The organism is Terribacillus aidingensis, from assembly GCF_900215625.1.
Classification (GTDB): domain Bacteria; phylum Bacillota; class Bacilli; order Bacillales; family Amphibacillaceae; genus Terribacillus; species Terribacillus aidingensis.
The window spans coordinates 633,871-749,213 of the sequence record NZ_OBEK01000001.1 but is presented as its reverse complement, the minus strand read 5'-3'; the positions used below and the strand labels follow the sequence as shown (position 1 = coordinate 749,213).

Here is a 115,343-nt window from a genome sequence, read left to right as displayed (position 1 = left end):
GGCAGGTGCTGTCCTTGCGGATCTTCCCCTGCATCTGTTGCTGCCGCAGCTGTTGGCACAGTCTCTTGCTCAGCTGCTTCTGTCTCGTCGGTCGTCGTTTCCGTATTTGTCTCTGTATTTACTTCTTCTGTTTGTTCTGGCTTTTGTTCGGTCTCACCAGCTACTTGTTCTTCACTCGCTGTTTCTTCCTCTGCCTGCTCAGGCGTTTCTGCTGTTTCTTCTTTCGTGTCTTCCGGCTTAGGATCCTCTTGAGCAGGGTCCTTTGGTTCTGTTACTGGCTGCTCTGTCTCTTCCTCCGGATCTGGCTGTACTTCTGGCTCTTCGCCAAGTGCATAAGCAACAATTGTACCAGACACTTCATGTGCTGCTAGAAGGAGTGGCTGACCTGTCGGGCTTTCGTCTCCTGCGATATATGTCAGGCCTTCTGGTGCGACATCGCCGCTCGCGCTATCGACTGCCGCTTCATCTCCTTGGTAATTCCGGCTTGTGAAATAAGTAGCAAATGTTGGACTAGTAGGATTCGATACATCATAAGCCATGATGCCGCCTGTACGCTCCAAACCGATAAACGCATACTTTTTGCCGTCTACATCACCGGTAATAACGGTCTCCGGCTCTGGCCCTTTATCGTCACTGCGGTTGTCCAGCTTATCTTCATCATTCGTTGTATTGAAATAGTCAGGAATTGCGACGGCTGTGATCTGCTCAAAATCCGAGCCGCTATCGTACACTTGCTCTAAGGAATCTGCATCCCAAACTGAGAAACCGCGTCCGCCATAAGCGTATACTGCTTCGTACTTGCCTTCCTCGTTTTTCGGAGCGACAATGCTTGTCTTGAGACGGCCTAGCTGCTCGTCTTCGAACAAACCGTTTTGGACAAGCGCATTCAGCTGCTCTTGCGTATAACCTTGGTAAAGATCTGCATTCAATTGATAAGCACCTTCTGCTGCCAAATCAGCTGCACGCGTTTCTTCTGAGAAGCCATCCCAATCCTGGCTGTCTCCTTCGTTGGCAGTAAGAATGTAGGTCTTCCCGCCAGAAGTGAAGCTTGTCATTCCATCTGGCATGTACATGCTCAGTACTGGCCAATTGCCGATAGCAATACCATCATCTTTATTGGAAGGATCAAGTCCTGCCCCTTCTCGCGAGAAGTCTTTATACCCTAAGCTTTTTACCGTCGTAAAACTGTTTGTTTCTAGATCCAGCTTGGCAATTGCATTGCTTTCCTGGATTGCAACATATGCATAACGATTGTTTTTATCAACCGTAATGTATTCTGGCTCTAAGTTCTCTGCATAAGAGGAGTTTTCCGGATCCGGATTTACTTTCCGTACATCAGGATCCACTATGTCATCAGTAAATTTTGCGGTTTCTGCTGATAAATTATCCGTGCCATTGGCAACAGTGATAATGCTGACAGAGCCTTCTGGATTGACCGTATAATCGCTGGAAGGTTCTCCTTCATTAGCAGCAAGTATCTTGGATCCGTCCGGCGTGAACGTTACCATATCGGGTAAAGCGCCCACTTCTACACTAGCCAATGTGTTTCCGTCTGTATCAAGCAGCACCACATGCCCTGGGTCTGTTTTCACTTGACTCGGCACAGCTACCGCAATATAGCTGCCATCAGGATGAATGGCTACGCTTGTAACATCAGAAGCACTAACGTTAAAAGACTCCAATGATACACGCTTTAACAGCGGAATTTCTGACTTCCCATCTTTTAATCCATTCAAATCAAGAATATCTAATGATTTAGCCGCGCCATTAACAGAAAAAGCACGTTTCGTGTTTGCATCGTACGCTACAATCTCCGTACCACCTTCCCCAGCTGCTGCACCACTCGTATAACGGCCGATTTGCTCAACCTGAAGCGCTTGTCCGGGATCTTGGCTGTACACTTTCAAATCATCTGCTGCATGCCCGGCAGCTGGTATAGCCAAAGTCGCTGCCGCCAGGGACATGGCCGTCATCTTCTTCCATCTATTCATTTTCATCAATGCCACCTCTATGTATTATGTATAGAACTCATCATAGCGAACTGCCTTGAAGTTACTGTTAACTTTGTCTAAATATCTTGTAATATCGCAGGAGAAAACAAAAAGGGATGCCATTTTATGGCATCCCTTGTCGCTATTCCTGTTATTCTCTCACTCTATCCGCTCATCTCCCCACCCCACGGAAGGACAAGCGGGAAAGACTGATTATCGCTGGTGTACCTTGAGCCCGAACTTTCTTAATGCAGAAAAAAGCAAAGCGGCCAATACACACGCAGTAATCCTGCATATCAAAATGCTTACGAAACCTGTATCCCATAAACCAACATACTGCTTAGTTAATATCATGGTTTAACTGTTTTGAACAACTTCGGTTAATTTCCCCGTTACTGCTACCCGCTGCTGACCAGAGAGTGTACAAGTAACCAACGTAATTTCTGGTTTGTCTTTATTATCCAGAATGTCGACTGCTTCCGGGTTGACGATTTCTACGCTGTCCACTTCGTAAACATAAGTTGCATCTTGATCTTGCAGCTTAATTTCTGCTCCTGGCTTCACGTCAGGAAGCTGCCGGAAGAATCGACCGTCGCGGTAGCCGCGATGACCAGCGATGGTGAAATTATCCTTCGCAGGGTCTTGGTCTGTTTTGATTTGCGTTAAGGCAACAGCTAAATTGTCTTCTGTTGTTTCATTGAGCACGTATTGCTCTAAATCAATCGAAGGAATTTCCAGCTTCATTGTTTCTTTTAATTCTTCTTCTGACCATTTCTTACTGCTCTCCCCCTCTGCTTGAGGGGCGTCACCGGCCTCGATACTCGCAAAAGCTTTCTCCAATTCCGTCACTTCTTTGGCATGCATCTTTTCCATGGTGAGGGGAGTGGCAACAAGTGCCACTCCAATCAGCAAAAAGACAATCCCTGTGATCAGTTTTCCTTTTTTCATCTTACTTCCTCTTTCTGACTGTCTGCGTACGGAAAGCATTCCAAATGAATGTTCCGCCTATACCGACAGAAAGGATACCAGCCAACCAAAGCATGGAAAGCAGCTGTTCTCCTGTTTGCGGCAAGCTAGCAGGCAATCCTTGCTGGTTATTCGCTGCCGGACGAGCGTTTGTTCCGCTGCTCGGTGTTATACCTGCAGCAGGTGTTACAGATGGTCCTGACGTCGGATTTTCTGTAACTGTACCAGTAGGTGTTTCGTTGTTTACAGGCTGCTCCGGATCTTTTGGTGTTTCACTGTTTGTTGGCTGCTCTGGTTCTTTTGGTTCTTCCGGTTTATCTGGAGCCGGCTCTAACACGTTCGTTGCCGTGACGACTGCTGGCTCTTTTTGTGCTGTCTCAATGGTAAACATGATCGGTGTATCATCTAGTTGGTAGCCAGCTGGCGCTTTTGTTTCGATAAACTGATAGTTTCCTGGCTTCAAGCCATCAACCTTAATCTGACCTTGCTCATCTGTGATGAGCTTTTCATTTACTACGTCACCTTTAGCATTAACCAGCTTGAATACTGCACCTTTCAATTTCTGTTCATCGTTGTCTGCATCGACTTTTTCAAGTACGACACTTCCTGTTGTCAGTTCATTAACAGCTGTCACTACTGCAGCTTCTTTTTGCCCTTTTTCTACCGTGACGTTAATAGCTTTGTCATCCAACTCATACCCTGCTGGTGCTTTTGTTTCCACAAATGTGTAAGAGCCTGGAGCTAAATCTTCCACGATAATACGCCCTTCTCCATCTGTGTGCAGCTGCTCTTTTACTGTATTTCCTTTCTCATCTAACAATTTAAATTCTGCATTTTCCAGATGAATCTCCGGATTGTCTTTGTCTACCTTAATCAGTGATACGATACCTGGCTGCAGTGTATTTTCTGCAGTGACAGTAAGGGCTGTTTGCTGTCCTTTTTCAATCGTGATAGCAATTGGTGTGTTATCCAGCACATAATTCTCTGGTGCGCTTGTTTCGATTAACTGGTAGTTACCTGGTTTCAAGTCGGTAATGGTCAGCAGACCATCACTGTTCGTTGTTAATCCTTCTTGCAATGTGTCACCGTTGCCGTCTACTAAACGGAAGACTGCATTTGCAAGTTTCACATTGTTATCCACGCTGTCGACTTTCTTCAACTGAACTGCTCCCGTAGAAAGCTCGTTTTGAAGCTGGACGACTGCTGTTTCTTGCTGGCTGCGTTCAATTGTTACTGGTTTTGCTGCCGGGTCTAGATCGTAGCCAAATGGAGCTTTTGTTTCTTTGATTAGATAGTTGCCTGGAACTAGATCTTTGAAAACAAGTTTTCCTTCTTTATTTGTTGTACCAGACGCAACCTTTTCTCCTTCAGCTGTCAGTAAGTCGAATGAAGCTCCTTCAAGGCCTAGCTTCTCATCGGCGCTGTCGAGCTTAACAATTTCCAAAGATCCTTTTTTCAGATCATTTTCCGCTGTAAGTGTTACTTTTTCTTGCTGACTTCTTTCAATTACAAACCGGATTGGTGTTTGATCTGTTACAAAGTCTGCCGGTGCTGCGGTCTCAACAAATTGATAGTTTCCTGGTGCCAGATTATCAACCGTAATGCTGCCTGATTCGTCTGTCTTCAAGTCTGCTTGGATTACTTTGCCATCCTGATCTTGCAGTTCGAAAACAGCTCCTGCCAGCTTCTCTCCACTATCATGCCCATTGATTTTCGTTAATTCCACACTACCTGGAATTAGTTTGTTTGCTGCAGACACAACGAGCTGCTCTTGCTGGTTCTTGCTAATTTCAAAGTCGATTGGCTTTTCGTTGAGCACATAATCGGCTGGTGCTTGTGTTTCGATAAACTGATAGGCTCCTGGTTTCAGGTCTTCAACAACAATTCTGCCGTTCTCATCTGTTGTCAGCTTTTCTTCAACCGTGTTGCCTTTACTGTCTACTAGTTTGAATACAGCGCCTGCTAGTGTGATTGTTTCATCCACACTATCTTTCTTCTCCAAAACGACACTTCCCGGAATCAGCTCATTCTCGGCACGCACAATAGCTGCTTCCTTTTGACTGCGCGTTACTTCAACGTCAATTGGTGTTTCATCTAGCACATAGTTTTCTGGTGCTTTTGTTTCGATGAATTGATACTTTCCTGGTGCCAGGTTCGAAACGATAATGCGACCATCCAAATCGGTAACCAGCTTTTCTTGTATCGTTGTACCTGCTGCATCGACTAATTTGTATTCCGCTCCTGCCAGCGGCACACCTTCATTGTCTTTGTCTACTTTAATCAAGGATACAGCACCTGGTGTAAGTGTATTTTCCACTTCCACTGTCGAAATCACTTGCTGTCCTTTGTCAATTGTAAAGATGATTGGCGTGTCATTCAGCACGTAATCTGCTGGTGCTTTTGTTTCTACTAGCTGATAATCGCCTGGCTTCAAGTTTGCGATTGCCAGCTCACCAGCTTCGTTTGTTGTTAAACCGGTTTGAAGAACTTTTCCGTTCTCATCTTGCAGCGTAAATTCTGCTCCTGTTAAGCCAATTGTGTTTTCTTCACTGTCGACTTTCTTCAATAGAATAGATCCTGTTGTCAGTTCGTCGACTTGCTGTTTTGTTACTGTTTCTTTTTGGCTGCGTTCTACTGTAACTGGAATCGGTGTACTATCCACGTCATAGCCGAAAGGTGCTTTCGTTTCCACGATCACATACTCACCTGGCAGCAGATTGTTAAAACGAAGAGTTCCTGTTTCATCTGTCTTGCCAGACTCAACGGTTACCCCGTCAGGTGTGCGAAGCTCGTATTCTGCTCCTTCCAAGCCTTTCGCTGTGTCATCTTCTCCAACCTTCTTAATTTCTGCAGCGCCTCGTTTTAATTCATTCGTCGCTGTTACAGCCACTGTTTTTTCCTGGCTGCGCGCCACTTCGACTATAATTGGTGTGCTATCCAAAACAAAGTGTTCTGGTGCTTTTACCTCTTCAAATTGATACGTACCTGGCGCCAAATCTTTTACAGCTATTTTGCCATCTTCATCTGTAATCAGATTGTCTCTTACGATAGTGCCTGCTGCATCCTTCAGCACGTACACTGCACCCGCTAAAGCTTCTTCTGAATTGTGTTTGTTCACTTTCTTCAGTTCCGCTGAACCTGGCGTTAACGTGTTTGTCTGCTGGATGACAAGTGCTTCTTTCTGACTCTTGTCTACCGTAAAGTTAATTGGTTCTTTGTCTAATTCGTAATCTTTTGGAGCTGTTACTTCAATAAATTGATAGTTGCCTGGCTTCAGATTTTCTACTACAATGCGTCCGTCATTGCCAGTTTTCAATTCTTTCTCGATAACGTCGCCTTTGCTGTTTACAAGCTGGAAGACTGCTCCTTCCAGTTTGATGCTGTGATCAGCGCTGTCCACTTTCTCTAAAACAACACTTCCTGGGATGAGCGCATTTGTCGCTGTCACGACAGCTGCTGCCTTCTGTCCTTTTTCCACTGTTACTTCTATTGGCGTGTCGTCAAGCTGATAGTGTTCAGGTGCTTTTGTTTCTACAAAGGTGTACGTTCCTGGAGCTAAATCCTCCACTACAATTTGCCCTGCTTCATTTGTAACCAGTTTCTCTTTTACTACGTCACCTTTCGCATCCAGCAGCTTGAACTCTGCTCCAGCCAGCTTCACGCTGTCATCATCTTCGTCCGTCTTAACCAACGAGACTGCTCCTGGCGTCAATGTGTTCGTTGCTGTTACTTCTTCAGCAGCGAGTTGTCCGCGTTCGATCGTGAATGGAAGTTTTTCATCATGCAGCTCATAATTTGCTGGTGCTTTTGTTTCTTGGAAATAATATTTACCTGGATGCAAGTCAGCAACAATCAGTTTACCGTCTGCATCTGTTTTAAGACCTTCTTTAACTAGGTCACCATTCTCATGATAAAGCGCAAATTCTGCTTCAGCCAAGACTGTGCCGTCCTTGTCATCGACTTTTGTCAGGATTACTTCTCCTGGTGTTAGCTTATTGCTGATTTCACGTTCTACTTGAATTTTTTCTTCATTGCTTTTTTCAATCGTAAACTGTATTGGTGCAGCATCTACTTGGTAACCGTTTGGTGCCGCTGTTTCAACAAGTTGGTAGTTGCCCGGTGCTAGCTGGTCAACTAGCAGTACACCTGCAGCATTGGTTGTCAGGCCTTCTCGTAGTGTCTCTCCGTCTGCTGTTTGCAGTTCAAAGACTGCGCCTTCCAGTAGACTCTCTTTCTGATTAGCATCCACTTTGGTTAGTTTAATGCTGCCCGTTATTAATTTGTTTTCAATCGTACCTAAATCGACTTGCGCTTCCTTATTTGGATCAATTGTAAACTTATGCACTGTTTGATCTAGCTGATAAAATTCTGGTGCTTTTGTTTCGACGATTGTATAGGTGCCTGGACGAAGGTCTGTCACTTCTACCAAACCATTCTCGTCGCTTGTGATGCCTTCTCTTACTGCGTTTCCATCAGCATCTTTTACCGCAAAGACTGCACCTTGCAGCGGATCGCCCGCCTGATCTGTCTTTTGCAGTTTAACGCTGCCTCTTTTAATTGTGTTGTCCTTGGTAACCTCCGTCACCCACGTTTGATTTTCCTGGATATTGAAATACACAGGATCTGCATTCAATTCATACAAATCTGGTGCTGCTGTTTCAATCCAGCGATATTCGCCAGCCTCCAAATCTTTGACAGAAATAATTCCGTCTTCATTTGTTGTGAGATCTTTTTGGCTTTGCTGCCATTCTCCATCGATTTGCTGCTGAAGTTCAAATACAGCACCTGCGATAGGTTTGCCTGTTTCAGCATCTTTTTTCGTTATTTGTGCATCGCGCGTCATTTCTTTATTTTCAATCGTAACTTTGGATTCGCCGTCTACGGTTACTTTTTGTGTATCCTGGATACCTACTACATAACCTTCTGGCGCTTTATCTTCTTTTAACAGATAGTCATCGTATAAAAGGTTTTTGAAAACGGCTTTGCCATCTTCGCCTGTTGTCACACTGCGAATTGCAATTTCACCTGCGCTATCGTACAACGTGAAGGTTGCACCCGCTAGCGGATCACCTGTAGCTGCATCCACTTTGGAAACTTCCAAACTGCCGTATTCGCCTGATCCAGAACCACTGCCTCCGCTCTTACGTACAATAATAGTCTTACCTGACTCTACTTGTTCCGTTGTAATATTCTTGCCTGAGAAAGTAGCTTTATTGCTGATAGATTCACCATTTGCTGCATTGATATACGATTGGTATTCCAACATGTAAGCACGATCGATATCTTTTAGGAAAGATAATACGAACGTTTGGCTTCCATCTTCAGCAGTCTGAATATCCAGCTTGTAGTCTTCTTTTGAAACTTCTTCTCCTTTTGTAAGGTTGCCATTTTCTGCAACATTCGTAGCGTAAAGCTTGAAGCTGTCTTCTAACAGTATTTGGTTTGCTTGCTGTTCATCTGTTATTTTTGCTTCGGTCACATGGGATTGCCCTTTATTAATATCAATCTTCCAATTAATTACATTCCCGTTTTGAGACCCACTTTTTACGTTATAGCTGCCCCCATTATGAACGGAAACATGTGCATCCAAGTTGATAGGCTCCAGACCATCGCTTGTCAGCGTTGCAGTGTTATTGTAGCGGTTCTCGATCAATTCTCCAGCAAGACTGGTCTTGTATTCAATCCAGTATGGTTTGTTGCTGTCTTCTAAGAATCTCACTTTGAATCCGGGCTCACCTTTTTCATTGGCAACCGTCTCAACAACATAATCTTTTCCTTCTTCTAATGGCGTTTCACCCTTTTTAACGCCATCCCACCAGCCGAAAAGCTCCATGTCATACACTTTTAGCGAGCCTTCTACAAGGTTTTGCTGGCCTTGGATATAGTCGGTTACGATGATGTTCTTTAAATCTTTTAAGTCGTAATTGACACCGACATTCCATGTAATTTCTTTCGTTACAGCATTGTAAGACCCATTCTTGAAGCCGTTATTTTTTGTATAGTTATCCGGACTAAATTGTGCGGAAGCTTCTTTTGTCTGCTCCTTGTTCCATTCGTCCGTCCAGTCTAGCAGTACATTATTTTTAAATACTTTCTGTTCTCCTAAGCTGTCATAATCAAAATCAGTTGTATACGTGATTTTATAAGGTGTCTCAATCTGATTGTTGAATTTAACTGTAAATCCATCTGGTGTTACGGTTAGTTCATAATCTTCCCCTTTGGATAACACGGTGCCGCTGGCAGTATCCACGATTTTAAACGTATCCTCTTGCATCGTAAGTCCCTTATTTGGATACGTGTCCGTAATGACCACATTTTTCATTACATGTGAATCTTTATTAAAGTCAATAACCCAGTTACTTGTTTTGTTCTGGTAGTTTACGTTAGGAACACCCTTGGACAGCACTTGCTGACTGACTCCCCGATCTGCGCCCTCTTCGTAATCCCCAGTTGTTACGGTATTGTTGATATTACCGTCATCTAATACGCGTCCATCTGCTTTCGTTTGATACGTAATCTTATAGGCGTTTTGAATGTCTTCTCTAAATTGAAGTTGGAAGCCGTGCTTTTTATCAGCGGCTGGCGCATCTTCTACAAGATAGTTATGAACCTCTTCTGCATTAACTTCTTCTCCGTTCTCTCCAATCGTAATTCTTTCTACTTTCACAGAGTCAGAAATCAACGACTGACTTTCATCAAACAAATCAGTCAACAGAGCATCCTGCTGCTGGATCGTTTTTTCGTTATAGTTGTATTTCACTTCCCAAGTAATAATCTGCTTTGCTGCATCATAATGGGTGCTGCGCTTCTCCAGCGGCTTGCCGCGGGTAACGCCAACAGAAGCTTGAGCAGACAAGTCCTCTATATTGGAACCTGTTAGTACAGCAGTGTTTGAATAGCTAGTGCCTTCCGCGTCCGTAATGTCTGATGTAAATTCAACGCGATAAGCATCTTTCAGCTGGCCAAAATGAATGCTGAATGGTTCTTCTTGCACCTGGTAATTGGATGGATCTACAAGTTCTCCTTGCTTAACCGTTCCATCAAGCTGGACGTCGAGTTTATACACCTTAATGGTATCCGGCTGCAGCTGCTGGTTTTCTTGAAGCGGATCATTCAGCACTGCATCCTCAATTGACTCCAACTGTTTATTGAAATCTACCGTCCATGTAATTTCTTTGGCATTATAGCCGCGGTCGGTTTTGCCGGCTTTATCAATTGCATTACCTGGCTTCGGTGCAAATTTTACAGGAATGACTTCCACATCTTCTTCTTTTATGTTAAAGATAATTTCCTGTTCAACACTTCCCTCAATCTCTTCCTTGAATTCTGTCCACAAATGCAGTGTCCCTTTTACATTGGACAGCTTACTGATGTTGTCATTGAAAGTCATCACGACCGTGCCATCCATTTTCATGATATAAGACCCGACACTATCGTTTCCAAATACTAGCTGACCGTCAACATCATTATGAAGTTTGAAGTAATCCGGCAGGTTGAAGGTAAATGTGGACCCTTCCCCATATGAATGGCCATTTTGCAATGCCCATTCCATATCAATCGTGACTGCTTCTCCTAATGCTGGCTGGTTATCGGGGTTTTCATTGGCATCAATGATATTCCCATCTTCGTCTTTCAAGACAATACTTGTAATGATGTTTTCTTCAATTTCACCAGTTTTGCGTTCCGCCTCTTCTGGTGCTAGTTCTTCTGCTTTCTCTTCATCTGTTTCTTCTTTTTTCGCTTCTGTTACCTCGTCAGTTTTCTCTTCTCCTGCTTTAGGTGTTTCTTCTTTCGCAGGCTCTTTTATTTCTTCTGTCTCATCAACTGGTTGTTCTTCTTCTCCCGTTGGAGGTTCACCATCAACTGGTTTTCCTCCCGCTGTATTCTCTTCACCTGTTTGTTCTGGATCAGCAGGTTTTTCTGCCGATACATCATCTGCAGGTGTTTCTTCTGTTTGTTCTTCTTCCGTTGCTGGTTCCGTTGGCGTTTGCTCTTTCTCAGCTGGTACCGTCAAATAAAATGGCACAAGCTGCACGTTACTTCCGACAACGAAAGTTAGTTCTACTTGATCTTCTTCGCTTTCTTGTACTGCTTGATTGCTGCTAAATGGAATTTCTACTGTACCTTTAGCAGGTTCTTGCTCCTCATTCGTAAATTGGAAAGATAAAACGCCATCCTTCAGGCTATACCTTCCTACTTCTTTGTTCGCTTCATTTACTAGAATGGAAGAATCCACTGTCTCAAAATCCAGCTGTTCTGGCAATGTAATCTGGTATGTATCTTCATCTGATGTGTGCTGGGTTTTGTTCCAATTCACTTTCAGTTTCAGTTTCGCATCTCTGTCTGCGCGGTGATCTGGACTGTTCTTGCTGTCCTCATGATCAGTCAACTCAATTTCTGCTTGAAATGGCTCAGCATCTGTTCCTTCTGCAAAAACCTGAGCTGTTCCGAGCGAACCGGATAACACCGTTTGCATAAGCAGAATCATAATCAGCAACATTACAGAAATTTTTTTCTTCACTGCATCGTTCTCCTTTGCGCTTTTCTAGTCTTTGAATCCTGAACTCAAAGCTTTCCTCACATTAGCAAAGCTTTCTGAACAAAAACTGTACATTTTATCCAGAAATGCACGGAAATAGACCTGCAAAGATTGTCGAACGGCAAAAAATCTTCCAAAATTAGGACGCTTATATAGTAAAAATTGTTATAATACAGCTAGGAAAACTACATGCGGGAGGCTTGATTATGAAAGTGATGTTAGTTGATGATGAGCCGCTGGCACTGCAATTTTTAGAATCACAGTTACATAGCATTGGGGACTTTACGATTGTTGGTGCTTATGACTCCACGCGGGGACTAACAAAAAAAATTATAGAGAAGCAGCCAGAGCTGCTTTTTTTAGATATAAAGATTGGCGCAGTAAATGGTGTCGAGCTGGCATCCACGATACAAGAAGTGAAACCGGACCTTCCGATTGTCTTTGTAACGGGGTTTCATGAATACGCTGTTCAAGCATTCGAGTTAAATGCGCTGGATTATATTGTGAAGCCGATACAAAAAGATAGATTAATCAAAACAATCCAACGGTTGCGACAGGATGAAATAAACGAAAATACATCCGAGGCACCTATTCAAATTATGTGCATGCCTACTTTACAGTTCATTCAGAATAACGCGTCGATACCTGTCCACTGGCGGACGTCCAAGGCAAAAGAAATATTCTGTTATTTGCTTCATCATGCAGGAAAGCCTGTGCGTAAGGATATTCTTATCGATGAATTTTGGGGAGAGTCGGAACTAGTTAAATCAACTACCCAGCTGTATTCCACCATCTATGTAATCCGGAAAACATTAGCCGCATCGCTGCCTTCTTTGTCCTTAACCAGCAAGGATCAGTGCTACCAGCTTCATATAGGAGATACAAAAATTGATGCAGAAGTATGGGAGAATCAATTGCATCAATTGCCGCCTTTGCAGCAGGATTCTCTGCCTAGCTACCAAGCATTTCTGCGAGAGTACAAAGGCGATTACTTCGCTACCGAGGGTTATGAATGGGCGGAAACGAAACAAAGATATTTACGGGAGTCCTGGTATAAGACCGCTGCTCAAACAGGAAAATGTCTCGAGGAACTGCAGATGATTGAGGATGCGCTTTCTCTATACTTAATCATGCAAGCACATTTCCCGTATATTTCACATAGTTATCACCGCATATTGCATCTGTATAGTGCATTAGGGGAGTGCGGTGAAGTAATGAATCAATATGAACGACTAAAAATCATGCTGGCCGAGGAATACGGAGTCAATCCCGATTCAGACATAACAGAATGGTATGAATCATGGAGAATGCAGCATATGTAGCAGCATACAGGAGGAATAATATGAGAAGGAGAACAAAGCTGCTCATTATTTTATCTTTTGCCATCCTGCTGACTTTGGGCAGATTTGTCTGGTATCACTTTCAGACACCGGCCATACAGCCGACGGCAGCAGAAGGACAGTTGGATGCACGAAAAATTGATTTCTCCACCAGCCATTCAATTGAATTGAATGGCGATTGGAAAATAACAGATGCGGGAGCTTCCGGCACATATGGCCAGCTCCCAGCATACATGGAATCGCGTGCAATCGGTGCTTATGAATTAGCCATACAAACAGGAGACAGCGCAGCACAATACGCCCTCTCCATACGGGCACTTTACGCTGACGTTACAGTGTTTGCTAATGACAAGCTCGTCTATCAAACACCCAATTTCCATCAAGGACCCGCTACTCCTATCGCTATTACCGATTTGGAAGCAGATAAAGACGGATATATACGGCTGCATGTGCGGTTCCATGCATTTCATGGAAATGACCATGCGAAAGCAATGATTGATACAAAATTTGGTTCCAGCAAGCAAATCCAGAAAGAAACATTTTTAGCTGCAGGTGTCCAATTTTTTGTTGGTGCAATTCTGTTTATCCATGCTGTCTATGCCTTTGTCCTTTATTTGATGAGACCAAAGAAAATAGGCACGTTATATTTCTCCATTGCTGTTCTATTGACCGGTATAGCTGTTGTTGCTTCTGATTACAATGCATTCGGATATGTAATCAATTTGTCTCACAACTGGCATGTGCGGATTGTCTATTTTAGTTATATTGGGTTGAGTTTCTTCTTTTTGCTGTTTGCCGTAGTCACGTTCACGAACGCGGCAAACAAGTGGCCATTCCGCATACTTTCTTTGTTGTATGCGGCTTACCTAGTCTATATCCTTTCGGCACCAATCGATCTTGTACGATATGTGCTCGGTATCGGTATTTCTTTAGTGATCGCTTTCTCCATTGTATGCTGGATTCTGCTCCGAACGGTTATTACTACCGGGGAAAGAGCGCTGCCTCTGTTTCTAGCAGGTGCTGCCGCTGTCTCACACGTAGCTTGGAGCGTTTTTGTCGCAAACCTTCCTTTCATTGATAACGCATTGCAAGCAGCAATTAAAAGCGGCTTCTATCCATTCGATATTACCGTTGCTTTCGTTTGTTTCTGCAGCTTTTGGTTCATCCGTTTTTTCCAGACAGAAACAGAAAACGAACGATATATTGAACAACTGGAATTGGAACAAAAGCGGAAAGACCAGTTCCTGGCGAACACGTCGCATGAGTTGCGAACACCGCTTCATGGAATGATGAACATGGCCCAAAGTGTAATCGACCAGGAAAGTAAGCTGAACAAACAAAGCAAATACAAGCTGCAGCTGATTCAGACAATCAGCCGGAAGATGTCTTATCTTTTGAATGATTTAATTGATGTAACCCAGATGAAGCAAAATCAGCTGCGTCTAGTACCTGCAGCTATGCAAATTGAGCCTCTTCTTATTGGAACTGTAGACATGCTTCGTTTCATGGCTGAGGAAAAACACGTGGAGATTCATGTAGACATGCCAGAGTCACTTCCTTGTGTTTATGCTGACGAACACCGTGTTACACAAATTGTGACTAATATGCTTCACAATGCCTTAAAATTTACACCAGAAGGCAGCATTCGTTTGGTTGTCTCAGCGGATGAGAAACAGCTTTATGTAAAAGTGATTGATACGGGAATTGGGATAGATAAGCATAAGCAAGCACGTATTTTTATTCCTTATGAAAAGGGAGATAATGTAATTTCGGAGAGTGAAGGCATCGGTCTTGGTCTCGGTATTAGTAAACAGCTGGCTGAAATGCATGGCGGAACTCTGACCGTCGAATCCGAGTTAAATAAAGGTTCTGTCTTTACATTGTCTCTGCCATTGGCGGCTGATCAGACAGTCAGCTCTACCTCCAGTAGGACGGCCTATGAGGAAGCTGCCTCTGCGGCTGCAGAAAGAATAGAACCAGATTTAGCAAGAACAGCTGGCCGCCGTATTTTAGCAATAGATGATGATGCGGTTAACTTGATGGTCTTAAAACAAGCATTGGAACCAAATGGCTATCATATTCACACGGTTTCCTCTCCAACAGCATTTTTGGAGTGCTTAACAAAAGAACAGTATGATCTGCTGATCATTGATGTGATGATGCCAAAGATGTCTGGTTTCCGATTGACAGAAATCGTTCGGCAAACATACAGTCTGACAGAATTGCCAATTTTACTGCTCACAGCTCGCTCTCAAGCGACGGATGCGTATGCAGGTTTTCGTGCTGGTGCCAATGAGTACGTTACCAAACCGATTGACATGTTAGAACTGAAGACTCGAATCAACTCCTTGTTGGAGCTAAAAGGCTCCATCGAAGATCGCTTGCGTATGGAAGCGGCATGGCTGCAAGCCCAGATTCATCCGCACTTCCTTTTTAATACGTTAAATACAATCGCGTCATTAAGCACAATTGATACAGACCGTATGCTGCGACTGATTCAGGAATTCGGCAATTACTTGCAGTCCAGCTTTAATGGAAAGAATATATCCAGCTGTATTCCATTAGAAGAAGAACTGGACTTAGTCCGCTCCTATCTGTATATCCAGCAAGAACGTTTTGGCAGACGACTTCAAGTGAAGTGGCATATCGATCGACATGTGCAATTCCGTATTCCTCCTCTCACGCTGCAGCCTTTAGTGGAAAACGCCGTAATTCATGGACTGCAAACAAAAGAGGATGGAGGCACCATTTTCATCGAGATTTTTAAAGAGAATTCAACAGCGGTTATCTTCATTAAAGACGACGGCGTTGGAATACCTTCTGCTAAACTGCAGCATTTATCTGTAGCCAGTGAACAAAAAGATAGTATTGGCTTGCTTAATACACATACACGTCTGCAAAAAATGAATGGAGCTGGATTGCTAGTATGCAGTGAGGAAGGGGCAGGCACAACGATTCAAATTCGCCTTCCGATACCTAGAAAAAACAACGAAGACCAGCAGCCCTGATTGCAGGGAAGCTGGTCTTCTCTTCATTTCAATTTCTCCGGTAAACTGTGGATGGAAGCAATCAGCGTATTTAATTTATTTTCAATCCGGTGCATCAGATAAAAGGTCACTGCCGCCGGAAAGCCAAATTCTTTTATGATTGCAAGCCATGGTTCCATCAGAACCGCCTCCTCTCCTTATTAGAAAAGGGGTGCAGCTTCCAAAAGCTGCACCCCTTCGTATCAGAATATTTCTTGGACAGTGCGATCAACGATGCGGGCGCCCTTTTTCGAAACCAATAACCCACCGCTTGATGTGATGACATTTTGGGCTAAAATCGTGTCCATTGCCTCATTGATGAGTGCTTCATCCGCTGGTTCTACCGGCTGCTCTAAGCTGATTGTTACCGTTCTGCCCATCTCATTCAAAAACTGCAAGTCCAGTTTCTTCATACTTTCCTGCCTCCTTCATTTGTCGAATTACGTATTACGCAAAGTGGATTGATCGTTTTTCTCAACTGTATACAATTCACGCTGCTGCAGCGGCACTAAAGCCCCAGTGAATGCGTACAGCTCCTCTGGTGTTGCATCCAAACGAACGTTGTTAAAAGATTTTGTTTTATATTTGTCTTTGCCTGTTTCCGCATCTACTCCATCGTTTAGCACGATGCTGAGTCGCGTTTTCGTATGGGATGATGTAACTGCCATGTCTCTCGCCTCCTTTCACCCCTATAATCGGCAATCCCGATAAAAAAGTGTGGAAAAAGTTTAGAAAAATGACTGGAATAGCTGCAGAATCCGCATGAGGGCAGGCTCTGCTTGTAATCTAATAGTAATTTTACGTCGATTGGCTTTCATAGTACAATAAGGGATAGCGTATATGACTTTAGGCACCATTTTCCAATAACAGAAAACGAATAAATATACAGATACATTCAATAAAGGAGCTTAATTATGTCAAGAAGGTCACCCTATCAATCTCAGCCTCCCAGGCGAAAAGTAAAGAAGAAACTCAAAAAAAAGCGAATTCTAATGCTCATACTCCTCCCGATTTTAATTCTGGGAGCTGGCGGCGCAGCTTATGCGACACACTTGTACAATTCTGCTGCCAATGCCATTGAAAAATCGCATGTCGCCGATGCTCGGGAAAAATCCAACTTACGTGACGCAGCAGTCGACCCTGTTGAAGATAATGTTTCGATTTTATTTATGGGAGTGGACGACAGCGACACAAGAGATCAGTCTAATGCTCGTTCGGACGCCATGATTCTGGCTACCTTCAACAAAGATGAGCATAGTGTAGACTTGCTAAGCATTCCGCGCGACTCGTACGTGTACGTCCCAGAAGTGGACAGAAAGACGAAAATCACGCATGCACACGCTTATGGCGGCGCACAAGCCAGCGTTGAAACAGTAGAAAACTTCCTTAATGTTCCGGTCGATTATTATGCCGAAATTAACTTCAATGCCTTTATGGACATCATTGATACACTTGGCGGAATTGAAGTAGAAGTACCTTATGAGCTGTACGAGCAAAACTCAAAAGACCAGAAAAATGCCATCCACTTAGAGGAAGGATTACAGGAACTCAATGGCGAAGAAGCACTCGCGCTTGCACGTACCCGCCACTACGACAATGACATCGAACGCGGAAAACGTCAGCAGGAGATCATTAAAGCAATGATCAGCAAAGCCTCCTCGGCAAGTTCTATCTTTAAATATGATGATTTAATTCAAGATGTTGGGGACAACCTAACAACGAGCTTAACATTCGATCAAATTAAGAGCTTTATCTCATATGGGACAAGTAACGAATTGACAATTAATACGCTGAATCTTGATGGTACTGGCGGCAAGCTCTCCGATGGCATTTGGTATTACCAAGTCGACCCGACATCTCTAGCTGATGCACAGAAAGAGCTGCGGGAACATCTTGGTTTATCGGCAGAAATAGACACAGATAGCGTCGAAACGGACAGCAGCGGTGTTTATGACAGTACAGGGACGACTGACTCTACTGGAAGCAACGGTTCTGCTGGATACACGGAGAGCAGCACAGAAACTGATTCAACTTATGACAGTACTGGTACGACCGACTCTACTGGAAGCAGCAGTTCTGATGAATATACGGAGAGCAGTACAGAAACCAACTCGACTTATGGCAGTACAGGCACTACCGACTCCTCCGAAACCAATGGGTCTGCTGGGTACACAGAGAGCAGCACCGAAACCGGCTCAACTTATGACAGCACTGACTCTTCCAGTTCTTACGATAGCACGAGTCAACCATATGGCACGTCAGAAAGCACGACAACCCCATAAACTAATAAAACTGCCACCTCATTCTGGGTGGCAGTTCCTTTTGTCCGTCAGCTTCAAATGTAAAGGCAATGTAAAATAAAATTGTTTTCTAGCATTGTTGCTAGTATAATTTAAGAGGTCTGAACAAAAAGAACATCCTAGCAGGAAGGACGCTTTTATGAAATCAGCAATTACTGTTCTAAAAGAACAACTCAAGCATTTTAATCTCATTCGACGCATTTCACTTTATGAATTAAGAAATAACAATAGTGCTAACTATCTTGGATTGGCTTGGGAGATTATCAGTCCGCTCATTCAAATTGCGATTTATTGGCTTGTTTTTGGTTATTTGATAAGCGGCGGTGATGGACGACAAATACCAAATCCATCTGGCGGTAAAGATCTTCAATTTTTCCCTTGGCTTGTTTCCGGTTTAATTATTTGGATGTTTTTCCAGCCGGCCGCAACGCAAGGTGCTAAATCGATTTATTCAAGACTGCGCTTGCTGTCAAAAATGAATTTTCCAATGAGTGTTATCCCGAATATCACTATTTTTTCGAAACTATATCCGCATTTAATTCTTGTCGTTTTGACAATTGTACTTATGCAAATAACGGGATATCCTATTAGTATCTATATCATTCAGCTACCATATTTTATTATAGCTACGCTCGCATTTACGTATGCATTTGTATTGTTAATGACAACCTTAACTACGCTTATACGAGATATTCAATTATTGCTGCAAGCAACGCTACGAATGGTGTTGTACTTAACACCAATTTTGTGGATTTCACAGAAACTCCCTGATTTCTTGATGTTAATTATGAAACTAAATCCGCTTTACTATCTTGTAGAAGGCTATCGCGCAGCCTTAATGGGACAGCATGGCTGGTACATCGTTGAATCGTGGGAATATACGATTTATTTCTGGGTTGTTACTGCGATCTTGTTTATGATTGGTTCTGCCCTTCATATCCGTTTCAGAAGACATTTTATCGACTTTCTCTAATTAGAAAGGGATTTTTATGGATAAATCAATTATTGTTGAAAATGTAAGTAAAAAATATAAACTATATAGCAAAGGCTCTGACCGCATTAAGGATATCATCTTCCCAAAAGAATACGGGGAAGATTTTTATGCCTTGCGTAACGTTAGCTTTACAGCTGAAAAAGGGGACGTTGTTGGATTTATCGGGATTAATGGCTCCGGTAAATCCACGCTTTCCAATATCATTGCAGGTATTGTTCCGGAAACGAATGGTTCCGTTACCTTAAACGGTGAAGCAGCGCTTATCGCTGTTTCTGCCGGTTTGAAAGGCGACTTAACAGGGAGACAAAACATCGAACTGAAGTGCCTCATGCTTGGGCTTAATAAGAAAGAAATTGCAGAGCTTGAACCAAAGATTATCGAATTCGCCGAGCTGGAGAAGTTTATTGACCAGCCAGTGAAGAATTATTCCAGCGGGATGAAATCGCGACTTGGTTTCTCTATTTCCGTCAATATTGATCCTGACATCTTAATCATTGATGAAGCTCTCTCTGTTGGAGACAAAGCTTTCGCTGAGAAAAGTCTTGCTAAAATGCATGAATTCAAAGATCGAGGCAAGACAATGGTTTTTGTCAGTCACTCTCTTGGACAAATGAAACAATTCTGCGATAAGATTCTTTGGCTGGAATATGGACAGGTGCGGGAGTATGGCTCGATTGATGAGGTAATTCCGAAGTACGATCAGTTTTTAAACGAATTTAAGAAGATGTCGAAGCAAGAAAAAGAAGCATACCGTGAACGTGCTATTTCCGGCTCAGCTAACTAAAAAAGATCGAAAGGCAGTCATTGCCTTTCGATCTTTTTATTTTCGAATCATAATACGGAACATAAACTCGAATGCTTTTAGAATTCGTTTCCAGCGAAATGGCTGCTTAATTAAGCGATAAAGCCATTCCAAATTAAGTTTAATCCATGCTCTTGGAGCTCGTTTTACTTCTCCAGCTAGTATGTCAAACACACCGCCTACTCCCATAAATACACCCTTTTCAAACAGATGAAGATGTGCGGCGATAAAGTTTTCCTGTCTTGGGAATCCCATTGCCACAAAGATAAGATCGGGTTTCGCTGCTGCAACTTGTTTTGCTATTTCTTCATCATTGTTAAAATATCCATGATGACTTCCCGCAATCCGAATACCGGGGTATGAATTACGAACACGGCTTACAGCCCGATCATTCGCCTCTTGCTGTGCGCCAAGAAAGTAGCAGCTCAAGTTATGCTTCTCAGCGTAGCTAAGCAGCTTAAACATGAGATCAAACCCTGTCACGCGCTCTTCAATTGGATTACCGAGAATCTTTGAAGCTTTAACGATGCCTGCTCCGTCTGGGATAATATAGTCAGCGCTCTTCACGCTCTTTTTATATATTGCATCTACTCTCGTCTGCATGACAATTTCAGGGTTAGCTGTCACGATATATGTTCGTTTGTTCGCATTTATACGCGGATAAAGATGTTGCTGCAATAGTTCGTTTTCTGTTAATTTATTGAAAGGAATATCCATTATTTCTACGATTTCTTGATTTGACACGCTTGTAACAACCTTTCAAGATCAAACCATCAGGTTGGAATCTTCGTTTGATAGACTTACCCATTATGCCACGAAAATAAAAACTTTACAATTATTCACATAGAATTTACACAAATAGAAAACAGCCGGTAATATACCGGCTGTTTCTGTTTATTTACGGCCGAAACCGAAAAACGAGCGTTTCTTTTCTTTATGCTGGTTGTTTTCGTCTGGTGTATAAGTCTGTCCAAACATTTCTATCCAATCTTTGCGGAAGCTCTCTTCACTAAATCGATCTGTCACTTCAACAGCCCGTTCCGATAACCGATCACGCAGTTTCGTATCACGCATAATGTCAACCACTTTGTCAGCGAGAGCCTTTTGGTCACCTTTTTTGACAAGATAACCATCTACGTCATTTCTTATAATATCCTTTGGACCGTACTTGATATCATAAGCAACAGCTGGCGTACCAGCTGCAAGTGTTTCCGTAAGAATCATACCGAAGCCTTCAAAATCGGACGTGAGAATGGTACAAGCAGCTGATTGATAAGATGCTGCTGCATTTGAAGAGAAACCTAATAGTTTCACATTCCTCTCTAAACCAAGCTGCTTGATTTGCTTCTTCAGCTCATCTTCCAGAGGACCGAAACCATAGATATGATATTCAGCATCTGGAATTTCCTCGACTACATGCTTGAATGCAGCAATCCCTTCATCAAGACGTTTTTGTCCTTCAAAGCGAGCAAGCGTGACCGCCACCTTCGGCTGATATGCTTGCTGTGCAGGAACTGTTTCCGGTGCAGCATGCGGAATAACATGCACATTTGTCGTCACATCATAACGCGAGGCAATGTCTTTTTCTTGTTCTTGTGTAAGAAATACTACATGATCAAAGGAATTGATGCCTTCCACGAAGTGCTTCCAAGTACGTTTCGTCTTAGCCGATTCATCGTAGGGAGACTCAAAGTGGTTATTATGTGCAACAGCTATCTTTTCCGCCTCCGTCTGTACAAGCAGAACGGTCTCATCCGTCTTCCTGGAATCAGACAGCAGCACTGGCTCTGCATAGTCCTGGGCAGCTTGATCAATCCAAGCCGCATATGCATGGTTGATTGAATCATATTCCACATCTTTCTTACCGAAGAGAATGACTCTGCCTTCACTGCCAGAAGGATTGACCCAAACCGTCATTCGGCATCTTCCATCTTCAAGCAAATAACGATGCAGTTTAGGTTTATTCGTAAGCTTGTCCATATGGCTTGTCCGGATTATACGGCCATCCCGCAGATATTCTGCTCTGCGCAGACGTGTTCTGCTATCATCCATATAATCAATCAGTTTTAAAGAACCATCTCCGTTAAAACGGCGGTATTCTTTATACAGCCCATCTTTATAATAGCGATAAGCAGGCTGTTTGCTCTTCTTATCTTTTATTGCATGCATCCCATCAACCTCTGCTGATGCTTTTTTCGGATTATCAACCTTTTTCACATGCAACAAGTCTGTATAATAGTTTCTTACTTCTACTCTTCTGTCTAGCTGTCCGGATTGATACAGCTTTTCTATTATATTTTTATGGTCTTGCTGAAAAGCCAGTGTGAAGAATACAACCTTCTCATAATGGTTCACGAGTAAGTTTGCTCGTTTCATCACCGCTTTCGTTAGACCGCCTCGCTCTACGTTTAGTGAATTAAAGACGAATATAGGTGTTTTCATTGTATTTCCCTCCTATCGGGATACTCTCTAGCTGTCTCGTGTAACAATGCCTCGGTAGTCTCAATTATCTTTTCTCATAAAACCGAATAAAGATTTCTTCTTATTGTTCGCTTGTACGGATTGATTTTTAAATAAAGCGATCCAGGATTGGTTGTATTTCTCTTCACTGTATCGATCAGATATTTCCACTGCTCTTTCTGCCATACTTTGACGCAGCTGTTGATCTTCCATAATTGAAAGTATCTTTTCAGCAAGTAATTTCTGATTTCCCGGTTCTACAATAAAGCCATCAACACCGTCACGGATAATTTCTCTTGGTCCATACTTTATATCGTATGAAATAGCTGGTGTACCTGCAGCCATGCTTTCTGTCAGCACCATGCCAAAACCTTCATAATTGGAGGTCAGAATGGAACAAGCTGCAGACTGATAGACGGCCGAAGGATTATCAGTGAAGCCCATAAGCTTCACATTATCCTGCAATCCGAGTTCGTTGATAAGCTTCTTCAATTGCGACTCCATCGGACCAAAACCATATATTAGGTAACGTGCATCTGGCAGCTTATCCACAACGTGACGGAATGCACGTATGCCCTCATCTACTGCTTTTTCTTCTGAGTACCGCGAAAGAGCAACTGCAAGATGCGGATCTGCATTTTCATATGAAGCTTGTACGTTTTCGGGTGCTGCATGCGGAATAACCTGCAGTCTTTCAGAGTCAATATGATACCTGGAGATAACGTCCTTTTTCTGGTGTTCCGTCAGGACAACAACTTTGCTGAAATCATCCATTCCGTCAAAGAAAGTGTGCCAGGTGGCCTTCGTATCTGAATCATCTTTATATGGTGCTGCAATATGGGAGCTGTGTGCTACCCCTATCTTCTCGAAATCGCCTTTGACCTGTAAAACTGTTTCATCAGTCTTCCTGGAGTCCGATAACAAGACTGGTGACTCATAAGCTGCCACTGCTTTTTCAATCCAATATGCATAGGCGTGATCAATCTTGGCAAATTCTTTAGCTTCCCCGTCAAATAAGATTGTTCTTCCTTCAACATCAGGTTCGTCCAGCCAAACCGCGATTTTACAAGTGCCATCTGTGTGGTAATAGCGATGCAGCTTTGCTTTGTTATTTGTGATGTCCATATGACTTACTCTAATTAGGCGGTTATTACGCAAATATTCTTCCCTGCGCTGCCTTGTACGGCTTTCATCCATATAATCAATTAATTTTAAGGAACCGTCTTCTTGAAAACGTCGATATTGCTCATATAATCCATTGTTATAGTAACGATACGCAGGTAAATTACTCTTCTTATCAAGAATATGACTGTAGCCTTCCAACTCCACCGGCATAACAGTCGGCTCCTTTACGTGCTCCACACCGAGCATATCTGTGTAAAAGTTCCTTACTTTAATACGTCTGTCCATTTGTCCGGACTCATATAGCTTTTCAATAATATTCAGATGGTCTTGTTGATACGCAAGTGTAAAGAAGACAACCTCCGGACAATAGTTGACCAAGAGGTTGGCACGCTTTAATACCGCTTTTGTTAACCCACCGCGTTTAACGTTTAATGAGTTAAACACAAATACAGGTGTTTTCATTGTTGTATCCTCCTAAGCGGAATAATTGTTTACTTAAGATAGCATAACGACAAACATTTTCAAAACAATAACCCGGTTATGCTTTTAGCATTCGCTTGATTTTGTTGGAGATACGCTGTTTCCGACTAAGTTGTTTCGGTTTCTTTTTTGCTGTATCCTGCAGCTTTAAGGACAGGTTACCATGCTTTGTATTGTAGGTTGTGATAGTTAACTCTCTACTTTTCTTCCTCGATGATACGTGCTTAGCTGTTAGGTGATGGGTAAACTCACCCAATATACGAGCTATAGCTGTATAATTTTCGATTCTGCTGACGAGGTGCATATCGACAATTCCCTTAGTAGCTTCCAGCTCCTCTAACACAGAAGCAGGGATAACCACATGGAACTGGGAAACAATCTGTTCTTGCATTACCTCGGGATTAACTGGTATAGGACTGTCTATTTGATAAGCACCCTTCTGGACTGCAAGGGATATGACACGATCACTGTCTCTATCGCTTAATTTTACATATAGCTGTTCATCCGATGCATCTACTAGCGAATGGTAATGATACCCCTCTATCAATAATCCTGCTGCTGCTTTCTGAACACGAGTCACCGCCGCAGTTAACTTGTTGGAACGGTGAAACGATAACGATTCGGCTTTTGCTAGTTCATAAGCCTTTTCTGTTTTCGGATACACCAATCCATGAAATACTTGCATATTCCCAGGATGACGCTCAGCGTACCAGAAATTAATAAGATCTTCCAGTTCCCCTTGTTCAATAATACGCAGGAGCAGTTTTTCTCTCGTATTAAAGTTTGGATAAATATCTAAATAATTGTGCTGTTTTATTAAAGCCTTCAATGAATCAAAAATAAAGTGTTTGTCTTCCATTTGGAAGGAACGCACGATGGTAGTTCGCAATTCAATATTTAAAACCCGCGTTAAGTATTGGTAATACGTGCGAAGTTTCTTCTCTCTCGGCAGGTTTAAACTTTGTATCGCTGCTAGTGTCTCTTCAAATTGATGCATATAAAGACGGCCTGTTATCGGTTTCTTCGTAAGCTGCTCTCTGCCCACAGTCAAGTTATTGGTTAGATAGTAACAAGGGTAGTCATTCACGATGGAGATGGAATTAGAATAAGCGTAGGCCTGAATAATAAACGGCTGATCTTCCCCTAAAGAATAATGCTCTGGGAAGCGGATGTTATGTTCCCGCAGTAAGCTGACTCGAAATAATTTCTGTACACTAACCGTATACATGGCATTGGATCCATAAAAACTGAAATTATCCGGATTACGGAATATAGCAGCAGGGACACCCCTATTAATACCTACATATTTTCCAACAACAATGTCGCTGTCATACTGAAGCACTTTCTCCTCCATTCTCTCTAATGCTTCTTCTCCAAGATAATCGTCGCCGTCAACAAAGAAGATATAATCACCTGTAGCAATCTCAATTGCCTTATTGCGCGGTCCGCTTGGTGAGCCGCTATTCTCTTGATGAACAACTCGAACAAAATGATATGTATTGCTGTACTCCTCCAAGATAGCCGGACTTTGGTCAGTCGAGCCATCATTCACACAGATAATCTCTAGCTTGTCTTTCCCGATTGTCTGCTTGATTACACTATCTAAACACTGCTTAATTGTATTCTCGTCATTATATACTGGTATTGCGATTGTAAACTTCATTCTTTCCTCCGCTATTTTACATTAAATTTACACTAATTCTATTTTACATCTTATTCCTGCAAAATGTAACAAAAAATCACACCACGTACTGCCTCACGTGGTGTGATCTTTGCTTTTGGATGGATTGTTCTATGTGTTGCCGAAAACAGTTTGCTGCTCTATGTAGTAACAAATATTTGCTTGGCATTGCGGTATGTGTATAGCAAGGGATATCCGCTTTCTTGCCTACTTTCTAACATTGCTCGATACAAAAGCATTATGCAGCCACATCTGTTTCCCATTAAGCGTACCGCGATACCAGATGTTATTGCCGACTTTTTCTGTAAGGTTTACATGGAAGGCTTTCCCCTTATAGGCAGTTAAATTACTGCTAACGAGATTCTTTCTGCCGCCCCATGCTTTATTATATGACTTCCCTGAACCTGTGAGATAAAGTGTCACTTGTTTCTTGCTGTAGCCTTTGTGGGAGTGTATATTCATTTGTCCTGCTTCTACCCAACCGACAGTACCACTAACACTGCTTGGATTGTAACTGATAAGGTAGTAGGTCTTCTTATCGAAGACCCCTTGCTTCTTTATATAATATACTTCATCTGTGTAACCATTGATTGCTTTCTTAGCATTTGCTGTTATACCAGGAGCAGATAGAATCTCTGCATCTGCACGCAAGTGACCAAGCTTACTTGTTTTACTTTCATTTTTCTCCGTTACATAAGCACTGTGAAGCCACATCTGTTTCCCATCAAGCGTTCCTCGGTACCAGATATTATTGCCGATTTTTTCTGTGAGATGTACATAAAACGGTTTTCCTTTAGAGCCAGACAAATTACTAGCTACAAGATTCTTGCCTCCGCCCCATGCTTTATTGTACGATTTCCCAGAACCGGTCAAATAAAGTGTCTGGTGTTTCTTACTGTAGCCTTTGTGGCTGTATGTTTTGAGCTGCTCTGCTTTCACCCAGCCAACTAGCTCCTTCGTACTGCTTGGTGCATAACTGATCAGATAGAATAATTGTCCATCTCTTTCTATCTGCTTCTTGATGTAATAGACTTGATTATAATCAGTAGTGGCTGCATTGCGATATTGCGCTTTGTTATTTGCATCTTTGTAAATCTTAGCGCCGCCACGCAAATGTCCTAGCTTACTTGTTTTGCTTTCTTTCCTTTTATCGGTGACGAAGCTGGAATGCACCCATACTTCTTTCCCGTTAAGCGTCCCCCGAATCCATGTATTATTCCCAACTGTTTCAACAAGATTAGAGGTGATAACTTTCCCCTTCAAGGAAGCTAGATTATATACTTGGTCCTTCGATCCGCCCCATGCTTTGGTATAAGCTTTTCCAACACCTTTAATGGTGTACATGGACTTATCATGGCTGATTGTCTTATGCGCATACTCCTTTACATCGCGAGCTTTCATCCAGCCAATTGTACCCGAAGAGGCGCTTGGCTTTGTACTTAGCAAGTAGTAGATGGTACCACTGACATTAGCTTGCTTTTTGATGTAATAGACCTGGTCTGTTCTCGAAGTACCCGCCTGTGTACTGCTGGAACGGTTCGAAAGGTTTGGATAGATCCTCGCACTTGTCGATCGGATATGTCCTAGTTTGCTAGTTTTGCTGTACTTGATTGCTTTTTGATTATAGCGTTCGGTAACCAATTCAACAAATTCATACCAGCTGTATCCATACTGGGCAAAGTAGCCGTGCGGATCAACATGGTTCGTACCGCCAAGGAATCGACTGACTGCTTTATGCGACCATAATGTTCCCCTGCCGTTTGCTTCTGCACTAGTTACGCCAAGATTATATTTTGCTAAGATAGTAGCAATGTAATCGGCATAGTTATTTATCGATCTTGCAAAATCCGCAAAGTTATCTTCTCTTACTAATTCAACATGAACAAAACGCTGGTTAGCGTAATAACCGCCCCCCCAAGCCGCATTATCAGTCGGATGGATTTCAATGATATTGCCATGATCGACAAACGCATGAACAAATGCATTATTATAATTTCTAGTCATATAATTTATTTCACTTCGAATAGTAGAATTCGGGTTTGCCGTCTCATGAGCTACCACTCCCTCAACCGATCCTCTACCAAATCGGTAGTTAAATCTCGGAAACTGAGTTTTATGCTCGTATCGAATAGAGACTGCGGAAGAAGTATTGTTTTTGATCCAATTATTCACATTAGGATAACTGGACTTAGCTGATAATCGCGGTTCTGAAGGAGATTCACTTTCTTCTTCTCCCATACCATCTCGCCAATCAACTGGAATGTACTTCAGCTCATCAGCTGATAGTTTACTAATATCAATACCGTAAACGGTTGTACCTTCCTTGATTCCAAGCTCGTTATACTTTGGCTGTGCTTCTTTGGTCTGCTCTTTTTCTGGTCCCTGATTTGTTTCTGGTTCTTCCTCTATCTCTTTAACAGATTTCTCTTCTGTCACTTGATCTGGATTTGTCTGTAAAATTTCAGACTGTTCTTCTACTTGCTCTTCAACTTCACTTTTTGATTCGTTTTGATCCACTGCAGCGGGCTGTTCTGCCATCTCCTGCTCATCTTGCTGCTCTTCTTCAGGCTGCGCTGATGTTTCTGTCTTTTCTTCTTCAGACGCAGCTTCTGGTAAGGACACTTCAGGATCAACGGATGGGTCGGCTTTACTCTCTGTATCCTCCCGCTCTTCTGCTAAGGATGCAAATGGCATGATACTAAAACACAACATCACAACGACGATCAAACTGATAATTTTATTCATATTTACCCTCTATTATCCTTATTAGAAATGGTTAAAGCTGCCGTATAAATAACCTGCTCCTTTCTAGGCATCTTGAATTAGGAAGTAAACGAAGTGTAAATTATTTGCTCAAACCTTTCCACCTAATATATCGACAAAAATTTACAAGTATAAATAGTAATTTACAAAAAAAGCACATTATCCGCTTTGGATAATGTGCTTTTTCTTTTATCGATAATGTGGTATATCAAGGTATAAGGTATAAATACCCATGTTCTGATACAGATTGTACATGGTAGATACTTGTTTGGAGGCCCAGCCAATGTCAGTGGCATACTGCTTACCAAACGTACCCGTTGCCGCCATTGCAGCTGGATTCCAGCGCATCTTATATAGCGTATTTTGACCAGAATTGATGTAGCCTGCGCCGATATACTGTGCTCCCCCGACAATTGCCAGATATGGAGAAGTCCAGCCTTCATCATATGCTCGTTTTGCGCCACATTCAATCGGACAACTATCGTAAGCGCCAACACCATACATGTTATATACTGTTTTACCGTTATAGTTGACTCCTTGCGCCAGTGTCGATGTACCATTCCCTGTCTCAAGCGTGGCATGGGACACTAAATATACATCGTTAACGCCATAAAGTCTTGCAGCATCAATGAATGCTTTCCCTTGACCTGACAACGTACCTTTACCATTTAGGTACTTATTGAGTGCGGCCTCTGATGCATCGCTCGCTCTCGTTAAATCAAGGAATTGGAAGCGCTGCTTCTCATCTTGCAGGAAATTGTTCGGATCCAGATAGTATTTAATATCAGAAGGACTCGCATTTACCCACTGACGAGAGTTAGTGAATTCAATCTGATACCAATTTCCAACTTGCCGAATAATATTTACTTTAGCACCTTTGCTCAACGTACCCACAACCCAGTAGTTTGTACTTGGGCCGCCGCGAACATTCAAGAGGTCAGCTGATACCTGGCTGCTGCTATTGATGTAATCCGCAGAGACATAGGTGTTATATTCACTATCTGTCTGCGCAGAAGCAGTCTGCTGAATTTTTAGTGCTTCATCCAATGTCAAATCGTACTGTGTCTTCGCTTCATGGCTTTCTGTTACAAAAGCTTGATGCAGCCACATTTCTTTTCCATCCATCACACCGCGGTACCAAATATTGCTACCGACTTTTTCAGTCAGGTTAACACGGAACTGTGAACCTTCGTACGAAGACATGTCACGGATGACCAAGTCTTTTGCACCGCCCCATGCTTTCGCATAAGAGCTTCCAGAACCATTCACATAAAATGCTTTAGCAGCACGATCAATCGTCACATGCTCGTGGGTTGACATCTGTGAGGACTTCACCCAGCCAACGACACCATTTGTACTGCTTGGCTCTTTGCTGATCTTGTAAAATGTTGATCCGTTTACTTCTACTTGCGCTTTAATATAATATACCGCATCTGTCAGACCTGTGTCTGCAGCATCTCTTCCGCTAGCAGAATCAGCCCAATCGCTATAAACGATTGCATCACCTTTCAGGTGGCCTAGACGGCTTATTCGAGACTCATTAACCGGTTCGACAAACGCACTGTGGATAAATACTTTCTTATCGCCGAGCATACCGCGATACCAAGTATTATTTCCAACTGTTTCTGTTAAATCTACTCTGAACACTTCATTCTTGTGATTTGCTAGATTATAAACACGGTCTTTTGTACCGCCCCATGCTTTTGTAAATGCTTCGCCTGATCCTTTTACAAGGAATTTCTTTTCTTCCTTGCTGATGGTCGTATGAGTATGTGTTGACATTTGAGAAGCTCTTACCCAACCAACTACTCCATTTACAGCGCTTGGTTCTTTACTAATTAAATAGTAAAGTTCCCCCGCAATTGTTCCTTCTTTTTTGATGTAGTATACGGCATCTGTATAGCCGGCATCTACAGCAGAAAGTGAAGAAGAAGGATTTTTCAAATCCGGTACAATGACTGCATCTGCATGCAGATGACCTAACTTGCTCGTTCTCTGCTCTGCTATCTCTGGATCATATGCTGTCAGATAGGCAGAATGAATAAATATTTGCTTCCCATTAAGCATGCCTCTGTACCAAGTATTGCTGCCGACAGTCTCCGTTAAGTTTACGAGGAAGGTCTGCCCTTCCAGGTCATTAAGGTTGTAGACAACATCCTTTGGTCCCCCCCATGCCTTTGCAAAAGCTTGTCCATTTCCTTTAACAGTGAAAGTCTTCTTCTCATGAGAGATTGTTGTATGAGCATGTGTAGACATGTCTGAGGCTTTTACCCAGCCTACAACACCGTTTGTACTGCTCGGTTCTTTGCTGATCAGGTAATAAAGCTCACCGTCAATATTCCCCTGCTTTTTAATATAGTACACAGTATCTGTGTATCCATCTTTGACTGCATCAAGTGCAGTGGAAGGATTATTCATATCAGGGTAAATGACAGCTCCGCCGCGCAAATGACCTAAGCGGCTTGTATGCTTTTCATCCTTGATCTGTACTGGTACATATACGTCTACATAAGCAGAATGAATATAAACTGTCTTACCTGCTAAAGTCCCTTTGTACCAAACATTCCCGCCAACCTTTTCTTCACCGGTAACTTGGAACTGCTGTCCTTTATACTGGCTAAGATTGTAAACTTTATCTTTAGATCCGCCCCATGGTTTGCTGAAGGCACTTCCAGATCCTTTGATAATAAAAGTCTGCTGCTTATTATTTACAACGTCATGTGTATGAGTGCTCATTTCTGAAGCTTTTACCCAGCCTGCAACTCCAGCTGTACTGCTCGCTTGAGTACTAATCAAGTAATACGTTTCATTGTTCCACTTTGCCTGCTTTTTAATATAGTAAACAATGTCTGTATAACCGCCAGAAACAGCTTGCTTGAAATTATCCATATTCTTAAGATCGGGATAGATAATCGCATCCGCATGCAGGTGACCTATTCGATTAATCGAAGTCTCTACAGGTGCTTCCTCTGCAGAAGACGCACGCATTGTTTGTTCCTTCTCTGTGGCAGATTCTTCTTCCTCAGATTGGGAGGATTCCTCCTTTGTTACGGTATCTTCCTCCGTTTTAGAAGTGTCCTCTTTTGTTACGGAACTATCTTCAGTTGCAGAAGATTCCTCTACTGCTGAAGTAATTTCTTCTTCCGGCTTCACTGTGTCTGCTGTTTGATTATCGACAGCTGCATCCTTCTCTACCTCTTGAGGTTTCTGAACAGATACTCCCTCTGATTCATCGGCTTTTTCAGCTTTTTCTTCTGAGACTACAGTTTCTGACTGCTCAGTTTGGGTCTTGTCGACCTGCTGATCGGATTGTGTTTCTTCCGCAGATACATAATTAGCCGGAGCCAATATACTGAACAGGAGCAGAAAGATTAATGCATACGTGAGTTTCTTCATTTCGCCCTCCAAGTTATTCAATTTTCAATGTTCAACTACTGCAACTTGTCTGAAAGAATCAATTCTCTTATTCATCACTCCTCCATTTTTACTACGAATAGACAACAATGGTATGTAATAGGCAACAAATTACCTATTTATCTATAATTCTACAAAACTAAACAAAACTTTACAATCTTATATTAAATTATCAATAAGTTTACTTTTAAAATGAGTCTAAAGATTTAAATTTTTACACAAATTGTAAAAAGACCTTTTTTTTAAGATATTAGCTTAAAATAATAACAAAAAACCACCATTGATAATCAATGGTGGTTTTCGCTGCTTTACTTAATAACCTGCTTTACTACACGTTCAGAAGCTCGTCCATCCTCTAAATAACAGAACCTGTTGTAGAACGCTTCAAATCGTTCATCTGGCGTATAGCCTTCTCGATCGATTCGTTTCACTTCCTGAATAATTTGCTCTGTTTGCTTGAATAAAGGACCTGGCGCTTTTTCTTCAAAATCAAAATAGAAGCCGCGAAGGTTGTCCCGGTAGTCATCCAAGTCATATACAAAGAACATCATTGGACGGCGCAGATTGGCATAGTCGAAAAATACCGAAGAATAATCGGTTATTAGCATATCAGCCATTAAATAAAGTTCCCGAATATCTTCATGCTTGGAGAAATCATAAGCAAACCCTTCAAAACTGGAGAGGTCTAGGTTTTCTGCAACCAAGTAATGGAGGCGCAGCACTACAATATAGTCATCGCCTAATTCCTGACGCATTCTTTCCAAATCTAATTCCAGATCAAATTTGTATTTCCCTTTTTGATAGAACTGATTATCCCGCCATGTCGGTGCATAGAGGATGATTTTCTTGTCTTCTGACAAGCCGATGTTTTTCTTAAGAGCTTCGATTGTTTCTGGTGTATTATGCGTATAAAGAAAATCATTTCTCGGATATCCTGTCTCGAGCATTGCCTTGTCGAACCCAAATGCTCGAGCGAATATCTCACTAGAATATGCATTTGGTGATACAAGGTAATCCCATTTTGATGCTTCATATAAGAAGTTGCGCTTGTATGCCTCTGTGTTTGTTCCAGGCATATGCACCTCGTCCATATCGGCTGCGAGACGTTTCAAAGGCGTTCCGTGCCATGTCTGCAAGTACACAGTGTGGTCAGGTTTTGGTATCCATAAAGGCAAACGGCTATTGGATACCCAGTAACGCGCTCTTGTCATAAGAAACAGCCAGCGAACCGAAAATCTGCGCACATAAGGAACACCCTTTGTTTCGAAATAAGGTACAGCCCGGCGATCCGAACTCCAATACATTTTATAATCTGGATAATGTTCAGTCATATACTCGTAAATTGCTCGAGGATTATCGCTATATTGCTTTCCGAGGAAACTCTCGAAAACCATCAGCTTCTTATCTACCGGAAGGATGGCACCGAATAATTTAAATACACGCTGGTAGCTGTTTTTCAATAACTTTCCTCTTCGAATGCTGACCCATTTCCGTTTCGCTCTGGAAAGACTTTCTCGGATAAAGAGATACTCTGCACTCTGAACGGAAAGATATTTTGATTTTTTCGTCAGCTTTGCAGTTAGTTTATATTTCTTACCATTTATCGCAGTTTTCACAGATGCAGGTAATGCCCTATCTTTCTTCAGATGGCGCATTCGGATACTGCGAATTGTGTGACGCTGCCCGTTTTCGGTATACGTAAGTTCCGTATAGAATTTAAAGAATTTCTTATTCTCCAAATCCATGTGCGGAATTATATCGAACTCACCTTCGAAGCCAGAATGTCGCAGCAGTTCATTTCCATCATATTTATCTGCTAAATCTTCGCGCTCTTTGAACTGAAGCGGTAAGATAAGCTCTTCAGCTTCGTCCAAGTTGTTCGTTACAATGAGTTTTAATTCTTCTAGTTTATAGCTGTCACTTTGGTACAGTGGAGCATAGTTAAAGGAACCAGAAAAGTGTACTTTTCCTGATTTATTCAGATGCACTTCTTCTAAATTCGCAAAAAATACATAATCATTCACTCGGAAGGAAATATTCCCTTTTCCTGTTCGGTAAGGATAAAACACTTTATCTGTTCCTGGTATAAAGTAAGAATGATATTGCAAATGCTCCGGGGGATTGGATATACGCGCGCGCTTTGTTTCTCCCTCATTTATACGCTCTACGTACAAATCCCACATAACGCCTTCCAGCAGCAGCTCTGTATGCTCTGCAGGATTAATCACTACTTTACAGATTATATAGTCATCCACAGTGTGGTCTTCTTCAAAGTTTACATATAATTCTTCATTTGTATAACGGTTTACTAATAAGAACCGATAGTTCTCATAATCAGCGATGTAGGAGTCTTTTATCGGGATCTCCATATAGAATATTTCCGAATCAATTCGGACCGATATTGCTCTCCTATTGCGAAGGCTGACGTTTTCCATGCAATTCTTGCTCCTCTCGACTTGCAAATCCATTCTTTATTATAAATTTCATATGTAGGTAATTCAACAAATCATTTGTAAAGTTCTTTACGTATTCTTTGTATTTATAAATCTGCTCTTATTCTCCATTAGCATGCATCATGCTGGATTAATTATGCATTTTTCGCTCCAAATGTAGGAAATACGAAAGATTTCGTATCTATTTTCGACAATTTATTTTATAATTGTATTCTATTATCATAGCAGACTTGATATTTAATTAAAATGTAAATATAATGTTAATCAAGTGTAAATATCATAAGTTATAATTACACTGTGACAATGAAGATGCAGACAACTTTTATATATGAAATACCAAATTATAAAGGAAATGAGGCACAACAATGAAAAAAGTAATTACTTACGGTACATTTGATTTGTTGCACTGGGGTCATGTGAACTTACTTCGCCGTGCGAAGGAAATGGGCGATTATTTGGTTGTAGCAATCTCTTCCGATGAGTTTAATAAGCTAAAAGATAAGAAGTCTTATCACAGCTTTGAAAACCGTAAGATGATTCTTGAAGCAATTCGTTATGTAGACGAAGTTATTGCGGAAGAAAGCTGGGATCAGAAAATTCACGATGTTGTAGACCACAATATCGATGTTTTTGTCATGGGCAGCGACTGGGAAGGTAAATTCGATTTCTTGAAAGATCATTGTGAAGTCGTTTATCTCCCACGTACAGTAGGTATCTCCACTTCTAAGATCAAAGGTGATCTTTTAGAAGTGAATAATGGTTAGAGAGTTTGCTATTTCTCTCTATCTAGTATTCTTTAAAACTATATTCATATTTTTCAGGCTGTTTCCCCAAAAGAACAAAACCACATTGGTTTCCTCTTTTGGGGATAATGTTTTGTATACGGCTAAATCGCTTGAAAAATGGAATACGGGAGAAATAGTTATATTAAAGACAACTTCCTGCCGGGAAGATTTTGCTGATCTCGAAGCAGAGATTGTGCCTTTTGCCATGACAAACATGAGTAGTTTTATGAAAGGGATCTATCACCTCGCTACTTCGCGCGTCGTGATGGTAGATAACTATTTCGGCTTTCTTGCTGTTACCGACTTTAAACCAAACGTTTCTGTTGTTCAGTTATGGCATGCAGCTGGCGCCATGAAGAGATTCGGCTTAGAAGACCCTTCCGTTGAAACAAGAAGCACGAAGGCACAAGAACGGTTCAAGCAAGTGTACAGCCGCTTTACCTATGTGACTGTCGGCTCCGAAAAGATGGCTTCGATTTTCCAGAAAAGCTTTGGACTTTCAAATAACAACATACTGCGGACTGGTATGCCAAGGACAGATTTCTTCTTTGACGAAGAGCAAATAGAGCAAATTGAAAAGGATATTACCGAACAATATCCCATTATAAAAAAACGAAAAGTTATTTTGTATGCACCAACTTACCGTGACAACGAACTAGCCAAACCGAATATAGCACTTGATATTGAGCGATTATACCGGGAACTGGGACAGGAATATGTACTTTTCCTGCGCCTCCATCCAGCGGTAACATGGGATTTGGCTAACATATTCCCAAACTTTGTAATTGATGTTACACATTATAAAAATATCAACCCGCTTTTACTGGTGACTGATATTCTAATTACTGATTATTCTTCTATCCCATTTGAGTACTCTCTGCTTAACCGCCCGATTATCTTCTTTAATTATGACCTGGAGGATTACCAGAAAAATCGCGGTGTGTCGGATGAATATCTCGAGTCGCTTCCTGGACCAATGGTCAGAGATACAAAGTCAATTATTAAAGTGATTAAACAAAATGCGTTCCAATTAGAAAAGGTGCAAGCTTTCGCTAAACAATGGAACCAGTATTCCAATGGCCACGCGAGCGACCAGCTCGTCCAAGCTATGTATTCGTCACATACGGCTGTTGCTGCAACAGTAAAGCCGTCTGCACAGACAACACGCTGATATAAATCAGCGTGTTTTTTTGTACAAAAAGAACCCTTCTCCGATTGGAGAAGGGTTCCTCACTTTATTGATGCTGTCGTTTACGCTTTTCTTCATCTGGTTCTTTTGTGAAACCGATCATGTTGAGCAACGGACGATAGCGTTCGCTAATCAATCCCGTAATTTCAACAATTAGTTCAATGAGTATTGCCAGCGAAATAATTAGGATAGCTGAACCCCACATCGTTGCTTCTGTATACAAAACTCCTGTAATACTGAAGATGCCGCTAATTGCATAAATAACGATAACAGTTTGACGATGAGAGAATCCTAGATTCAACAGACAATGATGCAGGTGAAACTTATCCGGCGCAGACAATGGTTTCCTTTGCACGATCCGGCGGATGATTGCAAACGTCGTATCCAAGATTGGAACTCCTAGAATGATAATCGGCACAATCAAGGAGAACAAAGCGACGTTCTTGAACAATCCGCTGACAGATAATACAGCTATCATATAACCAAGAAATAATGCTCCTGTATCTCCCATGAATATCTTCGCTGGGTGGAAGTTAAATACTAGGAAACCAAGCGTGCTTCCCAATAACAGCACACCCATCATTGCGGATAGCGGATTCCCCATGCTGATCGCGATCATGGAAATTGTGAACAACGCGATAGCGGAAACACCTGCTGCTAATCCATCCAATCCATCAATTAAGTTGATTGCGTTTGTGATACCGACAATCCAAAGAATCGTAATTGGGATTGCCCACGCGCCAAATTCAATTCGGCCAGTGAAAGGCAGTGTTACAAAGTCAATCTGAATGCCGCCTAGGACTGTTATAGTCGCTGCTGCAATCTGACCGATAAGCTTTATTTTTGCTGATAAGATAAATTTATCGTCAAGCATTCCAATTAATGTAATCATTGTTGCACCAATTAAGATCGGTGCAGTATTCGAATCATTTGGCATGAAAATCAGATAACCAAGGATGAAACTGATGTAAATGGCCAGTCCGCCAAGCCGCGGCATAATTTTCTGGTGTACTTTTCTAGCGTTTGGTTTATCCGTTGCTCCGATTGCGAATGCCAGCTTTTTCACCATAGGTGTCAGCACTAGCGATAAAACGAAGCATGCTGCCAACGCTATGATCAAAGGCGTTATGTGTACCATTCGTATCCTCCTAAAATAGCTTGCTTGCAAACGTAAATGAGTATTTTTTTATTTTCCGAGTATTATAAGCTACTAGATTTCGACAGTATTCTATGCATGTTCTGTACTATTATAATGTTTCTGCCGGCAAAACTCAATTACATCCATTGTAAAGTTTGTATGACGAGCTTGTGTCAGCAGTTTACATTCTCTTAATATTCCTTATGCTTCTTTTAGGAAGTCGTTTAAAATGGAGAACATTTGCTCTTTACCAGATTTGAACGGGACTGGCTCAAAGCTTGCTGTCTTTTCCATCACCTTACCAAGATCTTCGCCTTCTCCCCAGCTTAAAATATGCTTTTGTTCCAGGAAAATAGATAAAAGCTGAAGCTGGTGATCATCATTATGTTCGCCATACTTTTTCAGCCGCGCTGCCGCAATAACTTTCTTACCCTTTTTTAAAGCAGAAATAACAGACCCCGTACCAGCATGTGTGATTACAACACTGGCATCTTCCATTAGCTCATCCATTACTTCGTAGTTAACGAAAGGTTTGATATCCAGCACATCACTTTCATACTTTGTATGACCAGCTTGCACAATGACTTCTTCCTTTATAATGCCTTCCTTTTTCAGCCGTTCTACTTCCTCTAGAAGCCGTGTAAAGGGAAGTTCATGGGTACCTAACACAACGAGTATCAATAGATAGACCCCCCGTAGACCGCTTTCGGGTAGATTTGCTTCATTGTTTCCCATTGCACGATGAATAAATCAGCAATAGGATATATCATCTTCCCTGATAGAGTTGGCGACGTGGACTTTGCAAAGCTTTCGATAAAGATAACTCTTTTCCCAAAAAGCTTGGCGATATAGCACATCGGAACGGATGTATGCGCACCTGTGGAGATGACGACATCCGGACGATGTTTCAGGAATAAAAAGATTGACTTGATGATGTTGTAACTGAATTTGAAAATATAGCGAAAAGGATAATTGCGTGCCCCGTAGACAAGAAAGCTCATCGGGTGCTTCCCTTTCAGCTGTTCCGTAATTTCGGATTTTTCCGTCACGATATGATAGTCATATTCCTTGAACAATGGCTCCAGCTGCAAAAGCTGAGTTAAATGCCCGCCGATGGATGAGATCAGAAGCAGTTTTTTCTTTTTCATCAAGAGTTCGCTCCATTCCGTTATGGTTAGATGCTATTGAAAGAACTTCTCCGGCTTCTGTCTGAGTAATCCATATAGGAACCCGAGGAGCAGTGCCAAATAAAATCCGGATGCCGGAGATGACAGGATATGACCAGCAATGAATGCTGCACCGAGTCCGATGCAAGCGCCGGCGCCTGTAAATAATGCCGTGGCATGTAAAGTCCGGAAACGCTGCTTGAAAATAAATACAATAATACTGCCGATAACAAACAGTAAAGGAAGTATGAGAATGATTGTACCTAAATAGCCGAAGCCAAAGAACCAATCAAGAATATCCATCTCAATAATGCGTGGTTTCTCTCCTGTGTAGTTCCCGCCAATACCCATTCCAAAGACTTTTTGGATGACCGGTGCATGTTCATAATAGTAAAGAACTGTACCGAAGTACTCCTCTCGGCCGTTTAAAGCCATGAGCTGCCAGGAACTCCACTGTCTGACACTTCCCGGAGGCGGGACTTCTCCTTCTTCCTCTTCTGGAAGCGGCGCTATTCCTAACTCTTCTTCCTGCTTCTGCGCTTTTTCATTAGCCATTTCAACGGATAAACCGAGGTTATTGCCAATTGGCATTTCCGGCGTAACAAGTATGGTGATAGCCAATAATACAAGCACAACCCCTGCCTGAATGATGTTATTTCGCTTCACAATGGCTTGTATGAGCAGCAGAACGAGCGCAAATCCTAAAACAACTAAAGCTGCTCCAAATGCAACCTTCGTTCCAATCGTCAGCATTGCCCATATCATGACTCCTACGAGTGCTGTACAGCTAATTTGTGCGAGCATCCCTTTCTTAACGAACAGATAGTAGATGATTGCTCCGCAGAAACCCATTCCTAAAATGGCACTGATTTCATTGCCGGAAAAGAACCAGCCGGAATGACCTTGTTTAGCCAAGTAGTCGTAGCTACGCTTGCCTGTTCCAGTTACCTCAGCAATCAGCATAACAACGCTGACAACACTTGTATTGATGAACAGATATTTTGGCACCGTGACCTTCCAATCACGATTCTCATCCAGATGACGGAATAGCATGACATAGACGAGCAGCGCTGTAATGAAGAAGAAAGTCTTCAGAATGAATGTCAGCTCTCCTACAGCCGAAACCGGATCTTTCCATATCATATTGACAGCAAAACTGGCTGCAAAATAAACAGCTAGAACAGCCATGTAAATGAACGCATTTCTGCCCCACCGTCTATCCGGGTAACTAAGCATGTACAGCATGCCAATCGGAATTACGAGAAGTCGTATCGGATTCGAAACCGGTATGGAGAAATACGCCAGCAAATCAAGAAAAGGCTGGGTTAGTATAAAGAAGATGAATAGTTTTTCTAATGTATGATGATTATCCTTAAGTCTTTGCATCAACGCTTGCAACTGAATGTCCTCCTTCGTGCCACTCTTGCCAATTTACTTAGCAGCGGAGCCGCCTCTTCCCAATAGGATATAAAATGATTGTATTTTCATCAGGAATACGCAGAGCAGAAATACGATGACTCCGCTAACTGAACAAAGCAGGATCGTGATTATCGGCTGCAGCTGATCAACTGCTTCTTTCAGCAGGTAAACAGCAATTCCCATAATGAGTACACTGATTGTTGTTTTCGCAACATCCAGGAGCATTCCTTTAATAGGCAGCTCACCCATCAATTTGCGGAACAAAAGGAAACAGGTCAGCGCATAAATAAAGCCTGTCACCGATGATGACAGCGGAATGCCAATAAAACCGAAACTTTCTGTAAATATGTAGTTAAGCAAGAGTTTCAAAGCAATCGACAGAAACCCAAGCCGCATCATATAATGCCCTTTTTCCATGGTATAAAAGCCATTGTTTACGATAATAACCAAGCTGTAGAACAGGATCGTTCCAAAATAATAATACGCTGCTATGCTCGTCTCTTCTGTATGCTGTGCCGTGAATTTACCATTTTCAAATAATATAGAAACAATCTCGGGCATGAGCAGCATCATACCTGTCAGTACTGGCAGAAGCACGAAGTACATAATTTGTAAACCGCGCGTAATATTCGCCTTAAACCCAGGCATATCTCCTTTTGTGTATGCGGCTGCCAGGAGCGGAAATACAATCGTTCCTATTGTAACGCCGACAATATTCTGCGGAAATTGTGTCAAATTCTTGGCGATATTCAGATATGTAACAAAGCTGTCTCCAAGCCTGTTAGCAAACGATGTATCAATGGTTAATGTAATCTGTCCAATCATGGCAGTAAGTGCTACAGGTATGAAAATGTGGAAAAAGCGCTTATTCTCTGCCCAATTAATCTTGCCTTCTAATCGAAGGTTGCGTTTTGGCACCAGCAGTATTAATTTAAAGAGCAAGCTCAGAATGACACCTGCTAAATTACCGAAAGCAAAAGCATAAGCACCAATTTGATCAGCAAAGAGTAAAGCACTCCCAATCGTTCCTAACAAGACAATTGCTTGGGCTAAGACAGATAAGTAATATTTATTCTCTGCATCAAAGTAGGCCTCCAGCACTGCATTGACTCCGACGAATAATAACGAAGAAAGAAATATAATCGTCATGATTGTCGCCATCTGCGCTGTGTCACCTGTTAAGTTGGGGAACAGAAGCTGGATATAAACAGGTGCAATAACAATGAACAGAATGGATATCAGCAAACTGAACAGCAGCGTGCCTTTCCATACATTTTGAAGATGAGACAACCCTTTATTCTTTTCCTCATATTTAATGAAACTAGGTACAAATGCGCTCTTCATTCCTGTTGTCAGGAACAGAATGAACATATTTGGTAATGCAAATGCCGCATAGTAAGCATCTGCTTCACTGGTTGCTCCGAAGTAAAAGGTAATCAGCTGATCACGGATCAAACCTGATACCTTCAGTAAGAGCGTCACCACTAACAGCAGCAAACTGGCGATGCGAAGTTTCGACTTCATGATAGGACCTCTCTCTATATGCCCATACAGCATGCAGCTGATGAGATGCGTATTGCTGGGTAAATTATAAGGCTGAAACGAAAGCCGTTTCAAGGCAATTTACAGTAACTTAACGTTTTCCGGCATGCTCAAGATGCCTGAACCCTTTACGCTATTGATCTCGGGGATTTCTTTACAATATATTCGCAAAAACAGACTATTTACAATTACTTCACTATTTATTAACAGTTCCACAATAATCCTTTGCTAGACTTGGTTCGACATATCCTAGAAAAGGAATGGAGTGTACGTATTGAAAATAGCTGTATTGATTCCATGCTACAACGAGGAACAGACTATCGGAGACGTTATTGAAGCTTTCAGGAAACAGCTGCCGAATGCAGATATATATGTATTCGACAATAATTCAAAGGACAAAACAAGTGAAGTAGCACGAAAGCATGGTGCGATTGTCCGCCAAGAATTCCAGCAAGGGAAAGGACATGTTGTTCGTTCCATGTTCCGCAATATTGATGCTGACTGTTATGTGATGGTGGATGGAGACAACACGTATCCAGCAGAATTTGTCCATGATCTGATCGCGCCAATCCAAGAAGGACGAGCAAATATGGTCATTGGTGACCGACTTTCCAATGGTACGTATGTAAAAGAAAATAAACGTAAGTTCCATAACCTTGGCAATACGATGGTAAAGAACTGTATCAACTTTCTTTATAAAAAGAAGCTTAGCGACATTATGACCGGCTACCGCGCTTTTGACCGCCTGTTTGTTAAAACAATGCCGATTATGAGTCCTGGTTTTGAGATTGAAACAGAAATGACAATCCATGCGTTAGATAAGCGGCTGTCAATTGTCGAAGTGCCGATTCTGTATCGGGACCGTCCAGAAGGCAGTTATTCAAAACTGAATACATTAGCAGACGGACGCAAAGTTTTGTATAAGATCTTCACGCTATTCAAGGAGTATAAACCGATGCTATTTTTCACAGCATGGTCCATGCTGTTTCTGGTGCTTGGTTTAATTGTGGGAATACCCGTGATTGTTGAATACTTTAATACGCAGTTTATCACTCGTGTACCTTCTGCCATTCTGGCTGTCGGCTTGGTCGTCCTATCGGTTTTGAGCTTCGGATGCGGTGCGATACTGGATACTGTAGCTTCCAATCAGCGCAAGCAGTACGAATTGGAATTGAATCGGATCCAAGCTGAAACGAAACCAAAACCTGTCCAAGGTATGACCAGAACTGGAGGCTCTAAGTAATGCTGCAATTCCGGAATCTTTTGATGAGTGTGGCTGCAGGTTTTGCAGCCACTATTTCTGTATTAGCTGTTATGCAGGAAAGACAGGATACCTCCCTTTTGAAGTATGCTGTTCTTACTGCGATTAGCATTTGTTTCTTTTTTGCTTTCTTGACGTTTCGCAGAGGAGTTACGCATGCGATTCTGGAACGTCGTTACATATTAGCTGGTATTACGATCCTCTCTGTGTTTACGCTGATCAGCTTAATTGACTGGCCGCTGTTTCTTAATCGGCCTTGGTATGAGACGGTGATTGTTGATTTCATTTCACTGGCAGCGATTTTCTGTTTCTTTTCCTTTATCGCCTTTCTTTTATTGAGAGGGGGGTATGTATGGCAGCGATCTGAAATAAGCAAGTGGACGATTGTGTGGTATATGCTGCCGATGATTTTTGTCTGGATGTTTTACTTGCTGGCCTTCTTCCCCGGAAATATGAGTCCGGATTCCTTAAACCATTGGCGACAAGTGGAAAACATGGAATTCAACAACTGGCACCCGTTTGCTTATACAATGGTCATCCTTGCGCTGACACAAATTTGGGATTCACCGGCTGTTATCGTTATTTTCCAAATGCTGCTGTTGTCTTTTGTTTATGCTTACGGACTTTATTCCTTCCGCCAATATGGACTTGGAAAGAAGATTGCTTGGGCAGCGGCTATCCTTTGGGCGGTACTGCCAATCAACGGCATCTTCTCCACCATTCTCTGGAAGGACGTTGTTTATAGTACGTTTATCGTTTTCCTGACTATCTTTGTAATGAAGACTGTATTGCAAGAAGGGAAAAATCTGCGCACATGGAGCGGTATCGCTACCTTTACCGTTGTGCTATTAGGCATAGCATTTTTCCGAAATAACGGATTGCCGATTGCCATTATGACTGCAATTGGCATGCTTATCGCTTACCGCCGCATTTGGAAGCAGCTGCTGACACCGCTTGTGCTCGTCTCAGCGCTTTATGTGATTGTGACGGGACCAGTGTTTACAGCTTATAACATTCAATCAGCCAATCCGAACGAATCCATGAGCATCCCAACACAGCAAATAGCTGCTGTTGTCTCTCAAGACGGAGAGCTGACTGAGGAACAGCTTGCTTATTTGGATTCTATTTTGCCAATAAATGACTGGAATGCTTATAACCCGTATTTGACAGATCGAATCAAATTCCACGACAACTTTCATGATGAAGTCATCGTAGAAGATATGGGTAACTATTTATCCGTATGGTTCGATATTGTGAAGCAAAATCCTGCCTTGGTAACAGAGGCTTACTTAAAACAAACGTCATTAGTATGGCAGATTAATAAGCCAGTTGACGGATACACAAATCCTTACACAATTGATGTGGACCCGAATGAAATGGGACTGGAAACGAAACCGGTCAGCCAAACATTGTACGATGGGGTAGAATATTTGCTGGAAACATCTCGCTACCATACAGAAGAGCTGTTCTGGCGCCCAGCGGTATTCAGTATTTTCATCATCTTTTTCACCTTAATTGCTTCACGTAAGTTAGGAGCAGTAGCTTGGCTGCCGATCTTACCGGTTCTTTTTAATACAGCGACAATCTTTGTCGGCTTGCCGGCACAGGATTATCGATACCTTGTAAGCAATGCAATGGTAAGTATCTTCTTCCTGCTCTTTGCTAGTCTGTATAAGAAAGGAAAGGAACCCGCTTATGGAGTCCATGCAGCTCGAAAGTAAACCGCAGCATAACCCGAAGCTTGGCCTTGTGTTCATTCTGCTGTCTGCCGCATTCACAAGTGTCGGACAGTTATTATGGAAAATTGCGGATGGAGAGATCAACCTTCCTCTACTGATCGGCTGCGTTTGTTATGGTGCAGGGGCGATAACGATGATTACGGCGTTTCGATTTGGCAAGCTAAGCGTACTGCACCCATTGCTAAGCTTGGGTTATGTGTTTGCATTATTCATGGGAGCGTTTTTCTTAGAAGAACATATTTCACTCATGCATATCGGTGGCACTGCTTTAATTATTGTCGGCGCCATCTTGATTGGGGGCGGTGACAATTAGCTGGGTTTTATTACTGTCATGTACACTGCTCGGAGCTTTTGGCGGATTCTTCTTCAAACGCGCAAGCGATCCGCTAGTAAAGACGTACCGCGCTTTAATTATCGGCCTTGCCTGTTACGGTTCGGCAGCATTAATCAATATCTATGTATTGACGCTCCTTCCATACTCGATCGTATTCCCGCTGACGGCGATTACGTATGTGTGGACACTCTTACTATCGTATTATTTCTTGAAAGAACATATCAAACTGCGGCAGACAATCGGTGTCGGACTGCTTGTTGCCGGTGCCGCATGCCTTGTTCTTTAAAAAAAGACTCCGATTCATACATCATGAATCGGAGTCTTTTTCTTCTGTTATATCCTTATTAATTAGCCTGTAAGGACGAACCCTCACTAGCTCTGTGAATTGCTGTGATACATGTAAAGTGGAAAACTTAAAGTCTGTATCCGCCCACCGCATGATGAAACCAACAGTAGCTGCCATTTGAAAGTGAATCATCAAATCATAATCCACGGGGATACTCTGTTCCTCCGTTTCCATATATATATCACCAGATAAGCATTCCACAAAAACGTTCAGCATCTTGTCATGTATATCTGAATACAAAATTCGCAGCGCCTGTAATACGCGTCTCTCCTCATAGATATGCGTAAAAATCCGCATCGTTGACGGGGCCTGCTCTTGTAAATTAACATACGCTCTATGTTTATACGGCTCCAGCAATGCTATTGCAATGCCATCCAAAAAGTCCTGCAAAATTCTTTCTTTCAAGCTCTCCTTATCGGCAAAGTGCTTGTAAAAAGTACCGCGATTATAATCCGCTTCATCAGCAATTTGCTGAATACTGATTCGTTTCTCTTCCTCTGCTAAAACCAAGTCAACATATGCTCGCTTGAATGCGTTTATGCTCCTCCTGCTGCGACGATCTGTCTTCCCATTCATCAACAAAACAGTCCCTTTTGTCGTTTATTATTACTCTGCTGTATTATTTTTATACGAGTGTTGATTAGGTTACATTCCCCAGATTATTGCGTATTGTTACTTCCCTGTCAATGCGCTAAGATTACTATAACAAGGTATATATCGATTTTTTTGTTCGAATTTTAGGAGGCTGGCACAGTGAAGGAATTCCATAATAAGGTCGTATTAATCACTGGTGCTGCGGGCGGTATCGGATCAGCTGCAGCCATAGCTTTTGCAGAAGCAGGTGCAAAGCTCGCTTTAGTTGATCTATCACTAACAGCTTTAGAAGAAGCAGCTGCTTCTATTGATACAGAAAAGCTTCTGCTGCCGGCTGATGTGACGAGGGAACAAGATACAGAACGCTACGTTCAAGAAACCATCAACCGTTTTGGACGTATTGATGTGTTTATTAATCACGCTGGCGTTAGTGGTGATTTTCTTCCAATAACGGAACAAACAGCGGAAAGCCTTCAAGATGTGCTCCAAGTCAATGTTGTCGGCACTTTTCTTGGATTAAAGCATGTGCTGCGTGTTATGATACACCAAAAAGGCGGTGCTGTAGTTAACACTGCTTGTGCTGGGAGCTTGCTGGGCGGCCCTGGCATGAGTACGTATGTAGCTTCCAAGCATGCTCTGCTTGGCTTGAATAAAACTGCCGCTTTAGAGGTAGCGGAGCAGGGAATACGTGTGAACGCGGTATGTCCTTCGGCGGCTGATACAGAGTGGATGGATGCAATTGAAACAAAAGCCGCCAGCGGCCACGAAGAAGCAGCGCGCCGCGGGTTTGAAGCAAGTGTACCGAAGAATCGTTATGCAAAAGTGAAAGAAATAACCGATGTAATGCTCTTTCTTGCTTCCAATAAAGCTAGCTTTATTACCGGTTCCTATTTCCGCATTGACGGCGGACAAGGGACCACTTCCGCATAAAAAAAGAAAGACGAGCGACATAGATTGTCAGTCTCGTCTTTTTTATTTGGACTCTAATTCATCTTTCAATCTATCGTAAAGAATACGCGCACCTTCCGGACTAAGGTATAAATTATCTGCGTACTGCTTATTCTCAGACGTAATCTCTCCGGTTATCGCACAAGTAAAACCAGGCTGATATTTTCGGAAGATGATCTTATCACCTTCAACAAAGATTTCCACTGGATCTTTTTCCTCAATGCCGAACTCTCTTCTAATTTCTTTTGGCACAACAACACGGCCAAGATGGTCCACGCGTCTTGTAATTCCAGTGCTTTTCATGAAAACGCCTCCTTTACTGTGATAGATTTACTATACTATATTTTTCTAATTATTGAAAATCTTATGACTGAAAAAAAGAGCACAAACATTGCTATGTTCATGCTCCTTTCTGTTACTGCAAAATACGCTGAAGCTCATTGCGCGTTTGATCTGCTATTGCTGCTTCAGATCCGAGATAGAATATCTCTGGCTGCTTGCCAATCTGGCTTAAGAATGCTCGTGTTGGCTTCGTCACTGCGTTAGGTCTCGTTAACACGATAGGAGCATCATACTTTGCTCCCAGCGGTGCACCGGACAGACTATCTACTGTCGTCTGGCCGTTAGCAAAGAATACTTGATCCGGATTAGATCCGTAGTACTTCGTTATAACAGCCGTATTCGTTGCGTAGCGGTCAGGCCCATAAACGCGTTCCACAGAAGCACCCAGCTGCTTAATTTGGTTTACAACATTTTTTGATACGACTGTTTCACTGCCGATAATAGTTACTTTTCTAATAGCATTATTTCTTATATAGCTCTTCACGTCATCATGCAGCGTGCCCGTTCTTGTCAGCAAGATTGGGATCCCTTCTTTACCGGCATGCGGCCCAATTGTCAGCGCATCTGGTGAGTTTTCATCTCCGACAGCCAAGAAAATCTCAGAAGGCTTACTAGCCACCTCCGTCACTTCTTCTGCTACCTCGACAGCTGTTGCGTACCTGTGCGAGCCAGCAACACGCTTAATGCCGCTCCCCGGGAAATATTTACGCAGCTCGCTTTCCACATTTTTCGAAATAGCTGGTTCCGCACCGACAATATAAATTGTTGACGGATTTAATCTGTCAATTTCCGTAATTGTCACTTGTTCCAGCCGATCTTGATCTGTCAGTAAAAGCGGCGAATCGAGCTGTGCTGCTAAGACGCTTCCAGTAAATGCATCAATCGGCAAATCACTGCGTCCCAGCACGACCGCTTTCGGAGACTCTAAGTGCCAGCCATAATTGGAAATACTTGCGCTCGTTGCATTACGACGGGCACCTTCTAAATTATGCACAACAACAGGTGCTTTGCTTAAGTACCCACTGGCAACATAACCGTTTTTCCCACTGCTTGTTTGAACAGGATACCAAACATAGTGATTCACATTTGAATCATTTGCTTTGTAGTTTCCTGTTATTGTTAGTTTCTCTCCTCTAAGCAGTGATCCGATAGAGGAGCCATTTGGGCTGCTGCGGAATGTCAGGCTGTTAGCCGTGACATAAGCTGTGCTGCCTTTCTGAAAGTTCTGGGTGCTTTCATGTAATGGCCCTGGAGTAGTTACATGATCTGTTTGGAACGAAAAGTACGTCCCAAGTTTCCCTGTGATTCTTCCAGGAGTCAGTAAGTGCGTCGGGAATGGTGTCGCGGATACCAACGACTGATTCTCCATCTCCTTATAAACAAGCTCCTGATAAGCTGTCTGCGGGTTTGCAATCGGATCATTTCGCTCTAATCTGCCGTTATAAGCTAGGATAGCAAAATACCAGTTTTCCAGTTTATCTGGATTTCCATCGTTTACTACCGGTATCAAATTATAAGGTAAGCTGGATTCAGCTTTTGCATTAGCTTCGTTCCACTTATCCTTCAGAATCTTCATACCGCGCTCAATGTTATAATCGATGTCGTGCATCAGACGTTCTATCTCTTCTTTATCGCCGCGATTATAATCAGAAACCTGCATAATACCGATTCCAATACAATCATAGCCTATTACGACATTCGAACCATCTGCAATCGAGCATGACTGCTGATAAGAAGGCGTGCTGCCCGTCCAGTACTGCTTCCAGCCGCTTTCGCGAAAGGCGATTGACTTCACAATCTCAGGCGGCACATTGTACGCATTGGCAGCATCCGTCAGCTTCTTGCTTATTTCAGCATAGCTTGGATTTGCATGATTCGCAGAACTTGCACGGAACATACTCCGCTTCACACCCTGATCCGCTGCTTCGGTATGCTTTCCTTCTTGCTGTACTTGCTGCGGTGTAACTGCAAATGCCTCAATATATACTTCCGTTGGGGCTGCCAACGGGACATTTTGTTCTATCTTAGGATAGCTGACTTCAACTGTTGCTTTTTCCTCATTTACTGTCAGCCTAGCTCCTTCAAATAAATCAGATTGATAAATGCGGTCCAGGTTTTCTGCTGTGACATGTAAAATGTCGAACTGCAGCGCCTGAGCAGTACCGTGAGTTCGGTACTCAACGATCAAATAAGATTCACTCTTAATGGTCGTTTCTATAATGGAAGCAACATCTGTATCCGGGATAGTGGACGTATAAAGTTCCCCTGCATCCCCAGTAATTTGTAACGAGCCATTCTCCTTGTTCGTAACCTTAGCTACTTTTCCATCTGATAATTGCACGGAGTCTGTACCCGCTGCAAAAGCATAAAAGCTCTCTTCTGCTTGGACATCTAACGGCCGAATTACCGCTAAGCAAGCGAGAATTAGACCTGCAAAAAGGACAATCGCCAACGTCGATCTGTTCTTTTCCACCTGTTACCCTCTTTCTTTTCATAGATTCGCAGTACAAAGGTTTCTGTCGAAATATGTAACTGCTTCTTTTTCACTATAGAAAGAGCAGGTGGATTTTACTAGACACAAAGACAAAACTTAACATTCTATCATACGGTTTTACATTCAGTTTACAAAAAAAGTCCAACTAATCGTTGGACTTTTCGTTCGTATTAAACTGAAAATATCTTTGTTAGACGTGGCTTGATTGCATCCACCTCATAGGAGGCTGCGGTTTTTTGGGCACCCGCTTTTATCACCTGCTTGGCTTCTTCCGAAAGGTCCATATAGGTGATGATGCTGCCAGCCAGCTCTTCCGCTGAACCTGGTTCAAAGAAAAAGCCATTTCTTCCATTCTCCATATAATCAAGCAATCCAGCCATGCGGCTGCCAATTACCGGTGTTCCGCAGGCCATCGCTTCCAATCCAACTAGGCCAAGGCTTTCTCCTTCCCGCATGGTGGGAAAGCAGAAGATTTCCATACTATTGTAGACACTGTTCAGCTTTTGCTGGGACAGCAGCGGAAAATGAACAAGCACTTCCCGAAGGCCGTAACTGTCTACCATTTCATCAAATGCTTCTTTTTCTAAACCGTCGCCGATAAACAATAATTTGTGATTGTTCAATCTGCCTTCCTGCTTCAAGATATTTGCAGCCTTCAGATACACATCCCAGCCTTTACCTCGATCAATGCGGCCAACAAATCCGATATATTTGTAGGAAGTATCCAAATTTAATTCTTGGTAAGCATGCTGCGGATCCTTTTCATAGAAGGTTTCCTTATTAATGCCGCCTGAAGGGAAGATTTCAATCCGATTAGTCAGCCCGTATTTTTTCAGTACTAGCTGCTTGTAATACGCGCTTGGCGTAATAACGGTGTCGGATACCTCCAACAGCCGCTTTACATAAGGCTGATATTTCTCCCTTTTCTTGAATTCAGGCACCACATCACTGCCATGCACATTTGTATAAATAACCAAATTTTTATTCAGTTTTTTTGCTATTAACACGGGAATGGAATTATGCGTGGCATAGTGAACATAAGTAACATCATATTTCCGAAAGATAGACTTGCCGATTATGCGGAAGAAATGACTTCCGTATGCCAGCAGCTTTCCGATGGAACTGGACTGTTTCGTAACGACGGTGCGATCAAAAGTCGCACCTGCCTGGGCCAGTATCTTTTCTGTATTTTCGACGAACACACCATAGTTGGGATGTTCTTTGCTTGGATACATGTTTGCGATTAAATGAACTTTCATAAATGAGCCCCTTACGTACGTGATTGTAAACAAATTGTACGCTTATTCACCAATTGTTGCAGTATGATTGGAGATATCTTTAAAAACAATTTACAATCAATAATCTAACAATCAATAATCTAACAATCAATAATCTAACAACCCTAGCAGAAATTCATAGCTTGTAAACGATTCTCGAAAGTCTGACCACTTGATTCGCTGCGGTTTCCACGGTGTCACAAACGGTTCATTGTCATAATAATCACCTGCTCGAGCCGGTATCGTTGTGCCCGATTCCATTCCTGTGGTAATAGCTGCTTGCTTGTCGTTCTTAGCTCCGACTTTGACATTCGTTGTAAAAGCCTGTCCGTTAGCCATCGTCCAAATCTTTCCATTTTTAATTTGCTGAGGTTTTACTGCAGGAGCTTGACTTGCATAAGCAAGCAGAATATCTGTTTTGAGATGATAACCTGCCACTAGCTTGTCCGCTTGTTCCTCCTCTAATTGATAGGATGCTTCAAAGGTATATAAGCTTGTCTTATCCTTGATGGATGTAGGCTGATCCGCCAGCTCTGTAATTTCCCCTTCTAAAATAGGACCATTGTCTGCTACTGCTGCTTTTACTGTCATGCCGCTTTGCACTTGTTTTCGTTCTGCTTCTTTCAGCTCGCCGGAAATAACCAAGTCGCTGCTATTAATTGTAATGACAGGCGCTTCTCCAGGCGCAGCAATGTCTTTGATTGTGCCGGCAGCTGGACTTGTAACCGTGACATATTCACCTGTATCTTCTAACGCTGACAGCTGATCTTCTGCAGCTGACAGTGCCGCTCGTTTTTCGGCAAGCTCTTTTTCCAGACTGATACGATAATGCTCCTGTCTTTGAGCTGTCTGTTCTTCCGCGGCCACTTGCAATGCTTCACTTATTGCTTCAACGCCGGCACTTTCTTTTGCTACCTCTGTATTCTCAAAAGTTTCTGGAATAGTGATATCAGTTGGGAGTGCACCTGCAGCAACGTCCGTCTCGTCTAATTGGTTCATTGCCTGTTCGACAGCAGCTGTCTGCTCCTCTAACGTTGCAATAGATGCTGATAGATCTCGGTGCGTTTTCGTATAATCAGTAACTTGATAAGTAAAGAGATCATCGCCCTCCTCAACTGCATCCCCTTTTTCCACAAACATTTCCGATAAAGAACCAGAAGCTGCTTGGAGGTACACTGGAATTTCATCTGCGGAAGTGAGTACAGCAGGAGCAGATAACGTCTCTTCCACATCTTGGGCCATCACCTGCTCCCAGTCTTGAATAAAATTCGTTCGTCCGATTCGACCTTCATCGTCCCAGAACAGAAGACCTATATTAAGTAGCACAAAGACGACTGCTGCTGGCAGAAAAATTTTCTTAATCACCCTTAAGCCCTCCTATGCAAAGATGAATGCTACAAGCTTATTTCCGATACCGCCAAGCAATGTAAGTAACAGCACATAGCAAAGATACAACACGCTGACGATAATCCATACATGCCAACGTTTTGCTGGAAACAAGACAAGCAAGCAACGGGTCTGAAAATATAAAACGAACAGCTGGAATATAGACACAGCACCAAATAAACTAATCACCCATGGTTTATCTGTAAACAGGTCTGCAAGCACACCGAGTGAAAATGGCGACCGATTCCATTCCAATCCGGCAGCCGGTAATAAAAGCAGCCAGGTGAGCGCTTCAAATAAGAAGACGATACCGACGCTTAGCTGCATCACCACCAGCTTTTGATACGGAATTTCATAAAATAAATAGAATACTAGTGAAACGACAAAGAGAACGAGGAGCCCTATGACTAACCCAAACACTAACCGTCCAATCACAAACCAAAGTTTGGCGTATTCATAGTCAGATCCAGCATAGTCGGCTCTCAATTGATTCAATGTCTCTGTCCCGGCCCCGATCCATCCAAGAGCCGCATAAACGGTGCAAAAAGCAATTAGGAGCAAAGTCGTCCATAGCCAATGTCCTCGCAGAGTTTCCGCTTCCCGCAGCTTGAATAATGTTTCTTTCGGACTCGTCAAAAGGCGGAAAGGATTTGTATGATATGTCATGTTCGGCCATCCTTTTTCTATGTATATAGTAAAAGATTAACTTAATTTCTTAAAATTTGCACATTATTTACAATAAAAAAATAGACTGGCGAAATACCAGTCTATTTGGCGAATGTGTTGCTCGGTCTGAGTGCTCTGTTTGTTTTTGCCTGACGAGGTACCACCGGACTGCTTAATTTTGCTTTCACATATTGCAGCAGCATATAAGTAACAAGCGATAGTCCGTATAAGATTGGTGCATAAAGGAGTCCCCAAGCAAATGTATGAATAAATGGTGATTGATCCAAAGCCTGATCCAAGATGCTGCGCCATAATGTGTGGATCAAATAGATACCTACTACATTTTTAGCGACAATACCTACATAACGATGCTTTCCGATATTCCGCGTTTTCAAGGTGAACAGCAGCAGTAAAACGGTTAACGGAATCGTACTAATTAAGTACTCTCCTTGCGGCAAATCCATGTTGTAATGAAGAATGAAACGCTCGATCAAATGCAGTGCGAAGCCGGATACTGCAAGCATCCCAACCGTTCTTGCCTTTATATTTTGCATCGCTTGCACAAGCTGCTTTTCATACAAACCAAAACATGCTCCAAGCGCTGTATAAAACAATCCGAAGTAAATTCCATTCCGCGTCGTTTCCTCCATCGTAACATGGAAAAGCGGTCCATATGATTGGCCCATCAATCCGATTAAATTGAGTAAAAGACCTGCCAGTAATGTCAGTTTAAGCAGGTGCAATCGATATGCTGCGTAAATGATAATAATGGAAAAGATTAAAGCGAACATAAACCACAGCTGGTATTGCGTATAAGATATACCGTCCAGCAATGTGCGCCATTGGAATGTATCTTGGAGATAAGCTGTGAGGGCTGCTTTTTGCTCACTCATCGTTCCAGCTGAAGTGGTAATTATTTTAATAAGGTCATATATCCAATAAAATGTGAACCATGCTGCCAAAAGTCCAATCAGCTTGCCGGTATAGCGCTTGAAATAAGCAAATGTATCTTCCGTTCGTTCCAGTTTCATAGCAAATAAATAGCCGGATGCAGCAAAGAAAAACGGCACAGAGAATCGTGCGAGTGTGTCAATGATGAATGCCCATGTTTCCCCGTTACCGAATGGGACAGCCGTATCACGGAACGTGTGTGTATGAATACAAACGACACCGAAAATGGCCAGGCATTTAAAGAAGTCGATGGAGTAATTTCTCGTCATGTGCATCTACCTGCTTTCTTTGTTCTACAGAATATTATCCGTCCTTTCTTCTTTATATACCCCCGTTCCCTCGCCAACAAGGCTTTTAACAGAACTGTAATGACAATACAATCTAGGTGCAATATGATTACAAACTCTATCCACTAGACCTTATTTTTTCCATAAAAAAAAGCACTTACTTTTGTAAGCACTTAATGGGCATTTACTAATGCTTTTAGATAAAGATCCAGTTTCTTTGCACGACTCGGTGTTTTGCATCCTGGCTGTATGAAATATTCATCAAATAAATCAGACAGTTCATCGAAGCGGCTATCTTGTAAAATAGCTTGGTTCCATTCATATAGCCGGCTGTATTGCTCGATATAGCGTTTCATCTTCTTCTCAAATCCGGCCAAATGATTTGCTGATGGCATACCGAAAAACGCAGCTCGCGCCGGATCGAATATTGGGTAATGTACATTCAGCAAATGCAAAAGATGTGTTACTTGCGGAAACTGCATAGAAGGATTACCACGTCGGTTCTTCACTTCATACAGTGTTTCTGTTAACTCGACAATACCACGCTTGTCCGGATTTCTGGCAGCCTCTTGAAACAAATGGTAAAAGGTCTGTTCGAATTCCTCGGTCAAATTGGGATTTACTAAACCTATGTAATGCTTTAACACGTATCGGAATACCGAGTGGTGTTCGTTTTTTCTAGCCTCCCGGCGTAAATACGCGTCAAGCGCGATGTCGTCTTGGCTGATAGATGTCAAAAGCTGTCCTTTGTGCAGCTGCAGCTGCTCTAAAAGTCCCGCTTCGGTGTATGTGTCGCGCATAAGACAGTTGTCCTCCTCCACTTCTAAGCTACTACTGATAGTTTACATGATAACATATCCAGCTCAGGAAGAAGAAGCAATGCGACAGCCTTAAGACAAGCTTTGCCCAGCAAAAAAATGTTCATTATTCAGTAACGCAATCACAGTTCCAGTGCGTTTGTATTGCTGGTCAAAGGAACGCTCAGATGTTTCGACAAATAAAGCAGTACCATTATAAAAGCCTACTTGCGTGCGGCTTTTGGTTTCTTTATAAGTTTGGATGTGATAGAAGGATAGCCAGACGCAATGTGTATTCGTAGGTGAGGATGTTGGGAGCATAAAAACGCCATGTGCTGGATGCACTGGAATCGGCACCTTCTTATCTGTCCGCAAAAGTCTGCCGATTGCATGTACCCTGCCTTCATAGGAGGAACCATACTGCATGCAGCTATGGTCGATAATGGAAAGAGGTGATTGTTCAACTAAAATTTCCTTGTCTGCTTCCAAAACGCGGGATTGATAAATTGGATCATACAGACGAATAATGGCTATGGTATTTCGTGTGATTATATACTGTTCCCTTGTTTCTGTGTGCATGGTGTCCTCCTTCAGTAATCGCTTGTACAAGACTATATTACTATAAAGGAGGTTGCCAAACCGTAAAATGATTGTAAAAAATAGTAAAAAAGAACGAAGCATGTCGCTTCGTTCGTTTATTTAATTGCAAATGTAATTTCTGCTTCACAAGCTAGCTCGCCGTCTACCGTTGCCGTTGCTTTACCTTTGCCGATAGGCCCTTTCAGACGGATAATCTCCACCTCAAGCTTCAATGTATCACCAGGAACTACTTGGCGTTTAAAGCGGCATTTATCAACACCTGCAAGGAAACCGATTTTTCCTTTGTTTTCTTCTTTCATTAGCATCGCAAACGCACCAGTTTGCGCTAGCGCTTCTATAATCAGTACGCCTGGCATTACAGGATGATCTGGGAAATGGCCTTGGAAGAATGGTTCATTGATGGTCACGTTCTTCTTCGCAACAGCGCGTTTGCCTTCTTCAATCTCTGTTATTTGATCCACAAGTAAAAATGGATAGCGGTGCGGGATTATTTCTTTGATTTGTTGTACATTATACATAATATGGTGAGCCTCCTGAATGGTTGTCTTTCCTAAGGTATTATAACAAAAACAAAGCCTGTATGTTTAGCTTGTCTCTCATACAGGGTATGTTTTTATAAAACAGTTGTAAGGAGGTAGCCAAATGCTAAATTTATTACTATGGATCGGCATCATCGTTGTTGCTTTCTGGCTTCTTGGTGTCATTTTTAATATTCTTGGAGGAATAATTCATATTCTCCTCATCATTGCGGTTATTATGTTTGTTATTTATGCCATTAAGAAGAGCAGGGGTAAGCGATAGAAAAAAGCTGGTCCGGATTCCGGAACCAGCTTTTTTTATGATTTCTCATTAACCAAGTTATAAATATGTGTCCATGTATCTCGTTTCAGGACGTCAAAGGCATTGCCGTCGCCCAGTACGCCATATCCGAAGAGCATACCAAGCAGAAGGAAAATGATCAGAATGACCGGCACGACAAGTAATCGAAGCCAAATTGGGAAGGCTCTTCTGCGTTGTTTTTTTGGCGCTTTCTTTCCTTCCGCCTGCTTCTTTTTGTCGTGCTCTTCTTTTGTTTGAAGTTTGGATGCATTATCCGGCATAACGTACTGGCTCCTTACTATTATCTAATCTGATTGATAAGACCGCTCATTTGATCACTCATGGAGATAGAGCGAGCATTAAACTGATACGCTCGCTGTGTATTTATCATTGCTGTCATCTGCTGGCTCAGATCAACGTTCGATCCTTCCAGACTGCCTGCCTGCAGCTCTACTTCATCTTGCCCTATTGCTCGGGCGAGTGCTGGGTCAGCCAATGTAAAATTATTGTCTCCTGTGCGTGTCAAAACACGGGGATTATCAATGGCTGTTATTGCTAAATTCGCTTCCACAGCATTTACCCCGTTACGATCTACCACAATCTCTCCGCGGTCATTGATTGTAATACTATCAAAATCAGCTTGCAATGCAATAGGACCTTCGGCACTGTTCACAAAATCTCCATCCGCAGTCGTTAAGGCAACTGTTCCATTATCTTGCGGCTGCAGATAGAAGTTTCCAGCGCGCGTATATTGTTCCTGACCATCTTCCGCTGTAATCGTGAAAAATTGGTTGTCATTCACAAGTGCAGCATCTAAGATACGGTCTGTGGTTTTGATGGTACCCATGGTCATAAGTGGATTGGTACTGCTTAGATAAGAACCAGCTCCGATTCGGATTCCGTCACTTGTGGCGCGATTTTGCTCATTCGCTTCGTCAGCGGGCGGATTGTTCATCTGCTGAAAAAGTAAGGAAGAGAAATTCGCGTTTTGTGTCTTATAGCCTGTTGTATTCGTGTTCGCCATATTATTCGCAATAAGGTCCAATCGATTCTGCAGCTGCCCCATCGTGACTGCTGCTTGTGTCATCATTCTGCTCATGTTGCTCTTCCTCCCTTACAGCTTCCCAACTTCATTAACTGCTTTTCCTAAACTCTCATCGTAAGCTTTCATCACTTTTTGGTTCATTTCAAATGTCCGGTAAGCCTGCATCATGTCGGCCATCGTTTGCTGCAAGTTAACATTTGATCCTTCTACTGCACCTTGGACAATATTGTATGTAACTCCGTCCATCGCTCGAGCATCTGCCACTTGTGCTTCATTGCTCGCACTATATACATTTTCTCCTTGCTTGTCCAGCAGATTGCTATCTTGTACATACGATAAGCCAAGCTGTATATTACGGCCGTCAGCAAACTGCATCGTTCCATCCGCTGTCAGCTTATACGTTTGATTGTTTGTCTGGATTGCATTACCTTCTGTATCCAGTACATAGCTGCCTTGATCGTTTGTCAAAAAACCATCTGCATCAATCGTAAAATTACCGTTCCGTGTATAAGCTTCTCCTGCAGCTGTTTGTACAGTGAAGAAAATAGAGCCATTTTCATCTGGAACATTGCCGTCTACAAGTGCGGTATCTGTACTAATACCAGTCTCCCGCAAATCACCCTGCACGAAATTCGGAATTGTTTCTTGTACGTATACTCCCGAATTAATGCTGCCGATTTCCTTAGATGTGGTGATAAAACCTGATCCGTTCATGGAAGTCGGTTTACTTTCCATGGACTTCATAAGCATCTCAGGAAAAGCACGCAGCTGTCCTTGGTCCGCTTTGTATCCATTCGTATTCACATTGGCTAAGTTGTTGGACAGAACTTCTTGTCGGCGCTGCTGGGCAAGCATACCGGATGCTGCTGTATATAATCCTTTTAGCAAAGCGTAAATCCTCCTAGGTTCATTACAATGTTAATCTGTTTCTCTTCCCTATATATCGGCTGAACGCTAAATAAATTAAACCCCTTCTGCAAACAGAAGAGGTCAATTTTTAAACTGCTTTGCGTTTTTCCAGCTTGTCAATGTTCTCCAGCATAATACCAGTACCTTTTGCTACGCAGTCCATTGGTTCTTCTGCAATGAAGACAGGAACCTTCAACTGCTCTGCAAGCAGCTGATCAATGCCGTGCAGCATCGCACCGCCGCCAGTCAAGATAATACCGCGGTCAATAATATCTGCAGACAGCTCAGGAGGTGTCTGTTCCAGCACGATTCGCGCCGCTTGTACAATCAATGCTACTGATTCACGAAGTGCTTCTTCGATTTCTTCTGAATAGACTGTAATAGTACGCGGAAGGCCGCTTACCATGTCTCGTCCTCTAATATCAATTGATTCCTGACGTGAACCTTGGAATACAGTTGCAATCTCAATCTTGATATTCTCTGCTGTACGTTCCCCGATTAACAGTTTGTATTTTCGTTTGATATATTGCAGGATTTCTGCATCAAACTTATCACCGGCCATTCGGATTGATTGTGCAGTGACAATATCACCCATTGATAGGACTGCTACGTCTGTTGTACCGCCGCCAATGTCAACAACCATATTACCGCTTGGCTGGAAGATATCCATTCCAGCGCCAATTGCAGCGATTTTCGGTTCTTCTTCCAAGTATACTTTCTTACCGCCTGATTTTTCCGCTGCCTCTTTAATTGCTTTTTGTTCAACCTTCGTGATGTTTGTCGGGCAGCAGATCAGCATGCGCGGTTTGGAAAGAAAACCTTTTACATTGATCTTGTTGATGAAATAGCGAAGCATTGCTTCTGTTACATCAAAATCAGCGATTACGCCGTCTTTCAACGGACGAATCGCCTCAATATTGCCAGGTGTTCTGCCTACCATGCGTCGTGCTTCTTCCCCAACTTCCAGTACATTCCCTGTATTCCTGTCCATCGCGACAACGGATGGTTCGTTGAGAACGATTCCTTTTCCTTTTACATGTATTAGTACGTTTGCCGTACCAAGGTCAATTCCTATATCTCGTGCCAATATCCTCAGATCCTCCCTGTAAGATAGAAACTTTGTCGCATCCGTTCGAGAACATAATGCTACTTAGTATATATTCTAGCATAAAACATGGAGAATAGTAGCAAATTATGAAAGAAAATAAGGATAAAAGTAGCAATGTCAGGAAGAGAATGGATGTTCACTTACAGGATTTAAATTAAGTTTCAGGCAGGCGATTCGGTATTTGTTTCGACACTATATTTCAATTTAGTAGCTTCTCCGCCCCGTAAATGGCGAATTGCTTTATGATAATCAAGGATTTCTTTTACTTCATTAGCAAGATCTGGGTTGATTTCAGGCAGCCTTTCTGTCAAATCCTTATGCACCGTACTTTTAGATACACCAAATTCTTTCGCAATTACACGTACTGTTTTCTTCGTCTCCACAATGTGCTTGCCTATGCGCACCGTGCGCTCTTTAATATAATCATGCACAGCTCATGCCTCCTTAAGTTGACGGTTCTTGATGTTCGTGAGACAAGATGAGAAGCAGACGTGAATCATATATGTACGATTTTATGAGGAGTCTAAAGATGATGGCGTGTCCGCGGCGTTGAGCGCTTCACACTCGTTCCCTTCAATCATTTGCATTGGTTTGTAACATCTTATTAGCTGCTTCTATCTTTTATGCCACAAAAAAGACCTTCTCAGCGCGGAGAAGGTCTGCGGTTATCCATATCTTGAATAGCATACATCGGCAAGCGGGAAAAATAGAAGTCTTTATGTTGTCGGATGAATTGATGATAGGAGTCAACAAGAAAATCTTTCTTTTGATAAATGAGGCCGTAGAAGTATTTATAAAATGCAGTCTGTTTTTCAGGCTTCCACACAGGGTAGCGTTTTCTAGCGTTGCCTGTCTGTCCAAGCTGGAACTCGATATAAGCGAGTGCATACGGATCATCTGTCACGAACCTGTGCGGCAGATCAAAGTGAGCAGCTACAATCGGCAGCACTTGCCTCTCAAGAAGCGGGGCAAGAAACGTAATATCGTATTGTTTAGCTAACTTACTTCCTTCAGCTAGATGTGAAAAGCTCGCAATCTTGTCATCAAAGAGGAATGTCAATCCCATCTTATAATGCTGCATCGCTCGCTGGCCTGGCAAATATGTATGATCTAAAACATTGCTGCTGTGCTTTCGGGCAATGATTAACTCGTTTCGCTTCCAATGATATTGGAATAGCAGTTTTTCTAATCGAACCTTCATCATATGCTGCAGCATATAATCTTTAATATGCAGGATTGTCTCCTGAAGATCGTCGAGATAATGACCGAGAATATAGTAATCAGACCAATAGAAGTGCTGATAAATCTTGCCGATTAGTATAAGTGCCTTTGCCTCTGGATAGTCAGCACAAACTCGGCTCGTTTGTCGTTCATATTCGTCCCCTGGCAGTTTGTATATTTGGTACTGAATAATCAACTCATATAATTGGGCATATGATTTATTGCGCGCGTGTGAGGATTGTTTATTTTTGTCAATTAGCAGCTGCAGTTCTTTTTCATAGAAATTCATCCCCAGGAAATCTATTCCCGCCAGCTGTACGTCAGCGGAAGCGGATTGTAAACAAAATCTGGCGGCTAAGTCGGCAGTCTGCTTCACCTCATGGCTCGGCTCTGCCAGCTGGATAAACGACCATAGGTCTGTCATCCGGCCAGATGCCGCAGATAACTTGCCCAAGTCAATCGCTTCTTTACATGCACTAGATTGATTCAACTTACTTTTCTCCTCTCACATTTCCCAATATTACCCCCACAAAGTCACTTGACTTCGACTTTTGATTTATGCATGACACCTTTACATTATTCCATCTTTTCAGATAATTACAACCTCTTTCAAGTTTGATTCGTTCGACAAATTACTGCTTTTCCTATTCATTTTGCAGGGCGGCTTTTTGCCTAAAACGTCGAATAGTACGTGTAGATAAAATAGCAAATACACAAAAACTCCCAGATAATTAAAAAGCAATGTATCGTTGATTAAGAGACAGAAAAAAACCGAACTCCTGTAAATCCTGTTGCGGATTCACCTAGCAGTTCGGTTTTTTTTAGTTCATTTTACTTGCTTCAAATCAAGTTTGTGCGGAAGAGCGAGAAGATGTTGCATCTTCTTCTGGCTGCTTCTCGTCATCTTGCTTAGGTGCTTCTTCTTCACCAGCGTCAGGCTTTGGCTCTTCTTCATCTTCAGAAGGTGCTGCCTCTGCATCTGCGTTCTCATCTGCTGGCGCTTCTGCTTCTGCATCCGTGTTTTCATCAGCTGGTGCTTCTGTATCTGCTTGCTGTTGTTCCGTCTGACCAGCTGTATCTGCTGCATCTTCTTGTACTGATTCAGCTTTTGCTTCTTGAAGCTTGCTTACAGGCTGATTTAGGAATGTTTCTGGATTCACGGCTGTATCACCGTTACGAACTTCAAAGTGTACGTGCGTTGCTTTATCTTTAGCAAACAAGCTTTGTCCAGCTGCTGCTAATACATCGCCTTGCTTCACTTCTTGACCTGCTTCAACTTTTACATCTTCCAAGCTGGCATAATACGTTGTAACACCATTCTTATGCTCTAGCTGCACAACATTGCCGTGCAAAGCGTCTTCTTTTACTTCTGTGACAGTCCCGCTTAATGCTGCGAGAACTTCAAACGAACCGCCATCGGCTGCAGCGTAATCCACTCCGGTGCTTTGGTAGTATTTGTTGTCGTAGAGTACGAGTGCATTCTCTTGGGATTCGCTGTCTGCGTTGTGGTCATAGAACTTCGTTACGACTGTTGCTTCTGCATCTTCTGCTACAGGCGACTTCACAACTTCATCCTGTTCTGCTACAGGAGTTGCTTCCTCATTATCATCGAAAGATAGAGAGTCGAAGATACCTTTGTCTTCTTCTGCCTGATCAGCGTCATTCGTGCCGCTTTGATACCACAATACCGCGGTCAGAAGCAAAGCGGAAATACCAAGATACAATGCTGGGAAAAACCATTTTTTACGGAAAAGACGTTTCCATTTGGATTTTGAAACGTTATTTTTTTCCTTCATAGATCATCACCTCTGCAACCATTGTGGTCACAAAGCTAGATTCCTATACCTTCTATGCAGAAAAAAATTCCAATACTTATTTAGATACTAATTTCGCTCCATTTGCCGGCAGTTTACTAATCTCCGTATCCGTATAGTAGTGTGTCAGGATATCTTGATAAGACTTGCCCTCACCCGCCATACCATTGGCACCATATTGACTCATCCCAACACCGTGGCCGTATCCTTTCGTCTCAAAAATAAGATGACCATCTTTCATTGATATGGTGAAATCTGTCGATTTGAGTTCCAGCTTTTGCCGGACGTCTCTGCCAGTGAACTGCTTGCCGCCAATTTCTACTTCCGCAACGCGCTGGCTGTCCGTACGCTTCAAATTACCTGGCGGCTCATTTGGATTGATTGTCACTCCTAGCAGTTTCTCCACTTCCGTTATCTCAAATATCTTTTGGTCAGCAAATTTAGGAGATTGCTTATCCCATGGACTTGCGACTGATTTTAAATACGGCAGAGCATTTTCCCAATAATCTTCTGCATTTTCGGTAAAGCCATTACTTGTGGAGAAGAAAGACGGGGTGATTGGTTCCCCTTGATAGGTAAGTATCTCTCCGCTGGTTGCTTCCACCGCTTTAGTCAGCTTCTCCATTTTCTTATCGTATTCTTTGCCCCATGTCCGCCTGAGCTCTTCATCATTTTTATATACTTGATGACTGACTGTGTCAGATACTTCAATTGCTTCTGGCTCTTCTGCCTGATGATCTTCCATATGACGTACAACAAAGGTTCGCGCTGCAACTGCTTGTGCTTTGAGTGCTTCCAGTTCGAAATCAGCCGGCATTTCAGATGCCACAACGCGCATCACATAGGTTTCCAAAGGCACGGTTTCTACCGTATTGCTCGCTGTCCGGCTCACCTCGACTGCCACATTAGCTGTTTCCTTCACTTGCTTTTCTTGTTCCATTGCTGTCGCCGTCCTCTCACTGCCGCCAGGGTCTATAAATGGTACTACAATTAACGTAGGGAGTGCCACAATGACAGCAAACAAACAGGCAATGAGCATGCTGATGAGAATATGTGACTTCAGGCGGCGTTTCGATCTGCTTTTTTTGGACATAGAGGACCTCCTTATCTGACTGGTCTACTCTTTACTCTATGTAACTGACAGGGAATGCTAGAACATTTGCGCCTAAAAAAATAGAGTGCTCCATGCACTCTATCAGCTCCAATATCTTCTAACCGCACAAAGCTCGGTTTCATACACCGTACCTGCCAAGTTCAAAACTTCAATTCGCCTGCCTGTCTTCGGCGCATGCAGCATCTGCCCATCCCCATAATAAAAGCCAACATGATGTACACGACCTTCCCCTTTCTCATAAGCAAAAAATAATAAGTCGCCAGGCTCTGCCTGATTCAAAGGAATGGAATTGCCTTGCAAACATTGCGCACTTGCATCACGCGGAATGGTGTAGCCGCCAGCAAGATGCATATTGTAGGTGAACCCTGAGCAATCGTAGCCCCAGCTGCTCATGCCGCCCCATATATAATCCAAACCTAAAAATTGCTCTCCGTACTTGAGCAACTCCATTCCACTGGCAGCTCGTTGTGTCCAGAAGCTGCTCGCTGATTTCGAGATGATTCCCGGACCGTATGAGGTTAGAACTTTATAAGCTAATGGCGTATCTTCTATATAAGGCAATCTGGTCAAAAAGCTGAGCGGGACAATTTCACGTTTTTTTTCCAGGAAGAGATTCGTCTGCTTCGCCCGCACCTCAATCTGCCGTTCTGTTTTCGGAAGCGGTGATGCGAGCTGATGCGCTGGTATCCAGCCAGGATAGCCGTTTGCATCTTTTGGTGTTGCTTGAGACGGAACGACCACTTTCACCCAATCTTCTCTTCGGTCCACTTGCCATACTGACGTTCCGAAAAGAAGCTGTGATTGAACCAGATTATTCTCATGCAGCTCTAAACGGTCTGTATGCGAGAGCTGATGCACCCATGCTGATGGATCAGCGGGGTTAGCAATAATAGGGGCATCTCCTTGTCGGGGAGCAGCCGGATTTGTCCACAGATTAGCGACAGCTACTGCCACGGTATATTCTTTCATGTCACAATCTCCGCTAGTGTATTTACAGATATAATACCAAGTCCTGGCGTTTCGTTGAGTATCAGCTTGCTTCCTTCATACTGCACACCACCTGTTACGATATCCTTCTGCAGCATGAGCGGCGCATCAAAATCGACTCGTGTGACATGCAGCTGACTGGCAGCCAGGTGAGCGGCCGCGCTGATCCCGATACGAGATTCAATCATACAGCCAACCATGCATTCCACGCCATATGTCCGGGCGATGCGGGCGATGTCTAAGCTCGGCTGCAGACCGCCTGCTTTCATTAACTTGATATTTAGCAAATCAACTGCCCGCATTTCCAGTAATGTGCATGCATCTTGGGGAGAAAACAAACTTTCATCTGCCATAATCGGTGTTTGCACATGCTGGGTCACATATTGTAAGCCTCGCAGGTCTGCTGCTTGGACGGGCTGTTCTACCAGCTCGATATCTAATCCAATCTCCTCCATTCGGCTGATTGCGCGGACGGCTGTTTTGCTGTCCCAGCCTTGATTGGCATCTAGCCGAAGTACGACGTCTTTTCCTACTGTTTCCCGTATGGCTTGGAGCCGTTTGATATCCGAATCTATATCATCTTTGCCAACCTTAACCTTTAAAGTATGAAATCCTTCTTTCACATATGCCGCTGCGTCTATAGCCATTTCTGTCGGCTCGTTTACACTCACTGTGTAGTCTGTCTCCAGCGTCTGACGCGCCCCGCCAAGCAGCTGAAAAAGCGGCATCCCGCTATATTGGGCAATGCAATCATGCAGTGCAATATCGACTGCCGCTTTTGCACTTGTATTGCCGATGATGCAAGACTGCAGTTTTCCAAACAATGTGTCACGCTCCAACAGCGACATTCCAATTATGCTTGGCTTGATAACCGCTTCAATGCTGTAACGGATACTCGCCAAGCTGTCACCGGTAATAACATGTGTTGGCGGAGCCTCCCCCCAACCGACAATCCCATCATCTGTCGTCACCTTTACCACAATTGCTTCTGCTTCCGTCACAGTGCGGAGTGCTGTCTTAAACAGTTTCTTTAGCGGAACGCGCGTCTGAAACAAATCGATTCGCTCGACTTTCACGCTGATACCCCTGCCTTTACACGCAATACTTTTGCTTCTGTATCCATTGTTGCTTCTGTTCCAAGCGGAACTGTAATATTCGGATTGCAATGGCCAATCCGGAACCCTTTCATAACTGGCTTTTGCAATTCGGTCAAATAATCAACAAAAACTTGATCATAAGAGAGCAAGTTCTCTGGGTCTTCCGGGATGCTAGTTCTAAAATCACCGATGATAATACCATTGGCACTATCCAGCTTGCCTGCCTGCTTCAATTGATTCAGCATGCTGTCAACTCGATAAGGCGGCTCCTCAATATCCTCTAACAGAAGCAGCTTTCCGGCGGTATCAATTTCATCCGGCGTGCCGAGTGTACTGATCAGCAAAGACAAATTGCCGCCAACCAGCGGTCCGGCAGCTTTGCCATGGACAATTGCTTCAAGCGGAGAGATTGCTGACGTATAAACAACATCTGTTGGAGTGAAAAACTGCTGGAGCAAATCATAACTTAGTTTGGCGAAATCAGATTCGCCCATGTCAGAAGCAACCATTGGTCCATGGAAAGTAACCAGACCAGTCCGCTGCCGTATGCTCGTATGTAAATACGTAATATCGCTGTATCCAAGCAGCACTTTCGGCTTTTGTTTAATAAGTTGATAGTCTACCAAGTCGGCGATTCTTCCGCTCCCATATCCGCCCCGAGCACAGATAATGCCTTTGACCTCATCATCTTGGAACATCCGATTCAGGTCAGCTGCACGATCAGCATCACTGCCGGCCAGATAACCATATTTGTCATACACATGTTTTCCTAGCTTAACAGTAACACCAAGTGATTCCACTATCTCAAGCCCTCGCAACAGTTCCTCTTGTTTAACAGGACCTGCTGGGGCAACGATTCCAATTGTATTTCCTTTTTTCCATGCAGACGGCTTCATGCGCGCATCTCCTCCTCCATTTATATGTATGGGGTGACAGACGGAAAAGAAGTGGTTTTCACCACTTCTTCCGCGTCTGCCCTATTCGATATCAGCCCACTTCAACTCTAAATAACCGACCGGGTGCATCACGACATTTTTTACATGTGGTTTTTGCAGGTACACATGCTGGTAAAAATGCAATGGCATAATCGGCATTTCATCCAACAAGATCTTTTCAGCTTCCATCAGCATCTCAAAGCGCTTCGTTTCATCACTCTCTGTCTTGGAATCTGCAATTAACTTATCATACTGTTCATTGGACCAGCCTGTACGGTTCGAAGAAGATTCGGTCGTAAAGCTTTCCAGGAAGTTGACAGGATCCCCGTAATCCGCCAAGAAAGAGCCGCGGAAAAGCTGGTACACAAGCTTGGTCTGCTCTTCGCTGAACACACTCGATTCGACAGTCTGCAGCTCCACATCAACACCTAAGTTGTCTGACAGCATACTTTGGATTCCTTCCGCCAAGCGTTCATTGGCTGTATTTGTTCCGTACGTTAAGGTGACGGCCGGCAGCTCACCCCAGCCTTCTTCATCCATTCCTTCTGCAAGCAATTTTTTCGCTTCTTCCGGATCATCTTGAACTAAGTCGCCATTTTCTTCACGGAAATCACCGCCGCTTGGTGTTTCAAAGCCATACGGTACGAACCCGCGAGCCGGCTGTTCCCCAATACCGCGAATAAACTCCGCAATATCATCACGGTTCATTGCCATCGCAAACGCTTTGCGAATCTTTTCATTGGTGAATGGTTCTTTTTGAACGTTGAATCGTAAGAATTGATCGCCCGCCTGTACCTCTGTCACCAGCTCTTCGCTGTCCATTAAATCTTTGGCATTGTCAGCTGGAATTGACGAACGATCCAAGTCTCCGCTTTGATACATTTGATACTCCGTATTCGTATCTGCTACCATTGCCCAGTTCACTTGATCGAGTTTTACCGTATCCGCATCCCAGTATTCTGGATTTTTAGCCATGATAAGCTCTTTGTCATGCGACCAGCTGTCAATTTTAAAAGGCCCATTGCTCACATAGCTTTCCGCTTCAGCAAACCATTCTGGGTTTTCCTTCGCCGCCTTTTCATTTACCGGGAAGAATGCCGGATTAGTGAGCAAATTCAGGAAGTAGCCAGTCGGTGATGTCAGCGTTACTTCAAATGTTTTGTCGTCCACTGCCTTGATGGCGACATCATCAGCACGACCTTCACCGCTGTTATATGCTTCTGCTCCTTCAATAACATACGCTAAAAATGCGGGCTGATAAGCTTGCTCCGGATCGAGCATATGCTTCCATGCATAAACGAAGTCATTTGCTGTTACACTTTCGCCATTGGACCATTTGGCATCGTCACGTAAATAGAATGTATACACTTTGCCGTCTTCACTAACATCCCAGTTTTCCGCCATGGCCGCCTGCGGCTGATGATTTTCATCCAGACGTGTCAGGCCTTCCATTAAGTTGTTCACCATAACCCAAGAAACACTATCGAAACCTTCTGGAGGATCAAGGGAAGTAGGTTCCTGCCCATTGTTGAGACGCAATACCTTCTTCTCCTCCCCATCTCCTTCGCCGCCGCTTCCGCCAGTATTGTTATTCGCGGTACAAGCAGCTAGCAAAAGAACACATGCAGCCAAACAAGCAATAATGGACATTTTCCAGTTTCTTTTCATCTCTTTTCCCCCTTTAGCGTTTCATCAGACTGGCTGCTCTAGTGGCTCGTGCATCCTGCAGCCAGCATTCTACTTGATGTGAGGCTGATAAATTGGTTGCAGGCGGATACACGTTCGCGCACACTTGCATCGCATGGGCGCATCGAGCGGTAAATGGACAGCCTTGTGGCGGTGCGAACAAATCTGGCGGTGTACCATCAATCGGCTGGAGTACTGCTTCTTGCATATCAAGCCGCGGGACAGAATGCAGTAAGCCAATTGTGTACGGATGCTGTGGATTATAAAAGATAGCGTCTTTGTCGCCGGTTTCTACAATCTTGCCGCCATACATGACAGCAACCCGGTCCGCTACTCGGGCCACAACCCCTAAATCATGTGTTACAAGAATAATAGATACACCTGTTTTTTCCTGAATCTCACTGAACAGCTCCATGATTTGCGCTTGGATGGTCACATCAAGTGCTGTTGTTGGTTCATCTGCAATTAAAAGATCTGGTTCACAAATAAGTGCCATCGCGATTACAATGCGCTGCCGCATCCCACCGCTGAATTGATGCGGATACTGCTTGAATCTGTTATCCGGTTCAGCTATTCCTACAAGGCGGAGCATATCCATCGCTTTTTGCTTTGCGCTATCGGCGCTTATCGATGTATGCTGTTTTAACCCTTCTGTCAGCTGATCACCAACAGTTAATGTCGGATTAAGTGCTGTCATCGGGTCTTGGAAAATCATCGAGATATCTACACCGCGGATCGCACGCATCTCCTTTTTTGACGTTTGTACTAAATCTCTGCCTTTGAATTGGATGGATCCTTTTACAATTTTGCCCGGCGGCGACGGTATCAGCTGCATGATGCTATTGCTCGTCACACTCTTTCCGCTGCCGGATTCTCCGACAATGGCAAGTGTTTCTCCTTTGTTCAAATACAGACTCACGCCTCGGACAGCCTGCACGGTTCCGCCGTATGTCGTGAAATGTACGTGCAAATCTTCAATTTCAAGTATCTTTTCCATGTTGTCATCTCCTCAGCTTTGGGTCGAATGCATCCCGCAAGCCATCACCAAGTACGTTGAAGGCGAACATCGTCAAACTGATGAATAGCGCTGGGAAAAATAACAGCCACCAATCTCCAGAAAGAATGGCAGACAAGCCATCATTGGCCATCGATCCCCAACTGGCATTCGGCGCTTGGATTCCCAAGCCAAGGAAGCTGAGGAATGCTTCCGCGAATATGGCGGACGGAACAGTCAATGTAATTTGTACGATAATTGGCCCCATTGTATTCGGCAAAAGATTTCTTCGGATGATTCGAGCTGTACTGGCTCCAAGTGTTTTGGAAGCAAGCACATATTCATAATTTCGCAGCTGCATCACCTGACCCCGTACAATTCTCGCCATTCCGATCCAGCCCGTAATTGTTAAAGCAATGATAATCGTAAACAAGCTCGGTCCCATTACGACAAGCAACAAAATGACAACAAGCAAATGCGGCAGTCCGTAAAGCACCTCAATAATGCGCATCATTGTACTGTCGATACGACCGCCTTTGTAGCCCGCAATGCCGCCGTAAATGATACCAATAAAGAAATCGATTAAAGCGGCAGCTATCCCCACAAACAACGACACACGCGCCCCATACCATAAGCGGGTAAACACATCACGCCCTAAACTGTCTGTACCGAACCAATGCGCTGCTGTAGGTGCCAGGTTTTGGTTTCGCAAAGCTCCTTCTGAAATGGAATATGGCGAAAGAATTGGCGCGAATATTGCGGCAAGGATTAATACGATTAAAAAGAATAAACCCGTTACAGCCAATCGATTTTTCTTCAGACGAATCCACGCATCTTTATAAAAGGACAGACTAGGTCGAGAAACTTCTTCCGCTTTGTTTAAATCCTTCTCGATTGGCTGAAACCATTCATCTGGTATTTGCTGTACTGCTGTTTCGATTGGGCGATTAAGTCGTTCCATCGTTAGCTGCCTCCTTTCTTGTGCAGCTTAATACGCGGATCCAGGATGCTGTAAACGATGTCAACTAAGAACAGCATGAAGATAAGAAAAGCACTGTAAAATACAGTCGTACCCATAATGACCGGGTAATCGCGGTTATTGATGCTTTCTACGAAATACTTTCCCATTCCTGGAATCGCAAAAATCCGCTCAATTACAAATGTACCTGTAAGAATAGCCGCTACAAGCGTTCCCAATATCGTCACAACAGGCATTAGCGCATTGCGCAGTGCATGCTTGATAACAATCTTTGCTGGTGACAGTCCTTTGGCACGGGCCGTTTTGATATAGTCTTGTGTTAATACCTCCAGCATGCTGGACCTTGTCAGTCTTGCAATAATCGCGGTAGGACCAGTTGCCAGCGCAATAATCGGCATAATCATATGCATAGGGGAAGACCAAGTCGCGGCGGGCAATAGCTGCAGATTAACAGCAAGCTGCTGAATTAATAAGGTAGCCAAAATAAAGTTCGGCACCGAGATACCAAGCACAGCTAGTGTCATCGCTATATAATCAATCATGCCATTATGCTTTAGTGCTGCCAGCACACCTAACGTGATACCAGATAATAGTGCAATCATAATTGTCCACATCCCAAGCTCGGCTGAAATTGGAAACCCTCTGCTCAGGAGATCATTTACCGTTTCGGTCGGCTGTTTGATAGATGGACCAAAATCAAATGTCACCAACGATTTGAGCCAAATACCGTATTGAGTGAGCATCGGTTCATCGAGGTGATAATGGGCGTTCAAGTTTTCCTGGACAGCTTCGCTCGTACTTCGATCCTGCGTTGTGAATGGATTACCAGGTATACTGTGCATCAAGATGAAGGTCATGGTCGCAATTACGAAGATTGTTGCAATCATAATCAGAAATCGGCGAATTAGATAAATCGCCATAAGCTCCTCACTCCTCACGGAAGATCGTATGCAGCGAGCGCCAATCTGCTCAAAGCACGCAAGCTGCTTTAATTATTCTTTTACGATTTAAATCTAGCTGCATCAGCGTATTAGATGGAAGCGGAACCTGCTTTCCATCTCTTGATTGATTTCGTTGCTTTGACCACAGAAACATGAAATTTCTCATCATGTAGTTCTAATTGGAAGCGTTTTCACTTATCTTTACTAGTAAATAAGCCTCTTCATGTAACTTTGTTATTTTCCTTTGAATCTGTGTATCTGACTGCTAATCGCGCATCAAGCAAGAATCGCCCTGTTTGCAACTAGTATGCCTAGGGTTGCAGCCATATGTATAATCTAATAACGCTGGGATGCTTGGCATGTGCTGCCGAATGTACCCCCCTTCCATTAAATTTCAGCATTTGGTGAATTTTCTAATTATTATAGCACAGCCTATCTAGGTTAGGAAGGCAGTTTCCGTTATTGTGCGGAAGGTTATCTTACAAAAGCCAAAAAAATAAGCCCCTTTTTAAGAGGCTTACTGCTATTTTCCTTTAATATGTTGTTTCTTCTACAGCTGCTGCTGCTTCTTCGAAAACTTCGTCATTAACGCGCTCAATCTCCGCACCCAGCATAGCAAGCTTTCCGTGGAAATTGACATATCCGCGATCCAAATGCTTCAGTTCCGTGACGCGTGTATAACCATCGGAAATTAATCCTGCTAGAATTAGAGCTGCTCCAGCACGAAGGTCTGTTGCGGCAACTTCAGCACCTTGCAGATTGGTCGGGCCTTCCATGATCACGCTGCGACCTTCAATCTTAATATTTGCATTCATGCGGCGGAATTCTTCCACGTGCATGAAACGATTCTCGAAAACAGTTTCTGTAATAATGCTAGTGCCTTCTGCACAAAGCATCAATGCCATCATCTGCGATTGCATGTCAGTCGGGAATCCTGGGTGTGGCAATGTTTTAACATCCGTTGCTGTTAATTTTTCAGGACCGATGACATGAATTCCATTCGCTTTCTCTTTAATGGATACACCCATCTCTTCCATTTTGGCAGCAAGCGCACTTACATGCTCCATCTCCACGCCTTCAATCAGGACATCACCCTTGGTAATCGCTGCGGCAACCATGAATGTTCCCGCTTCAATGCGGTCACCAATCATTGTATGCTCAGCACCAACTAATTCTTCGACACCTTCGATCCGGATTGTTTCCGTACCGGCACCGACAATCTTGGCACCCATCTTATTCAAGTAGTTAGCCAAATCGACAATCTCCGGTTCTTTCGCGCAATTCTCCAGAATCGTCGTTCCTTCAGCCAATGCGGCAGCCATAATGATGTTCTCTGTCGCACCGACACTTGGTACATCCAAATAGATTTTAGCACCTTGCAGGCGGCCTTTTGTACGTAATTCTACATAGCCATTTCCTACTTGCACTTTTGCTCCCATCGCTTCGAACCCTTTCAGGTGCTGATCGATAGGTCTGGATCCAATTGCGCATCCGCCTGGCAATGCAACTTTCGCATGACCAAAACGAGCCAGCAATGGTCCGAGTACCAACACAGATGCACGCATCTTCCGAACATACTCGAAAGGCGCTTCTGTCGTCATTGGCTTGGCTGCATCAACAGTGATTGTACCATCGCTGAAATTAACCTCAGCATTCATGCTGCGCAGCACTTCATTAATCGTATAAACATCGGCTAAAGCCGGAACATTGTGAATAACACTTTTCCCTCTACTTGCAACTATACTTGCTGCGATGACAGGCAGTACGGCATTTTTCGCACCTTCGACCTTGACAGATCCCTTCAGCTGCCTTCCACCACGGACGATGATTTTTTCCAAGTTTCATTCTCCTCCGCGTCCAATTTCACTATATTAATATTCAGTCGTTATGATAGGCGTTCCTACAGTTACTGTTGATTGCCCATTCCCTTCATGTAATGCAAGCTGGACATTCATGTTGTCTGCTAAGGAACGGCTGGCTTTCAATTGTGTTGTATACCCTGTTGTAGTCGTGTAGACATTATCTTTCATATTCGTGAGTTGTTGAACATCTAATTTTTTCATGACATTCTGAAACAAAATATCCTCGCTTATTTTATCACCGAAACCCGCTTTCAGACAAGCGAATTTTTTTGCATTACTCGTGAAATATCGGGATTCTGCCTCAGCTGTCAAGTCTTGGACAAATGCTTGCGCCTTATCCGTCCATTCTGAACCGGAAACAGTATAAACAATTTCCGCTTGATACGTCTTATCAGTCGGTACTACTAGCAATATACGTTCGACAGCAGCAAATTGTTTATGGGGGGTATGTACCACAAATTTTGCAGCATTTTCCGAAATTTCCTTGGAAATATGTCCATGCTTCTCTATTAATGTCAAAACATCTTGTATTTCGTGCTGTGAAACAGCTTCTCGGACCGTAACCTCATACTGAAGCAGGTCCGCTCCTTCACTTTTCAAAACATCGTACATCCGATTAACATCCTTTGTAACTTGCACTGTTTCTGCTGCATATGACTCTATACCATAACCGATAAGCATACATATAATTACGATTAATGCGAGGTAATGTTTCATTTTTGTTTCTCCCCTGTCCCTGTCTTGTTAGGAACAGTATGAACACAAATACGATTACATATACAGAGCCTGCTAGATTAATAGAATGAATAGGAGTGATGTTTGACCTTACTTACTAGTATCGTTCTGGATCTGCTCGGTCTAGCCTGCTAGAATAAGTACTGAAGCTGCTTCGTCCAACTTACTAATTGAAGAAATACATTGCTGACCGTTGTACCTATAACAATAGTCAAAAAGATAATTAGCATTCTCGCTTCAAACACTTTTCCTTTTTTTATTAATGCGTCTACATTGACCCCCATCAATATACGCCATGTAAGTGCCATAAAAGCAATGTGGGAAGCAATCCCAAGCATCGCATCCTGGCCTAATACAGCAAACATATGCTACACTCCTTAGCGGATAAGCAGAAATATGCTGACTTTCTTGTCACATAATACCTAGTTATCCTAATTTCCGTACTTTTAAACACGTTTCATCAAATTATACCGGTAATCTTCCTGATTTGCTATAATTATTGCCCAGGAAATAGACCTTAGGATAAAAAAACAGCATCCCTTGTCGGAATGCTGTTTTTTCATTATCGGGAATGTGACGCGACCTCAAGTCGGTTGATTGCCCGGTTAAGCGCCTGTTCAGCGCGGATTTGGTCTAAGTTAGCCTGCTTGTCCTGCAGACGTTTCTCAGCGCGTTTCTTCGCCTGTTCTGCACGGTCCACATCAATATCAGCTGCGCTTTCGGCAGTCTGAGCAAGAATTGTGATCCTGTCTGGACGGACTTCAAGAAATCCGCCGCTGACAGCAACATAATCCGTGCGGCCTTTAATCTGTAGACGAACCGAACTAACCTTCAATGGCGCTACAAGCGGAATGTGTCCTGGCAAAATACCAAGTTCACCATTCTCCGCTGTACAGCTAACCATTTCATAGTCTGCTTCCAGAACAGGGCCATCAGGAGTAACAATACTGGTTGTTACGGTACTCATCCGGAGCCCCTCCTATCCTACTATTACATGATTGCTGCTTATTAGTTAACGCCAGCTTTTTCAAGCACTTCTTCAATACGCCCAACAAGACGGAAAGCATCTTCCGGTACATTGTCGTATTTGCCTTCAAGAATTCCTTTGAAGCCTGCAACTGTTTCTTTAACAGGTACATAAGAACCTTTTTGGTCTGTGAATTGCTCGGCAACGTGGAAGTTCTGTGAAAGGAAGAACTGCACACGACGTGCACGAGAAACGACAAGTTTATCTTCTTCACTCAGCTCATCCATACCGAGGATAGCAATGATATCCTGCAGTTCACGGTAGCGCTGCAACGTTTGCTGCACTTGTCGTGCTACTTGGTAATGCTCTTCTCCAACAATTGCAGGATCTAATGCGCGAGAAGTGGAAGCAAGCGGATCTACCGCAGGGTAAATACCTTGCTCAGAAAGCTTACGATCCAAGTTCGTCGTCGCATCAAGGTGTGCGAAAGTTGTTGCCGGAGCCGGGTCTGTATAGTCATCCGCTGGTACATATACTGCTTGGATCGATGTTACAGAACCTACGTTTGTTGATGTAATACGTTCTTGCAGCTGACCCATCTCTGTTGCAAGTGTCGGCTGATAACCTACTGCTGATGGCATACGGCCAAGCAATGCGGAAACCTCAGAACCTGCTTGTGTGAAACGGAAGATGTTATCGATGAACAGAAGTACGTCCTGACCTTCTTGGTCACGGAAGTGCTCTGCCATTGTCAAACCAGTCAAGGCAACACGCATACGCGCCCCTGGCGGCTCGTTCATCTGACCGAATACCATTGCTGTTTTTGTAATAACACCAGAATCCTTCATCTCGAAGTACAAGTCGTTACCTTCACGTGTACGCTCTCCAACACCAGCGAATACGGAAATACCGCCGTGCTCTTGTGCGATGTTGTTGATCAATTCCTGAATTAGTACCGTTTTACCTACTCCGGCACCACCGAAGAGTCCGATCTTACCACCCTTGATGTAAGGAGCAAGCAAGTCAACAACTTTAATACCCGTTTCCAGAATTTGTGTTTCTGTTGCAAGATTCTCAAATTCTGGTGCTTCGCGGTGAATTGGATCTCTTTTGATTTCGCCTTGCATAGGCTCGTCCAAATCAATTGTTTCACCTAATACGTTGAAAATACGTCCTAGTGTAGCTTCGCCTACAGGCACACTGATTGCTGCTCCTGTATCCACTACTTCTTTTCCGCGCTGTAAGCCTTCTGTGGAAGACATCGCGATTGTACGAACACTGTCATCACCAAGATGAAGTGCTACCTCCAATGTGAGGGTAGACGTTTCATTTATTTGGACAACAAGTGCATTATAGATGGCAGGCAGGTGGCCGTTTGGGAAACGTACGTCCACAACCGGTCCCGTAACCTGTGTAATGATACCATTGCTCATCTGGAACCCTCCTATCTTAATCCTTATGATTGCAGCGCTGCCGCTCCGCCGACAATCTCACTGATCTCTTGTGTAATAGCTGCTTGTCGTGCGCGGTTGAAGGTTAGCGTCAGATCATCAATTCGTTCGTTTGCATTATCTGTCGCTGCTCTCATTGCCGTCATACGTGCTGCGTGCTCACTTGCTTTCGCATCGAGCAGGGCGCCGTAGATCAAGCTCTCCGCGTACTGAGGCAGCAATACTTTAAGAATACCTTCTGCATCCGGTTCGAACTCGTACATACTTTGTACAGAACGTCCGCTTTCCGGCGTAATATCTGTTAATGGAAGCAGCTTCTGAGAAGTAACCTCCTGGGAAATAGCGCTGTTGAAATGATTGTAGAATAAGACCAATTCATCGATCTCTTCTTCCAGGAACATTTCTACAGCTTCGGATGCAATCTGCTTGATATCAGCAAAATCCGGCTGATCAGGCAGACCGATGATTTCTTTAGCGATCGGCAGGTTGTTCTTTTTGAAGAAGTCCCGGCCGAAACGACCTGCAGCAATCACCGTGTATTCATCCGTTGACGTGTGCTGGTGCTGAATTGTGCGGTAAACTTCTCGAATGACGTTGTTGTTGTATCCGCCAGCCAATCCGCGATCGGCAGTGATAACAAGGTAACCCGTCTTCTTGACAGCCCGCGTTTGCAGCATTGGATGTGTGGCATCACCTGAAGCAGCGATTTGTGACACAACCTCTTGCATCTTTTCACTATATGGCACGAAAGCTTTCGCATTCTGCTCCGCTCGTGTCAACTTAGAAGCGGATACCATCTGCATTGCATTCGTAATCTGTTTAGTCTTTTTTGTAGAGTTAATTTTACTTTGAATATCTCTTAAGGATGCCAAGGCGCATGCAGCCTCCCTTCGCTAAGGAATACGTGCAGCATTCCGTTATTTATAAAGCATTATTTTACGACGAAAGTTTTCTTGAATTCCTCGATCGCACTGTTAAGCTTGTCAGAATCTGCTGGCTTACCAGTTTCGCGGATGCCTTTCAGCAATTCTGCTTGATTTGCAGCGAACCATGTATGGAATTCATTCTCGAAGCTCACGACTTGTTCTACAGGGATATCATCTAAGAATCCGTTAACCAATGCATAAATGATTGTAACCTGCTTCTCTACTGAAAGCGGCTGATGTAAGCCTTGTTTCAGTACTTCTACTGTACGAGCACCGCGGTTTAAGCGAGCTTGTGTAGAAGCATCCAAGTCAGATCCGAATTGGGCAAAGGATTCCAGTTCACGGAATGCAGCCAAATCAAGACGCAATGTTCCGGCAACCTTCTTCATTGCCTTGATTTGTGCAGAACCACCTACACGAGATACCGATAGACCTGGGTTAATCGCAGGACGTACACCGGAGAAGAACAGGTCAGATTGCAAGAAGATCTGTCCGTCTGTGATTGAGATAACGTTTGTTGGGATATAAGCAGAAATATCGCCTGCTTGTGTTTCAACGAATGGCAATGCAGTAATAGAACCGCCGCCTTTTGCATCACTAAGCTTCGCTGCACGCTCCAATAGACGGGAGTGCAAGTAGAATACATCCCCTGGGAATGCTTCACGACCTGGAGGACGACGAAGAAGCAAGGAAAGCTCACGGTATGCTGCTGCCTGTTTAGAAAGGTCATCATACACGATTAGGACGTGCTTGCCGTTGTACATGAACTCCTCACCCATTGCAACACCAGAATAAGGTGACAAGTAAAGCAATGGTGCTGGATCAGATGCACCCGCAGCAACGACGATTGTATAATCAAGTGCGCCATGCTTACGTAGTGTTTCTACTGTACCGCGGATTGTTGATTCTTTCTGACCAATTGCAACGTAGATACAGATCATATCTTGATCGTGCTGGTTTAGAATCGCATCGATTGCAACAGATGTTTTACCAGTCTGACGGTCACCGATGATCAGCTCACGCTGCCCGCGGCCGATTGGCACAAGTGCATCGATTGCTTTAATACCAGTCTGAAGCGGCTCATCTACTGATTTACGGTCCATTACACCAGGAGCTGGTGCTTCGATTGGACGAGTTTTGCTTGTTTCGATTGGACCTTTGCCATCGATTGGCTGTCCTAGTGGGTTAACGACGCGGCCGATTAATTCATCACCTACAGGAACCTGCATAATACGACCTGTACGACGTACTTCGTCACCTTCACGGATGCCTCTGTATTCACCTAGAATAACAACACCGACGTTTGATTCTTCCAAGTTTTGTGCAAGTCCCATGACACCATTTGAGAACTCGATAAGTTCTCCGGACATAACATTATCCAGGCCATGGACACGTGCGATACCGTCACCAACTTGAATAACAGTACCTACATCACTTACTTCTATTTCAGTGTCATAATTCTCGATTTGCTGTTTAATCAATGCACTGATTTCTTCAGCTTTCATGCTCATGCGGTCTCACCTCTATCCTTATTTGCTCACATTTACTAAATTACGTTCGATACGTGTCAGCTTGTTTTTAATCGTGCTGTCGTAGATTGTATTGCCAATCCGTACTTTTAAACCGCCTAGCAGTGTCGGATCAACTTTGTTATCTATAGAAACAGATTTCTTGCCGAGTTTTTGGGCAAATGTCTCAGCTACTGTCTGTTTCTCCATATCAGAAAGTTCACGTACTGAATAAACTGTTGCCTGGGCAGTGCCTTGGCTTTCGTCATACAAAGCTTGAAAGCTGTCTGCAACTTGGGGAATACTATCGATTCGTCCAGCATCCAATAACAGCTTTAATGTATTGCGCACTTCGATGCTTCCAGCAGCGAAGCTTGTTTCAATCAATGCCTTCTTCTTATCTAAGCCAATCTTCGGCTCTGAAAGGAAACGGACAAAAGCAGCATCGTTCTGTGCCACTTGCTTCGCTGTGTGCAATTCGGATCGCACGCTCTCGACGATATCACGATTTACTGCCACTTCGAACAGTGCTTCTGCGTATCGTTTTACAATTGTCACATCACGCATGGCTTATCGCCCCAATTCTTTCACATATTCACTGATAAGCTTGTCTTGATCTTCTGAAGAGATCTCCTTCTCGATGATCTTGCTTGCAATCTGAACGGAAAGGCTTGCCACTTGTGCTTGCAACGCTTGCATTGCTTTTTCTTTTTCATTTGCGATATCTTCCACAGCGGCCTCTTTCAGGCGCTCTGATTCACGGCGTGCTGCAGCAATAATATTTTCTTCCTGCTGCTGCCCGGCTTTTCTTGCTTCTTCTATAATAGCTTGTGCTTCAGCACGTGTTTGTTTCAATTCTTCTGCAGCTGTTTTTGCTGCTGTTTCAGCTTCCTTGCGGCTTGCTTCTGCCATATCGATTTCGTTCGATATGTACTCCTGACGGTCCTGCATGACTTTCAGTAATGGTTTCCATGCGAACTTTTTCAAAAGCAAAAGCAAGATGATAAAGCTGATTAGTTGGACTAACATGCTACCGATAGGTAATCCACCTACTGCAGCACCAATCGTAAGTGTTTGCAACTGTGCCACTCCTTTCGAGCTGAACTGTCATTTTCCCAATCATTCGGGCTTTACAAAAAGAATGGCGAATATTCAAGACATAGAATTTCGCCATTCATTCAAATTATAGAGAGTACTTGCGATAGGTGAATTACATTACCATGAACGCGATAACTAGGGCGAAGATAGGGATAACCTCTACTAGTGCAACCCCGATGTACATTGTCGTTTGAAGTCTTCCAGCAAGTTCTGGCTGTCTAGCGATCCCTTCTACTGTGCGGCTAACGATTAGACCGTTACCAATACCTGCGCCTAGTGCGGCTAAACCAATTGCAATTGCAGCTGCTAATGAACTCATGTTAAATTTCCTCCTTGTATTTAAAAACTGATTAATGTGCTTTTGAAACTTTGTGCGACATGTAAACCATTGTCAGCACTAGGAATATATAAGACTGAATTGTCCCGATGAATAAACTGAAGCCCTGCCATGCGATCATCGGCACGAATGCCGCAATCGTTGTGAATGGCGGATTGACGCCAGCCAGAGACTCCCCAATCAGAGATAACAATACTTCTCCTGCGAAAATGTTACCGAAAAGACGAAGTCCGAGAGTAAGTGTATTCGCCGCTTCTTCGATTAAATTCAAAGGAAGCAGGAACGGCACCGGCCGGATGTAGCCCTTCAGATATTCTTTTCCGCCAAGTATCTTGACACCATAGAAGTTGGTGAGCAAGATGACCATCACTGATAATGTGAGTGTGGATGCTGCATCGGATGTCGGTGATTTCCACCAAAGATCGTGACCTACAACAACCATGATCATGACACCAAGCATGTTACTGATAAAGATGTACATAAAGAGCGTCAAACCCAATGGCAGGAATTGCTTACCTGTTTTCCAGTCCATTGCGTCGCCTATTACTTTCTTTACGAAGTCAACTAGCATCTCCATCACGTTCTGGAAAGCACGAGGTCTGCGCTGCAGATTCCTGCTGCCCAATACACAAATGATAAAGACGATAATAGAGGAGATGATGGTCATCAAAGATGTCGACAAGTTAAAGTCGAGCCATTCGATACCGAATGCATTATTCCACATTGGTGATCCGTGATTCAATTAATTTCACCTCTTTCCTTACTAGTCTTTTAAACTCGTGAAGAAACTATCTATAAAGATAATGATGTAGCCAGCAGCCAAACCAATAACTACTGCGATAAGATGGAAATAAGCGTCAAAACGCAGTGCGAGCATAACTGCAAGCACAGACGCCGCCATGCGGGAAAAGGTGCCTAAGGCAGGCATTCTGCCATGTGATGCAACAGCTTCAGTGAACTGTCTGACTTTCCGTTGGAGAAGCCACATGGAGAAAAAACTGACTGAAGCTCCAAGAAACAAGCCGAGGAAAATGCGCTGGTACGGGGTGAAACCCGCTCCAAGCATCAAAAGTGCCAGTAAATATAGCATCCATTTGCATTGTCGTGCATGTATCATCTTATTGACTTGCTGCATATTCATTACTCCCATGCGTGTAAGACGTACATTTACTGCTTATACTTATGTATGGAAAGCGGTAAATTCGTGAAGCTCTTGGATCGACCTGCAAACCACAAAGTACATATAATTGCTTGTCCACCATTATAGTCTTCTGCATCGGTACATATACTGCTCTGTCTGGGCGCTGCGCGCAAACCACGCCACACACTTGAAGCAGATTATCTACCATGTGCAAGTTATAGAATACAATAGGCTTATTCACAGTGTCAATACAAGATTGTGAAATAACTTACAAAGTTAACAAAAACCTTACACGACAACGTTGGATACGCTTCCACAGAAGTGGTTAAGGAAAGGTCTACCCGTATTAAACGCATAGGCCTTTCCCTATCATTATATCTGATATTCCACACTTTATATATGACAATTTTGTGACACATGCTTCACTCGGCTGTACTATTTCACCCGCATCTGCTCTGACAAATAAAATGGCAGTTCTGCACTTACTAGCTCTCCATCTAATGTACGAAGCTGGATTAATGCCAGGTACTCGCCTTCTCTGCCTGCTTTCTGTTTCGTCATTGTCCCCTTCAGCAGTCCTGGCTCTGCTTGTTTCGCTGTTAACAGCCGCCTCTGGTAGATCAGCGTATTCGGATCATACAAGTCGATTTGCAGAGAAGCCGCTCCTTCAGGCAGGTAAATTTGATAACGGTATTCTCCTCGTCTGGACAATGGCTTCCATTCCATCTCTAAGCCCATTGCTTTCGGGTTGTCCGCTTGCTTTACTACAAATAAATACGGCAGCTTTATATTTTGTTCGCCAATATGAGCAGTTACATATCCTTGGTGAACACCTGATGTCTGAATATCAGGATTGACAGAAATGCCGACTCTTATTCGTTTCGTCTCTTGCGGAGCTAATTCTCGCGGCATTGGCAGCTCCCAGCGTATTCCGGCAGACGCTTTCGGCTGGTCAAAACGAACGGCCTGTCTTTTGCTGCTTGCATTATAAACTGTCAGCTCATATTCGGATCTTTGCTTTGTATCTATCTTCCCAAAGCGAAGCAGTGGATTCTCAATAATAACGGGGGCTTTGATTGCTTTCGCCGGCTGCATCTTGCCCATCCCTTGTTCAATAGGTTTATAAAGACTTCCGTCCGGCTGCAGCAAAGGCTGTGCCGTCGTAAGCAGTGCGCCAATTTGCTGTTCGTTCGTCCATTCTGGATGTGCTTCTTTAACAAGCGCCAGTGCTCCTGCTACATATGGTGCTGCCATACTAGTTCCTTGCAGTGCCTGGTAGCTGGAATCGGGCACCGTACTCCAAACCGGGGCGCCAGGAGCAGCAATCTCGGGCTTGATTGCCCAGTTACGCGTAACAGGGCCTCTGGAGCTGAATGCGGCCATTTGATTTTGCAGCTCTATTTGCTTTGCAGCTAACTGCACTGTTTTTTGGTTTTCCAAAAGCCACTGCCCATCCTGTTTGGTAACTGCAGCTACAGGAATGGTAATCGGGTCCCCCCCATCTTCAAGCGAAGCATTCAATGGTCCTGGCTGGTCGTTGTAAATTAAAACCGCAGCAGCGTTCGCACGCTCAGCCAAGCGAGCTTTTTGCGCAAAAGGTATCTTTCCGCGTTTGAACAGCACGATGCTTCCGGAGGCATCCTTTAGCTTATGCTCACCTGTACCAGCATCTATTACAGGCAGCGTGCGACGCTGCTTCCAGGGAATTGTTCCTTGAAGCGGCTGAATCGGAATCATTTTTTTGTAAAAGCGTTCATATAACACAGCGGTTTTTTGCGGTGTTGTGACTGCACCTACGGATAAGGCCTTTGTAGCGGTAGCTGGGGACCCAACTGTCCAATTGGCTGGTCCTTCATTGCCATTTGCGGTTACAACACTGACACCTAGCTCCACTGCTTTATTTACGGCTAAACTTGTTGGCCAATCAGGACCATTTACGGAACTCCCAAGCGAAAGATTAATAATATCCATCTTATCTTCAACTGCTTTTTCAATTGCAGCGATTACTTGAACCGATGTACCTGTCCCTCCAGGTCCTAGCGCCCGGTAACTATATATGTCGGCATCAGGCGCAATTCCCTTCATATTCCCGTTAGCTCCAATAATGCCAGCTACATGTGTACCGTGAATGGTAGCTCCTTCTTCTTCTGACGGCGTTTCCATCGGATCCTCATCCCAGTCTACCACATCAAAACCGCCTTTAAAGTTGGTTTTCAAATCAGGATGATTATAATCAATTCCAGTGTCAATTATGCCAACTTTGATTCCCTTACCAGTCACACCTGCAGTTTTGGTGCCCAGAAAATCTTCTGTGACAAAAGGTATATCGACTTTCTTAGCTGTCGCTTTATACGTATGTACTTGATGTATGTTCAGTAAATGGCTTTGCTGTGACAATGCATGTAATTGATCATCGGTCGCACGAAGCGCCAGCCCGTGAAACAGCGTATCAAATTCTCCCACCACTTCTATAAATGGGTAGTGCATTTCTACATAATCACGGTAATCAGCAGCATTGCCATCCAATTCTACGATGACTGTCTGCTGTTCTGCTGCCTGTGCTGGCACCTGAAAGCTGATGATAAAAAATGATGACAAAAATAAAATGAACAAACGTTTCACAGGCTCTCCCCCTTTGTGCCATTAGCATGCACGAGAAAGAATCCCCTATACAAAAAACCAGCTGACATTAATCAGCTGGTTTAAAAAAAGCAGGCGGTTCCGTCTGGAATCCGAAATAATATTGAAGATACACTGCAATGCGAACGGAAGCATGTCCATCTCCGTATGGGTTTGATGCTTTCGCCATCGCTTCGTGTGCTTCCCCATCACGCAGCAGGTGATCTGCCATTTTAAAGATATTATCTTCATCGGTTCCGGCAAGTTTCAATGTCCCTGCCTGGATACCTTCCGGCCGCTCTGTTGTATCACGCAGCACCAGAACAGGCACTCCTAAAGAAGGAGCTTCTTCTTGGACGCCGCCCGAGTCCGTTAATATCAAGTAAGAACGGGAAGCAAAATTATGAAAATCAATTAACCCGAGTGGTTCAATCAGCTGAATCCGTTCATGATTACCTAAGATTCGATTCGCTATATCACGAACGGCTGGATTAAGATGAACAGGATAAACAATCATTGTATCCGGATGTGCATCTGCGATTCGTCTGATGGCAGTAAACATATGCTCCATGTTGTCGCCAAGATTTTCTCGCCGGTGTGCCGTTACAAGCACTAAACGCTTTCCAGCAGCTTGTTCCAAAATTGGATGCTCATAACGAGCATCTACAGTCGTCGACATAGCATCAATTGCTGTATTCCCTGTCACAGTTATTGATTCTGTTTTCTTACCTTCATCAAGCAGATTCTGACGCGCCTGGTCAGTTGGTGAAAAGTGCAAATCAGCGATGACACCTGTCAGCTGCCGGTTGAGCTCTTCAGGGAACGGCGAATACTTATTCCACGTACGCAACCCTGCTTCCACATGTCCAACCGGAATCTGGTTATAGTATGCCGCAAGCGAAGCTGCAAAACTTGTCGTTGTATCACCATGGACGAGCACGATATCCGGCTTAACCTCCTGATAAAGCTCATCCAATCCTGCCATCACTTTTGTTGTGATATGCGTGAGGCTCTGACGGGCTTTCATAATATTCAAATCATAATCAGGTGTAATGCCGAATATAGTAAGTACTTGATCGAGCATCTCTCGCTGCTGCGCCGTAACCGTGACAATTGTGTCGAATTGCTCCGTCCGTTTTTGCAGCTCCAGCACGAGCGGCGCCATCTTGACCGCTTCAGGACGTGTCCCGAAGACGAGCATCACTTTCTTTTTATTTGGTACCATACAAACGGTCCCCAGCATCTCCTAGACCTGGAACGATATAGCCATGATCATCAAGCTTCTCATCCATAGCAGCCAAATAAATATCTACATCTGGATGTTCTTTCTGAATCACTTCTACACCCTCAGGTGCAGCAATCAGGCACATCAAGCGAATTTGTTTCGCACCGCGCTTTTTCAAGGAATGAATTGCATCATTCGCAGATCCGCCTGTCGCAAGCATTGGATCAATGACAATCAATTCACGTTCTTCAATATCAGAAGGGAGCTTGATGTAGTACTCCACCGGCTGCATCGTCTCTGGATCACGGTACATGCCGACATGGCCAACACGCGCTGCAGGAATTAGACGCAGGATACCTTCTGTCATACCTAGACCAGCACGCAAGATAGGCACAAGTCCAATCTTTTTCCCAGCAAGTACTTTCGTTTTCGTTTCTACGACAGGTGTCTGGATTGTTGTTTCTTCCATCGGCAGATCCCTTGTAATCTCAAACGCCATTAGCGCCGCGACCTCATCAACCAATTCACGGAATTCCTTCGTACCTGTATTCTTATCACGTATGTACGTAAGCTTATGCTGAATTAATGGATGGTCTAAAACAAAAACATTACTCATTCCCGAACACTCCCTCTAAAAATATTCAAATCTTTACTAGTATACAGAAGATAAAAGCAAAAGAAAAGAGGGACAAAGTAAAGCAGAAGAAACTGTTTAATAGATAAGAAAGACAGATGAGAGAACGGTTATTCTCCCGTATTCCGCCTACGCTAGTCAATGCTTCCGATTCTAATGCAGTTTTAGACCAGACTAAAAAGTCCGAGCTTTGTTTAGCTCTCTTAACTAGCAAAAGCATCCTCTCATATATCTTTTCAAACTTCAGCTTTAGAATCATAAAAAAACATCCAAAAAGTTAAGTATTACGCTAACTTTTTGGATGCTCTTAGATGGTATTAATTAGTGCAGATAAGACTGCTGCTTCAGTCTATTCTTATCTTACTTATAAAGCGGGAAGCGATCGGCCAATGTTTTGACACGGTCTTTTACTTCTTCTAGTTTTGCAGCATCTTCATGGTGTTTTAATGTATCTGCAATAATGCTGGCGAGCTCATCCATTTCTTCAAGCTTAAAGCCGCGTGTCGTAACTGCTGCTGTCCCGATGCGGACACCGCTTGTAATGAATGGTCCTTCTTGGTCAAATGGAATCGTGTTTTTGTTCGTTGTGACGCCCACTTCATCTAAGGCATGCTCTGCATCTTTGCCAGTAAGACCAAGTTTGCTAACATCCAAAAGAAGCAAGTGATTATCTGTTCCGCCAGAAACAAGACGCACGCCTTCTTTTGTTAAACCTTCCGCAAGACGCTGCGCATTTTCAACGATTTGCTGTGCATATGCTTCAAAATCGTTGTCGAGGATTTCTTTAAAGCTCACCGCTTTTGCTGCGATAACATGCATCAATGGACCGCCCTGCATAGCTGGGAAGACAGCTTTGTCGATTTGCTTCGCGTATTTCTCTTTTGTAAGGATCATACCGCCGCGAGGTCCGCGCAATGTCTTATGTGTTGTTGTCGTTACAACATCTGCATAAGGAACTGGTGTTGCGTGCGCACCAGCAGCAACTAGACCCGCGATATGTGCCATATCAACCATAAGGTAGGCACCGACTTCATCTGCAATCTCACGGAATTTCGCAAAATCAATTGCACGCGGATAAGCACTTGCGCCAGCTACAATCATTTTTGGCTTTACTTCAAGTGCTTTAGCGCGAACTGCTTCGTAGTCCAGCTGCTCTGTTTCCTGATCTACACCGTACTCAGTGAAGTTATACAGCTTACCGCTGAAGTTCACCGGGCTGCCGTGTGTCAGATGACCGCCGTGACTGAGGTTCATGCCAAGTACTGTATCGCCTGGTTCCAAAAAGGCGAAATAAACAGCCATGTTTGCTTGTGCACCAGAGTGCGGCTGTACGTTGACATGCTCTGCTCCGAAAATTTCCTTCGCTCGGCTGATTGCCAAATTTTCTGCTACATCAACATATTCACAACCGCCATAGTACCGGCGGCCCGGATAGCCTTCCGCGTATTTGTTCGTTAGTACGGAGCCTTGCGCTTCCATCACAGCCTGTGATACGAAGTTTTCAGATGCGATCAGCTCGATTTTATCGTGCTGGCGCCCTCTTTCGTCTTCCATAGCTTTAAATAGTTCTGGATCATTCGCTTGAATATGTTTCATCGAAACATGCCTCCTCGTGTATGGTTGATGTATGTCGTAGCCGGTGTTAGTCAGGGTACACAGCTCTTACGCCGCCGATCAGTTTAGGTCTTGTGTAAGCTGTATTGACCCGGGCACCGCCAATGAATCGCTGCTGTAATCGAAAAGGCACTGCAACAGACTTCAAATGCATTCCAATCATCGTCTCTCCGATATCAATTCCGGCATGTGCCTGGATGTCTTCAACCAACACCGGATCCTGGAACTGCTCGTAGGCGTACGCAGCCATAGAACCTCCGGCTTTTGCAACAGGTATCGCGGAAACTTCGGTCAAACCGTATTGCCGACTGATTTGCTTCTCTACTACAATAGCACGATTTAAGTGTTCACAGCACTGAAATACGAGATTTATATTTGTTTCTTTTCCGAGCCATTCCAGCTGCTGGAAAAGAAGATTGGCAATTTCCATATTCCCGGCGCTGCCGATTCTTTCTCCAGCCACTTCGCTTGTTGAACAGCCAATCAAAAACAAATCTCCAGCGTGCAAGTGTCCACAAGAGGCCAGCTCCTGAACAACGGATTTCATATGATCTGCAATTGCTTTCATGTACACCCTTCTTTTCTTACTTGTTTTCGTAATCTGTAATTTTGTTTACTCGGTTTTGATGACGCCCAGCTGTAAAGTCTGTGCCAATCCACGTTTGAACGATTTCGCGAGCCAAACCAGCTCCAATAACACGTTCTCCCATTGCCAACACATTTGAATCATTGTGCTCCCGTGTTGCTTTAGCACTGAATACATCATGTACAAGCGCTGCACGAATACCAGGTACTTTATTTGCCGAAATACTCATACCAATACCTGTACCGCAAATTAGAATAGCGCGATCGAATTCGCCATTAGCTACTCTCTCAGCAGCTGGAATGCCGTAATCCGGGTAATCAACGGAACCTTCACAATCACAGCCTGTATCGATAAACTCCACACCTAGTTCTGTCAGAAGATCTGCAATTTCTTTACGAAGATTTACTCCACCGTGGTCTGATGTTAGAATTACTTTCATTTTTTTCATCCTTCCTTCCGAATTCCGCATGATGCACGGAAGTTTGTTGTGTAAATTGGAATTGCTTTAACTGTTTTCTGAGCGTACCCGCTTGTTCTTCAAGTGATGCGGCCAAGTTCTCCAGATTATGCATAACAGACGCTTGCTCCTGTACAGACGCACTTACTTCCTGCGCACCGGCTGATGCCTCTTCCGCAAGCTCTGCTACATCTTTAGACTGACCTGTTACTGAAGCAATTTCTTCTTTTTGCTGCTGTGTGAGCTTGCCAATTTCCTCGATCGAAGAAACAACTTGTCCAATAGCAGCTGTCATCTCTTCCATGACAACACTGCTCTCAGAACCTTTTTCTGCTTCGTTTCGCGCCTGCGCCTGCTGTTCGTCAATTTCCGTTACAACTTGACCGATGTTTGACTGAATTTCCTTGATGTTCACTGTAATATCTTGGGCAGCCTGTCTGCTTTCATCAGCAAGCTTCCGTACTTCGTCGGCTACTACCGCAAAACCTTTTCCCTGTTCTCCAGCTCGAGCTGCTTCAATCGAAGCATTGAGCGCTAACAGGTTCGTCTGTTCCGCTATGTCGCTGACGAGACGGATGATTTGTTCAATTTCTGAAGCATTCTTTTCGAGCTGCTTTACATTCCCAATTGAATGCTCCTGTTTTTCTGAAATACGCTGCATACCTTCTACTAGTTCCATCACAACGGATTGGGAACTGTGCAATTTGCCAACCATGCCATTGGAAAGATTCTGCGCTTGATCTGTCTTTCTGCGAACTTCTTCTGACATAGCTGTTGCGTTATCGAGCGACCGGACGATCTTGCCGACAGCGCCTGAGGTTGATTGCGCTCCTTCGGCCATTGTCTGCATAATCCCGTCAATCTCAATCACTTTTTCCGATGCCGTCATTGTCTCGGCCTGGATTTCTTTGGCGTACTGGTCATTTGCTTTTGCATTTGCATCTATATCACTGATCATTGATTTGAGATTGTGCATCATTTGTTGGAAAGCGCGTGAAAGTGCTCCAATCTCATCATTGGAAGGAACTGCTTCCCATTCGCCTTCCAAGCTGCCATCAGCCGCTTTGGTCGCGACAGCCTCTAAATCTTTTAACGGTTTTGTAATGAAACGGGCTGCAGTAAAAGCTAGAATCCCGGTCCACAACACACCTAGTAATAGCGTGAGAAGTACAAGTACGGCTGCATCGACATTCCAATACTGCTGCACAAAGGGGTGTACAATATAAATGAATAGGGCACTCACGCTATACGTGACCAGTGCAAGAACTGTAGCGAAAATCGCCAGTTTGAAACGCAAGCTAAAGCTTTTCATGACATAATCCAGCCTCCATGCTGATATTTTGGTATGAGAGTCTTTTTACCTACTTCTCATTGTGAATCTTTTCTGCCAATTTATCAACATAGAATTCCAATTCCTTCAAGGTTTCTCGATACACATCAACCGAGCGACCAAATGGGTCCATAATATCTGTAGCGGGCATTGCAGCTTCCAGCTCCCGGATATGTGCGACTTCTCGCTCATGCGCTTGCATAAATTCGCTTTGGAATCGGTTCGGATCACCTTGATAGCCGCTTGCAAAGCGGACGCGCTTTGTTTCTAAATCCGCATATGCTTCTTGCAGCAGCTTCCAGGATGCACCTGCATCCTCTGCAGTGAATTCAGGCAACGTATAAAGCTTGCCAGCAGTGTGTGGGTATTGTTCCAGCAGCAGCTGTTTATGTTGTTCTGTCATTGTCAGAATCAAATCAGCCCACTCCACTCGCTCTTTTGTAACAGGCTTGGATTGGTGAGCGAACAAAACGCCGGCTTCTTCCATAACAGTTACCGCCTGGTGAGAAGCAGCTGAACCGTCGCTGGCAAAAATCCCCGCAGATTGTACTTCCACCTGCGGAAGCCGCTTCCGCACAAGCGCTTCAGCCATTGGGCTTCTGCATGTGTTGCCGGTACAAACGAATAGTAATTTCATCGAGAATTCTCCTTGCTTTTAAAATGGTGCTAGCATTAGTATACAACAGGAAAGACAATCTTACATGCTTCGATATATGCAACTTGTCTAACAAGTGAATCTGTCTGAATTTATACTTGGTAATAAAAAAGAGACGTACCTAATTGATACGTCTCCCTGCTTACATAACGCCTGTCGCTGCCTTTTCCAGCCGGTTCATGATGGCAGCTCCGACATCTTGCTTTGAAAAGCTTTCACATAAAATGACGGATACATCTGATTTTTTGAAATGTCGCAATGCATCATATAAATGCTCTGCTACAGTAGCGAGATTCTTCCTCGTGCCGCAAATTTGAATCCGCTCACTGTCCAGCGTTGCTGCCAGTTCTTCTGTGGCAATGATGCCGACCTTTTCTCCGGCTTCTGCAAGCTTGTCCGCTTGCTGCTGCATATTTTCTTTCACTAAGTACAGCGGCGCTTCCGGGGCATAATGCGTATATTTCATACCTGGCGCTTTGGGTTTTTCCTTCTGCTCCCCCGCCAGGCCTGGGTCAATCATCACTGTCCCGATTACTCTTTGGATTGCTTCTGCCGTAACACCGCCTGGCCGTAAAATGACTGGTACAGCCTCGGTACAATCTAATACGGTAGACTCTAAGCCAATGCCTGTTGGTCCGCCATCCATAATGCCGGCAATACGTCCATCCAGGTCGTGCACAACATGCTCTGCTCTGGTTGGGCTCGGCCGCCCCGATATATTCGCACTTGGAGCAGCAATCGGAATAGCCGCTTCCTCTAACAGTCGCAACCCTACTGGATGGCTCGGTATGCGAATACCAATTGAATCAAGACCGGCACTGACATTTGGTGCCACAGTTCCTTTACTTTTTAAGATAAGTGTCAGCGGACCAGGGCTGAATGCCTCCAAAAGTTTATGTGCCACATCTGGAACCTCTTCAACAAGATCCTCCAGCTGATTTGTATTCGCCACATGAACGATAAGCGGATTATCGGAAGGCCGTCCTTTGGCTTCGAATATCTTCCTGACAGCTTTTTCGTTTGTTGCGTCTGCCCCAAGACCATACACAGTCTCGGTTGGGAAAGCGACAGCTTCCCCTTGTTTAAGAAGAACGGCAGCTTCGCTCATTGCTTGTTTATTCAAAGACTGCTCTGACACAGTCCAATGCTTCGTTTCCATCATGGATCAGATACTCCTTCTCATGTATATCACTATGAGCTATGATACCACAGAGAAAGTGATTCCCCAATGTCAGAGCGTCTTCTCCCACCAGCCTTGCTTCGCTTCAAAACCATACAGCGAAATGAGCTGATCCAGCGTTTCATGATGGCTGATAAGCCGCAGATGGCTTGCATCACGGCGTCTTGCTTCCATACTAGCAAGTTCCATACACGCTAATATGACGGTGCCGTTTGCCGGCGGCTTTACATACATGGAATGGACACGCAATGCCTGTTCATCTTGTTCCAAACAGAAAAAAGCACGCCACCCATCATTCGTTTCCAAAACGTAACCTTCTTCATATAATTTCTGCTGCTCTTGTTCCCAGCGCGGCAGACTGTCTCCAAAAAAAGCTTCCAATTCCGTCAGCTCGAATGCTTGAGCCGGTATCAACTGCATGCTCATTCCTCCTGTCAGATTCTAGTTAATAGATTATATGACCAGGAGGAACAAGATATGATTCTAGCTGAACCATTCCAATAGAAAGAACTTCACTTTTGGTTTTTCCTCTTTTGGCGGTTCTTCTGCTGCAATATCGATTGGTTCTGCATCAGCATTTGTCTCTGCTTCTGCCACACTCGTCCCGCTGGAAAAATCTAAGAAACACAACGGCGGAAACAATACACACCACCAGTTCTCCCCTTCACCTTCCCCGAGTGTAATCAAGACAGCTTCATACTGCCCTGCCGGGTACAAGTAAGATCCGTAAAGCTTCGCTGGAAATGATATATTCTCACTATATTTCACGTTAAATTCCTGGCTCTTTCCTTGCTCATTCAGCACGTGTGCGACGGTTTTCTTAATCTCTGGAAGTTGATCTTCAATTATTTTCCGTGCTTCTTCAATATCCGAAATATCCTGTACCCACTCGTTAATTTGTTTGTTGACTTCATCCCGAATCAAACGCTTCAGCTGCTGATCTGCTTCTGAATCACTATTGGCCAAAATACGAAGCCGGATTGCTTCATCCGGAATTTGCTTTACTGCCTGCGAATTATTGCTTACCTGCGCTTCCGTATTTGTTCCCGGATAAAAGATATATAAAAATAAAAGGACGATTGCGAATAGGGATAATAAAAGCTTCTTCATACGGTAACCTCTTTTCTTTTGGTTGTTGGTAACAGTATGAACAAGCTAGATAGTTTTAAACCTATGAATCTAGTTTTTCGGCATAAAAAAAGGAACTGTGCTTTTGCACAATTCCTTTTTATTGCTCTATCCAAGCAAACACCATCCGGTCTTTGCCATTAATATCTTTTCGTACTTCCACTTCTGCAGCCGGGAATTTGTCCTGCAATAGCGTTTGGACTGCTTCTCCTTGCTGCCAGCCAATTTCAAAGCCGACAACAGCTGGAAGATTAAGCACATCCGGCAAACCATGAATGATCTCCTTATAAGCAGCCAGCCCATTATCATCAGCAAATAAGGCAATTGTAGGGTCAAAATCCTTCACTGTATCTGCCATCTGTGCTTTATCCGCTTCATCAATGTAAGGAGGGTTGGAAACGAGTACATTTACCTTTTGATCTAGCTGGTGAATGGGTACCAAGTATGTTCCCTGCTTCAAAGTGATGGAGGCACCGAGTGTCTTGCTATTGCTCTTAGCAACGAGTAAAGCACGTTCAGATATATCGGTTGCGATAACATGAGCAGCAGGAAAGGCTAACTTTAAAGAAGTTGCAATAATACCGCTGCCTGTGCCGATATCAGCGATTGCCAGCTGCTTCCCGGCAAGTCGCTCTTGTATCATTTTTTCCATGCCCAGAACGAGTTCCTCTGTTTCGGGTCTTGGAATCAGCACATCACGATTCACATAATAACGCCGGCCAAGGAATTCTTCTTCTCCGGTAAGATGCTGCAGCGGAATTCCTGTGTTCACATGCTCTTCCAAATCCTTTTGAAAAGCAGCATAAAGAACTGGATCCACTGTTTCCCGCAATTTCATCAGAAGCTCCGTTTTTTTGATACCTAAGTGATACAGCAGTAACAGCTCTGCTACTCGCTCTTCACGCTGATGGGTTTGCAAGAAGGCAGCCGCTTCCTTTAACGCCTCCATGATAGTAGGTGTTTGGTTGTTATTCTCCAATTTGCTCAAGCTTCTTCGCCTGCTCTTCCATTATCAAAGCATCAATCACTTCATGGAGCTTTCCTTCTAGAATCTGGTCCAGCTTTTGGATTGTAAGACCGATTCGGTGATCTGTTACACGGTTTTGCGGGAAGTTGTACGTTCGGATACGTTCAGAACGGTCACCAGAACCGACAGCGGATTTTCTCGCATCATCGTATTCAGCTTGTGCTTCCTGCTGAAACTTATCATAAATACGGGCGCGCAAGATTTTCATCGCTTTTTCTTTGTTCTTGATCTGAGATTTCTCATCCTGCATAGACACAACGATACCAGTAGGCATATGTGTTAATCGAACCGCAGACATTGTCGTGTTAACACTCTGTCCTCCAGGTCCGCTGGAAGTGAACGTATCAACGCGGATATCTTTATCGTGGATATCTACTTCCACTTCTTCTGCTTCTGGCATAACAACCACCGTTGCTGTCGACGTATGAATTCGGCCGCCAGATTCTGTTTCTGGTACACGCTGTACGCGATGGGCACCGTTTTCATATTTTAAGTTGGAGTAAGCATTTGCACCGTTGATCATGAAGATGATCTCTTTATAGCCGCCTACCCCAGTAGATGTTGCTTCCATCATCTCTGTCTTCCAGCCTTGCGCTTCTGCGTATCGGCTGTACATACGATAAAGATCGCCTGCGAACAGCGCTGCTTCATCCCCGCCTGCTGCTCCGCGAATTTCCATGATAACGTTTTTATCATCATTCGGATCCTTCGGCAGCATTAAAATCCGCATTTGCTCTTCTAATTCCGGAAGACGAGGAGATAGCTCGGAAATTTCAGCTTTGGCCATTTCCAAAATGTCTGGATCTTTCTCTTCGGCAAGCATTGTTTTCGCATCCTCAACTTGCTCACTAATATCTTTGTACTCGCGATAAGCTTGTACAACATCCGTCAAGCTTGCTTGCTCTTTCGAAAACTCACGCAATTTATTTGTATCACTGATCACATCAGGATCGCTTAGCAATTCGTTCAGTTTATCGTAACGGTCTACTAATGCCTGTAAACGGTCTAGCATATCGACACCTCTTTCTTTGCTTTATTATAGCTTCTCACCCGGAGCCTAGCAATCGCCGAGAGACTAGCATTGTCATAGCGGCGGATTGCTGTGGCATCTGCGGCAGACTGGATAATATGAATCGTTGCCGCCGATCTGAATCTGATCGCCTGTGTACACGGGTTTACCACTACCATCCACCCGCAGATTCATTGTTGCTTTACGTGCACAGAACCAGCAAATTGTCTTCATTTCTTCAATCTTATCCGCATAAATCAGCATATAGCGGCTGCCCTCGAACAATTCATTCTGAAAATCATTTTTAAGCCCAAAACCCATGACAGGGATATCAAATGTATCTACAATTTCTGCAAGCTGAAGCACATGCTCTTTATTCAGGAATTGTACTTCATCAATCAATACACAATGCGGCGTGGGCTCCTGGTCTTTGACGTACTGCAGGATATTTGTCCCTTCAAATATCGGAATTGCTTTGCGGCGCAATCCGATTCGGCTGGAAACATAGCCGACTTCATCTCTTGTATCGATACCCGAAGTGAAAATAAGTACGGACTTATTCTGCTCTTCGTAATTATTGGCTACTTTTAATATTTCAATCGATTTCCCACTGTTCATCGCGCCATACTTGAAAAATAGTTGTGCCATGTCATTTCTCCTTGTCAAATAAAAAAGATAGTGCAGCTGCACACTATCTTGATCTAAACTATATCAAACCATTTATGTAAATCTGGATGGTCAGTGTACATATAAGGCTATTTAAATTGGTTATAAAGCAGAAAAAACAGGCAAAGGGTGTTTGCCTGTTTTCGTCATATCTTAAGCTATTAGCCCAAGTTGTATTTCTTCTTGAAGCGATCTACGCGGCCGCCAGCTTTGTCAGCTTTTTGTTTACCAGTATAGAACGGGTGAGAAGCTGAGCTGATTTCTACACGAATCAATGGGTAAGTGTTGCCATCTTCCCATTCAATTGTTTCGTCGGAAGACTGAGTAGAACCTGTCAAGAATTTGTAGTCAGAACTAGTATCTAGAAATACAACTTTGTTATATTTCGGATGGATTTGTTCTTTCATACGTTAAGCACTCCTTTTTGCCCTGAATCCTTTGGAAACAGAGTTTATTGTGAGAGACCGATAACTGTCGTGAAAGCTCACATAACGTGATTATAACAGTACGATAATCCCATTGCAAGAGGAAATCACTATAATCAGGCGCGCTTGTTCGTGCCTTTTCGCTTCATATCTTCTTCCATATTTGCGAGAAATTCCTCGTTATTTTTCGATTGCTTCAGACGGCGCAGGAAGCGGTCAGCAAAGTCATGGGAATCCTGCATGGTTTTGCGAATCGCCCACATCTTATCCAGCTGCCCTTTTGGCACGAGCAGCTCTTCTTTTCTCGTACCTGAGCGAACCATGTCAATTGCCGGGAAGATACGTCGCTCTGCCAGAGAACGGTCCAGATGCAGCTCCATATTTCCTGTTCCTTTAAATTCCTCATAGATAACATCATCCATACGTGAGCCTGTATCAACAAGTGCTGTCGCCAAGATAGTAAAGCTTCCGCCTTCTTCAATGTTACGAGCAGCTCCGAAGAACCGTTTCGGACGGTGGAATGCAGCAGGATCGATACCGCCGGACAGTGTACGTCCGCTTGGTGGAATTACTAAGTTATAAGCACGTGCTAATCGTGTAATACTGTCCATAAGTACAATAACGTCTTTCTTATGCTCCACTAGACGCATCGCGCGTTCGAGTACAAGCTCTGATACTTTAATATGATTTTCCGGCACTTCATCAAAAGTGGAGCTAACTACATCAACATCCGGGTGTACGGATCGTTCGATATCCGTTACTTCCTCCGGGCGCTCATCTACGAGCAGGATAATTAACTTGGCATCTGGATGGTTGGTAGTGATACTGTTGGCGATCTGTTTCAAAAGCATCGTTTTCCCTGCTTTTGGCGGTGCAACAATCAAACCACGCTGCCCAAAACCTACTGGTGTCATCAAATCAATAATCCGCGTGGAAACTTTACGTGTTTCGGTTTCCAGCTTCATATGTTTATCCGGATATAGTGCTGTCAATGCTGGAAAATGCACACGTTCCTTCGCTACTTCCGGATCTTCATTGTTTACTGCATCAACATGGAGGAGGCCATAGTAACGTTCGTTTTCTTTCGGCGGACGAACTTTACCGGAAACCTTGTCTCCGTTACGTAAATCAAAACGGCGGATTTGCGAGGCACTAATATAAATATCTTCAGCACTTGGCGCATAATTAATCGGTCTTAGGAATCCGAAGCCTTCGGAAGGAATGATTTCTAAAATACCGTCCATGAAAAGGAATCCATCCTTCTCTGCCTGCGCTTTCAAAATCGCAAAAATCAGTTCACGTTTCGTTAACTTTGCATAATAGGAAACGCGGTATTCGCGAGCCATCGCGTATAAATCTTTTAATGTTAATGTTTCTAGATGAGAAATCGATAGTTCAGCCACAAAATCACCACACCTATTGTATTTAAGGACTTGTCCTTATCTGTTTGGCTGTTGGATGTAATATCCTAACATTCTTACTCTAAACTGTTGGAATCTAATTAAGCTGCTGGCCATCAGTCTTGGCCGAAGAGGTGCAAGGGAAGCTACTGGCATCCATGCATGTCTCTAGAAGAAAAGGAAGGATGGTAGTGTATAACTAGAATAGAAGATTATAACTATCATTTTTTACCACAATACAGCTTTTTTAAACCACTTTATCATTGCTGCGTTTTTTAGCATAACTAATCATACATTTTCAGTCTGTAATATTCAACAGTATTTTTGGCGGAAAGGCGGATTTTTCTTTGCTGTATGAGGCTGATAAAGGTAACGGAGAATGATTTTACGTTAGTGCTATGCATTGCCACTTCGGAAATATACGCCGCTTTCTTTGGAGAGTCTCCGTGTCTTATGCAACAAAGCGCGCTTAGGGTAAAGACTCAAATGAAGTTCTGACTCTGCTTCAGGTATAGATGCTTATTCCATATGAACACGCTGCTACAACAGATGACGAGAAACTCCGAACTTACGGGAATTCGATTTTAAGAATTCCACCGCAGTTCGGAGCTCTCTCCCAAACACCTATTCCGTATCAAGAATTCTGGAATTGCTCGACTTCTTGTTCGCTCATCTCTTCTCGCCAGATGTTGGCTCCGAGTGCAAGCAGTTTTTCTGTGATGCGTTCGTAGCCTCGGTCGATATGTTCTACGCCAGTGATTTCTGTGATACCGTCTGCCATCAATGCTGCGATAATTAATGCTGCGCCCGCCCGGAGATCGCTTGCTTTTACTTTTGCTCCCTCCAGCTGGACAGCGCCAGTGACAATGGAAGCACCACCTTCCACCTTGACCTGCGCGTTCATGCGGCGAAGCTCGTCAATATGCTTGAAGCGAGCCTGGTAAATCGTGTCCGTTACAACGCCAGTACCTTGTGCTTTTGTCAAAAGTGCTGTGAAAGGCTGCTGCAGATCAGTCGGAAATCCAGGATAGACAAGTGTTTTTACATCCACACTTTTCAGTTTCTCCCGCGTCCTTACCGTGAGCTGCTCTTCTCCCTCGATGATTTCTACGCCCATTTCACGCAGTTTGGCTAATAACGATTCCAAATGCTGTGGAATGACGTTATCAATCACTACTTCTTCGCCTTGGGATGCTGCTAAAATCGTGTACGTACCAGCTTCAATTCGATCCGGTATAATCGTGTGCTGACAGCCGTACAGCTGATCAACACCCTCGATTCGTATGACATCTGTACCTGCTCCTTTGATTTTCGCGCCCATGCTCGTCAGCAATGTAGCCACATCAATAATTTCCGGTTCTTTAGCTGCATTTTCGATTACTGTCTTGCCTTTGGCACGTACTGCCGCAAGCATGATATTGATTGTAGCACCAACACTCACAACATCCAGATAAATCCGGGCACCGCGGAGCTCATCCGCTCGCAAGTAAATCGCACCTTGCTCATTCGTCACTTGTGCTCCTAACGCTTCAAAGCCCTTGATATGCTGGTCAATAGGTCGAGGGCCTAAATAGCAGCCGCCTGGCAAACCGATAACTGCCTGTTTGAATCGTCCGAGCATTGCACCCATAAAATAATAAGATGCCCGGAGTTTCTTCACTTTTCCGTTCGGCAGAGGCATGGATGTCATATTGGCAGGATCGATTGTTAGACCTTGATCGTCTTCCTTCGTTACTACACCGCCAATCTCTTCAAGCAAATGACTCAATGTCTCAACGTCTGATATATCGGGCAGCCCTTCTATCGTTACAGGAGATTCAGCTAGAATTGCAGCTGGCAGCAGTGCTACTGCACTGTTCTTCGCCCCGCTGATTTTCACTCGTCCTTTTAAAAGGTTTCCGCCCTCTACTAATATTTTCTGCATAAGGAACTCCTCACATTTAGGATAACAGCAACGTTAGTTTTCGCTATTTTACCATTATTATACTATATACGACTGTTCCAGTCTGCAAGAAATCGTTTGATTCCAGCATCAGTCAGCGGATGCTCTACCAATTTTCTCAAAATATCGAAAGGAACTGTAGCAATATGCGCTCCTTGCTGTGCAGCTTCGGTGATATGCATCGGATGGCGGATGGAAGCAGCAATGATTTTTGTCTCAATTGTATGCTGATCAAAAATCGCTGCAATTGTACCAATCAGCTCCATCCCGCTATGGCCGATGTCATCCAGCCGCCCAATAAATGGCGATACATATGTAGCCCCTGCACGCGCCGCAAGTAATGCTTGATTCGCATTAAAAATTAATGTCATATTTGTTTTAATGTTCAACTCAGAGAGGGACTTAACTGCCTTAAGGCCTTCAAGTGTCATCGGAATCTTCACCGTAATGTTCGGCGCTATTTTAGCGAGCTCTTTTCCTTCTTCTACCATATCATTGGCTTGCTCTGAAATGACTTCTGCACTGACAGAGCCAGGAACTATTTCCGTTATTTCGCGGAGCCTATCATGAAATGACGCACCTTCTTTTGCCACCAGCGTAGGGTTGGTTGTCACTCCTTCCAACACACCAAGCGCGTTAGCAAGCTTGATTTCCTCCAAGTTCGCAGTATCCAAAAAGAATTTCATTTTCCCTCTCCTTAAGCGCTCCGATATAGTTTATGCAGATTTTCTTTATATGGCATAGGATTGCACAACTTTCCTATAATATCAATTATTTCGGGCTGCTGAAATGCTGGAAAGAGCACGTGTTATTCAGTTAAAGCACTTATGCGTAAGGAATATGCATCATTATTTTCTAACACAACAGAAAAATCCGAACCGATGTTCATTCTGTAAAAAGAATTTTCATCATAGTTCGGATTTTCTTTGGACTAAGACATATATGTCTTAGTTAGTGCTGCTTATGCTTTACCTGAAGAACCGAATTCACGCATTTTGCCGATTACTGTTTCTTTAATCGCTTCACGAGCTGGTCCTAGGTATTTACGCGGATCATATTCGTTAGGTTTTTCTGCCAGTACTTCACGAACGCGTGCAGCAGAGGCAATTTGGTTCTCTGTGTTTACGTTTATTTTAGAAGTACCAAGGGTAATAGCTTTTTGGATATCCTTTGTTGGGATTCCAGTACCGCCGTGCAATACTAATGGAAGATCTGTAGTGTTGAAGATTTCTTCCATACGGTCGAAACCAAGGTTTGGTTCCCCTTTGTAAGGTCCGTGTACAGAACCTAGTGCTGGTGCAAAGCAATCAACGCCAGTTTCTTCAACAAGCTGTTTACATTCGGAAGGAATTGCATATGCAGCTTCTGCATCACTTACTACAAGATCATCTTCCTGTCCGCCGATGCGGCCAAGCTCAGCTTCAACAGATACACCATGCAAGTGAGCCAGCTCAACAACTTTTTTCGTAAGTGCGATGTTTTCTTCCAATGGATGATGAGAACCATCAATCATTACAGATGTGAAACCAGCATGAATTGCTTTCGCACAAGTATCAAAGCTGGAACCGTGGTCAAGGTGAATCGCAACAGGTACAGTTATGCTGTAGTCCTCTAACAAACCTTCTACCATTAAGACAACTGTTTTGAAGCCGCCAATATATTTAGCTGCACCCTCGGATACACCAAGGATGACAGGAGAGTTTTCTTCCTGTGCTGCTTGCAGAATTGCTTGTGTGAACTCAAGGTTGTTGATGTTAAATTGTCCTACCGCATAGTTATCTTTTTTCGCTACTTCTAGCATTTCTTTCATTGAGACTAAAGGCATAACAAAATTCCTCCTTCAAAGTTTGCACGACGGTCAGCTACTATGTATATCTAGTCGTGTTAAATCGCTTCCATACTAGAATACCAAGTCACCGGTCATGGTGCAACAATTCTCGTCGTTTATACTTGATTTGTACCTTGATTTACTGCTTGATTGACCATATTCCGCACTTTTAAGATATCAAAAGGCTTGGGAAGCACATCAATTAAGAAGTCATACTTCTGACGAAATGTTTCTATCTCCTCTGCCAATCCGCTCATCATGATTGTCGGAATTGCCAGACCTTGTTCCTGCAATCTATCTAATACTGCTGGTCCATCTAATACGGGAAGCTTATAGTCAATAAGCAAAAGATCTGGAACCTGTTTTTTAATCTGATCAAGCGCTTTTGCTCCTGTACAGACAGAAACGGCCTCATATCCTTCATCCCGTATGACTTCCTCCAGTAAAATCCGTATGCCTGGCTGGTCATCCACTATTAGCACGCGTTTATCCATCAGTAATCCCCCTAGAAAACGAAGCAAGCAGCCGCTTGCTTCGACATAATGTTCACTGCTTTGACGCAATGACACTTTTTTCTAGTAAAAAGCTCTAAATTCCTGCTTTTCCCGTGAAATATTGTATCCGCTTCTATCATTTACCTTCTTTGTTCTGTAAAGAAGCACCTACAAAGCCATGGAATAGAGCATGCGGACGGTTTGGACGGCTCTTGAACTCTGGGTGGTACTGAGAAGCGATAAACCAAGGATGGTCTGCTAATTCAATCGTTTCGATCAAACGTCCATCTGGGCTTGTACCAGAGAACACAAAACCTTCTTCCTCCATTTGTGCACGATACTGATTATTAAATTCGAAGCGATGGCGGTGACGCTCGTAAATCACGTCTTCATTTCCGTAAGCTTCTTTTGTCTTCGTTCCATCCTGCAGACGGCAAGGATAAACACCTAGACGCAATGTGCCTCCAAGGTCAGATATATCCTTCTGTTCCGGCAGCAAGTCAATAACTGGATGCGGTGTTAGCGGATCGATCTCGCTTGAATGAGCTCCTTCAAGCTGCAGAACATTACGAGCAAATTCGATCGTAGCCAGCTGCATACCAAGGCAGATACCAAGGAACGGAATCTTTCTTGTTCGTGCATAATGAATTGCTTCCAGTTTCCCGTGAATACCGCGGTCACCGAAGCCTCCTGGTACAAGAATACCATCTGCATTACCAAGTAATTCTTCTACGTTATCAGATGTAACTTCTTCGGAATTAATCCACTTCACTTCAATATCCGTATCATATGGATAACCTGCATGCTTGAGCGATTCCACTACAGAAATGTAAGCATCCTGCAGCTCCACATATTTACCAACTAGTGCAATGCGAACTGTCTTCTGCAAATTAGTTACTTTCGCAGCCATAGCAGACCATTCTGTCATATCAGCAGCAGAACTTTCCAGCTGGAAATGATCGCATACGTACTGATCAAGGTTTTGGCGCTGCAATGCAAGCGGTACGTCGTAAAGTGTTTCTTCGTCTTTCGCTTCTACAACTGCATTAATATCCAAATCACAAGAAGCCGCGATTTTTTCTTTCATGTCCTGGCCGATCGGCATTTCAGCACGAAGAACGATAACGTCTGGCTGGATACCAAGTGAGCGCAGCTCTTTTACGCTATGCTGTGTTGGTTTAGTTTTAAGTTCACCCGCCGCTTTAATAAATGGAACGAGTGTACAATGTAAATACATCACTTTTTCACGACCGATATCGGATTTAATTTGGCGAATTGCCTCTAAGAATGGCAAAGATTCGATGTCTCCAACAGTTCCGCCGATTTCAGTAATAACGATATCTGCGTTTGTCTGTTTGCCGGCACGGAATACTTTATCTTTAATTTCATTCGTAATATGCGGAATAACCTGAACTGTTCCGCCCAAATAATCGCCGCGACGTTCTTTTTTCAGCACAGTAGAATAAATTTTCCCTGTTGTTACGTTGCTGTACTTGTTCAAATCGATATCGATGAAACGCTCATAATGACCAAGGTCTAAGTCAGTCTCAGCGCCGTCTTCTGTTACGAAAACTTCACCATGCTGATAAGGGCTCATTGTCCCTGGATCAACATTAATATATGGATCAAATTTCTGGATTGTCACTTGAAAACCTCTATTTTTAAGCAAACGGCCCAGAGAAGCCGCTGTGATACCCTTCCCTAGAGAAGATACAACTCCTCCTGTAACAAAGATGTACTTTGTCATCGTAATCCCTCATTTCTAGCATTTATTTATAGAATACCCATGTCCGTAAAAAAGTTATATAAAAAATAAAAAGCGCTCCCTTTGTAAGGGAACGCGTCTTTGGACAATTAAAGAGCCCACATAAAATATTACTGATTCTTTGCGTCAAAGTCAATAACATTCAGCGATTATTAGCTTAGCGGTCTTCCTCGTCATCATCTTCGTCTTCGTCTCCAGTAAGCTTCATATCTTCGTCGACAACTTCGCGAGTTCCTTCGTCGGTATCATCACTTTGGTAATCACCTTCGTAATCGTCCTCTGCAACTTCATCGCCGTCAATATCATCTTCTTCGTCACCGAAATCTTCATCAAAGACTTCTTCATCCAATGTGAAGTCTTCTTCCAGATCATCAAGATCTTCATCAACGTCAGCTGCACGTTTCTTTCTTTTCTTCGTTGGTTCGACTGTAACATCCTCATCAAACTGATCCACTGAATACCAGCTTTTCAGTCCCCAAAGATTGGATCCTCCAGTCATGAAGCGTCCATCTACGTTTAAATCTGTATAAAACCGCAGTAATTCGTCATCACGTTGATCTGCACTGAATTGCTTGATTTCTGCAATCTTGTTGAATATATCTCTATAATCGGTTGCTTTGTTTTCATCCTCAAGAATTAAGTTCGTCAATTCCACGAGGGAAAAGTCAGCAAGCTCTTCTTGGCTGTATTCTTTCAAACCCACTGTCACAGCACTCCCTTTGTCAATAAGTTGGTTATGTTCACGTCTTCCGTTTTTGAACCATACCTTACATTATATTGCCAGGCCTGTCAAAATGCAATATTTCTTAAATTCAGCGGCTTTTTTTGCTCTGTTTGACATGTTTAGACAACTGCTTAAATTGTTTGCGCTGCTCTTGCTGTGCTTTAGCAGACGTCTTTCCGTCAAGATATTTCAGTTCGCGCTGCAGTTTAAAATAGCTTCGCAGACGTTCTGCATCTAACTCTCCAGCTTGTATTGCATGTTGTACTTGGCAGCCCGGCTCGTTTTTGTGTGTACAGTCCCGAAAGCGGCAATGTTCTCCGAGCTGTTCGATATCCGCAAATGCAGCCGACACACCATCCTGCTGCTGATTCCATAACTGCAGCTCGCGCATACCAGGCGTATCAATAATCATCCCGCCGCTCGGAAGCTGTACAAGCTCCCGATGCGTCGTAGTGTGCTTGCCCTTACCGTCTGCATCCCGAATGTTACCAGCCAGCTGCACTTCTTTCCCGTACAGCATATTAACGAGTGTCGACTTCCCTGCACCTGAGGAACCGAGAAAAGCAGCCGTTACACCTGGCTGAAGCTGTTCTTGAATAGCATTGACACCTCGCTTATCGACAGCACTTGTAATATGAATTGCCACACCTGGAGCGATTGCTTCAACTTCCACCAGCTTCTCCGCAATGTCTTCGCACAAGTCTCCTTTACTTAATACAATAACAGGCATTGCTCCGCTATCATAAGCAGCTAATAAATAGCGCTCCAGCCGGCGGACATTGTAATCCTGATTCAGTGCCATGACGAGAAACACATAATCCGCATTTGCAGCTACAATCTGCTCCTTCGTCACACCGCCTGCTTCCTTCCTGGAGAACTTGCTCTTCCGCGGCAGTAAGCGATGAATTGTCGCCTTTCCTTCCTCATAACGAGCGTCAACTAATACCCAATCACCGACCGCTGGATATTCTCCGCTCTGCCGAAACCTTCCTGATGGTGTTGCAAGGAGTTCACCGTGATTATCTAATACTCTGTACATGTGCTTATGCTCTAATACAATACGCGCAGGGGTCCAGTCGTCCGTATACTCCTGCCGTGCTGCTTCTAACTGATCATTCCATCCTAATAGATTCCATGCTTTGTTCATGTTTTCCTCCTAGTGTTAGCTTTTTTAAGCATAATAAAAAGGACTGTTTGCACAGCCCTTCCACTAGAAGCTAGAAAAATACAGGGATATCCTGTTAATTCAGCCAGGCAGAAGGGATGTGCATCGCGACGGACAACTGTAATTCAATCGTACGTGTCAACATAAACATCATCCCTTTCTGCACCCGGCTATTGCCGAATCGCGTTGATTTGTTCTTATCATACATGAGATTGGCTATATTTGTAAAGCCTATTATTACGTAAAGAAAGGAGTACGGTATATGTCGATTTTCTTTCTTGTGGTGGCACTTTTCCTTCTCTTTGCCGTGCTGATATGGGCGGATCTGTTACTTGGCAAAAAGCAGAGCAAAAGAATGGCAGTCAATCGGCTGATTGGCCATAAGCAAGCCTTTGTTTCCCTATTTGGTGATGGTATCAGCTTTTATAATGCACTCATTCGTGATATAAAAGCTGCCAAGCATTCGGTAGACATTCAATTCTTTCTTGTGAAATGGGATGAACCAACACAACAGCTGACGGAACTTTTAAAGCAGCGCGCACAGGAAGGCATTGAGATCCGTTTCTTACTGGACCGAATCGGCGGCTATCGGCTGCCGCGCAAAGAGCGCAGACTTCTGCGTCAGGCCGGCGTTATGCTGCGGTTCGCCAATATACCGCGCTTTCCTTACCTTCTGTATAACCTTAACTTTCGCAATCACCGAAAAGTGACCATTATCGACCAACAGACCGTTTATGTCGGAGGATTTAATATTGGGAAAGAATATTTGAGCAAAGAACCGCGCTTTGGTTTTTGGCGGGATGCCGTCGTCAAACTGGAAGGCGAAGCGGTGTACACCTTCGTCCAAGTATTCGCCTCCGACTGGGGTGACCATTTCCCTACGTTTCCGAAAGAAGCTCCTGCACTTGACGGCGCACAAGTGGAAATTGTCATAACGGAAGCGGATGGTTATGAAGATTGGCTGCTGCATCAAATTCACCAAGCGAAGAAGTATCTTTATATCGGGACACCTTACTGCGTTCCGACAAAACGCATAGAAGCAGCGCTCAAACGGGCGTCTGATCGCGGTGTGGATGTTCGGCTGCTCTTACCTTACAAAGTTGACCACTATATCGTTAACCAAGTATCTTTTCACTTTGCACGGCGGCTGCTGCATTATGGGATAAGTGTAAACTTATATCACAATGGTTTTTATCACGCTAAAATCCTGCTGAGTGACGGGGAAAGATGTGCGGTAGGTTCTGCAAACCTTGATGGTCGGAGTCTGCTAATTAATAAGGAACTTACACTCACTATCCGCCAAAATGAACTTTTTTATGCCCAGCTGCTAGAACTTTGGAAGATAGATGAACAGGCCAGCGTTTCAGCATCAATCGCCGTCTTGCAAAAGCGCCGATTACTAGCCAAGCTAACCGGCTTTCTTTTCCAGCCGCTGCGTCACTATCTGTAAATGACTAGGCAAAGGTAATCAATTGTAAAACGGCAGCAGAACATCGCACGAAGAAAATCGCTAATGTATTTCCGAAGCTCTCCCCAGTTTTTGATACATGAAAAAAATCCAAACGAAGCTGCTGCTAATCACAGACTCGTTTGGATTTTTAATTTAGCTAAGGCACTAATGTACTAGCCTCAATTCGTTTTACATTTTCTCTGGTGCTTCTACACTGATAAGTTTCAATGTATTTTTTATGGTAATTCGAACTGCTTTCATTAATGCGATACGCGCTTTTGTTAAAGCTTCATTTTCCGGGTTTAGTACTTTCTCGGCGTTGTAGAAGCTGTGAAGTGCGCTGGCAAGGTCAAACGCATATTGTGTCATACGGTGCGGCATCCGTTTTTCCGCTGCATCTGCGACAACTTGCGGGAATTCACCAAGGCGTTTCAAGAGATCCAGTTCTTTCTCTGCAGTCAGAAGACTAGCGTCAAAAGTATCATCCGTTAGGAAACCTTTCTCTGCAGCCTGCGCCAGCATCGTGCTAATTCGTGCATAAGCATATTGTACATAATACACTGGGTTTTCGTTGGATTGAGATTTAGCCAAATCCATGTCGAAATCCAAGTGTGTATCACTAGAACGCATAACGAAGAAGTAACGCATTGCGTCAATGCCTACCTCATCCATCAATTCACGCAGTGTTACAGCTTTACCAGTACGCTTACTCATCTTCACTTTTTCGCCGTTCTCGAACAAGTTAACCATTTGGATGATGGTTACTTCCAGCGTATCAGCGTTATTACCTAACGCTTGAATAGCTGCACGCATACGCGGGATATAACCGTGGTGATCAGCACCCCATACGTTAATCAGTTTGGAGAATCCGCGATCAAGTTTTGATTTATGGTACGCAATATCCGGTGTTAAGTAAGTGTAACTGCCATCTTGTTTAATCAGCACACGATCTTTATCGTCACCAAAATCAGTTGAGCGGAACCAAACAGCTCCGTCTTTTTCAAAGACATAGCCATTCTCACGAAGTGTCGCTAATGCTGTATCAATTTTTCCATCTTGGTATAAAGAAGTCTCTGAATACCATACATCAAAAGGAACGCGGAAATCAGCAAGATCCTTTTCAAGCTTTTTCAGTTCATATGTCAGACCATACTGACGGAAGAATGCAAGACGTTCTTCTTCCGGTTTTTCAGTCAAGCTGTCTCCATGCTCCTTGGCCAGCTCTTGTCCAATCCCGATAATGTCTTTACCGTGGTAGCCATCTTCCGGCATCTCAGCAGCTTGTCCTAGTGCTTGCAGGTAACGCGCCTGCACGCTGCGTGCAAGATTGTCGATCTGATTCCCTGCATCATTAATATAATATTCGCGGCCAACCTCATATCCGGCTGCATCAAGAATATTGCTAAGGGCATCTCCTACAGCTGCCCCGCGGGCATGTCCAAGGTGTAAATCACCTGTCGGGTTTGCAGAAACAAACTCAACTTGTACTTTTTCGCCTTGCCCTGTATTCGTGCGGCCAAAATCGTCTCCTGCATTTAAGATTGTTGATACAAGCTCCCCAAGATAATCATTTCTCATAAAGAAATTAATAAATCCTGGACCAGCAATTTCAATTTTCTCAACTGGAGCATTTTCATAATTGAAGTGATTTTGCAGGTCTTCTGCTATCGCGCGCGGTGCTTTTTTTGCAACGCGTGCAAGCTGCATCGCAATATTTGTCGCATAGTCGCCATGCGCTTTATCCTTAGGCTGCTCCAAAATGATTGCTGGAATAGACTGTTCATCAGCCAGACCTGCTGTATAAACGGCGTCTTGAATTGCCGCTTTTAATTTTTGTTCCGTTTGTTGTACGATGTTCATCCGTTACTCTCCTCCTGCACACGCAACGTCAATGCATGCTTTCGTGTCTGCACTTGATTGAGTGTTACCGTATAGCTTATTGTAAGCTCTGCCGGGCTGTCAGCAGCCAGCGGCGAGAACTGCATCGCGTGGGTGCTTGTTTCCATATGCATTGTACCATAAGGATGCCGGTATACGTTCTCTGTCGGCTGATTTCTTACAAAAACTTGCTTCATCTCAAAGCCGCCAGTACGTTTGATACTCACCTTATCTGCAGTGATGGTTATCATCGTATTGGTATCTTCAACTTCTTCCGATTTCTCTGTAAAACGGACAACTGTCAGTCCGCCATTTGCGGAATACGTACCCGCTGCTTGTAAAGTTGTGCGCTCCGTATCTTCTTCATCTGTTATTGCCGTATCCATCTCAATCCATACTGGAATTTTCGTCTGACTCATGCAGTTTCCCCCTTGCAGCAAGAAAAACGCTCCCTGTTAGGAAGCGCCTCTCTTTTTTATTTTAATAAATCTTGTACAAATTTCGGCAGTACGAAAGCCGCGTGATGCAGTTCAGGCGTGTAGTATTTCGTCTCTATGTGCGGAAGAAGCGATGCGTCCACTTCTTTCGGATGGTATACCTTACTTCCCATCGTAAATGTCCACAAACCACTTGGATAAGTTGGAATATTCGCCGTATAAAGCGCTGTTACAGGGAAAATTTCTTTCACATCTTTGTTGACTTGTGCAATCAAATCCGACTTGAACCACGGATTATCCGTCTGTGCTACAAACAAGCCATCTTCCTTAAGCGCTTTTGCAATACCAGCATAAAATCCTTTGCTGAAAAGGTTCACTGCCGGTCCTACAGGTTCGGTTGAGTCAACCATAATTACATCATAGATATTTTCACTTTCCGCAATGTGCATGAAACCATCTCCTACACGCACATCCGCTCGCGGGTCATCCATCATACCGGCGATAGCAGGTAAGAATTTCTTGGAGTATTCAATTACCTTACCATCAATATCCACAAGCACCACTTTCTTTACTTTGTCATGCTTTAGCACTTCGCGAATAACGCCGCCATCGCCACCGCCTACAATAAGTACATTTTCTGGGTTCGGATGTGTGAACAAAGGTACATGAGCTACCATCTCATGGTAAACAAACTCATCACGCTCTGTCGTCATAACCATGCCATCCAAAGTCAGCATATTTCCCCATTCTTCTGTTTCCAGCATGTCTAACTTTTGAAAATCAGTCTGTTCACTATGCAAAGAGCGCTTCACTTTCGCTGTAATGCCAAAGCTGTCTGTCTGTTTTTCTGTATACCAAAGTTCCATTAGCTGTTAAAACTCCTCTGTGTGTAGAATTCTATATCATCTCGCAACTAGTGTTGGTCATTTTTATAGCTTTAAACAATCAAATTATAGTGAAAATCCGAAAAAAAGCAACCCTTTGGAATGTTTATTATCCTGCATGATGCCGATACTGTTCTAGACACCTTGAAGGAAGCAGGCGATAGATTTGATTCGCATTCCCATACGACGTTGGCACAAGTGGCTCCGGCCAAAGAGACTGCTCTTGCTCGGACTCGGAAGTATCATTACGGCAATCACCGGACTGCTTCTCATCTGCTATTTGATGGGACCGCCGCCAATGACAAGCAAGTGGAGTACGACATTTTATGCAAATGACGACACCATTCTTGGAGAGCACTATGGCAATACACCAAAACGCTGGAAATCATTAGAGGAAGTATCTCCTCATTTAATTCATGCTACCATTTTGGCAGAAGACAAGCATTTCTACAACCATCACGGTTTTGCCTGGAAACGTATATTTGCTGCCGCTTTAAAGGATCTCCAGGCCGGTGCCAAAGTAGAAGGTGCCAGCACCATTACGCAGCAGTACGCGAAAAACTTGTATCTTACCAATGATAAAACGTGGACTCGAAAACTTAAAGAAGCGATTTACACTATACGCTTGGAAATGTTTTATTCCAAGGATGAAATTTTAGAAGGTTACTTAAATAGCATCTATTACGGGCACGGCATGTATGGCATTCAAGCTGCCAGTGATTATTATGTGGACAAAGACCCAGGTTCTCTGACAGCTGCAGAAGCTGCACTGATTGCCGGTATACCTAAAGGCCCATCCTATTACTCGCCGTTCCAGAACAAAAAACTTGCTAACGAACGTCAAGCTTATATTTATGGACTGCTGCAAAAGGAAGGTTATATTACAGAACCAGAAACGCTGCCTGCTGTATCCTTATCGACGGAGCAAGAACGCGAAACGATTAAACGCGCAGGTTACTTTCAAGACCATATAACAGATGAACTTGCCGAAGTGTTGGATATGGATGAAAACGAGGTTTCCGATGCAGGTTATCGCGTCTATACAACGATGGATCCCGAGCTTCAGCAGCAGCTTGAACATCAAGTGGCAGATACCATTCCATCTTCTGCAGATGTGCAAACGGGGGCTGTCGCAATGAATCCAAAAACGGGTGCTATCGCGGCTATGGTTGGGGGAACGGATTACAATACAAGTACATATAACCGAGCCACTTCGTCCAAGCGGATGCCTGGTTCCGCCTTTAAACCTTTTGTCTATTACACAGCGCTAAAACATGGATTTACGCCTACGACGAAGCTGCAAAGCGAGGAAACAACTTTCGATCTGCCAAACGGCGAAGTGTACGCTCCTGGCAATTACCATGGCTATTATGCCAACGAAGAGATTACGATGGAAGAAGCCATTGCGATGTCAGATAATATTTATGCTGTCAAAACAAATATGATGGTTGGAGCACAGAATGTGGCAGCTGATGCCAAAAAGCTTGGGATAATGAGTGACTTGCAAGCTGTTCCTTCCCTCGCGCTTGGAACCTCGCCGGTGACTGTTGAGGAAATGAGCGTTGCTTACAGCCGGATTGCCAATGGCGGTAAACCAGTAGAAAGCTATACAATTGAAAAAGTCGTTGACCAGCAAGGTAAAACGGTTTATACGCATAAACCGACCAAGCAGAAAAGCCGCCTGGATGCGAAAAGACTATTTGTTCTCACCAACTTAATGACAGGCATATTTGACGATACGCTTAGCAGCTATATGCGTGTAACAGGAGCTACCATTAAAGATCAGCTGAGCCGTCCTTATGCAGGAAAATCCGGCACAACCAGCTCTGATAGCTGGATGGTTGGATTTAGTCCTAATTTGGTGACAGCTGTTTGGACTGGCTATGATGATAACCGCTCGATGGAAAAAGTAAAAGAACTTACTTACAGCAAACAAATTTGGGCCGGTTTTATGGAGAATGCACATAAAGGACAGCCGATTGAAGCATTCCAGCCGCCCGCCGGCGTGCGAGGTGTTTTTATCGACCCCGATTCTGGTCTTTTATCTTCACCTTCTTGCGAGAAGCGCCGTTTTACCTATTTTGTGAAAGGAACAGAACCAAAGCAGCATTGTCACGCTGACATAGACAGGGACCCGCTGCAACCGGATGAAGAAGCTCCTGCCAGACGGAAGCGCTGGTTTGACTGGTTATTCTAAAAGAAGTTTCTGTTAAAGTTGGCTTGGCTGTTGATGATTGCTTAAACAGAGCAAATGTTCTGTAATGCAGTCATCAAATTTAAGTTTGGTAATGACTGTGAGAGCAGCCGATATTCTTAAAAAAGCTTAATCCAGTGGAAAAGCATCGTTTACGTAAGTATTTATTAGGCGCTCTTACTGCGTCAGCCTCAACAGGAACCGTACGGTCACAAGAGACCGTGACAAGGTGCCCTATTCACAGACGTCAGGTATCGGACGATTAACAAAAGAACATTTAGACAAAGTCATCGGGCATAAACTTTCCAATGAGAATGTGTTATGCACCGATACTTGGCGTGTCTTTAAAACCTATGCCGCTGAGAATATATCTATTTACCAGTTTAAATATGACGGTAAAATTCGCACCAAGGGTCTACATCACATCCAGAACGTCAATAACTACCACCGAAGACTGAAAGGATAGATACAACGTCTTCAGTTACTTTAAGTATATGAGAAATTAAAGAGAATCAGGAGGTAATATGTGGAATTCGGGTTGGTCTTTATATCATTAATTGTTGTGGCTGTTATGTTTGTGTCCATATCAGTCTTTCAGGTATTACTTTCACTTGGTTATCCATTAGGTGAATATGCAATGGGCGGCTATTATAAGGTTTTACCTAAAAAATTACGCATGTGAGTGTAATAAATGCCATTATTCTCTTATTCATGGGCTTCGTTTTTCTGCAGCATACTGATGTTCTATATGGTTTTAATTTTTTACCTACAAACATATTAGTATGGGTAATTACCATATTTCTCGGTTTAAATACAATAGCAAACCTGATATCTCGAAATAAGAAAGAAAGGTTTATTATGACACCATTATCAAGTATTGCTTTTATATTATGTATATTTATTACTTTATCCTAAGAAAAGAAACCGTTGTATCTTTACATTTCTTATTTAACGAACGGGTGCATTAGTTAAATGACAATAAAGCTAAATATCAACATTAAACTCTAACAGAGCCTAAAAGAAAAGAGCCGCTGTCGATAGCAGACAGCGGCTTTATAGGTTATTGAAGCTGGTTTCCCAGGTCTTTTGATGTTCTTTCCCAGAATTCGGGTTTGTATGTCTTGAAGAATTCAAGCAGCAATTCTTTTGACAAATCATCCATATGTTCCAGTACGTACATGCCTTTCATCGATTGCTCCATGTGTTTCACGTGTTCTGGCATGGACTTGTACGCAATTCGATTTGGACGGTCAACGATAATTTCGCTGGCAGCTGCACCAAGATAGTATGGACCTTCTTTGCTATTTTGCACCGTTACCCAAACAATCCAATACCGTTTGCCGTCTTGCACTTTATCTTTATCATTCTGAAAACGCACACGCCTTTCTACCTGGCTGCGCGCATGCATAGCAGCCATATCTACGTAGGCCGTCTTCTCATGCGGATCCACGATGACTGGGCTCATGTTCTCCAGACTAATAGCACCGACGCCATAACCGCCATGCCCATCTGTTGAGTCATCCTTCATAATCGTGAAAGCATTATTTTTCTTCTTTTCCACATTTACCGCTCCCTCGACTTTTGCTTCTATAGTAGCATGCGATAGATTATTACTTCAATTCAATTGTTTTAGCATGGTAATGAAAACAGCCGTCCGGCAGCGCACTGCCTGCCGCAGCAGCTGGGCTGTGTCCTGCCAGTTTCTGATAATGCGGATTTCGTTTTTGGTGCTGCTATGCCAACGCTGCTCTGTTCTAATTAAAGCCCAAACCAATCCCCGGCCAAAACCGATAACCAAGCCACATAGCAGAATCGTTAAGACATACATCAGTGGGGAACCCAAGATAGTCAACTAGCCCATATGAACTGTGTAAACCCACTGAGATCTTTTCTGCGGAGCTCTCTATCCAATAAAAAAAATCCAAACGACCTCCTGTTAACGGAGCATCATTTGGATTTTTATTATTGTCTTAGCTTTTTCATCGAATCGATGAATTCCCATGCTTGAATCATCTCTTCGTCTGTATAGTTTTGCTTCTTCTTGACTGTCCGTACCTTCTCTTCCACTTCCTCTTGCTGAAGCTCTTCAAAATATAACATCGTCGAAACGAGTTCGAGAAAGCGGGAGCTTTTTTCTTTTAACAGGTGAACTGCCTCTTGGTAATCAGGAAAGTGATTATCATAATGGGTGAGGAACTGCTGCCCCTCTTCTGTCATTGTATAACGATACTGAATATAACTGCTTTTATCTTCTTTTGTCTCCTGGAGTAATCCAAGATTGCTCAATTCATCTACACGCAAAGATAATTCTTCTGAATACGGTCCGAACAAATGGAATTCATATTTCTCTCCGAACGGAACCCCATTCTTCTTCAGTATGTAGATCATCTTTTGCAGTTTCTTCCTGCCTACTACTTCTTCTGCGGAAGAAAAGAACTGCAGGAGATTCGCATGATTGGCTAGCATAGCTGCTCCTCCTTATTGAAATAAAATCTCAAAAATCCGCTGCTTCTGTCTGCTGTCATCCGGCAAGGCTTCTAGTATATCTTGTGGAAAGTATAATTTATGGTCTGTTCGTTTCTTACCCGAAATTGCCTCGACTATATCCGATTGGCGGGATAATTCCTTCAGTTTTCCATTTGGAAGCTGCAAATGAATGGGAAGCCGCTCCTCTTCTTCTCCAGGACGGTAGAAATCATACGGCAAATCAGATGAAGAATCATCAATCAAGTAATATTCAGGATCAATGCCGACTTCATAGAAAAGTTTCGATAACTCTACCATTTCCTTTACATGCAAGAGCGGATTGAATTCGACATATTTGAACAATCTGCGATTCAGGAATCTTTCACATAAGTCCCTAAGTATATCATCTTCTTCCTCCAGCCAAGATTGGAAATAAAATCCAGTAATATTCTCATCAAGACGAGTATAATCATCCAGTGTTATATCTCCGTCGAACAGAGAAATAAAATGCTCCGGACGCAATTTAAATGTGTAATCACTCAAATAGAGCGCTTTGGCACGGTGCAGTATTTTTGTCAGGATAACCTCCGCGCTGCGTGTAACAGGATGGAAATATACTTGCCAATACATCTGATACCGGCTCATTATATAATCTTCGACTGCGTGCATACCGGATTCTTTAATAACAACCTGATCTTCACGCGGCCGCATGACCCGGAGTATGCGCTCCATATCAAAATGACCGTAGCTTACGCCGGTAAAATAAGCATCCCGCTGCAAGTAGTCCATTCTGTCAGCATCAATTTGGCTTGAGATAATGCTGACTATCAATTTATCGCCATATGTCTTATTTATAACTTCGGCTACCTTTTTCGGAAAGCTGGCACTTACT

The 115,343-nt window shown here is 43.5% G+C and carries 101 protein-coding genes and 1 pseudogene (2 of these 102 only partly in view); 17 read left to right on the top strand and 85 right to left on the bottom strand.

Features of this window, described 5'->3' with window-relative positions:
* From CRO17_RS03560 to CRO17_RS03550, 3 genes are all read right to left on the bottom strand, one after another.
* Window positions 1-1,997: the 5' portion of a choice-of-anchor I family protein gene (locus CRO17_RS03560; RefSeq protein WP_097039307.1), read on the bottom strand. It extends 103 nt beyond the left edge of the window; 1,997 of the gene's 2,100 nt are visible here — the first part of the coding sequence; it begins with the start codon at window positions 1,995-1,997; its stop codon lies off the left edge, out of view.
* A gap of 351 nt (window positions 1,998-2,348) precedes the next feature.
* Entirely contained in the window at window positions 2,349-2,939 is a 591-nt protein-coding gene (locus tag CRO17_RS03555; protein WP_097039305.1) for a class D sortase, read from the bottom strand.
* A gap of 1 nt (window position 2,940) precedes the next feature.
* Window positions 2,941-11,478 (bottom strand): SpaA isopeptide-forming pilin-related protein, encoded by an 8,538-nt coding sequence (locus tag CRO17_RS03550; RefSeq protein WP_097039302.1) that lies wholly within the window; start codon window positions 11,476-11,478, stop codon window positions 2,941-2,943.
* A gap of 224 nt (window positions 11,479-11,702) precedes the next feature.
* Between CRO17_RS03550 and CRO17_RS03545 the strand changes: the two genes are divergently transcribed.
* Window positions 11,703-12,818 carry a response regulator gene (locus CRO17_RS03545; protein ID WP_097039300.1) on the top strand — a complete coding sequence of 372 codons (1,116 nt, stop codon included), beginning with the start codon at window positions 11,703-11,705 and terminating at the stop codon, window positions 12,816-12,818.
* Window positions 12,819-12,838: 20 nt separating this feature from the next.
* Complete coding sequence (locus CRO17_RS03540; protein ID WP_179636799.1) at window positions 12,839-15,844, top strand: hybrid sensor histidine kinase/response regulator; 3,006 nt, start codon at window positions 12,839-12,841, stop codon at window positions 15,842-15,844.
* A gap of 23 nt (window positions 15,845-15,867) precedes the next feature.
* On the opposite strand, the gene CRO17_RS03535 is transcribed toward CRO17_RS03540, so the two are convergent.
* The 3 genes from CRO17_RS03535 to CRO17_RS03525 all read right to left on the bottom strand — a co-directional run bounded on the left by CRO17_RS03535 (window position 15,868) and on the right by CRO17_RS03525 (window position 16,530).
* Window positions 15,868-16,002 carry a YvrJ family protein gene (locus CRO17_RS03535; RefSeq protein ID WP_077307232.1) on the bottom strand — a complete coding sequence of 45 codons (135 nt, stop codon included), beginning with the start codon at window positions 16,000-16,002 and terminating at the stop codon, window positions 15,868-15,870.
* Window positions 16,003-16,065: 63 nt separating this feature from the next.
* Window positions 16,066-16,275, bottom strand: a complete 210-nt coding sequence (locus CRO17_RS03530; RefSeq protein ID WP_097039296.1) for a DUF2922 domain-containing protein — start codon at window positions 16,273-16,275, stop codon at window positions 16,066-16,068.
* 27 nt (window positions 16,276-16,302) lie between these two features.
* Entirely contained in the window at window positions 16,303-16,530 is a 228-nt protein-coding gene (locus CRO17_RS03525) for a DUF1659 domain-containing protein (protein WP_097039294.1), read from the bottom strand.
* 246 nt (window positions 16,531-16,776) lie between these two features.
* On the opposite strand from CRO17_RS03525, the gene CRO17_RS03520 reads away from it, so the two are divergent.
* The 3 genes from CRO17_RS03520 to tagH all read left to right on the top strand — a co-directional run bounded on the left by CRO17_RS03520 (window position 16,777) and on the right by tagH (window position 19,940).
* Entirely contained in the window at window positions 16,777-18,144 is a 1,368-nt protein-coding gene (locus CRO17_RS03520) for an LCP family protein (RefSeq protein WP_097039292.1), read from the top strand.
* Between the two features lie 157 nt (window positions 18,145-18,301).
* A complete protein-coding gene (locus tag CRO17_RS03515; RefSeq protein ID WP_097039290.1) occupies window positions 18,302-19,135 on the top strand; it encodes an ABC transporter permease in 834 nt (277 codons plus the stop codon).
* A gap of 16 nt (window positions 19,136-19,151) precedes the next feature.
* The gene (gene tagH / locus CRO17_RS03510; protein WP_097039288.1) at window positions 19,152-19,940 is read left to right on the top strand and encodes a teichoic acids export ABC transporter ATP-binding subunit TagH; all 789 of its coding nucleotides are present in this window, start codon (window positions 19,152-19,154) and stop codon (window positions 19,938-19,940) included.
* Between the two features lie 36 nt (window positions 19,941-19,976).
* On the opposite strand, the gene CRO17_RS03505 is transcribed toward tagH, so the two are convergent.
* The 7 genes from CRO17_RS03505 to CRO17_RS03475 form a co-directional block, all read right to left on the bottom strand.
* Window positions 19,977-20,702, bottom strand: a complete 726-nt coding sequence (locus CRO17_RS03505; RefSeq protein ID WP_245864584.1) for a WecB/TagA/CpsF family glycosyltransferase — start codon at window positions 20,700-20,702, stop codon at window positions 19,977-19,979.
* Between the two features lie 150 nt (window positions 20,703-20,852).
* Window positions 20,853-22,400: a glycosyltransferase gene (locus CRO17_RS03500; protein WP_097039286.1), complete on the bottom strand. Its 1,548-nt coding sequence runs from the start codon at window positions 22,398-22,400 to the stop codon at window positions 20,853-20,855.
* 60 nt (window positions 22,401-22,460) lie between these two features.
* Complete coding sequence (locus tag CRO17_RS03495) at window positions 22,461-24,005, bottom strand: glycosyltransferase (protein WP_097039284.1); 1,545 nt, start codon at window positions 24,003-24,005, stop codon at window positions 22,461-22,463.
* A 76-nt stretch (window positions 24,006-24,081) separates the two neighbouring features.
* Window positions 24,082-25,686 carry a glycosyltransferase family 2 protein gene (locus CRO17_RS03490; RefSeq protein ID WP_097039282.1) on the bottom strand — a complete coding sequence of 535 codons (1,605 nt, stop codon included), beginning with the start codon at window positions 25,684-25,686 and terminating at the stop codon, window positions 24,082-24,084.
* 225 nt (window positions 25,687-25,911) lie between these two features.
* The gene (locus CRO17_RS03485) at window positions 25,912-28,449 is read right to left on the bottom strand and encodes a peptidoglycan recognition protein family protein (protein ID WP_097039280.1); all 2,538 of its coding nucleotides are present in this window, start codon (window positions 28,447-28,449) and stop codon (window positions 25,912-25,914) included.
* Between the two features lie 207 nt (window positions 28,450-28,656).
* Window positions 28,657-31,863, bottom strand: a complete 3,207-nt coding sequence (locus CRO17_RS03480) for an N-acetylglucosaminidase (RefSeq protein WP_097039278.1) — start codon at window positions 31,861-31,863, stop codon at window positions 28,657-28,659.
* A gap of 326 nt (window positions 31,864-32,189) precedes the next feature.
* A complete protein-coding gene (locus CRO17_RS03475) occupies window positions 32,190-34,316 on the bottom strand; it encodes a CDP-glycerol glycerophosphotransferase family protein (RefSeq protein WP_097039276.1) in 2,127 nt (708 codons plus the stop codon).
* Between the two features lie 383 nt (window positions 34,317-34,699).
* On the opposite strand from CRO17_RS03475, the gene tagD reads away from it, so the two are divergent.
* Complete coding sequence (gene tagD / locus CRO17_RS03470) at window positions 34,700-35,098, top strand: glycerol-3-phosphate cytidylyltransferase (RefSeq protein ID WP_097039274.1); 399 nt, start codon at window positions 34,700-34,702, stop codon at window positions 35,096-35,098.
* Window positions 35,099-35,210: 112 nt separating this feature from the next.
* The gene (locus CRO17_RS03465; protein ID WP_245864582.1) at window positions 35,211-36,290 is read left to right on the top strand and encodes a CDP-glycerol glycerophosphotransferase family protein; all 1,080 of its coding nucleotides are present in this window, start codon (window positions 35,211-35,213) and stop codon (window positions 36,288-36,290) included.
* Window positions 36,291-36,354: 64 nt separating this feature from the next.
* Here the strand turns inward: CRO17_RS03465 and CRO17_RS03460 are convergent, their stop codons facing one another.
* The 5 genes from CRO17_RS03460 to murJ all read right to left on the bottom strand — a co-directional run bounded on the left by CRO17_RS03460 (window position 36,355) and on the right by murJ (window position 41,555).
* A complete protein-coding gene (locus tag CRO17_RS03460; protein ID WP_097039270.1) occupies window positions 36,355-37,446 on the bottom strand; it encodes a glycosyltransferase family 4 protein in 1,092 nt (363 codons plus the stop codon).
* A 201-nt stretch (window positions 37,447-37,647) separates the two neighbouring features.
* On the bottom strand, window positions 37,648-38,127 hold the full coding sequence (gene pssE / locus CRO17_RS03455; protein WP_097039268.1) for a PssE/Cps14G family polysaccharide biosynthesis glycosyltransferase: 480 nt from the start codon (window positions 38,125-38,127) through the stop codon (window positions 37,648-37,650).
* Entirely contained in the window at window positions 38,124-38,594 is a 471-nt protein-coding gene (gene pssD / locus CRO17_RS03450; RefSeq protein WP_097039266.1) for a PssD/Cps14F family polysaccharide biosynthesis glycosyltransferase, read from the bottom strand. The genes pssE and pssD overlap by 4 nt, the downstream gene beginning before the upstream one ends.
* A gap of 33 nt (window positions 38,595-38,627) precedes the next feature.
* Entirely contained in the window at window positions 38,628-40,010 is a 1,383-nt protein-coding gene (locus CRO17_RS03445; protein WP_097039264.1) for an O-antigen ligase family protein, read from the bottom strand.
* Window positions 40,011-40,043: 33 nt separating this feature from the next.
* Complete coding sequence (gene murJ, locus CRO17_RS03440) at window positions 40,044-41,555, bottom strand: murein biosynthesis integral membrane protein MurJ (protein ID WP_179636797.1); 1,512 nt, start codon at window positions 41,553-41,555, stop codon at window positions 40,044-40,046.
* A gap of 292 nt (window positions 41,556-41,847) precedes the next feature.
* Here murJ and CRO17_RS03435 point away from each other — a divergent pair, with 292 nt between their 5' ends.
* Genes CRO17_RS03435 through CRO17_RS03420 form a run of 4 tightly spaced genes read left to right on the top strand, consistent with a single transcriptional unit; the run spans window position 41,848 to window position 45,193 of the window.
* Complete coding sequence (locus tag CRO17_RS03435) at window positions 41,848-42,816, top strand: glycosyltransferase family 2 protein (protein ID WP_097039261.1); 969 nt, start codon at window positions 41,848-41,850, stop codon at window positions 42,814-42,816.
* Window positions 42,816-44,555, top strand: a complete 1,740-nt coding sequence (locus tag CRO17_RS03430; RefSeq protein ID WP_097039259.1) for a DUF6020 family protein — start codon at window positions 42,816-42,818, stop codon at window positions 44,553-44,555. Before CRO17_RS03435 ends, CRO17_RS03430 begins: the two co-directional genes overlap by 1 nt.
* A complete protein-coding gene (locus CRO17_RS03425) occupies window positions 44,530-44,886 on the top strand; it encodes a DMT family transporter (RefSeq protein WP_245864580.1) in 357 nt (118 codons plus the stop codon). Before CRO17_RS03430 ends, CRO17_RS03425 begins: the two co-directional genes overlap by 26 nt.
* A complete protein-coding gene (locus CRO17_RS03420; protein WP_245864578.1) occupies window positions 44,876-45,193 on the top strand; it encodes an EamA family transporter in 318 nt (105 codons plus the stop codon). Before CRO17_RS03425 ends, CRO17_RS03420 begins: the two co-directional genes overlap by 11 nt.
* Before the next feature lie 21 nt (window positions 45,194-45,214).
* Here the strand turns inward: CRO17_RS03420 and CRO17_RS03415 are convergent, their stop codons facing one another.
* Window positions 45,215-45,829, bottom strand: a complete 615-nt coding sequence (locus CRO17_RS03415) for a TetR/AcrR family transcriptional regulator (protein ID WP_097039255.1) — start codon at window positions 45,827-45,829, stop codon at window positions 45,215-45,217.
* A 177-nt stretch (window positions 45,830-46,006) separates the two neighbouring features.
* Between CRO17_RS03415 and CRO17_RS03410 the strand changes: the two genes are divergently transcribed.
* Complete coding sequence (locus CRO17_RS03410; protein WP_097039253.1) at window positions 46,007-46,777, top strand: SDR family NAD(P)-dependent oxidoreductase; 771 nt, start codon at window positions 46,007-46,009, stop codon at window positions 46,775-46,777.
* A gap of 42 nt (window positions 46,778-46,819) precedes the next feature.
* On the opposite strand, the gene CRO17_RS03405 is transcribed toward CRO17_RS03410, so the two are convergent.
* From CRO17_RS03405 to fabZ, 9 genes are all read right to left on the bottom strand, one after another.
* Window positions 46,820-47,098, bottom strand: a complete 279-nt coding sequence (locus tag CRO17_RS03405; protein ID WP_097039251.1) for an AbrB/MazE/SpoVT family DNA-binding domain-containing protein — start codon at window positions 47,096-47,098, stop codon at window positions 46,820-46,822.
* 112 nt (window positions 47,099-47,210) lie between these two features.
* Entirely contained in the window at window positions 47,211-49,610 is a 2,400-nt protein-coding gene (locus CRO17_RS03400; protein ID WP_097039249.1) for a cell wall-binding repeat-containing protein, read from the bottom strand.
* A 191-nt stretch (window positions 49,611-49,801) separates the two neighbouring features.
* Complete coding sequence (locus CRO17_RS03395) at window positions 49,802-50,890, bottom strand: glycosyltransferase family 4 protein (RefSeq protein ID WP_097039248.1); 1,089 nt, start codon at window positions 50,888-50,890, stop codon at window positions 49,802-49,804.
* A gap of 126 nt (window positions 50,891-51,016) precedes the next feature.
* Complete coding sequence (locus CRO17_RS03390) at window positions 51,017-52,273, bottom strand: efflux RND transporter periplasmic adaptor subunit (protein ID WP_097039246.1); 1,257 nt, start codon at window positions 52,271-52,273, stop codon at window positions 51,017-51,019.
* 12 nt (window positions 52,274-52,285) lie between these two features.
* Complete coding sequence (locus CRO17_RS03385) at window positions 52,286-52,960, bottom strand: hypothetical protein (protein ID WP_097039244.1); 675 nt, start codon at window positions 52,958-52,960, stop codon at window positions 52,286-52,288.
* Window positions 52,961-53,061: 101 nt separating this feature from the next.
* Window positions 53,062-54,180, bottom strand: a complete 1,119-nt coding sequence (locus CRO17_RS03380; protein WP_179636795.1) for an acyltransferase — start codon at window positions 54,178-54,180, stop codon at window positions 53,062-53,064.
* Window positions 54,181-54,371: 191 nt separating this feature from the next.
* Window positions 54,372-54,998 carry a hypothetical protein gene (locus tag CRO17_RS03375; protein ID WP_097039240.1) on the bottom strand — a complete coding sequence of 209 codons (627 nt, stop codon included), beginning with the start codon at window positions 54,996-54,998 and terminating at the stop codon, window positions 54,372-54,374.
* Window positions 54,999-55,088: 90 nt separating this feature from the next.
* The gene (locus CRO17_RS03370; RefSeq protein ID WP_179636793.1) at window positions 55,089-55,574 is read right to left on the bottom strand and encodes a competence protein ComK; all 486 of its coding nucleotides are present in this window, start codon (window positions 55,572-55,574) and stop codon (window positions 55,089-55,091) included.
* A 116-nt stretch (window positions 55,575-55,690) separates the two neighbouring features.
* Window positions 55,691-56,113: a 3-hydroxyacyl-ACP dehydratase FabZ gene (gene fabZ / locus CRO17_RS03365; RefSeq protein ID WP_097039236.1), complete on the bottom strand. Its 423-nt coding sequence runs from the start codon at window positions 56,111-56,113 to the stop codon at window positions 55,691-55,693.
* 124 nt (window positions 56,114-56,237) lie between these two features.
* Here fabZ and CRO17_RS17325 point away from each other — a divergent pair, with 124 nt between their 5' ends.
* The gene (locus CRO17_RS17325) at window positions 56,238-56,396 is read left to right on the top strand and encodes a lmo0937 family membrane protein (RefSeq protein ID WP_143595986.1); all 159 of its coding nucleotides are present in this window, start codon (window positions 56,238-56,240) and stop codon (window positions 56,394-56,396) included.
* A 35-nt stretch (window positions 56,397-56,431) separates the two neighbouring features.
* Here CRO17_RS17325 and CRO17_RS03360 read toward each other — a convergent pair whose 3' ends face one another.
* The 50 genes from CRO17_RS03360 to rsgA form a co-directional block, all read right to left on the bottom strand.
* Window positions 56,432-56,695, bottom strand: coding sequence for a DNA-directed RNA polymerase subunit beta (locus tag CRO17_RS03360; protein ID WP_097039234.1), 264 nt, complete (start codon window positions 56,693-56,695; stop codon window positions 56,432-56,434).
* 20 nt (window positions 56,696-56,715) lie between these two features.
* Window positions 56,716-57,513 carry a flagellar hook-basal body protein gene (locus CRO17_RS03355; RefSeq protein ID WP_097039232.1) on the bottom strand — a complete coding sequence of 266 codons (798 nt, stop codon included), beginning with the start codon at window positions 57,511-57,513 and terminating at the stop codon, window positions 56,716-56,718.
* Window positions 57,514-57,528: 15 nt separating this feature from the next.
* Entirely contained in the window at window positions 57,529-58,347 is an 819-nt protein-coding gene (locus CRO17_RS03350; RefSeq protein ID WP_097039230.1) for a flagellar hook-basal body protein, read from the bottom strand.
* A 109-nt stretch (window positions 58,348-58,456) separates the two neighbouring features.
* Window positions 58,457-59,458 carry a rod shape-determining protein gene (mreB, locus tag CRO17_RS03345; protein WP_097039228.1) on the bottom strand — a complete coding sequence of 334 codons (1,002 nt, stop codon included), beginning with the start codon at window positions 59,456-59,458 and terminating at the stop codon, window positions 58,457-58,459.
* A gap of 179 nt (window positions 59,459-59,637) precedes the next feature.
* A complete protein-coding gene (gene spoIIID / locus CRO17_RS03340) occupies window positions 59,638-59,907 on the bottom strand; it encodes a sporulation transcriptional regulator SpoIIID (RefSeq protein ID WP_077307162.1) in 270 nt (89 codons plus the stop codon).
* A 212-nt stretch (window positions 59,908-60,119) separates the two neighbouring features.
* The gene (locus tag CRO17_RS03335; RefSeq protein ID WP_097039226.1) at window positions 60,120-61,187 is read right to left on the bottom strand and encodes an AimR family lysis-lysogeny pheromone receptor; all 1,068 of its coding nucleotides are present in this window, start codon (window positions 61,185-61,187) and stop codon (window positions 60,120-60,122) included.
* A 355-nt stretch (window positions 61,188-61,542) separates the two neighbouring features.
* Entirely contained in the window at window positions 61,543-62,493 is a 951-nt protein-coding gene (gene spoIIQ, locus CRO17_RS03330; protein WP_097039224.1) for a stage II sporulation protein SpoIIQ, read from the bottom strand.
* Window positions 62,494-62,569: 76 nt separating this feature from the next.
* Window positions 62,570-63,604 (bottom strand): stage II sporulation protein D, encoded by a 1,035-nt coding sequence (spoIID, locus tag CRO17_RS03325; protein WP_097039222.1) that lies wholly within the window; start codon window positions 63,602-63,604, stop codon window positions 62,570-62,572.
* A 102-nt stretch (window positions 63,605-63,706) separates the two neighbouring features.
* Window positions 63,707-64,594, bottom strand: coding sequence for a C40 family peptidase (locus CRO17_RS03320; RefSeq protein WP_097039220.1), 888 nt, complete (start codon window positions 64,592-64,594; stop codon window positions 63,707-63,709).
* Window positions 64,591-65,688 carry a mandelate racemase/muconate lactonizing enzyme family protein gene (locus CRO17_RS03315; protein WP_097039219.1) on the bottom strand — a complete coding sequence of 366 codons (1,098 nt, stop codon included), beginning with the start codon at window positions 65,686-65,688 and terminating at the stop codon, window positions 64,591-64,593. Before CRO17_RS03315 ends, CRO17_RS03320 begins: the two co-directional genes overlap by 4 nt.
* Complete coding sequence (locus CRO17_RS03310; RefSeq protein WP_097039217.1) at window positions 65,685-66,605, bottom strand: S66 peptidase family protein; 921 nt, start codon at window positions 66,603-66,605, stop codon at window positions 65,685-65,687. Before CRO17_RS03310 ends, CRO17_RS03315 begins: the two co-directional genes overlap by 4 nt.
* Before the next feature lie 81 nt (window positions 66,606-66,686).
* A complete protein-coding gene (locus CRO17_RS03305) occupies window positions 66,687-68,312 on the bottom strand; it encodes a peptide ABC transporter substrate-binding protein (protein WP_097039215.1) in 1,626 nt (541 codons plus the stop codon).
* A gap of 13 nt (window positions 68,313-68,325) precedes the next feature.
* Window positions 68,326-69,327, bottom strand: a complete 1,002-nt coding sequence (locus CRO17_RS03300; RefSeq protein WP_097039213.1) for an ABC transporter ATP-binding protein — start codon at window positions 69,325-69,327, stop codon at window positions 68,326-68,328.
* A 4-nt stretch (window positions 69,328-69,331) separates the two neighbouring features.
* Window positions 69,332-70,285 (bottom strand): ABC transporter permease, encoded by a 954-nt coding sequence (locus CRO17_RS03295; RefSeq protein WP_097039211.1) that lies wholly within the window; start codon window positions 70,283-70,285, stop codon window positions 69,332-69,334.
* A gap of 2 nt (window positions 70,286-70,287) precedes the next feature.
* On the bottom strand, window positions 70,288-71,223 hold the full coding sequence (locus tag CRO17_RS03290) for an ABC transporter permease (protein WP_097039209.1): 936 nt from the start codon (window positions 71,221-71,223) through the stop codon (window positions 70,288-70,290).
* 554 nt (window positions 71,224-71,777) lie between these two features.
* Window positions 71,778-73,082 (bottom strand): UDP-N-acetylglucosamine 1-carboxyvinyltransferase, encoded by a 1,305-nt coding sequence (murA, locus tag CRO17_RS03285; RefSeq protein WP_097039206.1) that lies wholly within the window; start codon window positions 73,080-73,082, stop codon window positions 71,778-71,780.
* A gap of 33 nt (window positions 73,083-73,115) precedes the next feature.
* On the bottom strand, window positions 73,116-73,823 hold the full coding sequence (locus CRO17_RS03280; protein ID WP_097039204.1) for a YwmB family TATA-box binding protein: 708 nt from the start codon (window positions 73,821-73,823) through the stop codon (window positions 73,116-73,118).
* A 149-nt stretch (window positions 73,824-73,972) separates the two neighbouring features.
* Window positions 73,973-74,206 (bottom strand): DUF1146 family protein, encoded by a 234-nt coding sequence (locus CRO17_RS03275; RefSeq protein ID WP_077307136.1) that lies wholly within the window; start codon window positions 74,204-74,206, stop codon window positions 73,973-73,975.
* Between the two features lie 197 nt (window positions 74,207-74,403).
* Window positions 74,404-74,808 (bottom strand): F0F1 ATP synthase subunit epsilon, encoded by a 405-nt coding sequence (locus CRO17_RS03270; RefSeq protein WP_097039202.1) that lies wholly within the window; start codon window positions 74,806-74,808, stop codon window positions 74,404-74,406.
* A 41-nt stretch (window positions 74,809-74,849) separates the two neighbouring features.
* Complete coding sequence (gene atpD, locus CRO17_RS03265; RefSeq protein WP_097039200.1) at window positions 74,850-76,241, bottom strand: F0F1 ATP synthase subunit beta; 1,392 nt, start codon at window positions 76,239-76,241, stop codon at window positions 74,850-74,852.
* 23 nt (window positions 76,242-76,264) lie between these two features.
* Window positions 76,265-77,131, bottom strand: coding sequence for an ATP synthase F1 subunit gamma (gene atpG, locus CRO17_RS03260; RefSeq protein WP_097039198.1), 867 nt, complete (start codon window positions 77,129-77,131; stop codon window positions 76,265-76,267).
* A gap of 59 nt (window positions 77,132-77,190) precedes the next feature.
* On the bottom strand, window positions 77,191-78,696 hold the full coding sequence (atpA, locus tag CRO17_RS03255; protein ID WP_097039196.1) for a F0F1 ATP synthase subunit alpha: 1,506 nt from the start codon (window positions 78,694-78,696) through the stop codon (window positions 77,191-77,193).
* Between the two features lie 18 nt (window positions 78,697-78,714).
* Window positions 78,715-79,260, bottom strand: coding sequence for a F0F1 ATP synthase subunit delta (locus CRO17_RS03250; RefSeq protein WP_097039194.1), 546 nt, complete (start codon window positions 79,258-79,260; stop codon window positions 78,715-78,717).
* 3 nt (window positions 79,261-79,263) lie between these two features.
* Window positions 79,264-79,773, bottom strand: a complete 510-nt coding sequence (gene atpF, locus CRO17_RS03245; protein ID WP_425444388.1) for a F0F1 ATP synthase subunit B — start codon at window positions 79,771-79,773, stop codon at window positions 79,264-79,266.
* 130 nt (window positions 79,774-79,903) lie between these two features.
* A complete protein-coding gene (atpE, locus tag CRO17_RS03240; RefSeq protein ID WP_077307123.1) occupies window positions 79,904-80,110 on the bottom strand; it encodes a F0F1 ATP synthase subunit C in 207 nt (68 codons plus the stop codon).
* 31 nt (window positions 80,111-80,141) lie between these two features.
* Complete coding sequence (gene atpB, locus CRO17_RS03235) at window positions 80,142-80,870, bottom strand: F0F1 ATP synthase subunit A (RefSeq protein WP_077307121.1); 729 nt, start codon at window positions 80,868-80,870, stop codon at window positions 80,142-80,144.
* A gap of 21 nt (window positions 80,871-80,891) precedes the next feature.
* Window positions 80,892-81,263, bottom strand: a complete 372-nt coding sequence (locus CRO17_RS03230; protein WP_097039192.1) for an ATP synthase subunit I — start codon at window positions 81,261-81,263, stop codon at window positions 80,892-80,894.
* Window positions 81,264-81,704: 441 nt separating this feature from the next.
* Complete coding sequence (locus tag CRO17_RS03225; protein ID WP_097039190.1) at window positions 81,705-83,891, bottom strand: S8 family serine peptidase; 2,187 nt, start codon at window positions 83,889-83,891, stop codon at window positions 81,705-81,707.
* 67 nt (window positions 83,892-83,958) lie between these two features.
* Window positions 83,959-85,113: a non-hydrolyzing UDP-N-acetylglucosamine 2-epimerase gene (wecB, locus tag CRO17_RS03220; RefSeq protein ID WP_097039187.1), complete on the bottom strand. Its 1,155-nt coding sequence runs from the start codon at window positions 85,111-85,113 to the stop codon at window positions 83,959-83,961.
* A complete protein-coding gene (upp, locus tag CRO17_RS03215; protein ID WP_077307114.1) occupies window positions 85,100-85,729 on the bottom strand; it encodes a uracil phosphoribosyltransferase in 630 nt (209 codons plus the stop codon). Before upp ends, wecB begins: the two co-directional genes overlap by 14 nt.
* 378 nt (window positions 85,730-86,107) lie before the next feature.
* Window positions 86,108-87,343 carry a serine hydroxymethyltransferase gene (locus CRO17_RS03205; RefSeq protein WP_097039183.1) on the bottom strand — a complete coding sequence of 412 codons (1,236 nt, stop codon included), beginning with the start codon at window positions 87,341-87,343 and terminating at the stop codon, window positions 86,108-86,110.
* Window positions 87,344-87,389: 46 nt separating this feature from the next.
* Window positions 87,390-87,929 carry a TIGR01440 family protein gene (locus tag CRO17_RS03200; RefSeq protein ID WP_097039181.1) on the bottom strand — a complete coding sequence of 180 codons (540 nt, stop codon included), beginning with the start codon at window positions 87,927-87,929 and terminating at the stop codon, window positions 87,390-87,392.
* A gap of 16 nt (window positions 87,930-87,945) precedes the next feature.
* Window positions 87,946-88,386, bottom strand: a complete 441-nt coding sequence (gene rpiB / locus CRO17_RS03195) for a ribose 5-phosphate isomerase B (protein WP_097039179.1) — start codon at window positions 88,384-88,386, stop codon at window positions 87,946-87,948.
* Window positions 88,340-89,716 carry a methyl-accepting chemotaxis protein gene (locus tag CRO17_RS03190; RefSeq protein ID WP_097039177.1) on the bottom strand — a complete coding sequence of 459 codons (1,377 nt, stop codon included), beginning with the start codon at window positions 89,714-89,716 and terminating at the stop codon, window positions 88,340-88,342. Before CRO17_RS03190 ends, rpiB begins: the two co-directional genes overlap by 47 nt.
* A 49-nt stretch (window positions 89,717-89,765) precedes the next feature.
* Complete coding sequence (locus tag CRO17_RS03185; protein ID WP_097039176.1) at window positions 89,766-90,371, bottom strand: low molecular weight protein arginine phosphatase; 606 nt, start codon at window positions 90,369-90,371, stop codon at window positions 89,766-89,768.
* A 160-nt stretch (window positions 90,372-90,531) separates the two neighbouring features.
* Window positions 90,532-91,551, bottom strand: coding sequence for an L-threonylcarbamoyladenylate synthase (locus CRO17_RS03180; RefSeq protein ID WP_342748952.1), 1,020 nt, complete (start codon window positions 91,549-91,551; stop codon window positions 90,532-90,534).
* Window positions 91,552-91,620: 69 nt separating this feature from the next.
* Entirely contained in the window at window positions 91,621-91,989 is a 369-nt protein-coding gene (locus tag CRO17_RS03175; RefSeq protein WP_097039174.1) for a hypothetical protein, read from the bottom strand.
* A 63-nt stretch (window positions 91,990-92,052) separates the two neighbouring features.
* Window positions 92,053-92,679 carry a stage II sporulation protein R gene (gene spoIIR / locus CRO17_RS03170; protein ID WP_097039172.1) on the bottom strand — a complete coding sequence of 209 codons (627 nt, stop codon included), beginning with the start codon at window positions 92,677-92,679 and terminating at the stop codon, window positions 92,053-92,055.
* Between the two features lie 118 nt (window positions 92,680-92,797).
* Window positions 92,798-93,685, bottom strand: coding sequence for a peptide chain release factor N(5)-glutamine methyltransferase (prmC, locus tag CRO17_RS03165; RefSeq protein WP_245864575.1), 888 nt, complete (start codon window positions 93,683-93,685; stop codon window positions 92,798-92,800).
* Window positions 93,666-94,736, bottom strand: coding sequence for a peptide chain release factor 1 (prfA, locus tag CRO17_RS03160; protein WP_097039171.1), 1,071 nt, complete (start codon window positions 94,734-94,736; stop codon window positions 93,666-93,668). The genes prmC and prfA overlap by 20 nt, the downstream gene beginning before the upstream one ends.
* 72 nt (window positions 94,737-94,808) lie before the next feature.
* Window positions 94,809-95,381 (bottom strand): thymidine kinase, encoded by a 573-nt coding sequence (locus tag CRO17_RS03155; RefSeq protein ID WP_097039169.1) that lies wholly within the window; start codon window positions 95,379-95,381, stop codon window positions 94,809-94,811.
* Between the two features lie 179 nt (window positions 95,382-95,560).
* Window positions 95,561-95,806 carry a type B 50S ribosomal protein L31 gene (locus CRO17_RS03150; RefSeq protein ID WP_077307090.1) on the bottom strand — a complete coding sequence of 82 codons (246 nt, stop codon included), beginning with the start codon at window positions 95,804-95,806 and terminating at the stop codon, window positions 95,561-95,563.
* A 134-nt stretch (window positions 95,807-95,940) separates the two neighbouring features.
* Entirely contained in the window at window positions 95,941-97,227 is a 1,287-nt protein-coding gene (gene rho / locus CRO17_RS03145; RefSeq protein ID WP_097039167.1) for a transcription termination factor Rho, read from the bottom strand.
* Between the two features lie 631 nt (window positions 97,228-97,858).
* Window positions 97,859-99,148 carry a UDP-N-acetylglucosamine 1-carboxyvinyltransferase gene (locus CRO17_RS03140; RefSeq protein ID WP_097039165.1) on the bottom strand — a complete coding sequence of 430 codons (1,290 nt, stop codon included), beginning with the start codon at window positions 99,146-99,148 and terminating at the stop codon, window positions 97,859-97,861.
* A 62-nt stretch (window positions 99,149-99,210) separates the two neighbouring features.
* The gene (gene fsa / locus CRO17_RS03135; RefSeq protein WP_097039163.1) at window positions 99,211-99,852 is read right to left on the bottom strand and encodes a fructose-6-phosphate aldolase; all 642 of its coding nucleotides are present in this window, start codon (window positions 99,850-99,852) and stop codon (window positions 99,211-99,213) included.
* Window positions 99,853-100,127: 275 nt separating this feature from the next.
* On the bottom strand, window positions 100,128-100,991 hold the full coding sequence (locus CRO17_RS03130; protein WP_077307082.1) for a class II fructose-bisphosphate aldolase: 864 nt from the start codon (window positions 100,989-100,991) through the stop codon (window positions 100,128-100,130).
* A 119-nt stretch (window positions 100,992-101,110) separates the two neighbouring features.
* The gene (locus CRO17_RS03125) at window positions 101,111-101,488 is read right to left on the bottom strand and encodes a response regulator (RefSeq protein WP_097039161.1); all 378 of its coding nucleotides are present in this window, start codon (window positions 101,486-101,488) and stop codon (window positions 101,111-101,113) included.
* A 136-nt stretch (window positions 101,489-101,624) separates the two neighbouring features.
* Window positions 101,625-103,235 carry a CTP synthase gene (locus CRO17_RS03120; protein WP_097039160.1) on the bottom strand — a complete coding sequence of 537 codons (1,611 nt, stop codon included), beginning with the start codon at window positions 103,233-103,235 and terminating at the stop codon, window positions 101,625-101,627.
* A gap of 175 nt (window positions 103,236-103,410) precedes the next feature.
* Entirely contained in the window at window positions 103,411-103,956 is a 546-nt protein-coding gene (rpoE, locus tag CRO17_RS03115; RefSeq protein ID WP_097039158.1) for a DNA-directed RNA polymerase subunit delta, read from the bottom strand.
* A 109-nt stretch (window positions 103,957-104,065) separates the two neighbouring features.
* On the bottom strand, window positions 104,066-105,124 hold the full coding sequence (gene rsgA / locus CRO17_RS03110; protein WP_097039156.1) for a ribosome small subunit-dependent GTPase A: 1,059 nt from the start codon (window positions 105,122-105,124) through the stop codon (window positions 104,066-104,068).
* A 280-nt stretch (window positions 105,125-105,404) separates the two neighbouring features.
* Here rsgA and CRO17_RS03105 point away from each other — a divergent pair, with 280 nt between their 5' ends.
* The gene (locus CRO17_RS03105) at window positions 105,405-106,592 is read left to right on the top strand and encodes a phospholipase D-like domain-containing protein (protein WP_097039154.1); all 1,188 of its coding nucleotides are present in this window, start codon (window positions 105,405-105,407) and stop codon (window positions 106,590-106,592) included.
* A 189-nt stretch (window positions 106,593-106,781) separates the two neighbouring features.
* Here the strand turns inward: CRO17_RS03105 and argS are convergent, their stop codons facing one another.
* The 3 genes from argS to speE are packed head-to-tail and all read right to left on the bottom strand — an operon-like array spanning window position 106,782 to window position 109,773.
* Entirely contained in the window at window positions 106,782-108,452 is a 1,671-nt protein-coding gene (gene argS, locus CRO17_RS03100; protein WP_097039152.1) for an arginine--tRNA ligase, read from the bottom strand.
* On the bottom strand, window positions 108,449-108,889 hold the full coding sequence (locus CRO17_RS03095) for a YwiB family protein (protein WP_097039150.1): 441 nt from the start codon (window positions 108,887-108,889) through the stop codon (window positions 108,449-108,451). The genes argS and CRO17_RS03095 overlap by 4 nt, the downstream gene beginning before the upstream one ends.
* Window positions 108,890-108,945: 56 nt before the next feature.
* A complete protein-coding gene (gene speE / locus CRO17_RS03090; protein ID WP_097039148.1) occupies window positions 108,946-109,773 on the bottom strand; it encodes a polyamine aminopropyltransferase in 828 nt (275 codons plus the stop codon).
* A 184-nt stretch (window positions 109,774-109,957) separates the two neighbouring features.
* Here speE and CRO17_RS03085 point away from each other — a divergent pair, with 184 nt between their 5' ends.
* The 3 genes and pseudogenes from CRO17_RS03085 (at window position 109,958) to CRO17_RS17690 (ending at window position 112,667) form a co-directional block, all read left to right on the top strand.
* Entirely contained in the window at window positions 109,958-111,988 is a 2,031-nt protein-coding gene (locus CRO17_RS03085) for a transglycosylase domain-containing protein (protein ID WP_143595985.1), read from the top strand.
* Between the two features lie 205 nt (window positions 111,989-112,193).
* Window positions 112,194-112,448: pseudogene (locus tag CRO17_RS03080) on the top strand (IS1595 family transposase); the annotation flags it as partial.
* A gap of 63 nt (window positions 112,449-112,511) precedes the next feature.
* On the top strand, window positions 112,512-112,667 hold the full coding sequence (locus CRO17_RS17690; RefSeq protein ID WP_245864573.1) for a hypothetical protein: 156 nt from the start codon (window positions 112,512-112,514) through the stop codon (window positions 112,665-112,667).
* Between the two features lie 378 nt (window positions 112,668-113,045).
* On the opposite strand, the gene CRO17_RS03070 is transcribed toward CRO17_RS17690, so the two are convergent.
* The 4 genes from CRO17_RS03070 to CRO17_RS03055 form a co-directional block, all read right to left on the bottom strand.
* A complete protein-coding gene (locus tag CRO17_RS03070; RefSeq protein ID WP_245864646.1) occupies window positions 113,046-113,513 on the bottom strand; it encodes a YwhD family protein in 468 nt (155 codons plus the stop codon).
* Between the two features lie 87 nt (window positions 113,514-113,600).
* Complete coding sequence (locus CRO17_RS03065; RefSeq protein ID WP_097039142.1) at window positions 113,601-113,813, bottom strand: hypothetical protein; 213 nt, start codon at window positions 113,811-113,813, stop codon at window positions 113,601-113,603.
* Window positions 113,814-113,947: 134 nt separating this feature from the next.
* On the bottom strand, window positions 113,948-114,451 hold the full coding sequence (locus tag CRO17_RS03060) for a YwgA family protein (protein ID WP_097039139.1): 504 nt from the start codon (window positions 114,449-114,451) through the stop codon (window positions 113,948-113,950).
* A 12-nt stretch (window positions 114,452-114,463) separates the two neighbouring features.
* On the bottom strand, window positions 114,464-115,343 hold the 3' portion of the coding sequence (locus CRO17_RS03055; RefSeq protein WP_097039137.1) for an HD domain-containing protein. Its footprint extends 416 nt past the window's final position; only the last 880 of its 1,296 coding nucleotides appear in the window; the start codon falls outside the window, past its right edge; its stop codon occupies window positions 114,464-114,466.

What these genes read in the sequence shown, in the direction of transcription:
- atpD (WP_097039200.1), bottom strand. Translation starts at nt 76,241, where the DNA reads ATGAGCAATGGTATCATTACACAGGTTACGGGACCGGTTGTGGACGTA.
- CRO17_RS03405 (WP_097039251.1), bottom strand. Translation starts at nt 47,098, where the DNA reads ATGAAAAGCACTGGAATTACAAGACGCGTGGACCATCTTGGCCGTGTT.
- rsgA (WP_097039156.1), bottom strand. Translation starts at nt 105,124, where the DNA reads ATGAACAAAGCATGGAATCTATTAGGATGGAATGATCAGTTAGAAGCA.
- CRO17_RS03120 (WP_097039160.1), bottom strand. Translation starts at nt 103,235, where the DNA reads ATGACAAAGTACATCTTTGTTACAGGAGGAGTTGTATCTTCTCTAGGG.
- CRO17_RS03425 (WP_245864580.1), top strand. Translation starts at nt 44,530, where the DNA reads ATGGAGTCCATGCAGCTCGAAAGTAAACCGCAGCATAACCCGAAGCTT.
- atpE (WP_077307123.1), bottom strand. Translation starts at nt 80,110, where the DNA reads ATGAGTTCATTAGCAGCTGCAATTGCAATTGGTTTAGCCGCACTAGGC.
- CRO17_RS03535 (WP_077307232.1), bottom strand. Translation starts at nt 16,002, where the DNA reads ATGGAACCATGGCTTGCAATCATAAAAGAATTTGGCTTTCCGGCGGCA.
- CRO17_RS03495 (WP_097039284.1), bottom strand. Translation starts at nt 24,005, where the DNA reads ATGAAAACACCTGTATTTGTGTTTAACTCATTAAACGTTAAACGCGGT.
- CRO17_RS03275 (WP_077307136.1), bottom strand. Translation starts at nt 74,206, where the DNA reads ATGTTTGCTGTATTAGGCCAGGATGCGATGCTTGGGATTGCTTCCCAC.
- spoIIR (WP_097039172.1), bottom strand. Translation starts at nt 92,679, where the DNA reads ATGAAGAAGCTTTTATTATCCCTATTCGCAATCGTCCTTTTATTTTTA.
- CRO17_RS03295 (WP_097039211.1), bottom strand. Translation starts at nt 70,285, where the DNA reads ATGGAACGACTTAATCGCCCAATCGAAACAGCAGTACAGCAAATACCA.
- atpA (WP_097039196.1), bottom strand. Translation starts at nt 78,696, where the DNA reads ATGAGCATGAAAGCTGAAGAAATCAGTGCATTGATTAAACAGCAAATC.
- murJ (WP_179636797.1), bottom strand. Translation starts at nt 41,555, where the DNA reads ATGAAGTCGAAACTTCGCATCGCCAGTTTGCTGCTGTTAGTGGTGACG.
- prfA (WP_097039171.1), bottom strand. Translation starts at nt 94,736, where the DNA reads ATGCTAGACCGTTTACAGGCATTAGTAGACCGTTACGATAAACTGAAC.
- CRO17_RS03280 (WP_097039204.1), bottom strand. Translation starts at nt 73,823, where the DNA reads ATGAAACATTACCTCGCATTAATCGTAATTATATGTATGCTTATCGGT.
- CRO17_RS03395 (WP_097039248.1), bottom strand. Translation starts at nt 50,890, where the DNA reads ATGAAAGTTCATTTAATCGCAAACATGTATCCAAGCAAAGAACATCCC.
- CRO17_RS03500 (WP_097039286.1), bottom strand. Translation starts at nt 22,400, where the DNA reads ATGAAAACACCTATATTCGTCTTTAATTCACTAAACGTAGAGCGAGGC.
- CRO17_RS03355 (WP_097039232.1), bottom strand. Translation starts at nt 57,513, where the DNA reads ATGAGCAGAATGATGACACAAGCAGCAGTCACGATGGGGCAGCTGCAG.
- CRO17_RS03140 (WP_097039165.1), bottom strand. Translation starts at nt 99,148, where the DNA reads ATGCAGAAAATATTAGTAGAGGGCGGAAACCTTTTAAAAGGACGAGTG.
- CRO17_RS03065 (WP_097039142.1), bottom strand. Translation starts at nt 113,813, where the DNA reads ATGTATGTCTTAACGATTCTGCTATGTGGCTTGGTTATCGGTTTTGGC.
- rpiB (WP_097039179.1), bottom strand. Translation starts at nt 88,386, where the DNA reads ATGAAAGTAATTCTAACATCAGACCACGGTGGAGTAAATCTTCGTAAA.
- CRO17_RS03070 (WP_245864646.1), bottom strand. Translation starts at nt 113,513, where the DNA reads ATGAAGGATGACTCAACAGATGGGCATGGCGGTTATGGCGTCGGTGCT.
- CRO17_RS03300 (WP_097039213.1), bottom strand. Translation starts at nt 69,327, where the DNA reads ATGGAAAAGATACTTGAAATTGAAGATTTGCACGTACATTTCACGACA.
- CRO17_RS03525 (WP_097039294.1), bottom strand. Translation starts at nt 16,530, where the DNA reads ATGGCAGTTACATCATCCCATACGAAAACGCGACTCAGCATCGTGCTA.
- CRO17_RS03480 (WP_097039278.1), bottom strand. Translation starts at nt 31,863, where the DNA reads ATGAAGAAACTCACGTATGCATTAATCTTTCTGCTCCTGTTCAGTATA.
- spoIID (WP_097039222.1), bottom strand. Translation starts at nt 63,604, where the DNA reads ATGTCCAAAAAAAGCAGATCGAAACGCCGCCTGAAGTCACATATTCTC.
- CRO17_RS03290 (WP_097039209.1), bottom strand. Translation starts at nt 71,223, where the DNA reads ATGGCGATTTATCTAATTCGCCGATTTCTGATTATGATTGCAACAATC.
- CRO17_RS03320 (WP_097039220.1), bottom strand. Translation starts at nt 64,594, where the DNA reads ATGAAAGAATATACCGTGGCAGTAGCTGTCGCTAATCTGTGGACAAAT.
- CRO17_RS03230 (WP_097039192.1), bottom strand. Translation starts at nt 81,263, where the DNA reads ATGCAGCAAGTCAATAAGATGATACATGCACGACAATGCAAATGGATG.
- fsa (WP_097039163.1), bottom strand. Translation starts at nt 99,852, where the DNA reads ATGAAATTCTTTTTGGATACTGCGAACTTGGAGGAAATCAAGCTTGCT.
- tagD (WP_097039274.1), top strand. Translation starts at nt 34,700, where the DNA reads ATGAAAAAAGTAATTACTTACGGTACATTTGATTTGTTGCACTGGGGT.
- CRO17_RS03475 (WP_097039276.1), bottom strand. Translation starts at nt 34,316, where the DNA reads ATGGAAAACGTCAGCCTTCGCAATAGGAGAGCAATATCGGTCCGAATT.
- CRO17_RS03270 (WP_097039202.1), bottom strand. Translation starts at nt 74,808, where the DNA reads ATGAGTACCGTAACAACCAGTATTGTTACTCCTGATGGCCCTGTTCTG.
- CRO17_RS03205 (WP_097039183.1), bottom strand. Translation starts at nt 87,343, where the DNA reads ATGAAACATATTCAAGCGAATGATCCAGAACTATTTAAAGCTATGGAA.
- CRO17_RS03105 (WP_097039154.1), top strand. Translation starts at nt 105,405, where the DNA reads ATGTCGATTTTCTTTCTTGTGGTGGCACTTTTCCTTCTCTTTGCCGTG.
- CRO17_RS03125 (WP_097039161.1), bottom strand. Translation starts at nt 101,488, where the DNA reads ATGGATAAACGCGTGCTAATAGTGGATGACCAGCCAGGCATACGGATT.
- CRO17_RS03375 (WP_097039240.1), bottom strand. Translation starts at nt 54,998, where the DNA reads ATGCGCGACACATACACCGAAGCGGGACTTTTAGAGCAGCTGCAGCTG.
- CRO17_RS03385 (WP_097039244.1), bottom strand. Translation starts at nt 52,960, where the DNA reads ATGACATATCATACAAATCCTTTCCGCCTTTTGACGAGTCCGAAAGAA.
- CRO17_RS03540 (WP_179636799.1), top strand. Translation starts at nt 12,839, where the DNA reads ATGAGAAGGAGAACAAAGCTGCTCATTATTTTATCTTTTGCCATCCTG.
- CRO17_RS03180 (WP_342748952.1), bottom strand. Translation starts at nt 91,551, where the DNA reads ATGATGGAAACGAAGCATTGGACTGTGTCAGAGCAGTCTTTGAATAAA.
- CRO17_RS03370 (WP_179636793.1), bottom strand. Translation starts at nt 55,574, where the DNA reads ATGCACACAGAAACAAGGGAACAGTATATAATCACACGAAATACCATA.
- CRO17_RS03415 (WP_097039255.1), bottom strand. Translation starts at nt 45,829, where the DNA reads ATGAATGGGAAGACAGATCGTCGCAGCAGGAGGAGCATAAACGCATTC.
- CRO17_RS03190 (WP_097039177.1), bottom strand. Translation starts at nt 89,716, where the DNA reads ATGAAAAGCTTTAGCTTGCGTTTCAAACTGGCGATTTTCGCTACAGTT.
- CRO17_RS03310 (WP_097039217.1), bottom strand. Translation starts at nt 66,605, where the DNA reads ATGAAGCCGTCTGCATGGAAAAAAGGAAATACAATTGGAATCGTTGCC.
- CRO17_RS03430 (WP_097039259.1), top strand. Translation starts at nt 42,816, where the DNA reads ATGCTGCAATTCCGGAATCTTTTGATGAGTGTGGCTGCAGGTTTTGCA.
- spoIIQ (WP_097039224.1), bottom strand. Translation starts at nt 62,493, where the DNA reads ATGAAGGAAAAAAATAACGTTTCAAAATCCAAATGGAAACGTCTTTTC.
- CRO17_RS03305 (WP_097039215.1), bottom strand. Translation starts at nt 68,312, where the DNA reads ATGAAAAGAAACTGGAAAATGTCCATTATTGCTTGTTTGGCTGCATGT.
- CRO17_RS03155 (WP_097039169.1), bottom strand. Translation starts at nt 95,381, where the DNA reads ATGGCACAACTATTTTTCAAGTATGGCGCGATGAACAGTGGGAAATCG.
- CRO17_RS03250 (WP_097039194.1), bottom strand. Translation starts at nt 79,260, where the DNA reads ATGCGTGATGTGACAATTGTAAAACGATACGCAGAAGCACTGTTCGAA.
- CRO17_RS03150 (WP_077307090.1), bottom strand. Translation starts at nt 95,806, where the DNA reads ATGAAAGAACAAATCCATCCGAAATATAACAAAGTTGTATTTCTAGAT.
- upp (WP_077307114.1), bottom strand. Translation starts at nt 85,729, where the DNA reads ATGAGTAATGTTTTTGTTTTAGACCATCCATTAATTCAGCATAAGCTT.
- argS (WP_097039152.1), bottom strand. Translation starts at nt 108,452, where the DNA reads ATGAACATCGTACAACAAACGGAACAAAAATTAAAAGCGGCAATTCAA.
- speE (WP_097039148.1), bottom strand. Translation starts at nt 109,773, where the DNA reads ATGGAACTTTGGTATACAGAAAAACAGACAGACAGCTTTGGCATTACA.
- CRO17_RS03490 (WP_097039282.1), bottom strand. Translation starts at nt 25,686, where the DNA reads ATGAAGTTTACAATCGCAATACCAGTATATAATGACGAGAATACAATT.
- CRO17_RS03130 (WP_077307082.1), bottom strand. Translation starts at nt 100,991, where the DNA reads ATGCCTTTAGTCTCAATGAAAGAAATGCTAGAAGTAGCGAAAAAAGAT.
- CRO17_RS03200 (WP_097039181.1), bottom strand. Translation starts at nt 87,929, where the DNA reads ATGAAAGCAATTGCAGATCATATGAAATCCGTTGTTCAGGAGCTGGCC.
- CRO17_RS03380 (WP_179636795.1), bottom strand. Translation starts at nt 54,180, where the DNA reads ATGACGAGAAATTACTCCATCGACTTCTTTAAATGCCTGGCCATTTTC.
- CRO17_RS17325 (WP_143595986.1), top strand. Translation starts at nt 56,238, where the DNA reads ATGCTAAATTTATTACTATGGATCGGCATCATCGTTGTTGCTTTCTGG.
- fabZ (WP_097039236.1), bottom strand. Translation starts at nt 56,113, where the DNA reads ATGTATAATGTACAACAAATCAAAGAAATAATCCCGCACCGCTATCCA.
- wecB (WP_097039187.1), bottom strand. Translation starts at nt 85,113, where the DNA reads ATGGTACCAAATAAAAAGAAAGTGATGCTCGTCTTCGGGACACGTCCT.
- CRO17_RS03555 (WP_097039305.1), bottom strand. Translation starts at nt 2,939, where the DNA reads ATGAAAAAAGGAAAACTGATCACAGGGATTGTCTTTTTGCTGATTGGA.
- CRO17_RS03520 (WP_097039292.1), top strand. Translation starts at nt 16,777, where the DNA reads ATGTCAAGAAGGTCACCCTATCAATCTCAGCCTCCCAGGCGAAAAGTA.
- CRO17_RS03060 (WP_097039139.1), bottom strand. Translation starts at nt 114,451, where the DNA reads ATGCTAGCCAATCATGCGAATCTCCTGCAGTTCTTTTCTTCCGCAGAA.
- CRO17_RS03175 (WP_097039174.1), bottom strand. Translation starts at nt 91,989, where the DNA reads ATGCAGTTGATACCGGCTCAAGCATTCGAGCTGACGGAATTGGAAGCT.
- CRO17_RS03515 (WP_097039290.1), top strand. Translation starts at nt 18,302, where the DNA reads ATGAAATCAGCAATTACTGTTCTAAAAGAACAACTCAAGCATTTTAAT.
- CRO17_RS03460 (WP_097039270.1), bottom strand. Translation starts at nt 37,446, where the DNA reads ATGGTACACATAACGCCTTTGATCATAGCGTTGGCAGCATGCTTCGTT.
- CRO17_RS03530 (WP_097039296.1), bottom strand. Translation starts at nt 16,275, where the DNA reads ATGAAGAAACTGGACTTGCAGTTTTTGAATGAGATGGGCAGAACGGTA.
- CRO17_RS03185 (WP_097039176.1), bottom strand. Translation starts at nt 90,371, where the DNA reads ATGAAATTACTATTCGTTTGTACCGGCAACACATGCAGAAGCCCAATG.
- CRO17_RS03095 (WP_097039150.1), bottom strand. Translation starts at nt 108,889, where the DNA reads ATGAGTCAGACGAAAATTCCAGTATGGATTGAGATGGATACGGCAATA.
- CRO17_RS03360 (WP_097039234.1), bottom strand. Translation starts at nt 56,695, where the DNA reads ATGCCGGATAATGCATCCAAACTTCAAACAAAAGAAGAGCACGACAAA.
- tagH (WP_097039288.1), top strand. Translation starts at nt 19,152, where the DNA reads ATGGATAAATCAATTATTGTTGAAAATGTAAGTAAAAAATATAAACTA.
- CRO17_RS03545 (WP_097039300.1), top strand. Translation starts at nt 11,703, where the DNA reads ATGAAAGTGATGTTAGTTGATGATGAGCCGCTGGCACTGCAATTTTTA.
- CRO17_RS03485 (WP_097039280.1), bottom strand. Translation starts at nt 28,449, where the DNA reads ATGAATAAAATTATCAGTTTGATCGTCGTTGTGATGTTGTGTTTTAGT.
- pssD (WP_097039266.1), bottom strand. Translation starts at nt 38,594, where the DNA reads ATGAAAAAGAAAAAACTGCTTCTGATCTCATCCATCGGCGGGCATTTA.